Source organism: Pseudoalteromonas sp. L1, from assembly GCF_021728095.1.
In the GTDB taxonomy this organism is placed as follows: Bacteria; Pseudomonadota; Gammaproteobacteria; order Enterobacterales; family Alteromonadaceae; genus Pseudoalteromonas.
On record NZ_JAKKCT010000002.1, the window covers coordinates 749,727 to 865,069 of the forward strand.

Below are 115,343 nucleotides of genomic sequence, written 5' to 3' on the forward strand. Positions count from 1 at the left end.
GATATTGATTTGACTCACAAGGATCGGTTTCAGCGTTCACAAGGCTAGAAACTAAAAATACTAATAAGACTAAAATTTTCTGCATACTTTCACTAGCCATATAACGCCCCAATCAGGGGCTTTTATACAGTTGGCTAAAATAACGAACGCAGTGAGGGAAGCCAACTGTTAAAAGTCCCTGCCTGCATTGGCTTGTTATACGTTTTTACTCAATACTCAAAATGACTTCATCTCTTGAGTTTTCATGAGTGACTAACACGCTACTTTTAATTGATTTATTTAACCACGATAAGAAGTTAAGTAACACACCAAAGTCACTTTTAGATTTTATATCTTTGGGATCTAAATCAAACTCGATTTCATAGCTTTTAAAAAAGTGACAGTTAATGAGCATGTCACCAACTTGGATAGAAAGTAACGTTGGCTCACTACTTTGTAAGTTCCAAATTGAACCTATTGAATCAGGTAAAGCCCGAACAACGCCACCGTGCGTGAAAACATATGAGTATTCAGCTGAATTTAAAGCAGTAAAAAATAAGCTCCAAGTGTTTTTATCACCTGAAGTTACAATGATGTCTCTCAGTGAGCCATCTTGTTCGAAGTGCGATTTTAGATTATTCCATCTATCCATGAGAAACGTATAACGTCCCAAGCAGGGGCAAGTACATGCAGGCTATAATACGGAACGAAGTGACGGGAGCCTGCATGTAATTGTCCCGCTGACTTGGTTTGTTAGGTGTACTTACACGTTTTGTGTATACGGCTTTATACCAACTAATTCTGAAACACCTGAACCTGATTTTAGAGAAAACTTGATAGAGGACACAAAGGTATCCAATGCCAAGGCTTCGAATTGAACGGTAAATTTTGCAGTATATGCGTTGTCATTTGAGACAGAGACTAGCACTGCAGTATGACCAACTGAATCGAAGCAATGAAATTTAAGCTCGCAATAACCATAACTTGAATCAGCATCACCAGTTTTAAAGATTACTTCATCTGAATTAGATTGAGGAAAAACTGATAATTGATTAGCAAATTCTTCCAAAAGCTGAACATTTAAGTATTGCTCAGTTTTTCCTGCGAAGTCTTCATTGCACGCCGTTATCCATATTTTCGAAGGTTCATCTCGTAAAAATTCGATCTCTAATCTTGGCTGCATCTACCAGTACACCTAACAATTTAATATCGACCCAATGGGTCGTTTCTCTACCAATGGTTGGGTCGTTTATCTGATTGAACCAGTTTTATCATACATCTTAAGCCATTTCCAAATAATAACATTTAGAAAAATCATCTTTTGACAAAAAGTAGAAAACGACTCATTTGCTCGTTTTCTTGACTATGGGGGCAAAGCAGCCAAACTGTATATGCGTACAGCATTAATTTTTATTGGAATAGTTATGAGAACACGCTCGCTATTTTTAAACTCAATCATAGATTACATGTTAGCCAAACAATATTCTTTACGGTCGGTTGACACTTACCTGAAATGGATTGCTGGCTTTATTAATTATCACGACAAGCGGCACCCCTCATCTATGGGGGATAATGAGGTCGAAAAATATTTAAACTATTTGGTTTTGAAGAAAAATGTATCACCTAAAACCCAAGCGACGGCTTTAAATGCGCTGGCATTTTTATATAAACACATCATAAAACAAGAGTTATCGCCCGACCTTGTCTTTGTGCGTAGTAAAAAACAGCAAAAACTTCCGATTGTTATGACACCTGATGAAGTAAAATTGTTGATGTCATTTTTAGATAAACGCTATTACTTAATCGCTGGGTTAATGTATGGTAGCGGTTTACGCGTGATGGAGGCTGTCCAATTACGTGTTCAAGATATTGATTTTGATTATAAAAGCATTCGGATATGGAATGGTAAAGGTAATAAACATCGCATAGTGACTTTAGCCACTGAGTTAATTCCTTTATTAAGAAGTCAGATTATGCAGGCCAATGATTATCTGCTGCTTGATATAAAGAACGAGCAATTCGCGGGAGTTTGAATGCCTAATACCCTTGCTCGTAAATATCCATCCGCAAATAAATCTCTGGCATGGCAATATTTGTTTCCCTCTTATAAATTAAGTGCAGATCCACAAACAGGTGAAATTAGACGACATCATTTTTATCCCACAGGGGTGCGCAAAGCGATTAAAAAAGCTGCGTTAAAAGCACAACTGACTAAACCAATTACACCTCATACGCTAAGACACTCGTTCGCAACGCATTTACTACAAAGTGGAGCAGATATTCGTACTGTGCAAAGCCAACTCGGTCACTCAGACGTTAAAACAACACAAATATATACCCATGTTTTACAACAAGGTGCTAATGGAGTGGTAAGCCCATTGAGTAAGCTACTCTAATGAAGCAATTTTCAGCTATTAGTTCTTGCTCATTAAATAGACCTGAAGTTATGACTTAATTTAGTGGTAGTTAACGTCTGCTATTGGGAAATGTGGCTTTAATAAATAGAAAGCGTTAGCTTCCGCTTTTCGCTCATTTGAGACACATAGAGTTTTTATACTAACGCGCAAAGGGGCCAAAATGCGTTGCAGTTATTAAATGAGGAAGTGTTTTTCCTCATATTCTTCAACCAATGCAGCGAGCCTTTCAAGCTCGTCACCTTCTAGAGTTCCGGGTTCGGCTGCATCAAACAGTGATTCAATTCGCTTCAACGCGACCTTGTAATCACTTTCAGAAATTTCAAGGCCCAACTCATCCAATGTTACCTCAGCTAGTTCACCACTATGCGCAGTATTGGGTGTCATCCCCTCGACCAGTTCTTTTTCAGATCACCGTTTTTTGCTCACAACTCGTCTTTCCATTCAAAATGAGATTAGATAATTTATAGCATACTGAGTTATTAGCTACAGCGTAAGGTTTGTCCTGAAACACGCAATGGGGCATTTTTGAGTTAAGAGACAGCACAAAAAAGGCAGGTTTTTGATTAATCCAAACTGAGCTTTGTATTACCTCCAGTACTTGATATTTTAATTATGATTCATCTGTAGCTTTGAGGTAAATATACAGGTATCACGCCTTATCAGAAAACCCCAAATATCGATATTTCCCTCCACCCTAAAACCCTTACCAGACAAAACTTTCTATTCCAATCTTGTCAGAAACCATTCCAGTTCTGGAACAGAAAGTACAGACCCTCTGTCTCTAAATAATACGCTTTATGACAATAGTCATAATTCTGTCATTTAACTGATCAATAATTGACGCTAATTTAATCACCCACGTAATGAAGAAGTAATGGACAGTGCCTTGGTGCAACTTTCGTTTGCACTCCCCTCTAGTGACGATCCTATGTGTGCTGCACTTGCGCATACTGTAGAATATGAACAATTGCATTTTATTGCCGATGAGCAAAAGCGTGTCGTATTTTGCTGCGTGCTACCAGATGATGCTCATCAGGGCGATGTAATCTCTATCAGTGCAACACGTCCTGATGCGCGAGAGTCTGCCTATTTTACTGCCCATACACTTACGCAAAACGATTTAGAGCAGCACGTTATTATGCTCACACTAAATGATGTGACGCATAGCGGCGAGTTTGTATTGCAACTCATGCTACATGGCAAGCATGCCACCTTAAAAGACAGTGCGCAGTTTGATGTGAGCCTTGCTACTAGCAGCTGTACAGCTGAAAGCTTAACTAAGCAGCAAGATAAAACGCAAAGTTTACGCCATTACATTAGTAGTATTGGCGCTAGCTTCTTGGCTTTTTTTTAGGGCCTAATCAGCAAAGCTAATTTTCCCCATGGTAATATCGGGGATCCCTTGCTCGGTATTACCAAATCGCTGTTGCCCACCCGACAAGCATTCATTCGCTAAAATAGCAAATAACACCGCCTCTTTGGCATCAGGGTTTATACCTAATTCATCTGTGTTTTTGATAGCTAAAAGTTGTGGGCAGTTGTTTAAAATAACTTTCATTAATAATGAGTTATGTACCCCACCACCACTTGCATACACTGCAACTTGACTAAGGCCGTCACTACATTGAGTAATTGCTTTGGCAATCATTAACCCAGAAAAATGCACCAGTGTTGCCATGACATCAAAGTGAGACAAGTGCTCGGTGTTGGTACGTGCTTGCGCCGCTGCTAAATAGTCTAAATTAAACACTTCGGGGCCTGTGGTTTTTGGAAAAGCAAGGCCGAAGAATGCATTATCACAGAGCGCATTTAACAACGGTTCACTCACCTTTCCTTGGCTTGCGATTGCAGCATCTTTATCATAATGCTGCGGCGCAAAATGGCGCTGAATATATGCATCCATAATAGTATTGCCAGGGCCTATATCTGAGCTAAAAACAGCACGCGCATCGGCTGATTTAGGTAAGTAGGTCAAGTTTGCAATACCGCCCATATTAAGCAATATGCGGTTTTCGCTGGTGCTTGTGAAATACAAATAGTCTCCATACACTGCAAGGGGGGCGCCCTCACCTCCTGCAGCAATGTGTTTTTGTCTAAAATCACCAATCGTGGTGACTCCTGCTGTCACAGCAAGATGATCACTATCACCAATTTGTAATGTGGCATTGCCGTATTCTGGGCGCTTGTGCTGACTTTTTGGGCAGTGGTAAATCGTTTGTCCATGGCTTGCTATTACATCGACAAGCTCTTTCGCTACATTCCACTTCGCTAGAGTTTTTGCAACCATGTCACCATGTAATTGACCAATCCATGGGTTCAGTAGAGTCACCTCTTCAAGATCACACTCACGCTTTGCAAACACCCGTTTAACTCGTGACTTATAATCATCGTCGTAGTCAACTGTGGTGAATTTTATAACGTCAACATGGGTATTCATACCCTGTCCTGATACCTCACATAACGCGATATCGAGGCCGTCTAGTGAGGTTCCACTCATCAGACCAACAATTAATTTTTTTTCTTTTTTGGCGCTTAAGTACAGTTTTTCAATATGTTGATGCATAAATAAATCACTTAAAATCAGCTTTTTATATGAAAATAAACAAGCTTGGATGTTGGAATAGTTTATATTTTAAAATAATAGATTCAAAGAATAATTATTGCAAAGATTTTTAAATTGCTTTAAAACTGTACGAGTGAACTCCCCAAAAGGAGAACACGGAACGCATCATAACAAAAAGTATGACTCATTAAATTAACTAAATGGTCTAGGTAATAAGCCAACCAGCGTTGATTTAAATGATAAAACGCTAGGGAATCAACATGAAAGCAAAGACAACATCCACAACGCGCTCGTTTTTACTGCTCTCGCCACTTGCGATCGCAGTCAGTTCAATTATCGGCGTAGCCCATGCAGAAGAAGCAGAACAAGTAAAAAAGCCTGAAGTAATCACTGTAACAGGGTCGCGTATCCAACGTGCAGAGCTTGCATCTAGCAGCCCTGTCGTCAGTGTTGACGAAGCGCAAATCCATCTCGACCGCGCAGTAAACGTAGAAGATATCACAGCAAAGCTGCCGCAAGCTGCGGCGGGTGCAAACAGCACGGGTGCAACAGTCGGTGACTCATTTGGCTCATCAACTATTGATTTACGCGGCCTTGGTCAAAACCGAACATTGGTACTTATTGACGGTACTCGCGCCGTACCATTTAGTTTTCGTAACTCGGTTGACGTAAATACCATTCCTGCCGGATTAATTAAACGCGTTGATGTATTAACTGGCGGAGCCGCGGCCGTTTACGGTGCCGATGCGGTGGCTGGTGTTGTCAACTTCGTTTTAGATGATGATTTTACTGGTGCAGAGTTTTCAACCAGCTATGAAAGTGCTGATGGTGGTAACGAAAAACTAAATTTCGAGGCGATTTTTGGTGGCGATATTGCTGATGGCCGTGGCCACATTACTGGTTATTTAGGTTACACAGAGCGTAAGGAGTTATTAGCAGGTGAACGTGATTATGCACTTGAAAACTCGACACCTTTAATTAATAGCGGTGGTTACTACACTGACGTAGCTTCTGGCAATAGTCTTGCAATTACCGATGCAGGTGCTGTAACAAATGAACGCCAAACCTCTGATTTTACTTCTCACCGCTACTTAACACAGCCAATGGATCGTTTCTCTGCTGGGTTACTATTTGATGTTGACGTAAGCGACAGTGCAATCGCTTATGGTCGCGCTATGTACTCAAAAGTAACCGTTAATGGTGCGGGAGCGAGTGGTCAAACACCTATTTTTGTTAATGAGCAAGTGACTCTTTCACAAGATAATACTTATATCCCTGATGAGCTACGTGACCAACTAACATTTGACAGTGAAGGCAATGCCCTTGTTAATGTTGAACGTAATTTAGGTTTGGGTGTTCAACACACCAAAGCAGTGCGTGACTCAATGCAATTTCAATTGGGTTTAAAAGGCGATATTACTGACTACTTACGCTACGATGTGTACGGTCAGTATGGTAAAACCGATGAAGTTGCGACTATTTACAACAACGCTTACCGTAATGATAATAATGGCAATAGCCGCTTTGCTGCACTGGCAAACTCAGTGGATATTTTTGATCCGAACCATGATTTTAGTGACTTTAGCGATCCCTTGCTTTATACCACCCGCGACCGTACACAAAGTGTGATATCAGCAACCTTATCGGGTGATTCTGGGTTCCTATTTGAGTTACCAGCCGGTGCTATCGATTTTGCAATTGGTTATGAATACCGTAAAGAAACCGGTAAACAAACACCAGGCGATGCCTTTAGAAACGGCACCAGCTTTGCCTCAATTAGCGCGTTCGATATGGATGCAAGCTTTAGCTCAGAAGAGTTCTATGCCGAAATTTTAGTGCCAATTTTAGTTGACCAACCTTTTGCTGAAGAGCTTAGCTTTGAAGGTGCGTACCGTATTTCTGATTATTCGAACACAGAAGCAGAAGACACCTACAAACTAGGTATCAACTGGGCAATTAACAGTGATATTCGTATTCGTGCAAACCGCTTAACAGCATTTAGAGCACCTAACTTAGGTGAATTTGCCAGCCCTATCACAGCACTTTCGTTATCGTTATTCGATCAAAACAGTGACCAATTTGTACCTCGTCTAGCAGGGCGCTATAACGGCGATCCTTGCTTATTAGGCACAGGTGATGCAACACAATGTGCAGCCTTTGGCGCACCTGCTGTTGGTACACAGTTTGATTCAAGCACCGCTGAGTATACCTACGGTGGCAACCCGAATATAAAACCAGAGCAAGCAGAGTCAGATACACTTGGCGTTGTATACACACCAAGTTACATAGACGGTTTTGATTTGTCCGTTGATTACTACAGTATCCGTGTCACCGATGCTGTAAGCCAAATTCAACCAGGCGCAGCACTACAAAGCTGTTATATTGACGATCCGAATCCGAACAATCCATTGTGTGGTGCGGTACTTCGCGATCCGAATACTGGCTTTATTAGTACAGCGATCGTGAACGACTTTAACCTAGCCGCGATTGAACAAGAAGGTATCGACGTTGCAGCCAACTACGTGATTGATGCACCAGAGCAAATGGGTGGTCGTTTCAGGTTCTCGTATCAAGGTAACTTTGTTACAAAACAAACTCGCCAAAACAACAGTACAGTGCCAGAAATTGACTGTAAAGGCACTTACGGCAGCGCATGTTCTGGTGACTTTGCGAGTATTTTGCAAGCAGATTACAAACACCGTGCAAGCATTGATTGGCAGTTAGACGATATGAACTTCCAACTTGGCTGGCGCAGAATCGGCGAAGTTGAGTACGCTGTTGACCGCTCAGAAACTATTTCAGCGCAGAACTACTTAGATTTTGCTGCGGCTTGGCAAGTTAATGAGGAACTTGCAGTTAATTTTGGTGTCGATAACTTATTAGACCGTGAACCGCCAACACCTGAGGTAGGCGCAAACCACTTTAACACCGTGAGTGATTATAGTGTGATTGGCCGCTCAGTCGGTGTATCACTGAGATATGCTCCAAGCTTCTAATTAATCCTACTGTTTTAGCTACACAGGATTGATCCCCACAAGCGCACCCTGCCCGGTGCGCTTTTTTATTTCAAACGAATAGTAACTATATCAACTATAAAAAAGGGACAGTGCTTTAATTGTTAGTTATGATATAAGCAATAAAAGCAACAGGGAAGATGTTATGCTCAAGTCAATAAAGTCAAAAATTCCATTTATTTTCCTAATTACTATTAGTCTTTTTTGGGCTATGTATTACCAAGGAAGTCACCCTCTGAATGACTTTGGAAATGCAAACTTTGAATGGTTATACCTACTTGATGCACTAATAGTATTACCAGTACTTTGCTTAATATTAATTAAAAATAAGAAAGAAGCGGCTTTAAAGGCATTGATGTTGTGCTCACTCGCTATTTTAGTGGGGAGTTACATCATTCCAGAGCAAAACAAGTTTTTAATGAATTACTTAGAGCAAGGTCGTTACGGGCTTTTAGCTTTGATTGTAATTTTAGAACTAAGCGCTCTCATTACCGTCTATCTGGCAATAAAATCTGCTTTAAGCCAGCAGACCGATCCAGATATAGCTATTGAACGGCCAATTAACAAGCTTTTCAAACAAAACGCAATTGCAAACTTTTTATGTTTCGAAACACGGATGTGGGCTTTCTTATTTTACGCTAAACACATTAAACCAAGCTATTTCACTGGTGAACTACATTTTAGTTATCATAACAAAGACGGCGCACAAGCTAACTTACTTGGCTTTATTTTTATTATCTTATTAGAGTTGCCCATGATGCATCTCTTTATACATTTTGTATGGTCATCATCAGCAGCAAACATTATCACTGGTTTAACTATATTTAGCCTTTTCTTCTTCATTGCAGAGTACCAAGCGGTTGCGAAGCGTCCAGTGTCTATTAGTAAATCGCAACTCATTATTCGCTATGGGCTATATCCTGCTTACAATATTGCTTTAGCAAATATCAAAACCGTTGATTTAAATACCGATTTCATTTCACGCGCTGGCACAATCAAACGTTATAACTACTCTGGCAACCCGAATATTAAAATTAACCTTATTGAACCTATAGGTGATATCGACACTGTTTTTCTAGGACTAGATGCCCCTCATCATTTTATAGACTCAATAAACAAGGAACGAAAAAATGCCATTTAACGATAAAGAACGAGATGCTTTATTAGCACTCAAAGGTGTTGGGCCAACGGTTGTAACACGGTTTGAAGAAATTGGTATTGAATCGTTTGAGGAGTTAGCAGGGTTTGATGCAAACACAATCGCGGAGCGAGTTGCATCGATGCTGCATTCAAGTTGCTGGAAGAATAGCCCGCAAGCGAAAGCGGCAATAACAGCCGCTATTACGCGAGCAAAGCAAGGCTAAAGTTCTATCACTTCGATAGCGCCACGTTTTTGCATAGTCACATACATTTTAGTTTGTGACTCATTAAATGTTAGATTAGTTGGGTGTTGACCTTTTAGTTTATAAGTTTTTAACACCTTGCCTTTAGGTGATACTTTAAGCACTTTGCCAGCGCCATAACGAGTAATGAAAATTTGACCTTCACTGTTTACTCGCATGCCATCAAGGCCATGGTCGTCAAAGCGTATCAGCTCTTGTTTGTTACTGATGTTTAGCTCATCGTCAAGATCATATTGCCAAACCACACGCTGCACACTTTCATTTACGTAAAGTTTAGTATTGTCACCGTTCACAGCCACGCCATTGGTTGTGCCCATATTTTTTTCAAGAAGTTCAGTGCTGCCATCAGTATTAATACGCCACAACTGGCCTGTACTTTTTGACCAGTTCGGATCACTCGCAAACAGTGCCCCACTTTTAGTGATACTAATATCATTTGGCTGATTCATTTTAGCGTTATGTGCAAACACTTCGACTTGATGAGTATTAGCAGGTACTTTTAAAATATTATGATTTACATAATCAGCAATATAGAGGTTACCTTGTTCATCAAATTGCAAGCCATTACCAACGCTGTCATTTGGTAAACGCACAAATAATGATGACTTACCCATGTTATCAACACGTCCAATAGTCCCCTGCTCAGCATAATTAACTGCATATAAGGTATCGTTGTACATGGTTGGCCCTTCAACACCTTGAGTGAACACGTTATCTTTCACAAAGTCTTGGCTATCAATTGCCAATGCAAGCGGCGTACATAAAAAGCTAGTCACAGCAATAAGTGTGTGAAGTCTCATAATCGTCCTTTTAATTATCTAAACTGGTGTATACAGCTAAAATTGGATATTCATTTTCACCAAAAGACAGCGTTAACGAACGTTTTTCTCCGTTATCAAGTTTAACACCGCCACTAAAAGAGGATGGGTTTATTCTTGAGCCATCAGCAAACAAAGCCATAATATGATCAGCTTGTAAAATACGCGAGCCTGACGCTTTATTCTCAACGGTGACAACCGCTAAACGCCTGCCACTTTCACTGCTCATCAACACGCTATGAACAATGCTGAATTCACTTTCTTTTGGGTATCGCCTTGCATCATTTTCAAACGCAAATGCACTTCCTGCTGGCGGGGTAGGATCAACCGACAAAGTCCCTGAATTCGCTTGTGCATTAGTTGCAGTAAGCCCCATAACAAGCGCCATTATTATTAAAGAAATACCTTTCATATCAATCCTTTTTGATCAGCTGAATATTTTTTCAGCATACACCGTAATAATACGTGGTGCAAAATGGATTGTTGCTTAACTGCAATTAACATTCCCTACTTGGTAACAATTTAATCATTGATTTCTATTGGCGTGCCCGCACCTCTTTATTACACAGAATTAAAAGCTAAGTCATAGGAGCTAAGCATGTCTGATCTTCAAAACCGTCAATATATTCTCGAGTCACGCCCAAATGGCCCTGCAACGAAAAGTAACGTTGCGTTAAAGACAAACTCAGTATCATCACCTAAACAGGGTGAACTATTGTTAAGAACGATTTATTTATCTCTTGACCCTTATATGCGAGGCCGCATGAGCGATGCGGAGTCTTATGCAGATCCTGTTGAAATTGGCGATGTAATGGTTGGTGCAACCATCTGTCAGGTTGAGCAATCAGCGCATCCCGATTATAAAGTCGGTGAATGGGTATTGGCTTACACAGGCTGGCAAGAATATGCGATTAGTAATACTGAAGGGCTAATGAAACTAGGTGAAAACCCAGACAACCCTTCTTACGCGCTCGGAATTTTAGGCATGCCAGGGTTTACCGCCTATATGGGATTACTGGATATTGGTGAACCAAAAGCGGGGGAAACTGTTGTTGTGGCAGCAGCAACGGGGCCAGTTGGTGCAACTGTAGGTCAAATCGCAAAAATTAAAGGCTGTAAGGTTGTCGGTGTAGCAGGCGGTAAGGAAAAATGCCAACACGCTGTAGAACACTTAGGCTTTGACGCATGTATTGATCATAAAGCTGACGACTTCGATGAGCAACTAAAAGTCGCTTGTGACCAAGGCATTGATGTTTATTATGAAAATGTCGGTGGTCATGTTCTTGATGCAGTGCTGCCTTTACTCAATACAAAAGCGCGTGTGCCCTTGTGTGGTTTAGTATCACAGTACAATGCAACTGAATTACCACCTGGGCCTGATCGTTTATCGATGCTGATGGGCTTGATTTTAAGAAAACGTATCAAGGTACAAGGCTTTATTATTTTTGATGATTACGGGGATCGCTATGACGAGTTTGCAAAAGACATGCAGCAATGGCTAAAAGAAGGGAAAGTTAAATACAAAGAACACCTAGAAGCTGATTTTGAAAATACACTTGATGCCTTTAACGCTATGTTAAACGGTGAAAACTTCGGTAAAACGGTTGTTCAAGTACAAAAGCCACTGTAATACTGATCCATTCAAATTATGTGGGCGTAGTAAAACCACGCCCACAAAAGGATAACTTATGATTAAACTTCATCATTTAAATAAATCACGTTCAAAGCGCATTATTTGGCTTTTAGAAGAGCTAGGCATTGACTACGACCTTGTAGCTTATCAGCGCAACCCCGAAACGTTTTTAGCTCCTGATGACCTAAAAGAAATTCACCCACTAGGTAAGGCTCCCGTAATTGAAGATAATGGCAAAATTATTACCGAATCAGGTGCCATTACCGATTATTTAATAACAACATATGGTAAAGGCAAATACATGCCAGAACCACAATCTGATAGCTATGTTAGTTACCAGCAATGGCTTCACTTTGCCGAAAGCTCTGCAATGGTGCCTTTTTTATTAAAGCTCTTTATTACAAAAGATGGTTGTAAAACTAACTTTATAGGTGACTATGCTGATAATGAAATTGGTAAAATACTAAGTTATGTGAATCAACAACTAAAAGGTAAACAGTATTTAGTTGATGATACACTGACTGGGGCTGACTTTATGATGTCGTTTGTTATTGAAAAGGTCGCTGAAGCTGGCATGTTGTCACACTTTACTGAAATAGAGCGCTATTTTGAGCAACTTAAAACGCATGAAAGCTACCATACTGCTAATGAGTTGGAAGAAAAGTACGGATAAAATAGGTAAAGGCACGTTATAGTGCCTTTATAACCTTATAGTAACAACATAATAGGGACAATTTTGGTTACACTGCGTGATTTCATAGAGTCGGATGCCGAACAACTCGTCGCTATACTTAACGATTGCGACGTTACACAATACCTCTCAACTAAAATACCTTCCCCTTATAGCAATGCGGATGCACTGTGGTGGATAAACGAAGGCAGTCGAGGTAGCCTCATAAAAGCAATTGTATTCAATAACAAGCTAATTGGCTGTATTGGAGTAAATCGTGGGGAGTTTGAATATAACCGTTCTGGTGAAATTGGCTATTGGCTTGCAAAAGATTACTGGCGACAAGGCATAACCTCATCGGCAATAAAGCAAATAATCGATATGACCTTCACTCAAACTGATATTATACGAGTGTTCGCCAGCGTATTTTCTAATAATATAGCGTCGATGCAGTTACTTCTTAAGTCAGGTTTCAAACAAGAGGCCATTTTACGAAACGCAATTTTCAAAAATAAGCAATTTTACGATAACCACATTTTCGTTATATTTAAGCAAAGTTAATTAGAAAACATGATATTTCAGGTCAATATTCAAATCTAATTCAGTATAATTGACTAATTAAGCGGATGATTTTATAAAGGATTATAATGGGCGCAGTATTAAAAATATTATGGCATGGCGGAGCCGCCTTTTTTTGGGGATGTAGTACAGTTGCGCTACTTATTTGGGGTATTTCATCTATTACCCCTGATTGGTGTGGCACAGAGCAATATGAAGTATTTTTATCTCCTAACAAAGATAAACAAGCGGTTGTTTCTATAATAAATTGTGGCGCTACAACAAACTTTGAAACACAAATTTCAGTCACAAAAGTAAACGAGCCAAGCGAGAAAACGACCTTTCTAGTACTCGATGGTCACCCAAATCATCTCGAATACAAGGTGACTTGGCTATCTAATGATGAAATTGAACTTACCGACTTCAACTTCAAGGACTTACTAAAGTTTCGCAGTAGAAATACAGCAGGTGATATCGCTATGTCACGGATTGAACCCAAAAAGACTTAAGCCTTAATCAACCAACCGATAACCCACTGCAGGCTCAGTTAAGATATGCTTTGGGCTCGCTGCATTTTGCTCGAGCTTTTGCCGTAACTGACCAATGTGTACACGTACATATTCAGGGCGATTAATATACTGCTCACCCCACACCTCAGATAAAATAGCGTTATGCGTTAGCACCTTGTCTTTTTGCTGAAATAACAACAGCAATATAGCGTACTCTTTTTTAGTTAGTTTAACTTCTTCAGCGCCTTTACGGACCACGTGCTTATGTGGGTCTATGTGAATATCGCCACATTGCAAAGTTAGACTTGGTGTTGTTTGAGTGCGCAGAAGTACCCGAATACGTGCTAATAATTCGTTTGCGCTGAATGGTTTAGTTAGGTAATCGTTAGCGCCATTATCAAGCGCGGTGACTTTTTCTGTTTCGCCATCCCGTGCAGAAAGTACTAATACAGGGAGCAGACTCCACTGCCTAAACTCCACCAGCCAATCTTGCCCATCCATATCGAGTAAGCCTAAATCAAGTAGCACTAAATCAAACTGCTGCTGGCTTAAAAGTGCAAACGCATCAAGCCCTTTGGCGCACACACTAACTTCATGATTGCTGGCTTTTAGCAGTGTTTTTAAAAAACTTTGCAGAGGCGGTGAGTCCTCTAAAACCAAAATATTAGCCACGGCTGTTACTCCAAATTAATTTAGCTGTTGCCTGCTTTGTCTGCTCATTGAGGGTTAATTCAAAGCGCCCTTGATGACATTTAGCAACTACATCGCAGATCACACTCCCTAAGCCAACTCCTTCATCTTGACTCGTCTCATGCTTACTAGCAAAAGGGTTGATTAACACTATTTGGTATTCATTGTGTGTTTCAATAAATTGCATACTTGCTGTGCCATCACCATAGCGCGCTGCGTTCTCGAGCATATTGGCAAAGGCAATTTCAAGTAAGGTTTCATCACCAAAGCAGAGACTGTTTGGCTGAGCCTCAATGCTCAATTTAAAGCATTGTAATTGCTGCTGGCGACGTGATTTTGCTTCGCTAACAAGAGTCGAAATAGGCAGTTTTTGCCAGTTAATATTCTCAGCTAACTTATTAACTTTACTGAGCTCCATGACTTTATCAAAGTGCTGATTAAGAATTTTACTTTGCTCATAAATATTAGCTGCTTGCTCTTTGATAACCTCAGAGCTTAATTGAATATCATCATCAGCCAACATGCTTGATGCACCCATAATGGTTGCTAATGGCGTACGTAAGTCATGGGATAAACTGCGCAATAAAGTGTTTTTTGACCTTTCTAGCTCAGCCTGTACTTTTATCGCCGCGGATTGCTCACGCAGTAAGGTTTTTTCTTGAACCTGATACAGTAAAGAACATGCTGTATTCGCCAAAGCAAGTTGCTCAGCATTAAGTGCTTTAGCAAATGCAATACCGCCAAATTCAGCTTGTTGTTCGTTTAAATAAATAAACTGCCCAGAGCCTGTTAGCTGCCAGTTACACGCAACCTTTAAATGCGCAGCCATAGTTTTTAAAAACAGCCGCTTTTGTTCCTCAAGGCTATCGAGATCATTGAGCTTTTTAGCTAACTCATACAATAAGCGACTATTACTTGCATGAGCTTGCACATCGCGAACCTTGGTATTGAGCTCCCCAGCGAGGTGGCTTATCACTAAACCCACAATCAGCATCACCAAAAAGGTAACCACATATTCAATATTTTCGATATGAAAAGTAAAATACGGCACCACATAAAACCAGTCAGTGCAGGCAACACTCACTAAGGTGGTAAGCGCGGCCACACGACGATTACTTCGCACCGCAACCCAGGTCACCCACAGCAGCTGTAACATCACAATATCAGTGGTTGTAAACAGTTCTCGAAACGGAAAAATCGCGAGCACCACTACAAGTGGCATCAACACACTTAAAAATGCGGCTTTTAAATACTGTATTTTTAATACTGACTGCATCATCTTTTCACTTATTTTTTGTTCCTATTAGATTAAAGGGTTTTCAATTTTGTCACTATAAAGTTTTTATAAAGTTTTTTTCACTCAGCATAAAATCTTTATAAAGCTTCTGCCATATCTAAAGACTTCTGTTTTTTTGCCATTAACATTTAGCGCGAACCCACAATAGCGAGAAAAACAATGGCTCAGTTTGCAGTAATCGGATTAGGACGTTTTGGCGTAACCGCCTGTTTAGAACTTTCAAAACAAGGGCACACGGTATGTGCCGCAGATATTAGCGAAAGCACCGTTAATCACTATGCCGACCAGCTCAGTTTTACGGTGGTAGTCGACGCCAGTGATGAAACACAATTAGCGCGGCTCGATTTACCCAGTTGCCAAGCCGTATTGGTGGCCATAGGCGAAAATATTGAAGCCAGTATTTTATGTGTATTGCACTTAAAAAACTTAGGTGTAAAGCAAATTTGGGTAAAGGCCTGTACCAAAAGCCATCATCAAATCCTAAGTAAACTGGGTGTTGAACGTATCATTCACCCTGAAGAGGAAATGGGCGTGAGAGTTGCACAAGCACTTAACTACCCTATGGTTAATCAATATTTCCCGCTTAACCAGTCCACGTTTATTGTTGAACTGGGCATAGATCTACAGCTTTCAGGTCGCAAAATTGGCTGGCTGCTAAAAGAGCGCAATAGCGATATTAAACCACTCACACTACGCCGTGATGATTATTTCAATACTGAGCTGACTAATGACACCGAACTGCGCCACGGCGATAGTCTGGTGCTACTTGGCTCTAAAACTTATTTAACTAAACTCGCAAAACGGTTTCGTGCATTATGATTAACTGGCAAGCCAACGTTTATCCCAAACAATTTAGCGGTGTGAAGTGTCGCAAGCGGCAAAAAATTAACCCGCCATTAGTGCTCACTATCGGCTTTATTGTACTAATCATGTTGGGTACGAGTTTACTTATGCTCCCTGTAGCCAGCACCCAACCGATTAGCTGGCTCGAAGCACTATTTACAGCAACCTCTGCGGTTACAGTAACAGGGCTAGTAGTGATAGATACAGGTACTGCACTGACAGTATTTGGTCAAAGCGTGGTGATGCTACTGATTCAAATTGGTGGCATTGGCTTTATGACAGTGGCTGTGATTTCAATATTAAGTTTAGGAAAAACCCTCGGTTTACAACAGCGCTTACTTGCCAGTCGCGCTTTTGACACCAACGATTTAACTTCAGTGATCAAGGTCGCTAAATACGTTTTAGTCTATTCATTAATTATTGAATCCGTAGCGTTTTCCTTATTATTTATCAGTTGGTTTGATGATTATGGTTTAGTAAAAAGTGCTTACCACAGTTTGTTTTATACGATTTCTGCATTTAATAATGCTGGCTTTGCCTTAAGTGGCGATAGCTTATCTGCGTTCAAAGGGGATGTGACCGTAAACTTAGTGATCACTGGCTTATTCATTATCGGTGGTTTAGGGTTTACGGTACTAATTGATATTTACAAACAAAAACGTTGGTCATCACTATCAACCAATACACGCCTAGTATTAATTGCGACTTTAGTGATCAATAGCACCGCATTTTTGCTTATCTTTTTATTTGAACACGCAAACCCTGCTACATTGGCACCACTTACAACGTCAGAGCAAATACTGACCGCATGGTTTCAAGCAGTAACACCTCGTACCGCAGGATTTAATACTTTACCGATCGATGCCTTAAGCCAAGATTCTACGCTACTAACTATGCTGCTTATGGTGATTGGTGGTGGCTCAGTCAGTACGGCGAGCGGCATAAAACTAGGCACCTTTGTGATCTTAATTTTAGCGATGCGCAGTTATTTAAAACAGCAAACAACAGTCACTGTTTTTAACCGCCAGTTGAGCGACAAGCTCGTGATCAAGGCATTAAGCGTCATGATACTGTACTTATTTATCGCCTTTATTAGCATTATGGTTATTGCCAAGCTTGAACAAGGCTCGTTACTGGATATCACCTTTGAGGCGATTTCAGCACTCAGTACTGTTGGCCTTTCGCGGGGGATTACGGGTGATTTAAGCGCACCTAGTCAGCTCATTATCATACTGCTGATGTTAATAGGTCGAGTTGGCCCACTCACGTTTGCATATTGTTTTGCTCGCCAGCACAGCCAACCTTTGACCTACCCTACTACCAGTATTCAAATTGGCTAAGTGTACAGTTATGATACTTTTTAGCGTTAAAACTGTACACCTAAAGCCCTGCTACAACTGCTGTAGCAAGGCTTTAATGTCACTGTATCGTTGCTGCTCACAAAGGCCAAAACCTGATAGCTGCCTGACTTTATTACGGGTAAATAAAGGCACGCTCATGCCCGCTAAAAAACGGCACTGGGTGTCGATGCTGACATCACTAAACCCTTTATTTGCTAGGTGCTGTTTAAGCTCTGTAACTTTACTGGCAATCACATTTTGCTCAGGCATTTGATGCACTAATGAATAGCTAAGTTTTACCTGCTGGCCTCTACACACTGAACAATGGCCACATTGCTGGGGTGCATTTTGGTCATCAAAATAGCGGGCTAAGTTGTAACTTAAGCAGCTATCTAACTCAAAAAAGCGTACTAAAGTGGCAATACGCTTAATTTCGGCCTGTTCTTTTTCGATAAAGTAGTGGTGGAGTTGCTGTGCTAAATTAGCGTGGCTTATTACTGTGTTATTCACCTCATACACTTGCGTAATACGTTTAGTTTCAAGAGCGATATGACCCTTTTCGGCCAAATAATCGAGCGCAGCAACCACGCGTTTTCTGTCAACTTGAGTAGCACGGGTTAACGCATCAAAATTAAGTGTGCCCCAAATTTTCTTAAACTCAGTGTATTTGAATACCTGTTGTAAAAATGCTTGTCGGTCAGCATCAAACTGGCTAAGCAGCTCGTTTTGATCCGTTAAAAACTTATATTTAAAATCGGCGTAATAGGCATATAAAGGCGTAATAGCCCCTTGCATTTCTAACTGCACCAGTAAGGTTTTTAACGCTAAAGCACGAATATTACTGTCGCTCGATAAGCTGTACTCTTGCATTTCCCACTGGTTGTTCGTTTGCTCGTTACGAATGTTATTAATGACATACTCAATCCCACTTTGCTCTGGCGTGTCGGCATAAACGAAGTTTTCAACGGTATTTAAGCCATCTAAGTTTGCCAGAGTAAAGCAGTTTGATGGCGCACCATCTCGCCCTGCGCGGCCAATCTCTTGGCTATAATTTTCAATCGATTTTGGCAAATCATAGTGGATCACAAAACGAATATCAGACTTATCAACCCCCATCCCAAAAGCAATGGTTGCCACCACGATATTGATTTTACCCGCCATAAAATCATCTTGAATTTGCCAGCGTTTATCATCGTCAAGGCCAGCATGATAGGCCACCGCATTAATGCCTGCTCCCCTCAAGCCTTCGGCTACTTGCTCGGCGGTATGTTGTAAGGTGACATAGACAATCCCAGCACCTTGTTGGCTGGCTAAAATACTTGCTAACTGCTGAGGTTTTTCTTGGCTTGCAACACTGAGCACTGATAAATCGAGGTTGCTTCGGTAAAAGCCAGTTTGCACTACACATTCTGGGGCAATGGCAAAGCGCTCGCACATATCGCGCTTTACTTTTTTGGTAGCGGTAGCGGTGAGTAGCAATACCAGCGGAATATTAAGCTCTTCACGATAGCGCGGCAGTTTTAAATAGTCAGGCCTAAAGTTGTGACCCCATTCAGATATACAGTGTGCTTCATCAACCACCAGCATTGAAATAGGCACTTGTTTAATGAATTCACGAAAGCGCTCATTCTTAAAGCGCTCCACTGAGACCATTAAAATTTTCACCTTCCCCGCACGCACGTCGCTCATTACCGTATGGCTTTGCTCACTGGTTTGGCTTGAATCTAGGCTTGCCGCATAGATGCCTTTACTGTTTAAAAAACTAATTTGATCTTTCATCAGCGCCAATAATGGCGACACCACTAAGGTCAAATTAGGTAAATGCATAGCTGTTAATTGATAACACAACGACTTTCCCGAGCCAGTTGGGAAAATAGCCAACGACGATTGCTGATTTAATAACTGCTCAATGGTTTGTTGCTGCCCTTGGCGAAATTCATCAAAGCCAAAGTACTGATTTAGCGATGCATGTAGTGACGTAGTCATCCTGATCCCTTCGTTCATTTCCTTTATTCTGAAATGATAGGTGTTTAAAAAACTGATATACCATACTAACGCGTTTCCTGTTTTCGCCCAAGCATGTAAATAGGATAAAAAGCGCCACATTGTTCTTAACTTTTGCTGACAAAACAAGCAAAAAGGCGCACAATAGAGCCGTTGCCATGGGGTATTGATGGATGGATTTGCAATACCTAAGCGCTTTTTCTCAAGAGTGTTTAGGTATTATACTTTTGAGGGCAACGCAATGATTAACCAACCTCCTAAAATCGTGATAATCGGTGGTGGCGCTGGTGGCTTAGAACTAGCAACACAATTAGGACACAAACTCGGGAAAAAACGCCAAGCAGAGATACTTTTAATCGATAAAAACCGCAGCCATATTTGGAAGCCGTTACTTCATGAAGTAGCGACGGGGTCGATTGATGCCGATTTAGACGGCGTTGTATACTCAGCTCATGCAGCAAAACATCATTATAATTTTCAACTCGGCAGCTTTTGCCACTTAGATCAAACCAACAAAACCATTACTTTAAGCGAGTTAAAAGACGAACTTGGCCACCGAATTTTACCCGAGCGCCAAGTCAGCTATGACTACCTCGTACTTGCCATAGGCAGTGTGAGTAACGACTTTAATACCCCAGGGGTCAACAAGCACTGTTTTTACCTTGACTCAAACCAACAAGCTGAACGCTTTCAGCATGCTTTACTCGATAACTTCACCCGTTTACATCAAGATGACGACCCACAACATTCTTTAACTATTGCCATAGTGGGTGGTGGTGCAACGGGGGTTGAACTGTCGGCAGAGCTTTATCATGTGTCAGACATGCTAAAAATGTATGGCCTAAATAAAATGACCGCCAAACGCTTACACATTGATTTAATTGAAGCGGGGCCGCGAATTTTGCCCGCTTTACCCGAGCGCATTGCAAACTCAGCTAAACGCGAGCTAGTTAAGTTAGGAGTAACAGTACGCGAAGGCACCCAAGTAAAAGAAGCCACAGAAAACAGCTTTATCACCAAAAACGATGACCATATCAACGCCGATATTATGGTTTGGGCTGCGGGTGTAAAAGCCCCTGATTTCATTAAAGACATTGGTATCTTTGAGCTTACCCGCAATAACCAAATTAAGGTGAACCAATACCTGCAAAGTAGTATTAACGACGACATTTTTGTGATTGGTGATTGCTGTGCATTTACCCAAGAAGATGGCTCACAAGTGCCACCAAGAGCGCAATCGGCTCATCAAATGGCGCAATGTGTTGAAAAGAACCTCATTGCCACGCTAAAAGATCAGCCTTTGAGTACGTTTACCTACAGTGACCATGGTTCTTTAGTCAACTTATCACGCTACAGCACAGTCGGCAGTTTAATGGGTAACCTAACCAGCAATAGCTTTTTTATTGAGGGGAAAATAGCGCGCTTTATGTATATTTCGCTCTATCGTATGCATCAACGTGCAATCCATGGCAGCGCTAAAACCTTTGCACTGTGGATCAGTGAAAAAGTTCTGCGGGTTGTAAGGCCGAAGATGAAGCTTCACTAAACCAAATAGGCACTATTGAGCTGTAAAATTAACCTATCAGTTTACGGCTCATAAGCGTATAATGCGCTCTTTTTGTGGGGCGCAAAAATTGAATATTATTACTCTGAGCGTTTTATCGCTTGCAATGTCGACTGATGCTTTTGCAGCTTCAATCACTAAAGGCAGTACACTTAAAAACCCGCGTATTCTCAGTGCAATTAAACTTGGGTTACTGTTTGGCTGTATTGAAGCTATCGCACCGATTGTTGGCTGGCTAATTGGCAGTGCCGGTGCTCACTACGTGGAAGCGTTTGATCACTGGATTGCATTTGTACTACTCGTTGGTCTTGGCGTTCACATGTTGCTTGAAAGCCGTAAAGAGGATGGCGATGACGAAGAGGAATTTGCACCCAATACCAAGCGCTCTTTTATTGCAACATTACTAACAGCTGTTGGCACCAGCATAGACGCTATGACAGTCGGCATTAGCCTTGCCTTCATGAAAGTAAACATTTACTTAGCAGCGGCCATGATAGGCCTAGCAACCACAATTATGGTTACCATCGGCGCACTACTTGGTAACGTAATGAGTGGCTGGGTTGGCAAAAAAGCCGAAGCCATTGGCGGTATAGCACTTATCTTGATTGGTTGTGGCATCCTTTATAGTCATACTTATGCTTAATTAAGTCACTCTTCAAAATCAGCCTTGGGCATAGATTCTAAACCTTCTTGCCCAAGCTCTTTACATCACACCAAAAACTAAAACCAATAAAAAATAACCATCGTGCATAATTTGTCTTCAAATTTTAACAAATGCCTTGTATGTTATGACAAACCACTAAAGGAATGACGCTATGACCCCTAAAACGCTGATTTTCAACTTTGATGGCACTGGCAGCGAACCCCGTGATGCAGAGCAATTTAGCGCAGCACATTTCAAAGAAGATGCCAGTATCTCTAACATACTTAAACTTCACTTATTATTTGGCGGCGCACTAAATAGTGAGCCAGAAACACCATTTCCTAATCAAATTAGTTTTTATTATCAAGGTATAGGCACACAAGGCAGTCGTTTTAAACGCCTTTTCAATCAAGCTTTAGCACCTAAAGGGGATGATGTTGCCAGTATCTTAAATCGCGCCATTAATGACTTTAAAAGCTATTACACTGTTGGCGATAAAGTACTGCTCACGGGGTTTAGTCGTGGCGCAGCGTTAGCACGGCGTTTTGCTAAATGCCTTGAACCACTTATTAGTGATGATGTTTACTTATGTGTATTTGATACTGTTGCATCAATAGGGTTTTCTAAAGTTACAAAAGCAACCCGTGGCGCTGAGCATGTGATTTTTGAAAACTATACATTAGCGACAAACATTAAAGCCGCCCTTCATTGTGTTGCACTTGATGAAAAACGCAGAGCTTTTGAACCAACGCTTATTAATAAAGCGCCCCATGTTGAAGAAATTTGGTTTGCTGGTGCCCATTCCGATGTAGGTGGTGGTTACTATCGTGACGGTTTAGCCGACATTTGCCTACGATATGCGATTGAGTGGTTAATTGAACAAACAGTTGCACTAAACCTTTTAACCAGCGCAGAAATCAACTACAACACGTTACTCCCACAAGAGCATCGAAACTTAATTGCACAAGACGATGTCACCGTTACGCCCGACCCACTAGCACTCAGTCATCAACAAAACTATTTTTGGTTCAATCCGTTATTCAAACTCGTTGATCGTGAATGTTGTGTACTTATTGAAAACGAACAAAGCGACCACCCGCCAACTATTCACCATACTGTCGCACATAGAATCAACCGTTTAACAAGCTATCGTCCTGAGTCACTTAAAAGCCTAACCTATAACGTACTTTATAACGATGGCAACCTGTTAAAATTTAAGGGGTTATGCCAACATATTGCGCTTGATAAGCAAAATATGACTGTGCTTAGTATTGGCCAAAGCAAGGATGTTTTAGTGTATGGTTCTGAAAAATACAATCACACAGGTGTTATGTTAGAGCAAGGTGGCACGTACCGATTTACGCCTTACCCTGATCAAATTTGGTATGACGACGGTATTAGTTGCGGCCCAGGCGGCTGGCATCGCGATAATATACAACTGGGCGTGAAAGAAATTCCAATGGCATTACTCGAGCCATTTCGACGTTTAGCGCACGCACAATGGTTTGCACTCATTGGCGCAATTGATAACAACGATGAACACCTTTTCGAAATCGCAGAAGGTGCCGATATCCGTATAGCAAAATCAGGTGAGTTTTGCCCATTTGCAAACGATCTTAACCGCTTTTATGGGGCAAATGCTGGGCGTATAAAGCTGCGTGTTACTCGTCTTGGCTAAAGCTTTTAATATGCTCAGCTATCAAGCCTGTAATGGTTTGTTGGTGTGCAATGATGGTGTTGTTTATTCTAGTACGCTCAGACGCTGTTAAGGTTGTTTTGCTGAGCATAAACGACACCCAATTATCGTTAATAATATAATCATGAAGCTCAATTCCCTTTAAGTTAAGGGACCCTATAAGGTAAAGACCTGCAAGCTCGTCATCTATAAAAAAGTCGACTCTTTTTGCTAATAACATACCTAAACGTTGTTGCAATTTAGGTACCGCCATAATTTGATTTTTAAACATTTTGATTCGGCTAAGCGTTGTAAACTCTTCACCGTAGTAGCTACCACTATTAATTAAAATAACCTGACCTTTGAGTAATAATCCTTTTAGACTAAGTGCCGCATACTCTTTTTTTGGATACCAAAATAACCGCATCACCTCTTTTCTATAAGGCTCTGAAAAGTAGCTAAATTGAGCACGTTCCTCACTAAAACTTGCAGCGGGAAGTAAGTCGACTTTACCTGAACGCAGCTCAGCAAAGCCACGCTTTGAAGACGGGAGTAAAACAAATTGTGTGCAAAACCCAGATTTACTTAATACAAACTCAGAGATCTGAATATCAATACCAGAAAACGTTTTATCACGAATAAGCACATAAGGTGCCCATTGCTGAGATATTCCAACCTTTAAAGTGCGTTCACAACCAAGCGCTTTTGTAAAAAGCAAAATCGAACAAAGCAGAAGACACACTTTTAACTTCATCAATATACTTATCAGCGGCTATGGTTAATCATTATCAAAGTATGGTTGATAGTAAGTAAAAGACCAAAATAAACGTCCAAGTATGAAAAAAGCAGCCTTACGGCTGCTTTAGAGGGAAATCACATTATCATGAAACGCATTCAAATGTGGCTAAAAAACACTTAAAGTGCTTTCCATACATCAGCGCTGCCTGGCTCGTCTCCTTGAGTCCACCACTTCGCTTCGTATTGAGTACCTTGGTGAGTCACTTGGTCGCCGCTGTTATAAGTGCCTGCTGCTTGCCAAATTACACCACCATTTGCATCTGTAGGCTGTGAACTTGCTTCCCATACGCCACCTAGATCTGGACGATCACCTTGTGTCCACCATTTAGCAGTATATAAAACACCGTTATACATCACAGTATCACCACCCACATAAATGGCAGTTTCATCCCATGTTGTATTACCAGGAGGATTAGTCGTACCTGAGTCTGTCACTGTCACGTTGAAGCTGACTGATGTAGCTGCTTGACCATCGCTTACCTCAACCGATACAGGGTAAGTTGTATCCGCAGTAACACTAGCCGCCTGCAAACTCACATTTGCACCAGAACCCACTAACGTCAGGCCTGCAGGTACAGTCCAATTATAAGTAAGGGCATCGTTATCTGCATCTGTTGCAGAAACTGAGACGGCTACGCTTGCCTCTTCTGCAACGGTTTTGTCAGTAATAGCTGAAACAACAGGCGCTGAGTTTCCACCAGTACCGGGCGCAACGACATTGACTGTCACGTTACGGCTTACACTTGCTTTGCCATCAGATACTGTCACTGTTGCAATGTATCGCGTATCAACAGTGACCGATGGTGCTGTAATAGCAAGCGTATTTGAGTTTGCTCCCGATACAGTGAGTGCATTATCAGCAGTCCAGCTAAAGCTTAGAGGGTCGTTATCAGCATCTGTTGCTGATGCACTGACTGAGACAGTTTCACCCGCATTCACTGTCACTGAACCTGACACAGAGACAACAGGTGCATTGTTAGTCGGCTCAGTCACGGTACCACCTAAACCTTCATGCATTGCATTAAGAATATCACCGTTATCCGCATCAATTTCCCATGCAAATAAACCACCTAGGTTATGTTGGTTAACATAGTTACCTTTTGCGATAACTGACGCAGGGCTATCATATGTGATGAGTTTACCGGTAGAACGATTCCAAACATACGCGCCTTTTGCTTGTTCATCATAACCAACTTCAAAGCCGTTTATACCCGTACCCGATGCACCAATCATGTGTGCTTTAATGCCTTTATAATCGATGACACCATCTTCCCACACACCTTGTGCGTTACTGCCTTTTAATGGACCCGATCCTGTTGCTGTCATTGGATTACCATCAATGGTTGTGCCCGCAGGGTAAACACCTTCCCAACCACGGCCATACATTGCTGTACCAACAACAATTTTCTTCGATGGAACATTTTGCGCAAGCAGTAATTGAATTGCGTTATCGGTTGTGTAAGCAGGGCCTTTATAAGGAACACCACCAGCATCTACACCCGTACCATCACATTGGCCTGGGCGGAAATGCGTACCACAATAAAGTGCTGTTTGGTGACCTGTTACACCGCTCCACGCGCCATAGAAGTCATACGTCATGGCAAAGATATAATCCATGTACTGGCTCGCGGCTTGATAATCAACATCTTCAATTTTATCGTAGCCTGCACCAATTGCAGAAGTGAGCTCATATTGACGGCCAGTTTCAGCTTCTAGCTCATCAAGCATGATGCGAAGCTCTTGCATCAATGCAACATATGCAGGACCATCAGCGACAGGATCACCTAAATTAGGGTTTGCGCCGTCACCACCTGGGAATTCCCAGTCAATATCAACACCATCGTAGAATTTCCACGTTTTTAAGAACTCTTTCATCGAGGCGACGAAGGTGTCACGATTTGCCTTGTTAGTGAAATACGCGAATGGGTCTGATAACGTCCAACCACCCACTGATGGTAGGATTTTTAAATCAGGATAACGCTGTTTTAGTGCCATTAACTGTGAATATGTACCACGGATTGGATCATTAGCATCAACACCCGGAAGTGCTTTTTGAACAGCTGCCCATGGATCATGAATAACCACTTCAAAGTCCTGCGAACCAGCACAAGCGGTATTTAACGCATTTTTAGGTCCACCGGTCAGTGAGTCATTCGGACCACAAATTGGAATAAAGCCATATAAAATGTGCGTTAAGTTTTGAGCAGGAATATTCGTTACATCGAAATCACGACCGTAAATGCCCCACTCAACAAAGTAAGCACCAGTGACTAACCCTTGCTTTGTACCAATATTTTTATTGTTTGGATCATAATCCATAGGCAATGGAGCTAAATGTGCGCCGTCGGTATCAGCAATAACAATTGGTTTGCCTTCACTGCGCGCACAAGTCGTGCCGCCTTCACAAAGCTCAACATACATAGTATGACGACCGGCTTTATTATAAGGGAAACTAATTACACCACTTTTAGTACCCGCTGCAAGCGTGCCTTCGTTTACAAGCATATTGTCAAAATACACTTTATAGCTGTCGCCGCCATCACCACTCCATGCATTCCACTGTACATTAATGGTCACTTGTTCAACACGATTCACAAGGCTTTTATATGATCCAGTCCCTTCTAAATTCACCTCAACAAATGAGTATTCTTGTGGTTCCCAATTAAGAACAGGGGTTGAAGGAGCAGCACTTGCTGCACTTGCGAATAATGCAACACCAATGGCTGCGCTTAGTTGTTTTATATTCATGATTCTCTCTTTCTCTATTTTTATTAAGCTTTACGCTGTATTGAAAAGTTTGAACTACAAAACTTTAGATTTCTGTCCATACTTGGCTTTCACTCGGTACATCACCTTGAGTCCACCATTGTGCGCGATAGCGCTTTCCTTGATAGGTTACTTCGGCACTGCCCTGATAGGCTTTGCCACTCGTCCATTGTTCAGATGCTGTACCCGCTTCAAGCTGCCATGCATCACTGCTGTCAGGCTGTGCACCTTGGTTCCACCACTTGGCACTGTAAATTCCACCGCCAAAACTGACTTGATCGCCCGTGTTATATTGGCGCGTGCTATCCCACGCAGGTACGCTTGGTTCGGTAGGTATTGTGTTGGTGTCTAGCACATTCACAACAAAACGTGTTTGAGTGGTTAATTCACCGTCTGATACCGACGCTGTCACTGTGTAGCTAGTATCGCTATTAACCTCTGGCGCGACGATGGTGATATCAGCTCCAGTGCCTGTAAAACTCAGTGGTGCAGGTATATTCCAGCTATAAGTTAATGCGCTTTGTTGATCGTCAAAGGCATGCAAATGCACTTTCGTACTGCTATTTTCATTAACTTGTAAATCATCGGGTTGATGAACAATGGGGGCTGTGTTTTCAGGTGCAGCTTGTACACTTAATGCAAAGCTGTAGTTTGCATTGGTTGCAAACACTTGATTTGTTAGTACATCGTTGGCATTAAAGGCAATACTGCCATCACTACCTTGAACACCAACTTGCAATAGGTGACTGTAATTAAGATTGAGTAACTCAGCAAAGGCTTGCTGCCAATTCGCTTGATTTTCGCTGGTTATTTGCATTTGTTGAGTCACTAACTCTTGCCCTGCTTCGTCAAACAAACGTGCAGAAACATTGCCACCTACAACAGCATCTTGCCCTTGACGAACAAAGTAACTGAGTGCAGACCAGTTTGTTGAATCTGTTGGTCCAGCGTCGGTTACAATAGTAATATCGCTACAGTTATAAAAACCTTCACCACCGGCATCCTCACGCTGCCAACGCGTATACAAGATTGCATCACCGCTGCGACCAGCAGGAATTGAGACACTCATTTCGTAATAACGATCATTGTTTGCATCAATAACAAAATCGAGGTTGCCGTATTCAGCAACTAACTCTAAGTCATTCCAAGTTAAAACTTGCGTTGCCCCATCGAAGCCTGGCTTTGTTAGGTAAAATTCCCAGAAGCTAGGGTTATGTGGCGTGCTTGCTAAAAAGCGGACTAAAATATCGCCATTCGCATTCGGAATAACATCACTGCGTTGCCAATGCGGCGAAGGCAAATCCATACCTCGTTTTGCACTATCTCCTGCGGCACATAATGCCCCATCGGGTACACTTTGTTTTACCGCGGCAATGTTGGTGTAATCGGCGGTATTCGCCGAAAACTCAATATCTTGTACAAACTGTACATGCCCTGATTCAACAAATGCTGCTCGACAAGCTAGATTTGGAATACCACTGCCATCATCAGGCCACCAATAACCACCATCAGCATTACAAATCGCCTGACGTGCTTTAGGACTTTCTAAAAATCCGTGGGCATTAACATGGCTTGATGCAAAGCCAAGCAGCATGGTGCTTGCCACTGCCGATAAAGACAATGCCTTCGATTTAATAATTTTCATTGTTGTGTTCTCGCTGTAGAAACGCGGAGCAATCTCCTTGCTCCGCTTTATTGAGTTAAAGTGTGCAACTCACTGTCCAGTCAGCTGTTGTGCCTGGCTCTGCGCTTGTCCACCACTTTGCTTCGTAAACCACATTGTTGTGATTCATAAGATCGCCGCCTAGAGCATGAGTTGGGTTACCTGCCCAATCTGTTTGCGGCCAGTTTGGATAAACAGGGATACTTGTTACATCAACACCTTCACATGTCGCACCATTTCCACCAGTGTTACCGCCTGTGTCACTGCCTGAATTTGGCGTGCCAGGAACGGCATCTGGTAACATTGGGTACTCATATTTGAACGCGTATGTTTTACCACCCTTTTCAATCGTGAAGTTACTTGGGCCAGTAATTGGCATGTAATACATCACTTGGGCATTTACGGTTTGGCCTGTATTAAAGGCTTTTTCGATACCGCCCCACTCATTTGTAAGCGTGATAGAAAAACGATGGAACTCATTTTCATAGCCACCAATGTTATTACCAGCCGCATTCGAGCCATTCACATCCACAGCCATACCCAGTTTTTCTTGAGCATTCCAATTTGATTTGAAAATAGCTGATGTAGATACAGGTACATCAAAACTGATTTTCGCACCGCTTAAATCAATATTTGAATTGTTGGTGAATGAGAATGTAGGCGAAATTGGGTAGTTATCATCACCAATTGGGAAGTCTTTCACTGTAAAGCTGACATCAACCGCTTCACTCGGTACAGTGAAATTAACGTTACCTTGATGCGTGTCATACGCAACACCACTTTGATTAAACTTATTGTAAGCAAGTGTCGTTAGGCTTGAACCCATGAAGTACTCACCTTTTGCTGAGTCATAATCAAAGTCACCAGCAAGCTCCCAGAACATGATGCCACCAAGGCCGTTGTTGATAACGTAATCAACTTTGGTTGCCATTGATTGCTCATCTTCGATTGATAAGAATACTTTTTTATCTGCATTCCATAACCATGGAGCCACAGCCACATTGTCGTAATGACGTGTATAAGTGCCTGTTAATACATCATTTGGATCAGTACTTGGTGTTAAACCATAGATTTCAAGATAAGACGGGTTAATACCGTTTTCTAAGTTTTTAGCATGCCATAGTGGGTTTGAGCCAGCAGGCATTTCTTCACCAGCGTCATTTTTATCATGCCACAGGTTATCGATACCTAATGCACCGTTACCACATTTGTTCTTCTCACCAACACCGGTTCCTTTAGCACATTTAGATTGGTCAGGCAGTGCAGCTTGTCCCCATAATCCATTTGTACCGCCAGATACATCTTTGAAACCACGGGTATAATATGGAATACCAATGTTGATACGACCCGCAGATACTGCACCGCGGAAATAACGTACAGCCCAATCTGTATTTAAGTAACCAATACCTTCAAATTCTGCCGTTGTATACACACCCCATTGCGCAAGCTCTGAATCAAGGCCTGTATCGAACAATGCAGCATTGTGACCCACGTGCGAGTTCCATGCACCGTGTAAGTCGTAAGACATAATGTTCACATAATCTAGGTACTTAACACTTTGAAAAGTTTCCATACCACGTAACAAGTAGCCTGAAGATGGAGAAGCGATTGTTAGTAAGTAATGTTTACCCGCTTTTTGGCCGGCAATATCAAGTTCTTCACGAAGTTTTTCCATAAGAACACGATACGATGCATTTAAACCCGCACGGCGTGCATTCGAAATTGGGAAATCATCCGGATGACCTGAGTCATTCATTGATGAAGGGTATTCATAATCAATATCAACCCCATCAAACCCATATTTTTCGATGAACTCAACTGCACTTTTCGCGAAAGCGTTAATACCAGCTTGGTTTATTGAACCATCAGCATTCGTTGTCATAGTGTAAAAACCACCACTATTAACACGTGTACCATCAGCACCAAAGTAGCCACCTGTTTCGGCCCAACCACCAACAGAAATCAGTGTTTTTACATCTGGGTGTTGTTTCTTAAACTTGTTGAGAAGATTAAAGTGACCTGAGTAACTAAAGCTTGGATCCATCTCTGCACCGGACACACCAGGCCAAGTCATATTAGTGGCTGGGTTACCAGGCGCATTAGGGTCGCCAATTGATACCTTGTTGTTAGCATCAACATGAGCAAATGCATAGTTAATGTGCGTGATCTTATCCCATGGAATATCGTTTACTAAGTAACTAGGTTGACCATTTGCACCATTTCGCCAGCTTGTGAAGTAGCCAATAACACGGCGTGGGTGATCTGCACCCATTTTTTCACGACCATTTGCATCATACACAGTACAATACGGCGTATTTACGCCTGGAGTTTGATATAAGCCTTGTGGTTTACAATCTGCACCAGGTGGGGTTGCTTCAACAACATTAACAACTTTAGTTGCTGTGCCAGTCGCACCTTCGTTATCGGTGACCGTTAACATGAAAGTAACTTGACCTAAAGCGGTAGCCTGCCATGTATAGCTTGAAGATGCAGTATTAGCTTGATGAACAGCGGTGCCATTTTCAGACAAACTAAGTCCTGTTACTTGACCATCACTGTCTGAGCCAGATAGTGCAAACACAAGCTGTGAGCCAACGGTAATTTCATTGGGTACAGCACTAAACTCAATGCTGGCTGTGGGTGCTTGATTTGTTGGGTCCACAACATCCGACACACTCACCGTGTTAGCTACGGCAGCCGATGCTAAACCTAAATCGTCCGTTGCAACGGCACTTATAACATGGCTACCAGCGACCGCTTGCCAGTTAGTTGAATACGGCGGTGCACTAACAACAGCAACCGAAACATTATCAACAAAAAACTCAACACTGGCGACACTGCCATCGACATCGCTCGCCTGCGCATCAATGACAACGCTGTCACCACTATTAAATAAAGAACCATCAGCAGGTGTTAAGCTATTGACTTGAGGAGCTTGATTATCAGTGACAACGCTGTCACAAGCTCCCAAAAAACGCCACTCTTGATCCGTACCAGAATTCTCCACGGGGTTTGACTGTGTCCACCACTTGGCTTCATAGGCATTATTATTAGCCTGAACTTGGCTACCGCCAACGTGCGTTTGTCCTTGTTGCCATACTTCTAGATTACTGCAATCAACTGCAGCTTGTGCTGTAAAGCCATATAATCCAAGTGACATTGCACTTAGCTTAAAGGCATTTTTTATAAATTGATGTGAGCTCATTCGCTCCCTCCGCCCAAGGTTGTTATAACATTTATTTTACATTTCCAACTTAAAAGTAACACAAAAAACAAATGGGTCAACCTTAAAATTACCGATAAAAGGTAAAAATCAAATCCTTTTGGGCGTAAAATGCTTAGTTACAAACCAAAAAGAATGAATCCATTTACTCTTAATGAAACCGAGGGAGGATTCTACAACTAAAAAGTGAACACAAAGTTAACAGCAAATTAACCTTGCTAACTATGATTAACACAGGGTTTTTGAATTAAAGGCAGGGAGAAACGGGTTAAAACGGCAAATAAAATACGTTTCTTATTTGGGTATATAACGAATAATCTAGTTTTTAGAAAAAAATGTATAAAAATTTTGTGTATTTTTTGTTCTTCTCTGTTCACTTTTCAGCTTAGAAGCAAATTTGAGGTATAAAAAAAGCAAACTTTGCCAGTTTGCTTTTCTGTAAAAATCCTATTTGATCACAACTAAAATCTAAGCAGCGATTAAATAGGACTCTCGCCCTGCATGTTTTGCCTTACGTTGGTAAGCGCCTTTACCTTTTTTAGCTTTTTCTACCTTTGATTTAAATAATTTTGAAGTGACCAATGCCGCATAGACATTGTCATTAATAACACCGCGACCAGTATCAACTTGGCTTTGGTTATGTTTCTTTTTGCTCATTTATTGCTCCTATTTAAAGTGCCGCGATTATATACACGGTTTAAAGCTAAGCAAGTGGTTTTAAAAAAATTTCTGTTTTACTCACTGCTTTAACGAACTTGAGGATGATTTTTTATTTTTCAACCCATTTAGTGTTTTCTTGCTTTCCCTATTGGCAATACTTTTTAAAACAACCATAGTTACTAAATATGCTAATACACTGTTTATCATAAAAAAGGTCAAAAATGGCAGACATCCTCCTAATCGCCTTCATTTTTCTAATAGCTGGTATTGTTGCAGTACCTATTGCCACTAAGTTGGGTTTGGGCTCAGTGCTTGGCTATTTACTTGCTGGTATCGCTATTAGCCCGCTACTCAATGCACTGAATGTCGATGTCATTGCAATTCAACATTTTGCTGAGTTTGGAGTTGTGATGATGTTATTTATCGTCGGCCTTGAATTAGAACCCCAAATATTATGGTCAATGCGTAAGCAACTAATAGGTCTTGGTGGCGGGCAAGTTATTATAACTAGTACGGTTTTAGCTACAGTCGCTATTTTGCTCGGGCACACATGGCAAACGGCTGTTACAATTGGCTTAATTTTATCTCTTTCATCCACCGCCATTGTATTACAGACCCTCTCAGAAAGAGGGCTATTAAAGTCAGATGGTGGGCAAGCTTCATTTAGCGTATTACTCACACAAGATATTGCTGTGATCCCTATGTTGGCTTTTATTCCTTTATTGGCTTTACCCGATCTATCTCAAGGTATAAGTAGTGCAGCTCAAAGTTCTCACAGTGGGCTTAGTCTTGTTGCGGATCTTGAAAGTTGGCAGGCAGCATTGGTAACGCTTGGGATGATTGCCTTGGTCATATTTGGTGGAAATTATCTAACAGCGCCTCTTTTTCGCTTTGTCGCGCTGGCTAGACTTCGGGAATTATTCACCGCTACGGCGTTACTTTTTGTAATCGGCATCGCGTTAATGATGTCCTTGGTCGGGTTATCTGCTGCATTAGGCACATTTTTAGCAGGTGTCGTGCTTGCCAACTCTCCTTATAAACATGAGCTTGAAAGTAATATTGAGCCATTTAAAGGCTTATTATTAGGACTGTTTTTTATCACCGTTGGTGCTGGAATAAACTTTCAACTACTCACTGATAATTTTATGGTGACGGTGTTGTTAACATTCGCCCTTGTTATCACAAAAGCACTCGTGTTGTTTTTACTCGGACGATTATTTGGCTTAAAAGGCGCAGCATCTTGGCTACTAGCTCTTGGACTTGCGCAAGCGGGGGAATTTGGCTTTGTCCTTTTAGCCTATAGTGTGGCAAATAATGTGCTCGATTCGGGCGTTGCTGATCAGCTACTTTTAACTGTCACACTATCAATGCTGATTTCGCCTGCTTTATTCATTATTTATCAACGTGTTATTGCACCAAGGTATATTACAGAGCAAGGCAATAGAGAAGAAAGCTTCCCTGACGATAGCCATGTGATCATTGCAGGATCTGGCCGCATGGGTGGCCTTGTCGATCGTATTTTACAAGCTGGTGGCTATAAAACGACCGTGATTGACTATAATTATAAGCAGCTTGATGCACTCGAGCGGGTTGGAATTCGTAATTTCTTTGGTGATGCAACGCGTCCTGATTTACTTAATGCTGCTGGGATTGAAAATGCAAATTTGCTCATCGTTGCCTTAGATGATGCCGAACAAATAACTAAACTGGTACGTTATGCGATGCATAACTACCCACATTTACATGTTGTTGCGCGCGCAGTAGACCGCCATCATGTTTACGATTTATGGGCCTATGGTTGTCGGGATATCATTCGCGAAACGTTTGACAGCACGATGAGAATGGGGCGTTCAGCTTTTGAAGCTCTCGGTATTGAGCGAGAAAAAGCCCAAGAAATGGTCGATATATTCACTGAGTTTGATAAGGAAATGCTACGTCAAGCCGCTGATGCTTACGAAATTGGCGTTCCGTTTGAGGAAAATCAAGCCTACATTGATTGTATAAATAAACTATTTGATGAAAAAGAGCCGCAAATTAAGCAACAAATGCGTGAGATTTGCGAGCGTGTTACCACATCAGAAAATACATAGACCACATCAACGACTTTAAGTGGCCTCAAAGTTTTGCGGCTAGCCGATTAGGGTAAAGAAAGTTTTGACAATCAATGCTTTGAATACGACTGATATCTTTATGTAGTGGGTTTATTAAAAAGTTATATTCGTCTGGACATAAACTGGAGGGAACTTGAAGCACCGCGGCCTCCATCGAAGCAAGCCAATTAGAGCCTAACGCCTGAGTATCAGCAATATAAGGGTGATCATCCCATGCTTTTGGCAGCTCTGAAGCAACTAACCTGATAACTTTTAGGTCATCGGGTATTTGAATCGTTGTGATACTCAGGTTTTTACTTAAAATATCCGTTGTGTCATTCACTAAACGTTCAAGCATTGCCAGTGATCGTGAGCTAGCGGTATACACTATTGGCTTACCAACAAAATGCCACCGTCCCTGCGCATACAAGCCACCTAATCCAGATAACGCGTTAGTTAGGTCGTTATGTACTTTAGGTGCGATCCGATAACAAATCATTAAGCAGTAAACCCATACTCAAGCCCTAAAATAACACGCTTAATAAGGGCTCGACCGCGAATGGTATGAATCACCGATTTCGGCTCTTGATTAGCAAACTGAATGTTAGGAGTACTAAGCCATTCATTCCAACGTTTAACATCACCAAAATAGGCTATACCTTGTGAAGAAATACGTGCAACCTCTAAGGCGTTTTCACTTAGCTTAGCATTAAGGCGTTTTCTGTCTTTGCTATAACGCTCCAGAGTACGCGTCGTTGTGCCTATTGAAGTCGCTAGAATATTAGCATCCCAATTTAGCTCTTTACCAAGAGATTTAATAGCACTGACTGTCACCCCCTGCGTGGCAACATTGATTTCATCTATTGTATTGGAGTGAACGGTCACTCTGCCATCGGTAACAACACCTAGGTAATCTGTTTCAATCACATTCATATTTCACCTCGCCGAAAATCGACATCTGTCATTCATTATAGTGACACCTGTCGCTTTTTACAATTGTCATTGTACAACCATTCCTTATTACGTTTTGTAATAGTGCATGGTGCAGCTTTTGCATCTGTTTAGATTTAGGAATGAAAATAGCGCCAAATGGCGCTATTTTAAGTTTTAAAATTGCAGCTTGATTGCGTTAAAAGCTAAAGCTCAGTTTTGCGTAATAAGTCATGCCATCAAAACCATAAGGTAAAGCACGAACAGGATACTTAAAGGCTTTATTAGTAATAAAATCAAGCACCTCGTCTTCACCTAACTCATCAGGTGTTACATCAAAAATATTATCAATACCTGCTGATAGCATCAGTTCATCGGTCAATTGATAGCCAACATTAACATCAACTAATACCGCTGATTCAACAGTGCTGGTATCTTTGAACTCGCCTGTTGGCGATAGCTCATCAGGTAGGCCTATGTGATCATTACCAAAGTATTTAACATCCGTTTCGCCGTAATAATTAAAACGTACCATGCTATTGAAATCACCGCGATCATACTCAAAAGTAAGTGTTGCGCGCTCACCCGGTTGTCCATCAGTTAAAAAGCTACGTTGTAAGTCATCAAGAGCAACTGAATCAGGGATCCCTTCTGGCGCATTAACATCATCAATTTCTGTGTCATTTAAATTACCTGCAAAAGTCGCAGAGAAGTTACCTTCGTACAAATCAGTGCGGTAAGAGGCAATAATATCCACCCCTTTGGTCGTTGAATCAACAGAGTTTGAAAAGTAATTAGCTTGCTGAGCACCCGTTGCATTTAGCGCAGCGACAGCTTCTGGACTAAACGCCACATCATTTGCCGACATCAAGCTGCCTAACGTAATGCGGTCTTTAATTTCAACATGATAGAAATCAACCGTTAACGATAATTCACTACTTACGTTATATACAAAGCCTGCACTTAAATTTTCAGAGCTTTCAAGACCTAAATTATCCACGCCGAGTGCTGAAGGGAAATCAGACCCCGCCGTTGCAGTGAACGATTGTAACAACACACCACCAGCACCTAGGTTAGTGGTGTAGGCAGTGTATGCACTTTGTTGTAATGATGGTGCTCTAAACCCTGATGAAATCGCTCCACGAACGGCAAAGTCGTCTGTAATTTCATATCGAGTTGCCAGCTTACCAATGATGTCATCACCTGCATCAGAGAAGTCTTCATAACGAAGTGCGGTACTGACTTGCCACGCATCGGTAATTAAGGTTTCAGCATTTACATAAAAAGCGTAGCTGTGGCGGCTTTCTTTGTTTGACGCTTCTGGACGTAAACCGTTATAAGCTTGAAAACCACACTCAGCAAATACCCCCTCATCATTGACCGCAGGATATGAAGTATCGGTGTTCGCTAAGCCGCATGCGTATGAGGCTGCTTCGCCAGGCACTATTTGATAATTCTCTTTTCGGTATTCAGCACCTACCGATACATAAACAGGCTCACTACGACCAATATCTAAAATACCGTTTAAATCGGCATTAACGGTGGTTTGATCAAATCTAAAACCACCAGAATAACCACCTGTTGGGCCCGCATTTGCGGCAATATCTGCATCACTTGCATCAGGGTTATTCGCTACATACTCAGCAGCATAAGAAGCATTTATGGTATTTTTTGACGTAAAGTCATAGCTATTTTCACCATACACAGCTGATAAGTCATAGCTCCAATCTGTATTCAGTTCACCACGAAACCCTAAGGCTACCGAGATATCTTCAGCTTCATTATCAATACGTGGCAAAAAGCCATCACTGTATACTTGCACTACATTTTTGGCAGCTTCGTTGTAATTACGGTAAAAACCATTGCCTAATGCGGTTCTATTTGAAAAACCGCCAAATGAATACAGCTCAATATCGCCTAGCGGCAAAGCCATATTATAGAATAACGATGTAAATTCGCTATCAGCATTACCTTGTCCCCAACGTACATCATCAGATAAAGTCCCTGCTGGCTCGCCTAAAGCTCCCCCTGTGTCTCGCTGTGCTCGGTTAGTACCGTCAGCGTCTCGATATTCGGCTGAAAAGTTAATAAAACCCCCTTCGTCGCCTAAATCAAAACCACGATTCAAACCAATCGATATTGTATCGCCGTCACCTTCGCCTGTACTTCCTGCTTGCACATACCCTGTAGTTATTCCCGTCGAATCATTTAGCGATAAGTTGATAACCCCTGCAATAGCATCTGATCCATACTGCGCAGCAGCTCCATCTCGAAGTACCTCAACCCCTTTTAGGGCTGTCAGTGGAATCGCATTCATATCAGTACCAGCAGCACCCGCGCCGACAGTACCATTTAAACCAAAAATAGACTGATTATGACGGCGTTTGCCGTTTATAAGCACAAGCGTTTGATCTGGTTGCAAACCACGCAATGTAGCCGGCCTAAATAAGTCTGATCCGTCAGACACCTGAGTACGAGAAAAGTTAAAAGATGGTGCGGTTGCTTGTAAGCTTTGACCAAGCTCAGTAAAGCCCCCTTTGTTTAATGTATCAGCATCAATTAAATCAATCGGAGATGAAGACTCTGTAGCAGTCCGATTAGCCACTCTCGAACCAAGCACTGATATTTGCTCTATATTTTTATCGACTTTTGTACCCTGTGCTTCTTGAGCCTGCGTAGAAGTCGCGGTCAGCGCTAAACTCACCGCTACGGCAAGTAAGTTAAAAGAATGTGTTGTCATATGTGTCCTGTTGATAATTTTAGGCTTGCTTTCGTTAAAGTGAGACGCCCCTTAGAAAAACGAAAGTAACCATTAAGCACGTATAGTCGATTTTAAATCGCTGTGTTGAAAGCTAACTCAAGCCTGCGAGTTAACCTTTAAGAAACATCCTATCAACAAACCAAGCAAATGGAAGAAAAAAAAGTTACGACTTAGGTATAAATTTTTCAAATAACAGAACTTACAAATTAGCACTGGTTAAATTTCACTAAAAACCAACACAAAAAAGGATACTAATGCAAAAAATAAATAATTAACCTTCTAGTCCAATTTGATTTAATACGGGGAATATACAGCTAATTCGTGACCCCATACCCTCAGCGCTTTGGATATCGATCTCTCCTTGATGCTCATGAACAATTGCATACACCATTGTCATTCCCATTCCAGTGCCCTCACCCACTGGCTTGGTGGTAAAAAAGGGATCGTAAATTTTAGCAATCGTTTGCTCGCTCATACCACATCCATTATCTTCAACATCAATGTGAATACGTCCATCAAGCTCATAAACAGATACTATGATGTTAGCATTGTCATTGTTTTTACAGGCTTGGCTTGCATTAATCACTATATTTACAATTACTTGGCTAATTGCAGATAAATTACACCAACTTACAGAGATAGGGCTAAAATGGCTGTGTAGTTGACAATGCTTTAATTGATTAGCAAGTAACTTTAGTGCACTTTTAACAGCATCTGTCATATCAGAAAACTGTTTTTCATGGCTTTTGGGACGAGAAAAGTCTAATAAATTAGCCACAATTTTACTTATACGCTGTAGGCCTTGCGCGGTGTCGCTTATAAGCTCAGGTAAATCATCAGAAACAGCTCGAAACGAGTGCGATCGATTCAACTGAGTGAGTCGTTGGCAAAACGTTTCTTTATCTGTCGTGCTACATACAAACTCATCACACAGTTCAAGCAATTCGCTGAAATAAGCACAGTGGCTTTTCAGACTATCAATATTACTCATACTGTAGGCCAATGGGTTGTTAATTTCGTGCGCCACGCCTGCACACAAAGTTCCCAAAGTAGCCATCTTTTCAGCTTGAATGAATAAAGCCTGATGACATTTCAAATCCGTGATTTTTTGTTCTAATTCACTATTTAGCGCAACTAGAATACGACTTTTATCTGCTAGTAGTTGCTCAGCTTCTTCTCTGGCTGCTTTCTCAAGTAAGTAGGCGTGTTTAAAATCATCCATTTTTAGCCTCAAAATATAAAATCGTCTCTACTAAAACCTAGCACAAGCCCTAATTTGAAGCTATGTTATTGATTAAAGATAATTCATAGTGCGTCCACATGGCAGAACCAGCAGTGAAAGAACATATTCAAGTTTTATGCATTGATGATGATGAAATTGTATTGCGCACTTTGCAAAGGCTACTCGTGTCTTATCACTTAAGTGTTAAAACGGTGCTTGATCCCACCGAAGGATTGAAACTGTTAAACACTCACACATTTGATGTCATTATTTGCGATATGCGTATGCCACAAATGGACGGCGCTGATTTTTTCGCACAAACACTTAATATTGCCCCTGATGTACACCGAGTTTTACTTACCGGCTACGCTGATATAGACAGCACAATTTCTGCGGTTAATAAAGGAAAGATCCACGCCTATATACAAAAACCGTGGCAAAATGAGCTACTGATACGAACAGTGAATGACGGCATCGAAAAAACAACGCTAAAGCGTAAAAATAAACAGCTCGAAAAACAAATAAAAGCGCAAAACAACCAACTAAAAGAGCTCAATAACAATCTTGAGCAAATGGTAGAAAAACGAACACAACAAATACGTAAAGTGCTTAAGCAGCTTGAAGATGCAAACGAGCGTGAAAAACACGAGCATCGCACAACATTCGAAATTTTATATAATTTTATTAACGCCAACCCTTATCTCGATGGCATACAAGCGCAAAATATAGCCACCACCTGCAAACAAATTGCACAGAGCTTAGGGTTAGACCAAAAGCATATTAATATGGCCGAAATGGCAGGTTATTTAGCACAAATAGGCTTACTTGCTATGGAACCTGCACTATATAAGACTCCTACTCGTGACTTACCCGAAAATCAAAAAAAAGTATTCTACACACACCCAAGCACAGCTCAATTAATGCTCATGCCAGCAACACATTTGCATGATGTTTCTGAAGCCATTTACCATCAGTTTGAGCATTACAACGGAACCGGTACTCCCAAAGGTTTAAAAGGTAAAGATATCCCAATCACGGCAATGATCTTGGCCGTTGCCCGTGATTTTTGGCAAGCCGTAGATAATGTAACTGTGCAAGAAAATAAATTTGCAAGCGCACTAGATCAATTGCAGCTATACAGTGGTACATATTATCACCCCAAATTACTTGAGGTTTTAGCGAATTTAAAAATCACATGTGCGAGTAATCAACAAGTCGGTAGTATGAAAATACTGTCTGCAAATGAGTTAAAAAATGGCATGGTACTCGGTCATGCACTAAGAAATTACGATGGCATCCTATTATTACCAAAAGGTCATATTTTTGGTGCCAAATCGATTGCAAAGCTTCAGCAACTTGAGGCGAAAAAACCAAATCCTTTCAGGATCATGATCAAAAATTAACGAACAAAAGTGATCACATAACCCCATTACTTCGTTACAATATGATTTATATTACGTTTACTTTCAAAAGGAGCGCTCAGTGTCGCGATTTTCCGCTATTACAGACAAGCCGCATGATGGCAGATTCAATAAAAAAACGGGCATATTATTGACCAATTTAGGAAGTCCTGATGCCCCAACAACAGCGGCACTGAGAACGTACCTACGGGAATTTTTATCTGACCCGCGCATCGTCGAGATCCCACGTTTTATTTGGATGATCATTCTGTATTGCTTTGTACTGACGCTTCGCCCAAAACGCTCTGCAGCACTTTATAAAAGCATTTGGACTGAAAACGGCTCACCATTAACACATATTACCCGCGAGCAAAGCAAAAAGCTGGCGGCCCTTTTAAAAGAAAAAGGCCATCAAGATACTGAGGTTGTTATGGCTATGCGCTATGGTAACCCATCAATTGAAGCAGGCCTTGAAGAACTTCGCGAAAAAGGCATTACTCGGGTGATTGTGCTGCCACTTTATCCGCAGTATTCAAGCACTACAATCGGTTCAACCTTTGATGCTGTATCGAACGTATTACGTAAATGGCGCTGGGTCCCAGAGCTTCACTTTATAAACGGCTACCACGACCACCCTGTTTACATTGACGCCCTAGCAGCGAGTATTAGCGAGGATTTAAACGCTCATGGTACGCCACAAAAACTAGTCTTTTCGTACCACGGTACGCCTAAATTGTTCTTAGAAAACGGCGACCCTTATTACTGTTTTTGTATGCAAACCACACGTTTAGTTGCCGAAAAGTTAGGCTTAGAAAAAGACTTCGCAGTGACCACCTTCCAAAGCCGCTTTGGTAAAGCAGAATGGTTAAAACCATACACAGATGCCACACTTGAGAGCTACCCTAAAGAAGGCATCAAAGACGTTGCAATTTTAAGCCCCGCCTTTAGTGCTGACTGCTTAGAAACATTAGAAGAATTAGAGGGCGAAAACCGCGAAAACTTCGAACACGCTGGCGGTGAAAAATACCGCTATATTCCAGCATTGAATACGCGTGATGATCACATCAACGCCATGTTTGAAGTTATTAAGCCTCTGCTTAAGTAATTTTAGTTAGGCCCTAGTACTAGGGCCTTTTTAATATTGATATTTAGCTTCTAATCTTTTCGCGTCATGACCAATGTCACTGTACCAGCTATAATCCCCCAAAAAGCCGAACCAACGGTAAACAATGTTAAGTTTGAAGCCGTCACCAAAAATGTCACTATAGCTGCCTCGGTATAATACGCCTCCGTTAACGCTTGCTGTAAACTACTGGCAATTGTGGCAAACAAGGCTATGCCCGCTAAGGCTAAAATCAGTGCTTGTGGTAAGCTCGCTACTAAACCAACTAATGTCGCCGCTAGTAACGCCATGATGATATAAAACACACCACCAGCAATACTTGCCCAATAACGTTTATCAGGGTTTTTATCAGCTTCGGGACTCATACAAATTGCAGCGGTGATTGCCGCTAAGTTTATCGAGTAACCACCAAACGGCGCGATAAACACATTTAAAAGCCCCGTAACATTCAAAGCCGCCGAAACTGGCGCCTTGTACTGATGAGCCTTTAAAACAGCGATGCCCGGTAAGTTTTGCGATGTCATCGTCACAATAAACAGCGGTAAGCCCACACTGATCATGGCATTTAAATCAAACTCAGGAGCAATATACGCAAACTCGCTTAATTTCCATTGCCAACTGCTTGTATCGATTTGACCAGTAAAGCCTGCCATTAAAAAACCAACCACAACAACAGCTAACATCGCAAAACGCGGAAAATAACGTTTACCAAATAAGTAAACAGCGACCATGACACCAATGACTAATGGCAGCTCATTCATAAAATTGAATACATCTATACCAAAATTCACTAAAACACCCGCTAGCATCGCACACGCTAACTGACTCGGAATTTTGTTCATCACTCTTTCAAAAATACCAGTGATCCCGCATAAAAACACCAATACCGCCGAGAACATAAACGCTCCAACAGCTTGATTTAAGGTATAACCTTGTGCGCTTGAAATAAGTAATGCTGCCCCCGTGGTCGACCACGCAATTAAAATGGGAACCTTATAGTAATATGACAACGCAATAGAGCTGGCTCCCATCGCAAGGCCAAGCATAAGTACCCAACTGGCTACCAAATCAGGCGTACCACCTAGCACCATGACTAATTGATAAATCAAGGCAATTGAGCTGGTAAAGCCAATAATTACCGCTACGAGGCCCGCAGTTGCTCGACTGATCAGTTGACTCATAAAGGGTAAACTCCTTGCAAAATATGCAGATAAAAACCTACCTTATCGCAAGGCGTACACAATGACACTGTACACTTTTGTAGTATTTTAAGATTTATTTACTATACAGAACCAACGTTAGTTCTCGTTGCAAACATTAACAAAATTTAATTTGCTCTCCACCTTCTAGCAATCCTTGCTTAGTTAAACTACAGACACTGACTAATTTAAGGACTAATCATGACTAAACTAACCAATCAAAATCACTTATCTATTATCACATTAGCGACAATCAGCGCACTCCTTACTGGCTGTGGCAGTAGTGGTAACAGTGAACAACCAGCACAAAATACGCTTACCCTTCCTAGTTTATTAGTCGGTGAGGTTAGTGCGCTATCTGATACCAGTGTTACCGTTAATCAGCATCAAATTGCAGCAAATAATGCTGACATTGAAATTGATGACAACCGCGCATCAATCAAAGATCTAAAAATTGGTATGATGGTAGAAGTTGAAACGAATGGAAAAGAAGCAACAGAGATTGACTACGATCCAAGCTTCAAAGGCCCTATTAGTATTAATGAACAAGGCGCAACCATTGCGGGGATCAAACTAAATAACCTAAAGACAGAAAACCTGTCAGATGGCAGCCTTGTTGAGCTAAGTGGTTACAACAATAACCACAGTGAATTTACAGTTACCTACCAACAACCATTAACTAATAATGCAGAATTGGAGCTTGAAGGCTTCATTACTGAGTTAAATACCGCAGCATCTACATTTAAATTAGGTAATTTAACCATTCAATACCAACATGCAGATATAGACGGCACATTACAAAATAACCAATATGTTGAGCTAGAAGGTTACCTTGATGGAAAATTAATCATTGCACACGAGGTTGACGCTGAGCACAATTTTGAAGGCAATGACAATACTGACACAGAATTACACGGCACAATTACGTTTATTAATAATGACATCACCCTCGTTACGCTGAATAATCAGTGGCAAGTTAGTATCACAGAGCAAACCACGTTCGAAGACATTACCCGCACAACATTAGCGATTGGAGATACAATTGAAGTAGATGCCTTATGGCAACAAGCTAATAACTGGTTCGTAGCTCACGAAATCGATCTTGAGAAAAGCCATACTGCGCCAAGTTCAACCCCTAGCTTTAGTGTTTCTGGTCTTGCCAGCTATAGTAATGGAAACGTCTCTATCAACGGGGTCAACTTACAAGTAACAAACAGAACGGTGTTTGAAGATGAGTTAACAGCAGATACACTTTCAGGTGAATGGTTAGAGCTTGAAGGGATTATTGACGGTCAAAACTATATTGTCAGTGAAGTCGAGCGTGACAACAGTAATGAGTTACTGGAGTTGAAAGGCATAGTGACTGCCAATGCATCACAACAAGCTAGTTTATTTGGCTATATTAGCGAAGATAACAGCTTAGCGAGCTTTACAGAGCAATATGTTGACCTAGAATGCCAGTGGGTACAAGATAATATTGTACGTGCATGCCAACTTGATGATTAACAATAAAATTTAACAATGGCAGTGCTAAATGTGCTGCCTAACCAATATCGAAATATTATGAAAAAACTAATTCTAACTTGCTTATGTTTAATTTCAGGCCTTGCTTTTGCTGCCAGTTCAGCCATTTTCAATATGCTGGATTCAAGCTCTGCACCTGCGCCAATTGATGTGCTATTTGGTATCGAACAACGCTACGCTGAAAATGCAGTTATTGTTGAATTTGAGTTTGAAATAGAAAAGGGTCAACGTGTTTATGAGGTCACGCTCTACCAAACAAAAAAACAACGTTTTATCGAGTTGCTTCTTGACCATTCAGGACACATCATTGAACAAGAATACGAACAGCCAGAATTAGATGAACAAGAAGAAATTGCAGCTGCAAACCTGATGACTAAAAAAGGGTATACATTACATGGCTTGGTCAAACAGTTAGATGACGAACCTAGCCATTACCTAATTGAAGCTCAGCTAGAGCAAGACATGGGTATTACCTATATGGTCGCCACGTTTGTAACAGATAAAGGGCGACACAAAAAAGCCATTGACCTTGAAACAGGTAAGAATTTGCCATTACTTCGTTGGGGCAATTAATGAAACTGTTATTGGTTGAGGACGACCAACAAAATCGCGAGTTTTTATACAAAGCCTTTGTCGAGCAAGGCTACACACTCGATTGCGCAGAAGACGGCCAACAAGGGCTTATGTTGGCAACTTGTGAGAACTACGACGCTATTATCCTTGATCGCATGCTTCCCAAGCTTGATGGTTTGCAAGTATTACTAGCACTTAGAGCTACAGGAAAAACGACCCCTGTATTGATTTTATCGGCGCTTGATAAAGTTGACGACAGGGTAACAGGCTTAAAAGCAGGCGGAGATGACTACTTAACCAAACCTTTCTCATTTTCAGAACTGGCTATTCGAGTAGAAAACTTAATAAAACGACATACCTTTCATGCACCGTTAACTACAAAAATTAATCTTGCTAACCTAACGCTTGATTATAGTGATCAACGGGTTGACGTAAATGGCAAAACACTCAACTTACAACCCAAAGAATTTAAACTACTTAGATACTTACTTGATCATCAAAATAAACTCGTCACCCGTACTCTATTATTTGAGTCAGTTTGGGAGTATCACTTCGATCCAGGTACTAACGTGATTGATGTTCATATTGCAAGGCTTCGTAAAAAGCTTGCCGAGGCATCTGCACAATTAGAAATAGAAACAGTACGTGGTGTAGGCTACAGGTTAAAGGCGAATGTAAGTTGATGAATGAAAATGGCCTGCGTTTGTTCGACCCTAGAAAAAGCTCCGTCTGGCGTTTAACGCTCGCGTTTGCAGCAATCACAGCGGTTACTTTACTGCTCGCGATTATACTTATCTATCAGTTATTACTGGGTGAACAAAGTCGCCAAGTTGAAAGGCGTCTTGATGCTGAAAAAACACGTATCGAAGCGCTTGCTTCAGAGTTTGACAAAGGAAGCTTTTTTCAACAACTTGATGTATTTAGAAATGAAGGTGAAATTTTAATTTTTTGGCAAAGCGAGTATGAACAAAGCCAGCAGCTCAGTTTTTTGCCTGATAACATTCCCGCACTACCGCAAACCATTGTTTTTCCTGTTCTAGATACGGGGCGCGGACAAATCCGTCTATTAACAACTGGCAAAGTTAAAACACATCATGGTGATATTGTACTTGCCACCGCCACAGAGCACTTACAACGCTTAATTGTCGACTTTAAATCTATCGCAAGCTGGACTTTCATTATAGCCATCGTGCTGACAGGTCTATTTGGATATTTATTTTCTCGCCGGCATTTACGCCGTGTTAATTATTTTAATGAAACTGCCGAGCAAGTACAAAATGGCAACTTAAGTGCGCGCCTGTGCCATAAAAATAAAGGCGATGAATTCGACCGCTTAGCAGCGCATATAAACACCATGCTTGATGCTGTAGAAGAAAATTTCGCACTCGTTCAGGGTATAACCGACAACATTGCCCATGACTTAAAAACCCCACTGACACGATTAAAGCTTAACCTAGAAAAGCACTTAGAAGATCAACCCCAAATGGGTTATGAGCTTGAGCAACTCAATAATATTATTAATACATTTGATGCCATGCTTAAACTCACACGCCTTGAGCATGGGCAGTTTCCATTGAAACTTGAAGCAATCGACAGTAGCCAACTTACTCACGATGTATGTGAGATATTACAACCCAGCGCAGAACAAAATGGCCAAATAATTTGTGTAAATATCACTTCTCCTTGGCAATTAAACGGCGATAGAAACCTCATCTTCCAAGCAATATTTAACCTCGTTGAAAATGCCATAAAATACGCAGGTAAAGGCGCTACCATCACGTTAGCACTTGATGAAAAAAGTTTCTCAGTCACAGATAATGGTAAAGGCGTTAACGAGCAAGATTTAAAGCAACTAACTAAGCGCTTTTATCGCAGCGATCCAGCTCGTCAACATGAGGGGTTTGGTTTAGGCCTTGCAACAGTCAAAGCAATTTGCAACCGCCATAACCTAAACTTATCGCTTAGCTCAGACAATGGCTTTTGTGTAAAAATAACCAATGATTAAGCGGCATCCTCTGCTGCTTTCTCAACATTCTCAAGCTGTTCAGGCTTATCAAAAATACCTAAACGGATACGAATAAAGTGCAAAATTTCTTTTGCAACATCAATTCCCAACGCCCCTTCTAAACCTTCAAAGCCTGGGCTTGAGTTTGCTTCGCATATTTTGAAATGTTGCTCATCAAATAATAAATCAATGCCCGCCACATCAAGGTTAAGTACATTCGCAGTTTGTGTTGCAAGCCATTCGATTTCTGGCGTTATTGGAAATGACTTACCAGTACCACCGGCACTCACATTGGCTTTGAAATTTTTGCCCTGCGAGTTACGTTCCATACAGGCAACAGCACGGCCACCGATAGTAAGTACTCGCAAATCACGACCGTGACTTGACTTAACAAACTGCTGCAAAATAATGTTTGCTTGTGGATTTGCAGCCTCAATTAACTGCATTAAATCATCAAACTCTTCTTTTGATTTTGATAAAAATACGCCACTGCCTTGCGAGCCTGATAATGTTTTAATCACCACAGGAAAACCGATTTGTTTTTCAACTAAATCAATATTAACTGGAAACTTAACGAGCATAGTGTTGGGGGTTGGTAAATTACACTCAGCTAAAATTTGCTGCGCAAATAACTTGTCTTTCACCGTTTCGATTGACTGCGAGCTATTCACGCAATACACGCCTAAACGCTCAAGGTGGCGGATAATTGCCAATGCAAAATAGGTTGTGCTCGCGCCCATACGAGGAATCACAAAGTCAGGTAATTGTACTGACTGGCCATCAATCAGAATACTTTTACCATCTTCGCGAGTAATCGTTAAGTCAAACTGATCAGGCGAGTAAACTTGTAAATCAATGCCTTCCTCTTTCGCCGCTGCAAGTAAACGTTCAACTTCGTAAGTTTCTTGCTTTAACAAGCCTTGGCTATCTTTATAAATGATCCACCCGCGCATAAGTCGGTACCTCTAATATTGGAGTTTCGGTGACAAAAAAACGCGGATTATGCTCATCATCGGGGAGTGAGTAAAACAAGTTAATTTTATCGTCACGATGATAAAAATGACTACAAACTGAATAAACATTGACCACATTGTTAAATTGAGGTAAAAAGTCACAGTAAGTTAACAATAAACCCGATTAGAGAAACATGTGAACAGGACGCTTGCATTAATCTTCATTATTCCACTGAGCGTATTTGCCTTAAATGAATGGCATATTCAAAGTGGTGCCTTTAAGTTACAGCCCAATGCTGAGGAGCTTTTTGTTTCCAATGATACGCTGACTAAACACACGATTCCGCAGCCCGTTGTTAACCTAACAGCACCACTTAATCAGCTTTCAAATCGTGCACACGATTACCTTTATAAACAAGGCCGTTTGCCTAAAAGGCTCAATAATACAACGTTTAGCAAGTTTGACCTTGGCACTCTAAAAACACTGCAATCCGGTGATAACTTCATTCTTATCGTTGACGAGTATCAAAGTTATACTGTCGAAATAACTAATATTATTGAAGCAAGTAATGGTAACCGCAGTGTGTTTGGCAAAGTGAATGATCACACTAACGCATTTCATCAAGCTGTAATGACTCTTACCGACAACACGTTGCAAGGGCAGTTTAACGCTGGCGATAAGAGTTATAAATTTGAAAGCTTTGGCGAGTTTGGCTGGGTCTCAAAAATTTAACCTAGCCATTTAAACTTTTTATTTAATGGCTGGCCACAAAGTTTCACCATCACTGTCGATTGGGCTTAAAATTTTCAGCCCTAATAGTTTCGCAATAAGCGGATACACATCTAAGTTATTCACTTCATCTAGCTGTACATGTCGTTTAAATGCAGGGCCTGTGGCAATAAACGTCGCGGCCATATCATCTGTGTATGCATAGCCATGCGTACCTAAATAAGAAGCCATTTTGCTATCGGTAAATACTCGCGGTGCTGTGGTTTGTAAAACAATATCACCAACCCGAGGGCCTTTATCGTAATGATAATCGCGCTTTTGTTGGTCAGTTAAAACGATAAAACGGCCATCTGCTGCTTTAGTAAGCTTTTTACTAAAACCCTTGATGTCTGCTTTGCTATTTGGTTTTGCATAGTACAAAACGCGAGGGCCGGTGTTTTGCACCATAAAATTGTCGTCTTTTGGCAGACTATCTATTTTGATGCTTAGGCTTGGATCAACAGACGCCATACCGTGATCAGACACAATCACTAAGTTAATCTTTTCATCAAGTGCTTTTAAACGCGTGTGCAAGTCTGCCATTAAATTATCTAGCTGTTGAACCGCATCGTATGTCTGTTGTGCATCTGGGCCATACTCATGCCCCATGCTATCCACCAACGAAAAATAGCTCACCACCAAACGTGGGCGCTGCGCTTTTGGCAAGCTTAACCACTGAATAATTTGATCAACACGCTTTTGATAATCACTGTGTTTAGAATAATGATAAAAGTAATCAGGTAACATGCCATTAAAACGCGCATCAGACTCTGGCCAAAAATAAGTAGCTGCTTTTACACCTTGCATTTGTGCAAGATTCCAAAGCGGAATACCATTCAGCCAAGTGCTGTCATCTTTACCCTTACCCATTTTGTAGCACTCATTACGCTCAGTATCACAAAAACGGTTATCAACAATGCCGTGGTTGACTGGCAATAAACCAGTAATGATAGACAAGTGATTAGGAAAGGTTTTCGTCGGATACACAGGGCGCATTTTGGTGGCTCGTACGCCCTGTTCACTGATTATTTTTAGATTTTTAGCATCATGTTTTTCAATATAATCCCAACGGAATCCGTCAATCGAAATAAGTACAACACTCTGTTCTTCAGTAGCTTTAACCACTGCACTGGATGCCAGTAAAGCGAAAAAAATAAAAGGCCAAATACGCATTAAGAATCCTTGTAAGTTAATTTTTTAAGTCATTAAGTTAGTGTATCTAACTCACTTTAAAATTTTGTGATCATAGCTACAGCTACTTTTTAGCGTAACTAAGTACAATCATTTAATAGCAAGTAGTTTGAGCAAAGTACGCAAACTAAAATTATAACTTAAAACTAATATTTTAATTTATGATACAAGCTGTTAGATTAAATTTAATCTTTAAAATCACCAAAAGTAATCACCACGACTGTAATTTACTTGGTAGGAATAGAAATGATCGATTTTCGAAAAAAAATAACACCCGCTCGTGAAATGCGCTCTACCAATAATTTACATACAGCGCTTGAAAGCGACCGTGGTCGCATTATTAATAGCGCGGCCATTCGCCGTTTACAGCAAAAAACTCAAGTGTTTCCGCTTGAGCGTAATGCAGCTGTGCGCTCACGTTTAACTCACTCGCTCGAAGTACAACAAGTTGGGCGCTTTATAGTACAAACGATTTTTAATAAATTAAGCGATGCTCAGCAAAAAGAGTATGGCCTTAAAGGGCTAGAAAGGCCTTTAGAAAGCCTTATTGAAATGGCCTGTTTGATGCACGATATAGGCAACCCGCCTTTTGGTCACTTTGGTGAGGCTGCTATTAATCAGTGGTTTGCTAAGCATTTAGATGAACTTATTCCTGAGCGGTGTAAAGAAGTTGGCATAAGTGTTATTTTTAAACACCTTGCGCAAGATATAAAAAGCTTTGAAGGTAATGCACAAGGTATTCGTATAGTTCACTCTTTATTGTCACTAAATTTAACCTACAGCCAAACCGCTGGTATTTTAAAATACACCCGCCCTGCCAGTATGTCTAAAAAAGATAGTCCAACTAACAAAGATTATTTGATGAAAAAAGTCGGGTACTACTTCAGCGAAAAAACCTTCATAGACGCATTACAAACAGAGCTTGAAATAGAGCAATATTGCCGACACCCTGCAAGTTATATAATGGAAGCTGCTGACGATATTTCGTACTGCCTTGCCGACATAGAAGATGCTGTAGAAAAAGGCATCATAAGTGTCGATATACTTTGTGACAAGCTAAAAGAACAATATACCAAAACACTCACAAACCTGACATTAGACAATACGAAACACGGTGACTTTGCAGAAAAAGCAATTGATTATGCACTAAGTAAAGCCGCTGAGCAGCCATATAACTTTAACAGCGAATTCTTTATTTACCTGCGAGTAACCTTACTACATCCTTTAGTAAATTATGCTGCTGAGCGCTTTATCAAAAACATTGAAGCTATTTACCATGGTGATTTTAATCAGGCACTGCTTGAGGATCGCAGCCACTTACATGCAGTAACAAAAACGCTGAAACAGGTCGCGCTTAATCACGTATTCTGCCACAAAGAAGTTGAACGACTTGAACTTCAAGGTTACCGTATCATTAGCGGCTTACTTGATTGCTATAAACCTTTGCTAGCACTTGATCACGATAACTTTAAGCGAGCATTAAAAGGCGATAACAACTTACTTATTGAAAGTAGACTTGTTAAAAAACTTTCTAACAAGCACTTAAACAGCTACCAAAAAGCCATAGATGCGCTTAAAGCTGAGCCTGGTCACTACGCAGCTTATGAGTTTTATTATCGTTGTCGCTTAGTTCAAGATTATATCAGCGGTATGACTGACCAATTTGCTTACGATGAATATCGCGCTTTAATGGTTCTCGAATAAACCTAATTTGTTAACCAAATGTGGATAAATTAGTCGACTGAGCTTAAAATAATTCAATATATAGTCACCAGCTAAACCTCACTGGTCAGGAATCTATGTCAATTATAAAAACGACCCTTTTTTTGTTATTTACTGGTCTTAGCTTTACCAGTAGTGCCCAGTACAACGAAGCAATGTGTATTTTGTTAAAACAACAAATGCATGAATACCGCGATAATACCAGCAACCGAAACTATCGCTCAGCGGCCAGAAATTTTGAAAAAAACTGTAAAAACCCGACCCCAGTTAATAATACCGCCGCGCTACAAAAGCTCACTTCAGAAGCAACACCCACACCACCTAAAACAAGCATAACAGAGCACTCAGGTGCGATTAAAGGTGCTGCTGAAGATGTTCCTAGTCAAGCACCAGTTCAACAAGCACCTCTAGAGCCAATACAACAAACACAGCAACCAGCAGAGCCAGAATTAATTGACTCTTCACTCAGTTCTGAGCTTAATAACAGTGAGCCGGTTCAACAAGATAACGATAGCCAGTCAATGCCAAAACTGCCACCAGCAACAGAGCCAGTGACTGAAGCGGCACCAATTACAAACACAGAACCAGCAGAGCCACAAGATCCTGCTGCAATTAAAAACGACGCAAATCAAGCTATAGAGCCTGCTAAAAAACCGGCTCCGGTTGTAGTACAAACACCAGAACCAAGCTCATCAAACTCATTATTGATGCCAAGCCTGCTTGTGTTATTAGTGCTTTTAGTTGGCGGCCTATTTATTTTGCGCCTTCGTAAGAGTAAACAGTCCGATTCGAATGCTGAACTTGAAAACACCTTGCTTCAAGCTCAAGCTGCAAGTGCCAAAATAAAAGCGCAACAAGCATTAGATGAACATGAAACAAGCTCAACAGAATCACAACCACACTACGAAGATGAGTTTGAGAGAGCATTTAATGACACATTTAACACGAAAACGACAACGTCCGATGATGAAGAATGGTCAGAATTTGCGCGCTTAAATGCAGAACACGACGAACAAAGCTCCTTCACCAGCACCGAAGAGCAAACAACTGACTTTGCCCATGCGCATGAATTCAACGAGCTTGAAATTAGCCACGAAGAAACACAGAACGATGAATCTATTCAAAGTGATGAACTTGAGAGCACACGCAGCTCATTTGGATTTGACGAGTACAACACCGCAGAACCAGCAGAAACAACGCCGAGATACGACGAGTCAAATAATAACGAATTAGGTGATGAGTTAGGCAGTGATGAGTTAGACAATGACATTAAATCAGAGCTCAATGATGAACCCGAGTTTACCAATACACGTAGCTCTTTTGGGTTTGATGAGTACAACACCTCAGAGCCAGCAGAAACGGCGCCAACATACGACGAGTCAAATAATAACGAATTAGGTGACGAATTAGGTAATAATGAGCAAGACAATGACATAAAACCAGAGCGCGATGATGAGCCTGAACTAACCAATACACGTAGCTCTTTTGGGTTTGATGAGTACAACACCTCAGAGCCAGCAGAAACGGCGCCAACATACGACGAGTCAAATAATAACGAATTAGGTGACGAATTAGGTAATAATGAGCAAGACAATGACATAAAACCAGAGCGCGATGATGAGCCTGAACTAACCAGTACACGCAGCTCTTTTGGATTTGATGAATATAAAAGCGATGACCAACCTCTAAAAGATGACGTACCTGAGTACGATTTGTCATCTTTAGTAGATGACGATCTGTCTTTTACAGGCGCAATAGATGAGCCTGAACACTTAGCCGAACCTGCAACAATTACGCTTGCTGACGATGACATAAGCGATGATGACTTAGCAAAAGCCCTGCAAACACTTGAACAGGAGCTGCAACAAAATACAACTGAGCTTGCTGATGCGCCAAAGACGGCACCCATTATGACTGACACGAACCTGCCAGATAATGATGACGATACACTATCTTTAGATGAGAGTGACATGCCTCAAGGGATCAGTGATGAACAAAAAAAAGAAACAAGCTCAACAAACCCCTTTGCTAATTTGTCGCTAGACCCTACGTGGGATCCCAACTCAACCGAAAAGCCGCAGATTGAAAGTAAAGAAAAACAGCCCAAATCACAAGCGCTTATTGACGCAGAAAATAGAGCGAAACAACTCAAAACAGATGATTAGCGTTGATATTAGTTTAGTGCAATAAACTACTCGTAGTTTATTGCACTCTAACTTAGTCTTTAATAACAGGACGTGGCCGCATTAAAAAGTGAAAAATAAAGATAAGCGAAAAGAACACCGTTACGGCCAACGCACATAACACAATAATATTTGTTGGTAGAATTGTATCGTTAGTGTAGCTATAACGCTTTAACTCCCGTTCAGCCATTATTCTAGCTCGTTCAGACTTACTCGGTAATACAAACTCGTGAAAGGAATCTGTCGATTTAGCCTCAGCTCTTTCATACTGCGCACTTTTTTGCTGCCACAACATATCAAACTGCTGAAACTGAACCTGTTTATTCTCGATACACCAATCTAAATATTGAATATTTAAAGGCCTGTGTAAACAACGCGAAGGAATAACATAATAACGCTCCCACGCTGCTTGTTTACTAATATAACCTTGCTCAGATAAGGGTTTAGCTAATGGGTTTTCAAGATAAGCAATATCTTGGTTATAAAACGAATGAGTTCGCTTTAATATTTGTTCGTCAGTTAAGCAATTATCTGAAATGCGCGATGAAAGATTATGTAAGCGTTGTTTGTACGAATCAATTTTATCGAGTAGGTGGGTTTTTCGAATGGCTGATTGCAGCTCAGCTCGCTCTGCTTGCATACTTTCGCATTGCTCAACACTAAGAGCTTGCTGCCCCCATGCAAAACAAGGAGCCATGAATAAAGCTGATAATAAAATCCTTTTGATCATAAATTTACGTCACTGTAAAAGTTAGAGGTACAGCCTAACATTTTTATATAATACTGCAACAAAACAGCGCTAAAATGACTAAAAAAGATGATAAGTAACTGCTTTTTTGTTAATACATTTTAACTGCTTATATACTAAATAACTCCCGTTAATAAGCTCTCCTCAAAAACTACTGAGTTTAACTTACTTTTAAAACTCTAAATTTAAATATTTTATATAAAACTTCGCTAAGCTTCTTCAAGGAGTATCCATTATTTAAAATCGTTGACTAAATAAAATAACATGGATAACATTTTATGATGGATGAAATATATGTATGGATACTTTTATGGCCTTGGAAATTAGAATTTGTATTGATTCAGTAACCGCTGAATTTGTTAAGTGCAAAGAAGATAAAGAAGATACCTTCACGAAAGACAATCACCATATAAAAAATCAAGTGATTACTTCAGGCACTCCTTATATATGGCGAAGAGAGTATTCAGGCTCTTACACTCCGCCGACAAATGAACAACAAAGCATAGTTAGTCAATTTGACTCATTGCCAGCACAATCTCGCAGAAATATAGCTAACATGCTACGTGACTTTGGTAGTGAAAGACTATTAGCAATCTCCGACTTTCAAAATCAAGTCATGCCGTTTCTAGCACAAAATACACATGGTATTGTAGGTTCTGGCGCTACATCTATAGAAGCCCGCAGCTCAAAGTTTGCTTCTTTAGCTAATAAGTACGAAGCCGCTTTAAAAGATATACGTACTGCTCATAAATCAGGAATGCCAAAATATCATATGGTTGCATTAGAGCAAAAAGCGCTAAATATATTCAAAGAGCTTAACGTTAAATTTCAAGCTGAGCTTCAACGCTTTATGAATACTAATCGGGCCAGTCGCCGAGGCACTGTTTGGTCTAACCCAAATCGCGGTATCAATATAGCTAAATCAGCAAGGCATTCTGCCAAGCTCGATATAAGTAGCACTGCTGAGTTCAATAAAATTAAGCGGATTGAAAATACAGGACGCTGGCTTGGCAATGGCATGATTTTACTTGATGGTGCGTTCAGAGCGAACAAAGTGTACAACGACTATAAAAACAATAAGGACTGGCAACGTAGTTTATCAACAGAGCTAGCTAGTTTTGGGGCATCAACGTTTGCTGGTATTCTCACGGCGACATCGGTAACTACAACCCTATCAACATTTCTAATGTTAACTCCATACGGATGGGTAGTTGCCTTAGGAGTAGGGTTAATAGCAGGCTTCTTTATGAGTCTTGAAGTTAATAAAAAAACTAAAAAGTTGACAGAAAACATATATGATCGACAGCCTCTAATGAAAGATGTATTTTAATGGCAATACTGAATTTTATTCTATATTGCGCCATTTTCTTCTTTGTTCTCATGATGATAATGACTGTGATATTCCCCAGAATATCAATACGACATATCGAGAGTAAAATGCAGGAAAATGGAGTTTCACCTCCGAGTTGGGATAGAGGAATTGGAGCCAGTGCTCCTTTTTACGCACTCGCTATCTTTGTAAAAAGAGCTCGTAAGTCTACGCCATTATTTGATGGCAGGTTTGTCGCCAAACACGCAAGGCCAATTGATAAGTTTCTCGCTTTTTTGCATCTTGTATCAACATCTGGCTTTATAATTAGCGTATTCCTTACGGTAATTTTAGAGTACTTTTTGTTGTAGCTGAGTTTTTTACTTATTTCTAAAGTAAATATGTGTATTAATACTAATAGCTTCGTAAAAAAAGGTTATTGATAATATTTATGGTCGTAAACTATTCATAGGGGGTATTTTATAAATGGATCTTACTCTAGCTCCTATTTTAACCTCCTTATTTTTAACTTTTCTTTTCAGCTTTTTTATTTCATCTCTTTTACTTTCAAGAGTGTCGATTAAGCATATAAATAAAAAAATGGAACTAGATGACCTGTACCCACCCAGCTGGGACCGAGGGATTGGAGCAAGCGCTTCGTTTTATGTATTTGCAATACTTTTTAACAAGTACAGAATTAAAAACAAACTATTTGATGCCCGCTTTATCGCTAAACATGCGCGGACTATTGATAAGTTAATTGCAGCAATTTATTTTACTTCAGTGGCAGGCATGATAATTTGCCTCTGTATTATTACTTTATTTAAAAGCCTTACCTGAAGGAAAGCTAAACATTAACCTCTATGACAGGAGGCGCTATTATGACGTTCTCATTGGAAAAATTAGTTCTAGCGAACATGTTTGTATTCATGGCTTTAGCGTTTCTTTTTGTAGTTTTATTTACACGCTTCTCTATCAAGTACATAAATAAACAAATACTAAACGACAGTGTTACTCCTCCGCTTTGGGACAAAGGCATTGGCGCTAGTGCCCCCTTTTATGCCATGGCAATATTTTTCAAACGCTCGCGATTACCCACACCTATTTTTGATGGCCGTCTTATAGCAAAATATGCAAGGTCAGTAGACAAAGTACTAGCATTCTTACATCTTTTTACAATGGCAGGGTTCACAATCAGTGTATTTACAGCCATGTATTTAGATAAACTCTAAACAAAAGAGAATTTACAAAATGGATTTTAAAATCTTTATTTTCTACTCCTTCATTATATTTACAGTGGTTACTTTTGCGTCAGGCGTGCTGTTTTATCGAGTATCTGTGAAGTATATAGATAAGCATATGGAGAAAGATGGTGTCTCTCCCCTTAGTTGGGATAAAGGTATCGGCGCAAGCGTTTCGTTTTATATATTTGCTATGTTTTTTGAGCGTTCAAGAATCCCAACGCCACTATTTGATGGCCGTTTTGTAGCTAAATATGCAAGGCCTATCGACAAAGTTATAGGAGCTGCGCACTTAATCTCGGTTTTTGGGACAATTATTTGCCTATGTATCGTTTCTTATTATCAAAAAGGCTAATTCCTTTGCCTAACTACAAAACTATCGATGATCTAAAAGTGCGATTGAGTAGGCGTGGAACTTGTTTCGCGCGCCATGCCATATGGCCATACAGTAAAGCGCCCCACAACCAATTTATAAGTGATAAACGAGCTATAATGAGGTGCTTTAATAACCGAATATTTATATTTGGCTTTTAACTAATACACCTCTACTTTTGAAACCTCAACAGGTTGTGCCAGCGCATTTTCATAAAAAGCGAACACAGCTTTGGTGTATGGCTGCTCGTAATGAGCATCAAGTGCAGCTTGCGATACAAACTGCTCAACTAAAAACAGACAACGCTGCTCTTTACTCGCAAACAGCTCAAAACGATTACAACCATGCTCTGCACGAGTGGCGTTTAATATACTCTGTAAACGCCCTTTACAGTCTTCAAATAATGCTGCTTTAGGGGTAATTTTTGCTACGATATTAATCATACTAACTCCTTAGCGTATAATTTTAAAACCAATGCCCTTATTGGCGGCGCAACTGTAAAAGCCACCACAAATGCAGCAGGCCATGCATTGGCAAACGCCTTCATCCAGCTTACTAAAAATGTATCGCTTAGCCCTAAATTGACATAGGTAACCCATGCCGAAAGCAAAAATGACATTAAAAACGAAAATGCCGCAGTAAATGTAAAATGAATTTTCATATGTCCTCCTTGGCGTTACTATATTTGCATAGCCTAAGTAGCAACAGTCACGAAAATGCAAACTAAGATTGAGGGAGTCGTATGCTGGATGATCTGCATTTATTTATCGAAATAGCCCGCCGTAAAAGCATGAGCCAAACAGCAAAAGATTTAGGACTGAATCTATCAACGCTTTCTAGGCGCATTCAAACACTCGAAGACAAGCTCGGCGAGCCATTATTACAACGCACAGCCCGTGGCATTGTGTTAACCACCAAAGGCGAGTCACTTTATAACGAATTAGGCGAGCAAGTGCTTGCTCTCAATAGTCAGTTAGCACAATTAAACGACTCGCCTACCGCAAAAGACTTTTACTTGTTGTGCCCACAAAACATCATTGCGGGTCCACTGATGGGCGCAATTAATCAATTTGCGATGGCAAACCCTGCGTTAAACCTCCACATTTACCCAAGCAATGCCAATAGCCAGTTAAGCCAAAAACGTTTTGACTTAGCTATTCGTATTGGCGAACAACAAGACTCTAGCTACTACCAAAAGCGCCTAGGTATGATTGCAATTAAACTTATAACAAAACAAGGCGCACCTAAATCACGTTTAATAATCCCCTACTCTGAGTCACAACTACCCAGTGGTTTGCTAAACAAATTAAAAAAAGAGTATGAACAAATAAGCTTTTGTTTTGATATTACAATCGCCAGAAAAATGATTGAAGCAGGCTATGGTGCTGGCATACTCCCCATGAGTGAAATAGCCTGCATTAAAGACACCTATCAATTTAATTACCTAGATACGCCACACAATTTACCTGCAAGGCCTATTTACGCCCTCTGGCCACATTCACGCACCCCCTCTGCCAATGCCCAGATCTTAATAGAACAACTGCAAAACAGTATTACTCACACCCCTAGCTTACAAGGGGATGTGATAGAGCTATAGAATGAGTAGCAGCAATTTTACATCGCGATTTAATAGGCTAGTTTTAATAACCTAACGTAGCAGCATAAAGCCACTGCTACGTGTGTAAGAAGGTAACTAAAAAACAGGCCTAATTTCGATTTAAGGCTGGGCATTCCAAGTAGATTCAAACAAGGCTTTTTGCTCAACTTTGTTTTCACTACACCATACAAAATCCGCTTGCTGGATTTTCTTTGCTCTACAGCGCTCTGGCAGCTTATAAAACTCACCCCACGCTTTACGTTTTTCATCATCATTGTATGAATTAGAATAAACCGTAGAGTTATATACTTTCGTATTTAAAAGCCCTGTCGGGTTTGACCGGTAACTATAATTACCGCCATTACCTGCGCTTTTTGTCGGTTTTTTGCAATATTTTGCCAGCAAAGTAAACAGCTCATCGGAGCGCTTATTCCAACGCTCACCTTGTTGTGCGCTATAACTGCGATTCATTCTTTTACGAATAGACTCACGTTCAGCTTTAATGTTATCGCATTGGTTTTGAGAGTATTGCTCGTTGGCAATTGAAGTTGGGCTCACTAATAAACTAGCGAGTAATAAAATCCATTTATTCATAATTTCACATCAATTTTGTTAATTGTTTTTCCCTACAAATATTATCGACTAAAAAATATAAATAGTCTCAGAATTTTCCTGCCTTTTATAACATAAAATAAACAAAACTCTATTTATTTTAGGGCTATATAAAGTACCCAAAATTTATTTTTAGCATATTAACATTACAAATAATCATGATAGAATTCTGGCCATAGGATTTTAATAAGGATATTTTATGGATATTATAATTGGCCAACACGTGCTGAAGAAAAAAGCACAGTTAACCCAACTTTCAGATCGCGCAATCGGGCGAGAGTTTAAAGATCAAGCAGCCCTAGCAATACAAATGACACAATGTAGCGCAGCTGTTTATCGTCGCTTACAACGAACGTATAAATCAACCATCACACCAAAAGATCAAAAACGTGTAAAAGCGGGCGGCTTAAGTACAGAATCTGTGACTTTTTCAACAAGTAACCGTAGCCAAAAATCTTTCAACAGTTTACTTCCCGCTATGCGAGGAGGTGCATCTGCTCCTGGGAACGTGCCAAAAACATCTAATGATGTTGCTGTTGCTTCTAACCAACCCCAAGCAACTAACTTACTCGCTTTACTACACCCTATACTCAGCGAAGATATTATGAAAACGGGTAACAGTGTAGAAAAAGCCGCAACAATACTTGGCCTTGTTACAACAACAGCGGGTTTTGTTATTCCTGGCGGCGGCGTTGCTTCTTCAATCGTAAGTTGGGTAGGAAGTGGCGCAACTTATTCAAGCTACTCAATGTCAAGAATTCGCCCCGATGCACCAGACCGCGCTTTTCATCAACTAACAAACTACATTACCTGCTTAGCAGCATGGAATAAAAAAGCGTGTGAGTTAATTGATATTGCCGACTCAAACGGCCAATGGACTTTCCGCGATATTGAAACGGGCTTTGCATAAAACAAAGCCTTTATAATACACAAACACCACAGCATTGTACTTGGTGTTTGTGATTTTAAAAAAAATTAACGCTTCTATAAGGCCGTACACGCTCTAATTGCAGCAGCAATAGCTGACGCACTTTGCTTTGAGTAACCCCCGCCGCCAATAACGACGGTTGGTATACTTAGGCTTTTTAAACGAGATAAAACACTCTTTTCACGTTCAACAACATCCTCTATTGTAAGTTTAAAGCCACCCAGTTTATCAACGGCCAGTACATCTGTTCCTGCAATTACAAAAGCCAAAGCATATTCATCAATGACTAATTCGAGCGCTTGATTAAGTTTCGTCAAATACTCTTCGCCTTCGACACCGCTTTTTAATGGCACAGGAAAATTCACTCTATTGCGGGTGAAGCTCGATGTTGGGTAAATATCTTCATTGTATACATCTAACAAATGTACGTTTTCATTATCTTTAAATGAATACGCATTACCGTTACCATGATGAGCATCAACATCAATAATCAACACTTTATCTGTTTCGCTTAAATGGCCATTTTTTCGTAATTGCTGGTAGGTAATGCCAATATCATTATAAATACAAAACCCTTCCATATTTAAATTACTAGCATGATGAAAGCCACCAGATAAATTCCACATAGTCTCGCCAGAATCTAGCGCTTTTTCAGCACCTAGTAGAGTACCCGCAACAGCTAAACGCATAGGAGTTAAGATTTTTTTATCTAGAAAATCAAAGCTAACAAAAGGGATTTTAGGAACTTCAAGGGCACGGAAAATAAGCGTTCGACTCAAGACCAATTTTCTCATTAGCTCATTGAGGTACTCGTTAATTATATCGGTAGAAATTGGTTCATTCGGTTGGATTACTTCAACATCCACACTATCAAGTTCAGATGCCACTTTGGCAAACTTTTCACCATCAAATGGATGCAAATACTTCAGTAATCCTAGCTGATAATTAAAGCGTGGTTCATAAATAACTTTCATATTTATGCATTTTCCGTTTCTGCAAGCTCTTTAGCGTAACGCAATACCTCATGAGGTGTCCAAACATGTACTTTCAGCATACAAAAAGCTTTCCCCCTATAAGGACCCACCTTTACATTTAAAAGTAATAATCAATTACGTAGTTCAAAATAACCATGCAAGTAATTTAGGCTTTGGAACTATTTAGGCACCTTTGAACAACTTGATAGCAAATAGCCTTTTGTATAGTTTCATCTAGCTGATTTTGGCGCATCGATAAGATGGCTTTGCTCAACTGTTTGTGAGAAACGATAGGGAATGGTGGTCGTTGCTTTAGTTCTACAAACCAACCTGGAAAGCACAAAATAGGTGTTATTTGCGTACTATAACCTGTGGCCTCACTCAACCATTTATAGACCCATTGAGCTTGCCGCTCTGTTTGATCAATAGGCTTACTCTCATTCCATGAAGGAAAGGCAAGAAAGTTATTTTCAAACCTTACTTTATAATTGATGTCATCTTTTATGCGCTTATGCCGACCTTTTGTCTCAATTGCAAAAACACCATTTGAACCAATAACCAGATGATCAATATTAAAGCCATCTGCCTGAATATCATGAAATACTTGGTAACCATGTGATTGCAGCTCAATCAACTCTGATGCAACGGCTAACTCAGCATCCCGCCCAAGTTTTAATTTTATAAGTTTGTCTGACTCAAGCCATAACTTTCTGGCAGTATAAGTTAATCCTAAAAAGATAATACTAATCAAAAAGTAGTTTAATTCACCACTTGCAAACATCTCAGCAATACCCTTTAGCGCAAAAGGCAAGGTGATAATTAATACTGCTAAAAATATGTAACCTACAACGTCAAATATTTTGTCATTAACTTGATCATTCAATGTCTGTGCAGCTAAACGCAAAAGCTTTTTGCGCTCAACAGGTAATTTAGCATTTTTTTGATGTACCCATAACTTAAAGAATAAAACACCAAGTATTGAGTAGGCCCCAAGGACAATAAATAAAAGACTTAGCCCTTGATTTAATAAGTTTTCCATTAGCATTCCCTGTTTTAACAACAGCTTATTTATACATTAATTTTTAAATTCTGTCGCGTTGACACTAACAACCAAAAAGAAGTAACCACCGACTTTTCTTTGGAATCGCTCGGCGCCCCGAGGTTCACACTGTTTCCTCAATTTGAATTAATTAAATGAACGTAACCAGCGTAGATAGGCCATCCATGGCCAAGCTACGCTTTTTACAGCATTGCCTAAAAGGATTTAGGTACTTGGAATTTGTCGGGAACAAAATTCCGCTACGCTGTTAATTACTCATAATTAATTCAATTTCGGGTATGAACACGGGGTGTAACCGTAACTAAAGCCTGCAAATTACCAATCAAGTTATTGTTTGTTTTCATTATTTATTTTAGTAAACTGACTGTTCGAAAACAGGGAGTCGTTATGGAACAGGTTGGTATTTACGAGCAGCTGATTACGCAAGTAATCGAGCAACACCTAGATCGTGAACAGTTTTATGTCGGAGAACGCCAACTTGAATCAGCAGAAGCTGCCACTTGGCTGTCTCGATTTTTAGGTAAGTTAATTGCTCACGCGATTGATGCTATACCTAGTTCAAATAATCGCTTACAAGAGCAAATCAATCTAGCAAATAACTTAGTTTTTTGGCTTAAAGATCATATTCGAGATGATGAACTAATAAGTGAAAACCTAATAGATAGCCAAGGCAAAATCCTCACTGCACTATTCAATACTGAAAACCCAATTGCAGCAAACCTCAAAGACTACGCCAAAGATATATTTCCATTAACAGGGCTTACCCAAAGCGAATTATTTAGTGGCGCGAATGCAGGTATATCGCTCGAGACAGAATTAAAGCGTGAGATAAAATCGGCCGACACTATTTACTGGTTAGTTTCATTTATAAAGTGGACAGGGCTAAGAATATTTAAAAATGAACTTGAAGCCTTTACCAAAAGTGGTAAAAAACTAAAAGTTATCACCACCTCTTACATGGGGGCAACAGATGCTAAAGCGGTTGAATTTTTGGCAAGCCTACCAAACACTGAAGTAAAACTAAGCTATAACAATCAGCAAGAACGTTTACACGCAAAATCTTACTTATTTATGCGTAACACCGGTTTTCATACTGGCTATATTGGTTCGTCTAACTTATCGCATTCGGCACTCACCAGCGGCCTTGAATGGAATTTAAAAATTACAGCGCAAGAAATTCCGCATATTATCGCTAAAACCAAAAGCACCTTTGAAACCTACTGGCAATCACCAGACTTTGAACTGTTTAGTGGTAAAGTTGAATGTAAAGAAAAGCTAATAAACTCACTGAATGAACAGCGTGGTAAAGGACAAGCAAGTAACCAGTTCTATTTTGATTTAACCCCTAAAACTCATCAATTAGCTATTTTAGAAAAACTAAGTGTTGAACGAAGCGTTCACAATCGCTTTAAAAACTTAGTAGTGGCAGCAACAGGCACAGGTAAAACAATCATATCTGCATTTGATTTTAAAACCGTGTACGACAAAAAACCAAATGCCAACTTTTTATTTGTTGCTCACCGAGAAGAAATCCTCACTCAAGCACAAAGCGCATATCGTGGAGTGCTAAAAAATAATGATTTTGGCGAGCTTTGGGTTGGCAACTACAAACCTCAAAGATACAACCAATTATTTGTCTCAATTCAAACCCTTAACAACCAAATCGACAACATAAAATTGAGTGCTGATTTTTATGATTATATTGTTATTGATGAAGTGCATCACGTAAGTGCTAACAGTTACCGTGGCATTCTTAATTACTTCAAGCCAAACATTTTATTAGGGTTAACGGCCACACCTGAAAGGCAAGATGGGGCAAATATATTAGAAGATTTCTGTGGTGTTATTGCCGCAGAGATCCGCTTACCAGAAGCCATAAATCAGCGCCATTTATGCCCGTTCCAATACTTTGGCCTTGATGACGATACAGATTTAAGCACGGTAACGTGGCGAGGTGGTCGTTACGATATTAGCGAATTAAGTAACCTCTACACAGGCGAGAATAACCGCGCGAATAGAATCATATCGAGTCTCAACGACATCGTTACAAATATTAACGCTATTAAGGCATTAGCATTCTGTGTAAGCCAAGATCATGCTGAGTTTATGGCCAGTAAGTTTATCCTTGCAGGTATAAGTGCAGACGTACTTACCAGTAAAAATACTAGTGAACGAAAACACAAACAGCAGGCGCTTAGACGAGGTGAAATACACATACTCTGCGTCGTTGATATTTTTAACGAAGGGGTCGATATTCCAGAAGTAGATACCCTGCTCTTTTTGCGTCCAACCGAGAGCCTAACGCTATTTTTACAGCAATTAGGCCGTGGGCTACGTTTACCCGACAACAGTCAAAAGCAATGTTGTACCGTACTCGACTTTGTTGGTAACGCTCGCCCCGAATACGACTTTGCCAATAAGTTTCGCGCACTCATTGGAAAAAGTAACCAGCCAATAAAAACCGAAATAGAAAATAACTTTCCGCACTTGCCGCTGGGCTGTCGTATAGAGCTACAAGAACGCACGCAAAAAACTATTTTACGTAATATACAACAAGCAACAAACAGCAAACGCCGTTTGCAACAGCTTATAAACAGTTATTCTCATCATACAAGCGACGAGTTAACACTAAGTAACTTTTTACGTATAAACCCACAAGTCACACTAGAAGATATTTATAAACCGAAAGATACAAGGCATGGCGGTTGGCATTGGTTAAAAGACGATGATATTCCAGCAGATCAAGTTGATATATATAGTGCCTATTACAGAGCTATAAATACGCAATTACTTAGCTGTGATTCACTGAGCTATTTGTGCTTTTTACGCGATTTATGTAACAGCGACTTTAGCATTGAGATAACACCTCAAAATCAACAGTATTCACTCATGGCTCATTACAATTTTTGGGATAACACTGGCACAAGTCTAGGGTTTAAATCCCTTAAGCAAAGCTTACAAGCACTAAAAAACCCGTTATTACAACAAGAGTTATCAGAAGTGATTGTGCTTTTAATAAATCGTATTCAGCAACAAGAAAGTGACTTAGCGTGCTTACCAAACCATGCAATAAAATTGCACAGCCGCTACACTCGCCAACAAATATTAGCGGCGTTCGGCGCGCATACGTTTGATAAAAAATCGACCGCTCGCGAAGGTGTATTAGAGTTCAAAGAACAAAATTTAGAGCTACTATTCGTCACGCTCAATAAATGCGAAAAAACCTACTCACCAACAACGCTGTATCACGACTATGCAATCAGCCCAACCTTGTTTCATTGGCAAACGCAAAACAGCGCCCGACCAGAACATGGCCGCGGCCTAAGCTACATTCAGCACCAACAAACAGGCAAAACCATCTTGCTGTTTGTGCGTGAACAAAGCAAAGATGAAAACGGCCGAACCATGGGATTTGTGAACTATGGCGAGGTTAAATATCAAAGCCACAGCGGCAGCCAGCCTATGAACATAACATGGGAATTAGTAAGCCCCATGCCAAACGAAATGTGGCATGAGGCTGGAAAATTGGCGGTTGGGTGATTAGTAATAAGTTTTATATAGGAATTATAAATGGAAGCTTTTTTACAAGACACTAAAATCATCTCAGCTCTAATTACAGCTACTGTAGCTCTCATAATAGCATTAACAGGCGCTGTTGCTTTCTTTTATAGATCTCGCAGAGATAGTAAAAGAAATGCAAAAAAAGTCTTATTCCATTTGCTTGAGGTTCGCCACGCAATTAAGCTAAAAACTTTACCCATCGATGAAGTCGCTAAAGAGTATTATGAATATGCAGCCAAAAAACTTAATTCATTTACTCCTACAGAAGAAAATATCTCATCAGAGAACCCTGTACTTAAACTTATTGAGTGCAAATTCAAAGAGCAACTAGCCTCTATAGAGGAAAACCTTTCTGAGAGCGTAATACCAGCTCTTAATGAAAAATTAGCTGACTTGGCTGAAGACAACCCTATTTTAGCTTTTAAAATTAGAGGTCGAGACAATTTTCTCAAACTATTTGAAACTTCAAAAGCTCAAATAGCCACCCTTAACATACCCAATATGGGCCCACAACCTGATACTAAAAAAGATTTACTAAAGCGTGTAAAAAGAATAATGCTAATACGCGTAGCAAAAGAAAGTAACGAGTATATTGACGATGCAATCGAAAAAATAGCTAAGTATTGTGGACGAAGTCAGTTAAGAAAATGGCGCAGATTAAAACAGGAAACGGCTTTCACTCACGGATTTGATTTTACCCAATTAGATGATTTATTTGAAAGCTGTCTTGCTGCTATTGATTTAGAAGAAGTGTATTAGATGTATGATCTTCCCTTCAATACAGATATACAATTTATGAGACAGCTCTCATCTTCATCCATAAACACCAATCTACCAGCACACTCCAACTCCCCTTGATCACACCTGAAACTAAGTTAATGATGAGTAATTTACAGCATGGCGGAATTTTGTTCCCGACAAATTCCAAGTACCTAAACCCCTTTAGGCAATGTTGTACATCAAGTGTGCTCCTCGGCAGCTTCTCTTTGGTTGCCATCGCCAACGCGATGAAACCTCGAATAGAGGTTTTTAATCCCTTCTCAACTCCTAAAAACACACAAAAATACGTGCCTTAAAACCTGTTATCAAAAAACAAAGCACGATATAAAATCGAGCCTACGCGATATACCTTGGTTTATCTTCTGCCACTTAACCAAGCTCATTTTTGGCTATTAATAAACAGCACTTTCTGCAAACTCAAAACTATTTATGCCTACCCACAATTTAGCGCTGTTTGCTTGTGCCACCTGGTAGGCCCAGTCGCTCACTGAGCGTGATTTGTCGGCATCACAATTAAAATAATCGCTCAACTCACGAGTTATATGCTGGTTATTTATAACGAGGTTTTTTTCTTGCCAGCGCTCGCGGTGCTCTTGTGCAGCTAAAAAGTCGCGTTTGCTGTTATTGCATTTACTATGAGCTGCCACAAAGTTGTGGCCTAAATCATTGGCGTAACGCGTAAACGGAATAAAGTGGTCAACCTCGGTTTTGCTGTTTAATGCCTTTTGACAATAAAAGCACTGCCCTTTTTGTAGTTCTATTAATACAGGTTTTGCTTTATTGAGTGCATTGCGATCAAAGCCAAATAAAAAGTCATGAAGTTGGCTTTGCGGGCCAATTAGCGCTTGGTTGTATTTAATGCTTTGAATTTTTTGTAGCCATGCATTTTTGGCTAGATACACAACTAAGTCGTAAAAGCGTCTAAAGCAACTAGCAATACCTGCATTTAAGGTAATGTATTGCTGGCCTTTAACATGAGGGTATAAAAAACACTCTTCCTTACCATTTAGCTTTTGTAATAACCATAACGGTCCTTCTTTAATGGTTTTTAACGTTGTTTTACGTATGTTTTCCCAATCACTGCACTTTTTTAATTGGCTAACTGAGTTAATGTTTCTTAATTTTGCATCATGCAGTGTGGTGATGATTTTGGCTTGTTTTTTGGAATTAGTGTTTTGTAAAAGCAACAGGTCTCTATTATTACCAATAGCAGCAAAAGGGGATGCTTGGTGCCAATATAAGGTAATAAACTTTTCGACTAATTCGTCAAAGGTTATTTGTAATTGGGCATTCGGATCTATTTGCTGTTTTTCAATGCTGATATCAGCAAGCGCATGTAACAAAGCAAACTTATAAGTGGCACTAAAATCCCCTTCCACCAGCATGCGCTGGATATAAGCGATAAAGTCGAGCTGTTGCTGCATAGCCATCTCTAAACTATGCCTTTAAAAAATTGATGAAGGCTACTTTTAAGCGCATAACTAAATCCTGTTACTGCGGCTTAAAACTAAAAACCGCTCCATGGTTTTAAATCAATACTTATTCACTAGATGTTAAGCTAGCGTTAAGCTTTCAAACAATCTAGCATAAGTAGTGATGAAAAATATAGACTTTTTCAGTAAGCGGGGTAATAAATCTAATTTTTAAGGAGGGATTTTATAGTTAAAATGCGGTACTTAAGGGAGTGTACCACATTATTTTTAATAATTGACTATAAGACTAAAAGATTACTTAAATAGTTCTTCTATGCAAAATAGCATTCAGCCAGATCTCTGACGCTCGCTCGGGCCGTTGGTCGGCGCTTTGCCACGATTTTAAAATAAACAGGTTGGTGTTTTTAATAATGTTCTCAAGCGTTTGCTCGTTTAGGTCGGTAAATTCGCGACCATTATGTTCGCGCTCGCCGTCACCGTATTTAAACGATACATACACAATTCCTTGTGGCTTGAGTGCGCGGGCAAGGTTGTTAAATGCTTCGGTTAAGTCATTTTTTGCGACATGAATTAAGCTTGCGCAGCACCAAATACCATCGTATTTATCAACATCATCGAGTGCTTGAAAACTGCTCACAGCCACTTTTTGATCTAGGTATTCTGAGGCGAGTTTGGCAATTTCAGGGCTTATATCAAACGCATCAACATTAAAGCCACGCTCTTTAAAAATGAAGGCGTCGCGCCCTGAGCCACAACCAGCATCTAACAACGAGCCATTTTTAGGGATTAGCGGTAAAAATTCATCGTAAAGTTCTGTTAAGTCTACATCGAGCGTGGCATCTACAAATGCTTGTGCGTTCTGGTTGTAGTAATCGATTGTTTTGGTTGCCATTTTATATCCTTTATTGCGGCAGCGGTGTTTGCGTTAAAAATATCATTAAAAGGTGAGGATCATAAATAAATTTAGCAGATGTAGTGAGTATATAAATAAGTATTTATATGTAGAGCACCATTTAAATTCTATAAAACTATAAATACAACCTTCTACTGACTTTTTAACTACCACCTCAATTTATAATATTAAAACACTTTAAAGATTATTAATTAAAACAACAATTTTTTATTGCTCTGGTAACAATTTTCTCATACCTTATGTCGCCCATTTCGCAACTTACTACTATAATATTAAGCGAAATCAACATTTTCATACTAAATATTAGGGATACACAATGAAAAAACTTCCTATTGCATTAGCTCTATGTGCTGCTTTTGTGTCTGCAAACACGCTAGCAGAGGTTCGCATAAATGGCTTTGCTTCAATAGTTGGTGGTAAAACTCTTGATGACGACAACGCGACACTGTACGGCTACGATGATGACATTTCGTTCAAAAACGAAAGTATGTTCGCATTACAGCTGTCTGCTGATTTACAAGAAAAACTAAGTGCAACAGCGCAAATTGTTGCTCGTGGCAGTGATGATTTTGATGCTGAGTTTGAATGGGCTTATCTAACCTATGAGTTTACAGATGAGCTACAAGTTAGTGCAGGTAAAATGCGCGTGCCTTTTTATCGCTACTCTGACTTTTTAGATGTGGGCTACACGTATCGTTGGGTTCGTCCACCACAATCGGTATATAACTTACCATTTTCGACTTATGAAGGTTTAAGCCTTCTTCATAATACGCAGCTGGGCGACTGGGATTCTACAGTACAGGTTATCTATGGAAGCTTTGACGACAAAATTGCGGTGGTTTCTGTAAATGGTGATACCGAACTTAATGATATTGCAGGTATTAACTGGACGCTATCTTACGACTGGTTTAGTGCCCGCGCTGCTTATTTTGTAGCAGAAACGTCAATCGCGATTGAAAACGATACTGATGCTGGTATTGCACTAAATGGCTTAGAGCAAACATTGCGTAATGCAGGTTTTGTTGATCAGGCTGATGATATTGCTGTTAACGAAGATGATGGCTCTTTCTTAGCGCTTGGTTTTTCAATTGATTACAACGACATTTTATTTGATGCCGAATACACTGAGTTTGAAGTTGATAACAGTGCGCTTGCTAAGCAAACACAGTATTACACGTCAGTGGGCTACCGTATGGATGAGTGGACTGTTCACTTAACTTACGAAAATAACGATGATAAGCACGATAGTAGTCGTTACAACGCTCTTCCTGCTGTACCCGCTTTAAACGCCGGTATTAATCAAGTATTGGAAAGCGGTAAAGCTAAAAGTAATGTTTACACTATTGGTACTCGTTATGACTTCCACCCTTCAGCAGCTTTAAAAGTGGACTTTAGCCGCTTTAAAGATGACATCACTGATACAGACACTGATGTTGTTGCTGTTGCTGTAGACTTAGTTTTTTAATTGGAGCGCATAATGAAAAAATTACTTTTAGCTACAGCGGTAGCGCTTTTATCAAGCACCGCTTTTGCTGATGTTGCTGTGATTGTTAACCCTGCGAATGGCAATGCAATTGATGAAGGCACAATTAAAAAAATCTACCTAGGTAAAGCAAAGTCATTTGATGATGGCACTAAAGTAAACCCTGTAAACCAAGACGGCAACAGTGTTAGCGATGAATTTAACGACAAAGTAGTCGGTAAATCGAGCAGCCAGCTTAATGCTTATTGGTCAAAGTTAGTATTTACAGGCAAAGGCACGCCGCCAGAAAAACTTGCTAATGACCAAGCTGTTATCGATTTTGTATCAGCAAATGGTGATGCTATTGGTTATATTGATGCATCAAAAGTAACTGATAAAGTGAAGGTTGTTGCAACGTTCTAATTGCGTTTCAATAAAAAGAGCCACCTTCTAAAAGGTGGCTCTTTATGAGTCTACTAAAGCTGGCGTTGCCAGCTTTTTATATGTAATTTTATTCGACCTTAAATTTAGCCGTAGCATCTAGTAGTGAGTCCGAGAGGTAATGCAGGTTCTTCGCAACATCTCTTACCTCAGACAACGAATTCATTGTCTCTTCAAATGACATATGCATATTAGAAACATTATCAACCACCATACTCGCGACCGATGTTTGCTCTTCAGTAGCCGCTGCAATTTGTGAGTTCATACCATTTATTTCTAGAATTTGCTCTGCAATTTTTTCAATTGAGAGGCCTGTATTTTCAGCTGCTTGTGCGTTGTTTGTAGCCATATCTCTGGCTGATGTCATAGCATTAACAGACTCGTTTGCTGCCGTTGTTAATGTTGTAAGCAGCTCTCTAATTTCGTTGGTAGAGTCCGATGTTCTTGATGCTAGTTCTCTTACTTCATCTGCAACAACGGCAAAACCTCGTCCTTGCTCACCCGCTCTTGCAGCTTCAATCGCCGCGTTAAGTGCCAATAGATTAGTTTGCTCAGCTATCGAGGTAATAACGTTTAAAATCTGCGTCACATTTTTTGTGTCATCAGCGAGTCGGTTAATGGTCGTTGCAGCTTGATTAATTTCATTGCTCAAAGTGCGTGACTCTTGCACTGAACGCTGTATTTGAGTGCGGCTTTGCTCTACCTCTTGCTCAGCAGTTTGTGCTGCATGTGACGCACTGGCCGCCGATTGTGAAATGTCAGCAACGCTTTGACGCATCTCTTCCATTGAGTGTTTTACCACTTCTGCATCTGTTGTTTGCTTGGTTGTTGCTTTTTCTGCACGCTCCATACCTTGCACTAAGCGTGTTGAGTTTTCCATTAACGGCTCACACACAGACATCACATCCAGCACCGCGGCTTTTAATAGCTTAATAAAGGCATTAAAGTTAATAGACACTTGGCCAATTTCATCCTTTGCATGAACTGCAAGTTGTGTGCTTAACGAGCCTTTACCATCTGCAAGCAAGCCTAAATTATTTGCCGCTGCACTGGCTGACGAGCCAATTCCACGGGCAATCCAAATAGAGGTAATTACTAATAAAAAGAGTGAAATAACTGACACCACAAGCATTAACTGCAACGCATTATCTGAGCGTGCTTTAGTCGCCTGAACAAGTTCAAAAAAACGGTCATCTGCGCGTGTTTGAGCACGCTTAAAACCTTCAAGTACAGCCTCATAGAGTTGTGTTTTTTGCTGGGCTTGCTGCTGAATTTTACTAAAATCAGCGGTACCTGAGATCATTGAGCTTGCGATCGTGGAAGAAATATTAGCGTACTGTTTTAGCTTTTCTTTTGTATCATCATGAACATACGTATCGTTAATGGCAATAATATTTTTTAAATTTTCATTAATTGTTTTATAGGTTTGTGCTGCACTTTCAACTAAGTCTGGCTCACCAAATGTCACTGCTTGTGTGTAGAGTTCGTCTAATTTTTCAAGTAAACCAACATTTGATGACGTTAACTTTACTACTTCGTATGAAGACTTTTCTAACTCATCAAGTGAGGCTCTGTTGTCATTCATTGCGATGTAGTTTACTAACACAATAATGACAAATGCTGCCACTGCTATACATGTAATCGCGTGTATTTTTTTAGTAATACTTAAGTTTTTAAAAGAAATACCTGCCGCCATTGAATTCACCTTTGCTGTCTTGTTATACGTATTATCGCCCGATTTATAAAAACTGTTAACTATATTTATATATTTTCAGGGTTTTTTGTTAGCAACTGGGAAACAGTTTTAATCAAAAATACGTTTAACTTGAATGTAAACTCAGTATAGCAGTAACTTTTAGCTCGCAGCTTTTTGATTACAAAATCAATCCTTTTTTATCAAATTGACTTTATGTTTTAAAATAAGGGAGGAGTGCTTTATTAGTGAGCAAAATGAAAAAAGGCCCTTTCGGGCCCCAACGTGGAGAGGGTTATTCATCGCCTTGGTTTGTAGCGATAATTTTCAGACTATTTCCAGCAATAAATAAAGATGCTGCAAACAAACCGATATCTTTCAGCAGAAACTCACCAACAAAACTTAGCACAGGGAAACCTGCTTCCGTTGTAATGCCGGATAGAAATACCATCATACTAATTGTTACAACAAATAACGCCATTGATAACAGACCACCAACCACTGATAAAGCAGGATTGACGAAACGTCCAAAAAATAGCAAACCAATGATGATTTCAAGCGTTCCTAAAAAATTCACCAAACCTTGTTTCGAGAAAATGACATACATCCAAGAAACGAGAGGGTTGTTGGCGATCATGCCGTACATGCCTTCAGCCTGTCCTTGCGTAAATTTAATTCCACCAAACCAAATATAAATAATACCTAAGGTAATATATAAAAGTGGTAAACCAGCATTCTCTAGTTTGCTTGCAATTCGTTGTGCTGTTTGTTGCTGTGTTGTAGTTAAGTTCATGAGTTTCTCCTGTGGCTATAGCCGTTTTTGTTTAAAGGCTTTTAGCCTCACTTAGGGTAATTAGGTTAATTCAACTTGTGGAAAGTCAATTTCAATATCAAATGCTTCGTTAAAGTAGTTTGTGAAGCTATTTAGGGCGATATGACCAATCACTTCAACAAGCTGTTCATCGCTAAAGCCAGCACTTTTTACACGCTGTAATTGCTCTTGCGACACACTACCGCGTGATTCAATCACTTGCTTTGCAAAACTCAGTAACACATTTGTTTGATCATCTGCTGAAGTCGCTTTTAAATTAGCTTTAATTTCATCGGCTGACAGGCCTAGCTTGTCGCTAATATATGAATGAGCAGAAGCACAGTAGCGACAACCATTAGTACCTGCGATTGCTAACGCTAACTGCTCTGAGTGCAATTGTGTTAAAGAGCCTTTATCTAAAGCCGCTTTAAAATTTAAAAAACCTTGTAACGCTGCGGGTGAATTAGCGAGCGCACCAAATAAATTAAGCTCTGCACCCATTGCCTGCTTAAGGTCACTTAGCTGGGTTTGCGCTTGGCCGCTCGTGGTGTTTACTGTCAATGTTGTAATGCGTTGCATAGTAATGCTCCTCGTACAATTTAATTACCTACTAGTAGGTAGGTTTGTTGGGTAAATTTTTTAGAAACAGAATTTATGACCCAAACGATCATAAACTCAGTGTTTCTAAACATGCATCACAAGTTTGTATGAATAAACCTTGATGATGCTCACTTCTGTTTAACATTAGTGCGCCTTTAATCGCGCAACATATTATTACAGCTTGCTGATAAGCTGACGTTTTAAAACTAAACTCATTGCTTTCAAGGCCAGCTCGTAAAATAGAGCTAAGTATCTGTAATTCAAGATCAGCCATTTTCGTCACTTGCTTTTGCAGTGGCTCTGCCATTAAACGTAAATCTGTTTGCATGGCATATATTCCGCACATTTGCTTTTCACTGGCACAGCTTTGAAAAACATCAAAATAACCTTTTAAACGCTCTTTAGCTGAAGGCAATGTTTTTAAATGTGACTCAAGTTGCTGAAGCTGCTCACATTTAAGTTGGCAGAATGCAATACCTAAATCAGCTTTTGTTGCAAAATGATGGTGGATACTCGCTTTACGAATATCGAGCTCTTTTGCAAGATCAGCATAACTAAAACCATGAAAGCCATTACTCTGAATAAGCTTATCTGCAAGTTGCAGAATATTTGTATATGTCGTGTTCATGGCAGTCATCTTACCTACCAGTTGGTAGGTAAGCAAGTTATTTTTTAAACATTTGATCAAAAAGATCCTCAAACTAAATATAGTCTATTAAAAATCATATAGTTAATAGTTTTAAAAATATTGAATAGGTAAACGTATTTTTTGTAAAGATAGGTAGCAACGGCTTTATGCCGCAAAATGGCAAATTACAACGCGATATAAAATCGCGACTACGGGTTGTTATGCAAAACATGTTTCACACCAGCAAGTAGCAGCGGCTTGATGCCGCGACATAACAAATCGCAACGCGATGCAAATTGCCCCCAAGGCTGTACTGTATCCAACTTTATCTTCTTTTTAATGGCGTTCTGAAAGGCTGATCTGTATAATCCGCGGCCTATTATTTACCCTATTGCTTGTTTATTTTCGCAGTTGCTGCGCCCATAACCTGTCAGTCTTTTTCTAGGAATAATTCGTTGATTTCAACCGCTAATATCACCATGCAGTTTGGCGCAGAGCCTTTATTTGAAAATATATCAGCCAAGTTTGGTAACGGTAATCGCTATGGTTTAATTGGCGCTAATGGCTGCGGCAAATCAACCTTTATGAAAATCTTAAGTGGTGCGCTTGTACCTACCGCTGGCAATGTATCGATTGCGCCTGGTTTAAAGCTAGGTACCCTTAGCCAAGATCAATTTGCTTTTGAGCAATACTCTGTAGTTGATGCGGTGATCATGGGTGATGCTGAGCTTTGGAAAGTTAAACAAGAACGTGACCGTATTTACTCATTACCTGAAATGAGTGAAGAAGATGGTATGAAAGTCGCTGAGCTTGAAAGCATTTTTGCTGAAATGGATGGCTACACAGCCGAAAGCCGCGCTGAAGAAATTTTGCTTCAAGCAGGTATTGAACAAGCGTTTCATTACGGCTTAATGGCGAACGTTGCACCAGGTTGGAAACTGCGAGTGTTATTAGCACAAGCACTCTTCGCGAATCCTGATATTTTACTTTTAGATGAGCCAACCAATAACCTTGATATTCACACTATTACGTGGCTTGCGAATGAGCTAAATCAACGTAAATGTACAATGATTATTATCTCGCACGACCGCCACTTCTTAAATTCGGTATGTACTCACATGGCCGATATTGATTACGGCGAGCTAAGAATCTACCCTGGTAACTACGAAAAGTGGATCGAAGCTTCAAGCTTACAACGTGAGCAACTGCTTGCTGAAAACGCAAAAAAGAGCGCAGAAATAGATGAGTTACAGGAGTTTGTAAATCGTTTTGGCGCAAATGCTTCAAAAGCAAAACTGGCCAGTTCTCGTGCTAAACGTATGGATAAAATTAAGCTTGATGAAGTAAAAGCATCCAGCCGTATTAGCCCATCACTTCGTTTTGACGAAGGCAAAAAAATGTATCGCCAAGCATTAGAGCTCACTAAGTTAGGTCATGGCTTTGATGGTGAAACCTTATTTAGCGGCGGTGACTTATTACTGGAAGCCGGTGCTAAGCTTGCCGTTATTGGTGAAAATGGCGTAGGGAAAACCACTTTTTTACGCTGCCTTGTTAATGAATTACAAAGCAACGAAGGCGTGGTGAAGTGGTCTGAAAATGCAAGCATCGGTTATTGTCCTCAAGATAGTAGTAAAGAATTTGATAACGATCTCACGCTGTTTGATTGGATGTCACAATGGCGCACCGCTAAGCATAATGATTTAATGGTTCGCGCTATGTTGGGTCGATTATTATTTACCGCCGACGATGCCAATAAAAAAGCGCGTAATTGCTCAGGTGGTGAAAAGAACCGCTTGTTGTTTGGTAAGTTAATGATGCAAGACATCAATGTATTGATTATGGACGAACCGACTAATCACATGGATATGGAAGCCATTGAAGCACTTAATAATGCATTAAAAGATTATCAAGGTACGTTGATCTTTGTCAGTCATGACCGTGAATTTGTCTCATCATTGGCAACACGCATCATCGATATTAAGGATAAACAGGTCATCGATTTTCAAGGTACATTTGACGAGTATATGGATCATCTGGCCCAGCAAGCATAGTGCACTCAGGCACCATAAAAAAAGGCTACAGAGTTCTGTAGCCTTTTGGGTGTAACATCATATCAAATTAAATATCAAAGCGGTCGGCGTTCATCACTTTAACCCACGCATCGACAAAGTCTTGTACAAAACGCTCTTTGTTGTCGTCTTGTGCGTAAAACTCTGCGTATGAACGCAAGATTGAGTTTGAACCAAACACTAAATCAACACGTGTCGCTGTCCACTTGGTAACCCCAGTGCTGCGCTCAACAATATCGTAGAAACCTTTGCTTATTGGCTTCCACGTGTAAGCCATATCGGTTAGATTTACGAAAAAGTCGGTGCTTAATGTACCCACGTTATCAGTAAACACACCGTGTAACGTACCATCATAGTTAGTACCCAACACACGCATACCACCAACGAGTGCCGTCATCTCTGGCGCTGTTAAGCCCATTAATTGTGTACGCTCTAGCATTAGCTCTTCAGCAGAAACTGCGTAGTCTTTTTTCTGCCAGTTACGGAAACCGTCATGAATTGGTTCAAGCACATCGAACGAATCAGCATCTGTCATATCATCCGTTGCATCACCACGACCAGGCGCAAATGGCACGGTTATATCAACGCCTGCTGCTTTTGCTGCTTGTTCAACCGCTGCAGAACCACCAAGTACAATTAAATCAGCTAGGCTTACAGGTTTACTTAAACCCGCTTGTACTGATTCAAGTGCGCTTAATACTTTAGCTAAACGCTCAGGCTCGTTACCTTGCCAATCTTTTTGCGGTGCTAGGCGAATGCGCGCACCATTTGCACCACCACGGTGATCTGAGCCACGGTAAGTACGTGCGCTATCCCATGCAGTTGTAATAAGGTCTGCTTGGCTTACACCACAGTTAAGTAGCTTGGTTTTAAGCTCGCTAATTTCGCTGTCTGATAATGTGTAATCAACCGCAGGGATCGGATCTTGCCAAATTAGATCTTCGCTTGGTACATCTGCACCTAAGTAACGCGATTTTGGACCTAAGTCACGGTGTGTCAGTTTAAACCATGCACGCGCAAACACATCACTAAAGTATTCAAAGTCATCGTTAAAACGCTCGATAATCTTACGGTAGGTTGGGTCCATTTTCATCGCCATATCGGCGTCGGTCATAATTGGGTTTAGACGAATTGATGGATCTTCCACATCAACTGGCTTGTCTTCTTCTTTAATATCGATTGGTTCCCATTGCCATGCACCAGCAGGGCTCTTCTTAAGCTCCCACTCGTAGTTAAGCAGCAAGTAGCAATAACCGTTATCCCATTTCGTTGGGTGAGTTGTCCACGCACCTTCGATACCCGATGTCATCGTATCACGACCAATACCGCGTGAATTATGGTTGTTCCAACCTAGGCCCTGCTCAAACACATCTGCCGCTTCTGGCTCAGGGCCAACGTTTGCTTCGCTGCCGTTACCATGCGTTTTACCTACGGTATGACCACCGACTGTTAATGCCGCTGTCTCTTCGTCATCCATTGCCATACGGGCAAATGTTTCGCGAACTTGCTCCGCCGTTTTAAGCGGATCAGGGTTACCATTCACCCCTTCAGGGTTTACGTAAATTAAGCCCATTTGTACCGCAGCAAGCGGATTTTCCATCGTGTCGGGTTTTTCTACATTGGTGTAGCGTTCATCACTTGGTGCTAGCCATTCTTTTTCAGCGCCCCAGTAAACATCTTTTTCTGGATGCCAAATATCTTCACGGCCACCAGCAAAACCAAAGGTTTTTAAACCCATTGATTCGTAAGCCATATTACCAGCTAAAATCATTAAATCGGCCCAAGATAGCTTGTTACCGTATTTCTTTTTAATAGGCCAAAGTAAACGACGTGCTTTGTCTAGGTTAGCGTTATCAGGCCATGAATTTAAAGGCGCAAAACGTTGGTTACCTGTACCACCGCCGCCACGGCCATCTTCTAAACGGTATGAACCCGCTGAATGCCATGCCATACGGATCATTAAACCACCGTAATGACCCCAGTCAGCAGGCCACCACTGCTGGCTTTCAGTCATCAAATTTTTTAAGTCAGTTTTTACAGCTTCAAGATCGAGTGATTTAAATGCTTCAGCGTAGTTGAAGTCTTTACCGTAAGGGCTAGTTTTGCTGTCGTGTTGATGAAGAATGTCGAAATTAAGAGAATTTGGCCACCAATCTGTATTTGATTGTGCGGTGACAGTGTTACTACCATGCATAACTGGGCAGCCGCCCGTTTTTCCATTACTCATTGTATGCTCCTCAAAAGCTAAAGATATGACAGATATTTATGTATTAATACTGATACGTCTTTGTCATAAAAAAGGATTTCCTATTAATAATGAATCACTAATCACTTAGAATTTCCCGTTGCTTTAAACTATAGGGGCAGTGCAAAAATAAAGCTAGGCCTGTCTTTATTTTTAAATCGATTGTATTAATTGAAAAATCTGATTTGAGTTATTGGCAAAAGTCATACATTTTATAAGGGTATTCATTGACGGTGAGAAAATCATGAAAGCCATAAACCCGCAGGTTGCAAGACAACTAAGTATTAACTTTTTTATCGCTAATTTACCTTTATTAATGTTAACAGGAATGCTTGTTGCCTCAATTGTTGGGCTGGTGTTTCGAAGCCCAATTTTATTTTGGCTCACACTGATAATGACACCTCTGGCTATAAATCACTTATATTCAAGAAGAAAAATTAAGCAATTTTGCAAGACAAACTCATGCGATAATTTATCTTGTCTTGGCAAAGCTGTTGATTAAAAATTAATTTTATTACCCAGTCACCAGATTATTTAACCTGCATTTAGCTTAAATTTTGTTTATTAAGCTATATTAATAGGCAGTTTTAAGGTGACTGAGACACCTTGATTAGGCTGACTAGCGAGATTAATTTCGCCTTGCAGAGCTTGGGTTGCAAGGTTATACACTATCGACATTCCCAAACCGCTTCCACCTGTGCCACGCTTAGTGGTAAAAAATGGTTCAAATACTTTATGCATCACCTCATCAGTCATTCCACAGCCATTATCTTTATAGCAAAGTGTGTATATTCCCTTTTCATCATCTAGGTGAACGCTAATATCAATCACATTGTGTTCTTTCCCAATAAAACCGTGTACGCAACTATTATTCACTAAATTTAAAATGATTTGACTGAGTGCTCCTGGAACAGTTATTAGTGTAAGGTCATCTGCACAGTCAATATTAACAGTAACATTATGGCTGCGTGTTAGAGGCACTAAACTGTGAACGATATTCTCAAGGTAGGCTTTAATTTGAGTTTCTAATAAATTTAACGAGGATTGATCAACCGCAGTTTGCTTGAAATCACTGATCAGTTTTGCGGCACGCTCTAAGTTAGTAAATGAAATTTTTATGCATTCATTTAAATGGTTCATTCCTTCTAGCAACGCGTGCTTGGTTAACGTATTGGCACTTATGAGTTTATCAAGCTCAGTAAGTTTATCTTTTGCTGAACTATTTGCTGTAACAGCAATACCAATCGGTGTGTTTACCTCATGAGCAATACCTGCAACTAAATTACCCAAAGAAGCCATTTTTTCAGACTCGATAAGCTTTTCTTGCATTTCTGTAAGCTCATTTAGCGTTTTTTCAAGAGTGCGGGTTCGCTCTACCACACGGTGCTCTAAATGTAGGTTAGCCCTTTCTAACTCTGCATTTATTCGCTCATTCTCCTGTGCCGACAGCGCACGCCCATACAGATCTGCTAATGCGCCAATAAATGAACATTCATCTTCAGTCCACTCTCGTTCTCCCCCTATATGTTCACAGCAAAATATCCCTATCATTTTTCCTTTGTAGCGTATTGGCGCATCAAGCATGGCACCTATGTTTAAAGGGGTGAGGTAACTTTCACTAAATTCGTAAGTCGCAGGGTCGGTGTGAGCATTAACAGCGGTAATAGTCCGTTGCGTATCAAGGGCTTTAAAGTAATCAGGGTAGGCGTCTCTTGGAAGCACTAGCATTTGAATTTCTTTGCCATTTTCTCTATCAAGTAAAAGGCGACATTCGATAGCCGTATTTTCTTCATTCAGTAACCAAATACCCGCTCTGCCTATTTCTAGACCGTCTAACACTGCATTTAGAATTAAACGTTCAGCTAATTCAACGTTACCACTATCAAGATCTGAAGATATTGATACTCCATAGAGTAGTTGGACTAGTTGTTGGCGCATTACTCTCACCTTTTAGTTGTAAGACCCTTTAAGTCTAGACGAACAAAACTGATCTAGCATATTGAAAATAAATTTTTAGAAACTCTTTTAGTATTAAGTAGTTGTTCAGATACAAGTAGCTATATTACACCTAACTCCTGTTGATACCCCTTACAACTTTATGTTGTTTATGCAGTTTAACCAGCTCACCCTACGAGCTGGTTTTTTTTGCCTAGTCCATAGTGCTCACGCATGTTACAGTTAGCCTAGAATTCACTATAAATGAATAAGCTATGCGTTATATCTTACTATTAATTACCCTATTAATGAGCCTTTCAACCCTTGCTAGTGCTCAAAACGAAACAGAAAACCGCCCTGCGCTGACAGAAGCCGAGCAACAGCAAGCTCTCGATAAGCTACAAGAGCCTATGTATAAACCGCTCTTAGAGCGCTATATTCTTGATGAGCTTAAAGCTGTGCGCCAAGATCAACAAAAGTTACGCGAAGATGTAACAAAACAAGTCGCTCACACTCAATTAGATACTGCTGACCGTGCTTTAACTTATACAACGGACACGATAAATAATGTCTTCTTCATTATTACGATTACTGCATCGATCTTGGTTTTAGTAGGCTGGAATTCATTACGTGATGTGAAAAATAAAGTAGAAGACATCGTAAATACACGCGTGAGTGCGATCACTAAAGAATATGAAGAACGTCTTAAAGTATTAGAAGAGAAGCTACGTGAACGTTCTGAAGAGATTCTGCTCAATCAGCAAAAGATCTCAATTACAAACGAAGTGCACTCTTTATGGATGCGAGCTAATTTAGAAAGTGATGTTGCGAATAAGATTGAAATATTCGATGAAATTTTAAAACGTAAACCAGAAGATGTTGAAGCTATTGCCTACAAAGCAGATGCGCTACTTGAGATAAACGAAACAGGCGAAGCAATCGAGTTATGTAACCAAGCGCTTGAAATAGATAGTGACTATGGTTATGCGTATTGGCAACGAGCCTGTGCGTATGCTTTATTACATAAACATGCAGATGCGATTGCTGATATTCGTATGTCTTTGGAATATTCACCAAATCTTCGTAATGAACTACTACATGAAAGTGCCTTTGCAAGCTTGCACGACAATGAAAGCTTCAATTCGTTGGTAAACGAAACGGCTTAGCCAAGACGCGCGAAGGATACGTTGGGTCGAGCGGAGCGACACCCAACGTAAAGGAGCTTTAAGCCGTAGGTGCTAGAACGCAATATGAAATCGCTGCTACCACGAATCTAGTAATTTTCCCCTTATAACTCGCTAACTTTGTCTCCCTCTCTTGTAAAAAAAACAAATACCGCTAAACTAATCATTAAACACCTAATGACTTATAAAGTAATCAATATGCGTTCTGAGCAGGCTGTAAAAATGGCACAAAAACTGGGAGATTTGATTCGCCAGCACCGAACTCTTCATTATACGCAAAGTACATTTGCGAAAATGATTGGGGTATCACGTTCGACTGTACAAAAGTTAGAACAAGGTGATGTCGTGAAAAGTGATATTCTTTTTGAAGCGCTGGTTGTACTTAACTTACAAGGAGCGCTTCTTGACGAAATAAATGAATTAGCAGCCGACGTAGGTGGATACAATGCTCGCCAACGTAAACGAAATTCACCACAGGAAATTAATGATGACTTCTGAGTGCTATGTATTTATAGATGGTTTAGAAGAAAAACCCATTATCTGTGGTTACTTTAAATTAGATAATCAATCGGGTCGCGGTGAGTTCAACTATGGTAAGAGTTATTTAGCCCGAAGCGATGCCTTTGCTCTAGACCCAATACATCTTCCATTAAAGTCAGGGATTTTTAGTTACACCGCTAATAAAGGAGTGTTTGGCGTATTGAGTGATGCAGGAGCTGACTCATGGGGCCGCAAGTTAATTCTTTCGCTTCATAATACAAAACCTAAAAACGAGCTAGAGTTTTTACTAGCAGGCTCTGGGTATGGTGTAGGAGCTCTTGTTTTTAGTCTCTCTCGAAGTGCCTCAAAACATAAAACTAACAAAAACACCTTGTCTGATTTAGCCTTACTAGACCAAGCTAAAGATGACTTGCTGGCGAATAAAACAATTTCAGAAGAAGCTAAGAAAGCATTTGAGTTTGGCCAAAGCATGGGGGGAGCTAGACCAAAGACCTCTATACAAATTGACAACAAACTCTACTTAGCAAAATTCAATCGCCAAGATGATTTATTCAATTTAGTCAGAGCCGAGCATGCTGCAATGAAAATGGCAGAACAGCTTGGCATTAATACTGCTCCTACCTTCATTCATGAAACACATACCGGTGATGTGCTACTTGTTGAGCGATTTGATGTATGCAATGGTTTACCAACACACCACTTTTTAAGTGCAAATAGCTTACTTCAAAAGCCCAAAATTGCTATGAGTGACCTTTCAAGTAACTACTCATATGGTCAATTAGCTGAATTCATTAGGCATCAAACAATACAAAATGCAGGCGATGCTGAAGAGCTGTTTAAGCGGATGGTGTTCAATGCGTACATAGGTAATACAGATGATCACACTCGCAATCATGCATTCTTATATTCATTTTCACAAAAAAATTGGCGATTAAGTCCAGCCTATGACATCACTCCTATCAACAACTCAAAACAACATGGCCTTGGTTTTGGCGATGATGGGCGTTATGCAAGTAAAAGCAATTTTTTATCTCAGGCAAAACGGTTTGGATTAGCAACTTCAGCAGCAAAAAATATCATTAAAGAGATAGAAGAATATTGCAAAGATTGGCCGATTCACTTTAAACACTTTGCAGACGTTAGTGATGAAGATATCACTCGTTTAAAAGGTGTAATTCCCGAAATAAATGAAGGTTGATAGCAAAAAAGCATGAAACAAGTTTCACGCCTACATGTAGCCGCAGGTTTATCCCGCGTCATTAGGTGCTAGGATTTAGGTGCTGGCGCTTGGTTCTAGGTGCTAGAACGCGATGTGAAATCGCTGCTACCACGAATCGAGTAACTTTCATCGATCCAAAAAAAGAGCAGCTAAGCTGCTCTTTTTTTATCTGAAAAATAATACTTTGGTTATTTTACCGTTTTCGATTTGGTAACTTGTAACAAACTCAGCCCGTTTATCAACCACATTCGGGTCTTCTGAGCAGGTTTCTGATAACTCATGATCAATCACTATATTGCCATGCACAATACGTTTAATTGGCGATGATTTGATACACTTTAATTTTTTAAACATGATGCCGTAGCGAGCTATAAGTTTCTCTTTTCCTGTGAACATAAGCTCGTTAGGAAACGTATAAAACTCAACATTTTCGTCATACATTTTGATAAAAGCATCAATATTACGGGCGTTATAAGCGGCAATAACTTGTTCTATAACCGCTGTTGCCTCTCGTGACTGACGCGCCTTTTCTTGCTGTTTCTCAGTAAGTGCTTTTTTAGCTTTAGCAACAGCTTGTTCAGCCTCATTTACAGCCTCTTGTTTTTCCTCTGCGGTCTTAGGCTGTTCTGCCGGTGCTGGGTTTTGTGAACCTAATACCTTACTGTCATCAACCTCAGCCACCGGTTTTTTAGCTTGGGCTGAGCTCGGTACTTGCTGAGTCGCTGACTTCTGTTCAATAAATTCAAGGCTATCAACGTCTTTCTTTTCAGGTTCGTTTCCTGAAGCTGGCTGAGCTTGCTTTTGTTCAGTGCTTAACTCTGAGGCAGCCAATTGCCATGAAATAAATAGACTTATTGCAAAAAGTAACGGTTTCATAGTTTTCCTAAACAGACCATGCTCATTTGAGGCGCTAAAGTAGCAAATTCTAGCTATTAGGCATAGCTTTTTACCAATATTGCTCAACAGTTATATGACCAGGATCACGACGCCTATTGCGGCTAAAGCCAAGCTCTAGCAAAATAGCTGTTGTATCTTTCACCATTTCTGGGTTACCACAAATCATAAATTGTGTAGTATCAGGCACAGCAGGATGACCTGTAACATCAAACAAACGGTGGTCTTTAATTACATCTGTGATCCGACCATTAAACCCCATTGTGGCTGACTCTCGGCTGACTACAGGAGAATAATGCAAGTTTGAGTACTGTTGCTGTAGCGCTTTAATACGAGCTTGGTAGCTCAAATCTTCGTTGAGGCGCACGCCATGTACAAGGTGAACATGCTCGAACTTTTGCCACACCTCCCCCTGCTCTAATATTGAAATAAAAGGCCCAAGTGCCGTACCTGTACTCAGCATGTAAAGCTGCTCACTGCTTGGCACTTCATCAAGGGTAAAAAAGCCTGTGGCGCGGCGCTCAATAGTGACGCTATCGCCTGGCTTTAATTGTGCCAGCTGCTGAGAAAGTTGACCGTCTTTAACATTGATCAAATAAAACTCAAGGTCAGGATTATTCGGCGCATTCACATAAGAATAGGCACGTGCAACACGTTTATCACCCACTTGCATAGCGAGTTTAGTAAACTGCCCTGCGGTGAATGGTTCTACGTCTGCATTTACAATTAAGCTAAATAATGAGTCTGTCCACCATTTAACGTCTTTGACCTTAGCTTCAACCCAATTAGACATACACATCCTCAATTGTTGTTCCTCTATTAAAAGTGGCAACGGTTGGCTGAATTTTCAAGTTTTAGGGGGCGGTTGCGAGACGCGAGGAGGATTTTACGCGAGGTAAATAAGTTAGCTATAAAAAAAGCCGCATAAATGCGGCTTTGAGGTTAGTCTCACTTCACTTTGGGCGTGTCTCCAAATTTCAGTGAATACGTTACCAAGGAACTTGTTTAAATTGATTCTAAAGCAATTTTAACCATTTCGTTAAAGGTGCTTTGACGCTCTTCACTTGGTGTCGCTTCACCAGTGATTACGTGGTCACTTACAGTAAATAGTGCCATCGCTTTTGCGCCGTATTCAGCGGCTACGCCGTACATGCCAGCTGTTTCCATATCAACAGCAAGTACGCCTAGCTTGTCTAATTCTTGATAGAATGTGTTATCTGCTTGGTAGAATGTATCTGTTGTAAATACATTACCTACTTTCGCTTCAATGCCTAATTCTTTTGCTGCGTTTACGCCGTTAAGTAATAAACCAAAATCAGCAATTGCGGCAAAGTCGTAACCACGTACGCGCGCACGGTTTACGTTTGAATCTGTGCTTGCACCTTGTGCAAAGATAACGTCACGGATTTTGATATCGCTACCAATACCGCCACAGGTACCAATACGAATTAGATTTTTAACGCCGTAACTAACGATCAATTCACGGGCATAAATTGACATTGATGGAATACCCATCCCAGAGCCCATAATACTCACTGGTTTACCTTTGTAGGTACCGGTAAAACCATACATATTACGAACGCCTGTTACTTGTTTTGCGTCATCTAAAAAGTTTTCAGCAATGTATTGAGCGCGAAGCGGATCACCCGGCATTAATACCGTTTCTGCAAATTCGCCTACATTGGCGCTGATATGAGGAGTACTCATTATTGGTTTCCTTTTTTGTTCGCTAATAGCTTGTCGTTAAAGCTATCACCGTATTCAAGTGCAGGAAGATTAAACCACTGGGCAAGGGTTTGACCTATGTCTGCAAAACTAGCTCGTTCTCCAAGCGGGGTGTTTGTCATTCCCGGTTGGTAAGCAAGTACTGGCACGTATTCACGTGTATGGTCACTACCTGCTGCTGTTGGATCACATCCGTGATCGGCCGTGATAATTAATACATCATCACTATTTAGCTGATTTAAAATGGTCGGTAGGTAATCATCAAACTCTTTTAATGCTTTAGCATAGCCAACTGCATTACGGCGATGACCGTACTTTTCATCAAAATCAACTAAGTTTGTAAAAATCAAACTATGCTCTGGTGCGCTTGCAATCACTTCTGAGGTTTTCTCAAGCAAGTTCATTAGCCCTGGCGCTTTGTGTTTTTGGGTGATGCCTTGGTGCGCATAGATATCGGCAATTTTACCAATACTGATCACTTCACCGCCGTCTTGCGATAATTTATCAAGCAAGGTTGGCGACGGTGGTAACACCGAATAGTCACGACGATTACCTGTACGGGCAAAATCGTCACGGCTTGAACCCAAAAATGGCCGCGCAATCACTCTTCCTATGTTCATTTCATCAAGCAGCGCCCGTGCGATTTCGCAAACCTGATAAAGTTTCTCTAGTCCAAATGATTCTTCGTGCGCGGCTATTTGAAACACGCTATCAACTGAGGTGTAGCAAATCGGCATACCGGTTTGCATGTGTTCTTCACCTAGTTGCTCTAAAATGGTTGTTCCTGAGGCATAGCAGTTACCTAAAATGCCAGGGATCTCTGCACGAGCAATTAGCTCGTCAACAAATTCTTGCGGAAAACACGGCTGTGTATTTGGGAAGTAACCCCAATCAAATAACACAGGAACACCGGCCATTTCCCAGTGTCCTGAAGGCGTGTCTTTACCACTTGATAACTCTTTAGCGTAACCCCATGCGCCAATAGGTGCTTGGCGGTCACTGACTAAACACGGTTCTTTACCTGCGGCTTCGCATGCATCGGCCAAACCTAAACGGGTAAGATTAGGTAGCGATAAGTGCTCACCGGTTTCTTCAGCATAGGCTTTGAGTAAATGAGCGAAAGTATTAGCGCCTACGTCACCAAACTTCTCTGCGTCAGGTGCTGCGCCAATTCCTAGGCTATCTGCCATTAAGATGAGTGCTCTTGCCATGGGTACCTCGTTATCAATATGTGAATACTTTATATGCTCTTCGAATTTTTGGTACAGGACATAAGTCCTGTTTCATAAAACAGAAACATTATAAATTTGCACCTCTGAGCGAAGCAAAAGAGATTAATCGTGTCTTTTTTGCTATTGTGATCTACCTAACAATGTTTCCTTCTGTGTGGGCGAGAACTTTAGTGACACGAACAATTATAGCTATTGCTGGCGCATCTGCGTCGGGCAAGTCTCTTTTTAGCAAGACAATTTATAACGAATTAGTCAATGAGCTTGAACCGGGCGCGATCGCAGTGATCGAAGAAGATGCTTATTACAAAGACCAGTCGCATTTGCCGTTTGACCATCGAACGCAAACCAATTACGACCATCCTGATGCTTTCGAGCATGAGCTTTTGCATGAGCACTTACTTCAATTGCGCGCTGGAAAATCAGTAGACGTACCAACTTATGACTATGCAATGCATACCCGTAGCGATGAAACGCGTCGAGTGGCACCTGCAAAAGTACTTATCGTTGAAGGTATTTTGCTACTGAGTGATCCGGCACTTCGAAAAGAATTTGATATTAAGGTGTTCATTGATACACCGTTAGATATCTGCCTTATGCGCCGTATGCAACGAGATATGGAGCAGCGTGGCAGAACATTACAGTCCGTTGTTGATCAATATCAAGCGACAGTGCGACCTATGTTTTATCAGTTTATTGAGCCATCAAAGCACAAAGCTGATCTCGTAGTCACACGCGGCGGTATGAATCGCGTTGCCATTGATATAATTAAAAGTAAAATAAAATACTTACTGCAACAATAACAACGGGAAATAGTCAGTATGACAACATTTATGAGCTTAGTGGGCATTGTTGTGCTACTAGGCATTGCTTTTGCGGCTTCAACGAACCGTAAAGCAATTAATTTAAGAACTGTAGGCATCGCCTTTTTACTTCAAGTGTTAATTGGTGGCTTTGTCTTGTTCTTTGAAGCGGGCAAAAACGTACTGGCAAGTATGTCGCTAGGCGTTTCATCGGTTATTGGTTATGCCAATGACGGGATTAGCTTCTTATTTGGCTCACTGGCATCGCAAGATACTTTAGGGTTTATTTTTGCGATACAAGTATTGCCCGTTATCGTGTTCTTCTCAGCCCTCGTTGCTGTGTTGTATCACATCGGGGTAATGGATTGGATAATCAAGATTCTAGGCGGTGGCTTACAAAAGCTATTGAAAACCTCGCGCCCTGAATCGCTTTCTGCGACCGCCAATATTTTCGTTGGCCAAACAGAAGCACCATTGATTGTTAAGCCATTTATCGCCAGCATGACTAAGTCAGAGCTATTTGCGGTAATGGTAGGTGGCCTTGCTACCGTAGCAGGTTCTGTTATGGCAGGTTACGTAACAATTGGTGTAGAGCTTAAATACTTGATTGCAGCCAGCTTTATGGCGGCACCAGGTGGTTTCTTAATGGCAAAAATGATTGTGCCTGAGACCGAAACACCAAAAGAAGATTTAGCTGATTTAGACGTACAAGAAGAAAAACCGGTTAACGTAATTGATGCAGCCGCATCAGGTGCCGCAAACGGTATGCAACTGGCACTGAACGTAGGTGCGATGTTACTTGCTTTTGTAGCATTAATAGCCCTGTTAAATGGTCTTTTTGGAGGCATTGGAGGTTTACTAGCAAGTATTGGTGGTTGGCTAATTAGCCTCGCTGATTTATTAGATGGCAGTACGGTTTGGGCAGCCTCGGTAGTGGATGGAATTGCTAGTTTATTTAATGGTATCGGTGCTTGGTTAAAGGAAGTTGGTGCTTTAGTTAGCACCCTGACATTACAAATGATTTTAGGTTACGTATTCGCTCCGGTTGCATGGCTATTAGGTGTACCTTGGGACGAAGCAGTAATCGCAGGCAGTTTTATAGGTCAGAAGGTAGTAGTTAACGAATTTGTTGCTTACCTCGATTTTATTAATTATCGCGATACGTTAAGTGCGCACACACAAGCGATTGTCACATTCGCGTTATGTGGGTTTGCTAACTTATCATCGATAGCAATTTTACTAGGTGGATTAGGCGGTATGGCGCCTAGTCGGCGAAAGGATATCGCACGCTTAGGGCTCAGAGCAGTGTTAGCAGGATCTATGGCTAACCTCATGAGTGCAGCAATTGCAGGTTTTTTCCTCTCGCTAGCTTAGAAACTTAATGAGATGAGCCGTAGTTGCAAAACAATAGGATAGGACTTTAAGGGGTTAAAGGTCTATCTGACTTGAACGATACTTCACCAAGGGCCGCAAGGCCCTTTTATCGTTTTATGTGCTAAGATTTATTTACTAAGTCTTTTTAAGTACATAAATGAAAAATTCTCTATTTTTATTCGCCTTATTATGTATAAGTTGGCCTGCTCATAGTGAACCGACATTAACAGTCGTGACCGAGCTTTCTCCTCCCAACCAAACGCTAATTAACAACCAAGTTGCAGGCGACAGTACACAGCTTGTTAAGTCTATATTTGCCAAAGCTAATTTAACAGCCAACATTGAACTGTATCCGTGGGCACGCGCTTATAGCATGGCACTAAAAAAGCCAAATACGCTTATTTATAGCATGGCAAAAACACCTGAACGAGAAAGTAAATTCGAATGGATTGGAGCAGTAGCGACTTACCGCATGGGCTTTGTAAAGCTTACACAACGCGCTGATATTAATATAACAGCAAGCGAACAAGCTAAGCAGTATAAAGTTGCAGTTCAACGTGATGACCTTTCAGCAAAGCAGCTTTCTGAACGAGGCTATACCCTGATATACACTTCAGATATAACCCGCTCTTATCAATTGCTCATATCAGGCAAAGTAGACCTTATTGTCGATGATAAAAACTACATAGCGGCAATGGCAGACCAATTAGCACAAGACGAACACAACTTCACCTTTGCTCATACCATCGACTTCTTAGCTATGAAAGGCTACCTTGCAGCAAATAAGAATACAGATCCAAATTACATTAAAGCACTGAAAGACGCTTTTTTAGATGTAGCAAAGAGCCAGACTTATCGAAAAGTGATGATGCAAACTGAATATAATTAGTGCTGACTGACCAAGTACTCATTTATTAACTTGTCTAACTTACCTTGTTTCATTAGCTTTTGATAGCTGTTTTGAAATTGCTCAACAATCTCTTTAGGCATATTTTTATTCAACGCTAAAAAGTTACCCGTCGTATCGTTAAGGGGGAGTTCTATTAACTTTACAACTTCTTGACCCGCATAACCGTATTGCATGAGTTGATAATGGAAGGATAATTCTGAGCCGATAATAAGGTCGAGCTTTCCCTTAAAGAATAAGTTAATGCATTCATAATAATGGCTAAATTTAAGTAAATTCTGCTCATTTTCAAAACCAATATTTTCTACAAACTGCTCATAAATACTGTCTCTAACCACACCTAGAGTGTAATCTTTCACCTCAGATAAATCTCGCGGATTAACTTGGGGATTCGATTTTAAGCGGTAAAAATAATTACGGGATGAAGCCATAGGTCCAACCCAATTAAATAAAGGCTCTCTATCTGGGATACGTGCTGTAGACACCAACCCTGCCATCGGCTCCTCTTGCGCTAAGTGATATGCTCTAGACCACGGTAATAAGACGAATCGACATTCAATATCTGCATCCACACACATTGCTCTTACAAATCGAAGGTTAATTCCTTCCAAGTAGCCTTTATTAGAGAAGTTATAAGGGGGAAACTGCTCGGTATAGATGGTCACACTGTGCTTGGCGTACACAACAGGTGTAATGTACAAACACGCTAATACAAGATATCTAAAAATGGCTAAAATACTCAAATACGACGACTGAATTAACTATAGAAATGTTCATGCTACCAGTCAATTTTTAGGCATAAAAAAAGCAAGCCGTAGCTTGCTTCTTCTTAATTTTTACTAAAAGTAAAAATTATAACGGAGTGATGTTATCCGCTTGAGGGCCTTTTTGACCTTGTGAAAGAGTGAACTCTACACGTTGGCCTTCAGCTAAAGTTTTGAAACCTTCGCTTTTGATAGCGCTGAAGTGTGCAAACACGTCTGGGCCATTTTCTTGCTCGATGAAACCAAAACCTTTAGATTCGTTAAACCACTTAACTGTACCTGAAACAACGTTAGACATAGTCATATTCCTGATATAAAAAATTAAACAATGCCCTTAATGGGCGGGTATAGCAAAAAATCAGATGGAACTTAAAAACTTCAGGACGGTACTACAAGTATTACTTATACAACAACGAAATAAAGATTTAATTACACGCTTTCTTTCTAGCTGCGCCATACTATATAGAGTTACTAGAATAAGTCAAACACTATCGAACGCTGCATAGGCCATCATAAACAGGGCTTGCAGATACTTTTGAATAATTAAAACTCAAACTCTAGCGCCAAACGAAAGCTATGATCTTTGCCCGACTGACTCAGCTCACTAATAAAACCAGCTTCCCATTTTAATTGATGCTTGGGGCTAAAACGGTGCAAACCTATAAAACCTGGGCCAACACCAAAAAAGTCTTCACCTGCGTAAATTTCAATAGATGGTTGAAACTCAGAGCGATAGCGATAACGATACTGGGCACGAAATTCACTTTCCCACTCGTTTTCAATATCAGCCCCCCACTCATAAACTACAAAGGCATTAAGAGTTAAACTCGTGCGACCAAACTCTTTTTCCCATAAGAAACCACTTGTCGCTTCATATGCATCTAGAGTGTGCTGTTTTTCAAGCTCAAATAATGCGCCCCAATCTGCCCATAAACGGCCTTGCTCAACTAGCTGCCAACGAAGCTCAACCTCGTAAGAAGCTAAACCAAAATCACCATTGTCATCGCGTTCTCCTACTACATAACCTTCTAAGCTCATAGTATCGTTAATTGCACCACCAAAGCCTGCGCGCTGCGCTAGCACATTACCGTTATCAGTTTGCCTAGATACCAAACGCCACTCAACTTCACGCTCAAAGGGAAGTACATAAGGGTGATATACTTTATCAACCACCATGCCATCTGCATGTACGACTTGGCTGATACTTGCTAACAGCAAACAACTTAAACTAACTATTAAGAACCGCATACAGGCTCCTTGGTCTCTTTAATTTTTAAAACGCGAACTATGGTGATAAATGCGAGTGTAGCAACGACATACACCCACAGCGCGGTTTTACTCGGCGTGGCTTCGTAGCCCACTAAGGCTTTTAATACTCGCCCAAGCTCAGAGTTTTCAACTAAAAACCCACGCCAATCTAAATAATTTGCGGTCACATCAAGTAAGTCGACCTGACTTGCTAAATCAAGAAGTACCAGTAACTTTGCTGTTGCATTGAAGGCTAGCAACACAATCAAAGGCTGCACGCCAGCACGCTTGGTAATACTTTCAAGCAAAAAGAACAGTAACACACCAAAGCTAATACAAATGCCAACACCTAGAAAAGTACCCAGTATTAATGGCTCAGCGGTATCTTTACTGTGCCAAAAACTCACTAAATAAATCATGTAATGGCTTAAATACAAAGCCATGGTTGCAATCAAGGCCAGCGCAGCCGCTATGCTTCGTTGCTGACAGCTAATTAATGCAGCGACAAAAATTATGATACACAGCAGCATTTGTATGAACTCTAAGCCTCGATGATCAAATAACTGGCTAAGCCAAGCAGCAGTTTGTACGAATACCAAACTCATCAAGATACCAATAACGGCATAAATACTCACTTGGCGCTGACTTAAAGGCACGATCAAGCTCAAAAGCACGGCTAAAATCACCACTGGCAGAAGCTGGTTAATGGTCATTAATAAACTAGTTATCAGCATCTTTCACCTGTGTAGCCACAACAGTTCCTCGTGCCGTATTAGGCGAAAACTCGCCAAAAAAGTCATAACGCCCAGGGCTGAGTGGTCCGATATAAATGACACTCGTGCGACCTGGGTAGAGCACTTTTTCGCGGTTTAAGTCAAAACTATCGAATTCTTCTGGGGTGTCATCTTGGTTTTCGATCAAAAGCCGCAACTTCTTATTGGCAGGTACTTTAATTTCAGCAGGATAAAACAAATGCTCTTTTAAAATCAGCTTGTACTCTTTGGCATAAGCAAGCCAAGACGACATACATAGTAGCAGCATAGAAAGCGCCAATATCCATTTATTCACTCACTTCTCCTTGCATAAAGGAGACACTCACTCGCAAGCCACCAAGGTGACTATCTGCTAAAGCAATATCAGCGTTATAAATCGACACTATGTGTTCAACAATGGCCATACCCAGCCCAGCTCCTTGCTCACCTGATGGATGTTTATCGCCACCCACACGGTAGAAACGGTTAAAAATACGCTGTTTTTGAGCTTCATCAATACCAGGGCCTGAGTCATCTACTTGCCAGATAAAACGATTATTTTCGGCTTTCAAGGTAATACAAATCTCTCCCACAGCGGGGGTATATTTTATGGCGTTACTTAGTAGATTGCCAAACAAAGTGAGCAAGGTAAATTCGTCACCTGCAATAACAAAATCATCGCCATCAATGCTAATGGTATGCTCTTTTTCATCTATACGCTCATAAAGTTGTGCCACTACTTGCTGGCTAATTTCTAATACCGATATAGGGCTAAATTGTGCTTGCCATTGCTCTGGATAAGTACGACCCAAAATCAACATCTGTTCAACGATATTGCTCAGTTTATCAACGCCTTTTTCCATCGCATCAAGCTCAACACTCTCAACACCTTGAGCCACTAAATTATGCACATTGATTTTTAAACTACTCAGCGGCGTGCGCAGTTCATGGGCCGCATCGGAGGCAAAAAAACGCTCTCGTAAATAAGCACTTTCAACCCGTTTGAATAGATCGTTTAAGCGACTAATTACAGGTTTTATTTCTTGCTCTGGGGTTTGCCAAGGGATTGCAGTAAAGTCATTTGCTTGACGATGTTTAAGCTGATTCGACAACCGAGTTAGTGGCGCAAGCCCTTGTTTTACAAACACACTAATAAGGAGAGCAAGGATAGGCACACTCCATAGCAGCGGCGTCATGGCCGACAAAATTACGGTTTCGGTTAGCGCCACACGTTTACTCAAAGGCTCTGCAATAAGCACACGCTTATTACCTTCGCTTAAGCGATACACTTTGACTCGTTGCCCTGCCAAGTTCTCAACACTAAACCCGGTTTGCCACTGACTTTGATTGCTAGAGTTATGCTGCAATGATTTTGAGCTTGAGGCCAAGCTGTCATCAACCCAAACTTGAAATAATAACTGCGGTAGATCACTCGTATAGGCTGGAGCTTCTTTACTGATTGGCTGTTCGATTAACACATGTGCCAGCGTTACCAGCTCGTTATCGAGCAGTGCTTCAGCCTGATTCATACTTTCACGGTAACCTTTAGTAAATGCCAAAAAGCAGGTTAAGATCACCATAGACAATATGAGTAGAGTCAGCCTTTTACGAATTGACACTAGCGCTTACCCACCACATAACCAATGCCGCGTAAGGTTTTAATAAACTCTTTTGGGAATTTTTTACGCAAGTGATGAATGTGCACTTCGATGGTATTTGACCCCACCTCTTCGCCCCATTCATACAGTTTATTCTCTAACTGCTGTTTTGATTGCACGCGGCCTTGGTTTTCTAGCAAGGCTTTAAGGAGCATAAACTCTTTACGTGGCAAGTTTACTGGCTCACCTTGAAAACTCACGGTAAAAGCGGCGGTGTCCATTTCAACATCACCGACTTTTAAAGTGCTGGTCTGAGCTTGGGTCACACGCCTGCTGGCAACCCGAAGACGGGCAAATAATTCTGCGGGATCAAAAGGCTTTGCAAGGTAATCATCAGCACCTAAATCTAGCCCCATGACTTTATCATCAATACTGCCCCGAGCCGTTAAAATCACCACGGGCAGGTTTTTACGATGCTTTTTGATGTGTTTTAAAATGTCGATGCCATCACCGTCTGGTAGTCCTAAATCAAGGACTACCAGCTCAATTTCATCATTTTGCAGCCATTGCATCGCTGACTTAACGGTCGAACTATGTTCTACACTGTATCCTTGTTGACGTAAAGAACGACACAGGCCTTCTGCCACTAAATGGTCGTCTTCAACGAGCAATAAATGCATAGTTTATCTCTTTATTTTTTTCTCTACCTTAGCCAATAGTTTAGTAATTTCTTGTTGGCGGTAAAGATCTGCTTTTGGTCTATCAGGGCGCGCTGGCGCTTGCTGTGCAACCAATAAAAACTCTCTAGCTGATTTATACTTGCGCTCGTCATACAGAAATGACGCATATAAATAGTTGCTATCGATACCACGCGGGTTTAGCTCAAGCGCTTGCTTAAACAATTTTTTCGCTTCATCGTCATCACCAAAACCAATTGGCCAACCTGGTACTTTACCGTATAAGGTTGCAAGGCTGGTGTATGCTGAGCCATCAAGCGCTTTTGGATCTAGGCTTAGCGCTTTTTCAAATTGTGCTTTCGCATCTTTTGCAAGACCTAGCGCACCTAAGCCCCCTTTTGCACCTGCATAGCTCGATAACACAATACCGTACCAAATATGGCTAGCTGCTTGCTGGTCATTGGCTTTGGTAAACTCTGCAGTTTCGCTCGCTAACTTTTCGAATGCATCTAACTGCGCATCTTCAACTAATTCGTAATTAACCACTGCCCACTGTTTTTGCACCGAACTTAAATCACTATTAAAGTCAGCTTTTGCAGGTGCAGCCATGATAACACCTAACATCATTAGGGCTTTAAAATTTAGTTTAGTCATAATCATTCACCTTAATCAATTTAGTTGGCAAAAAAACTTTTAATTTTAGGAAGTTGTTTTGCTATTGCGTTATCAACGAGTGATGGAAATGCACCGTTAATACGGGCAAATAATGTTTCTGGAAAACCAATAAAACGACGACGTTTTTTTGATTTAATCAAATCTATTAATGCATCAGCCACTTTTTCTGGCGGATCCATGGTGTTACCCAGCTCTTTGTTCATCGCGCGTACTTGCGGCGAATTAATCGCGGTATCGGTGGCACGAGGCGCTAAATACAATACTTTGACATCGCTGTGGCTGAGCTCTCTGGCAAGGGCTTCGGTCATCCCTCTTAGGCCAAACTTGCTAGCGCAGTACAAGGTTTGATACGGATAACCAATGCTGCCAAACGACGAACCAATATTGACAATCGTGCCTTTATTGCGGGTCACTTGTGGTAAAAAAAGCTGACACAATTTAATAGGCACATGCAGATTAATATTTAACAGGTGATCAATTTGCTGTTCGCTAATTTCACTAAACCCCTGCATTACATTAACGCCTGCGTTATTGATTAGTAGTGTTGCCCCGCCAATTTGCTGAGCAAACTTAGCAAGATCATCGCGAGATTCGCTGTTACTTAGGTCAGCCTGAAAATACTCAGCATCATTGCTACATTCCAATTGCAGTGCAGCAAGTTGCTTCACATTTCGACCAACAAGTAATAAACGCCAACCTTCTTTTGCAAGGCGAAGGGCAATAGCACGGCCAATGCCCCCTGTTGCACCGGTTAGCACACAAACTGGGCTACTCATGCGCTTTGCTCCAAGTCAGCCTCGCTAAAGAAAGGTTCTGAATCGAGGTCACGGAAAATATTGCCGTACAGTTTATAAAAACATTTTGCGGCGTGAATGATGGCTTGCTGGTCGTCCTCGTTATCAATTTTGTTCATAAGATTTTCGAAAAACTTCACATGTTCAATATCCAGTGCACCGTGCGAAGTAAGGTAGGTAAACGCCTTTTTAGGTAAACCTACAACCTCACGGATTTGCCCTGCTGCATTATCGGCTAATGCAATCGAAGTGCCTTCAAGTACATGAACCATGCCAAAGAATGCTAATGGGTTACCGCGATTAATTGCATCGTAGGCGTACGACACCATTAATTCGGTCGAAAACTGTGGACGAGAATGACGTACTAGCTCTTTATCAAAACCGCATGCTGCAATATCGTTTAGCACCCATTCTTGGTGGCCTAACTCTTCTTCGATGTATTCTGCAACAGCTTCGCGCAGCCACTCTTGTTTATCGCTCAGCTTTGCACCGACTGCCATCAGCAGTGGTACTGTATGCTTAACATGGTGATAAGCTTGCGTTAAGAACGATGCATATTCACTTAGGCTTACTTCACCTTTAAAAACGCGGCCAATAATCGGCGCAGCTAAAAGGTAGTCACGTTCTTTCTGTGTTTCGGCTTGTAATGTATTGAAAAATTGACTCATGCTCGTCGCCTCTTGATAAAGTGCTGAAATCTCTGTAGCAAAAAATTGATTAATAACATCGCGTTTAGGGCGATTATTGCTAGTTAATAAACCTTGCGTGTGGCTCATAGGCTCTGCCATTCGATGCCATTTTCTGATCTGTGCGTATTCGGGTAGTTGCGCGTTTTGTGCCGTAATATGGGTAGCAAGTTCAGCGTCACTCATCGCTTGGTTTGCATAGATAAGCGCGGCTAAAAATGCCTGGCCTTCACCAATCACCACCGCTTGTTGTACTTGACTGTGGCTAAGCAATAACGACTCAGGCCACTCGGCGCTGATATTGCGCCCAAAGCTGGTGATCAGCTGATTTTTCAAGCGGCCTTGTATAATCAAGCGACCTGCTTGCTCAGTAACGAGATCGCCGGTTGCATACCAATCGTCAGCATTTTGCGCGGCTTGACCTAAGTACCCCAAAAACAATGAGCCTTTGATATAAAGCTGGCCATTTTCAATTTTGTATTGAATGTGCTTTAGCACTCGCCCTGCGGTGTCGATGTCATCATCAGTCTGTGTATTTAGGCTCACCACCGATGAAGATTCAGATAAACCATAGCCTTGATAAACAGGTAAACCGAGCTCACGGGCTTGCTTAATAAGCGCTTGGCTTACAACCGCGCCACCTACAGCAATAAACTGTAAGCTTGTAGGTACTTGCCAGCCTTGCTTTGCAAAAGCCACTAAACAAGTCAGTAACTCAGGCACTAAAATAAGGGTATTTGGCTCAGTGCGTTCAATTGCCGCTATTAATTTATGTGGTTCAAGTAGCTGCGCTCCTGAAAAACCAAGTTCAGCTAAAGGCACTAAGTTAACTGTGCCACCTGCTAATAGCGGCGCATACACACCCGCTAAATTCTCAAGTAAAACCGGTAGCGGCAGTAAACATAAATGGTTTGGTTTTTCTAAACCAATGCTTTGATAAAGTGATGTCGCTACCTGCATTTGACTCTCTAGCGATAAACACACCCCTTTAGGTGTGCCCGTTGAGCCCGACGTAAAGGTAATCTTTTGCGTGTTTGCAAAATAAGGTACAGACTGTGTATTACTCAATTGATAAACATATAAAGGGTAATACTTACATACATCCACTAGCGCCACTAATTTTGCATGCTCACCTTCGTAAGCGCGGTCACATACAAATAACCCTGCCCCACTGTTTTGCAAACCAAACGCAATTTGCTGGGCAGTAAAAAACGTTGGTAGTGGAATCGCCACTCTTTGAAGCTCGCTAAGCGCAGCTTCTAATACACACCAAGCGGGTGTGTTATCTAATTGGTAAGCAACACCTTGGGCATCAAATTCAGCTAAGGTAGGAAGCAAACGAGTCACTTGTTCTATAAATTCTTGTTTAGTTAGTGAGCGCACACCTTCACTTTGATGGCAAACCATCAAGGTGTCGCTATCCTTATGCGGTAACTGTGTTAACCAGCTCATAACGCCTCCAAATAAACAGCCAATTCAAGAGATGACTGTAAACACTGTTGTTTGATATTGAATAAAACGGGGGTATTTAATACACGTTGATGTGCTTCGTTTAGGTCAACCACACAAATGGTTGGTTGATTGTCGTAATAGCTACCCCAGCTTGCTGGATCTTGTAGTGCTTGTGCATTGGCAACACCGATTTCTTTGCAATTTACACCCAGCATTTTTAATAGCGCTCTCACTTTACGGGTCGCACAAAACACTAAATATTTTGCTCCCGCTTGATAGAGTGCTTCGTTCATTAAAACAAAATGTGCCAAGGTGGCTTTTCGATGCGTTGAGCATAAATTACCTAGCTCAAAAATGTGCTCACGCTTGGCACCAACAAAGTGCTCAATAGACGCAGGGAGGTATTGTTCAATAAACAAAGGTTGTGATGCAGAGCGAAGACCTAACGTACATACTTCATCATCAACATTAAGCTCACAAAGAAGCGGCATGAACTGCGAAATTTTCGCGTCATAAGCTGCAGCAAAACCTTGCTTGATATTACGCTCAAGACGGTCACGGAATTGACCTCCTTCACGCGTGCAAACAAAGGCAGGCTCTTGAACTTGAGTTTGATGTGATTGTTGAACTGAAAGCATAATTGTTCGCTCCACTTAGGTTATGTGTAAAATTTATCGAGCGAAACTTAAATAAAACTTAAGAAAAATTAATTTTTATAAATATTTTTCAACCTTATGAAATTTAATGTTTTTATTTTTATAAAAACAAAAATGCCAGTCTGTTTGACTGGCATTTTAATACTTAAATTAATGTTAAACTTAGATTACTTAACGATAGTCATCTCTTTAAGTAGGTTTTGAGCATTATCAACTTTATCCATCACCCACAACATGTATCGTGAATCAACGTGAATTGAGCGATTTAAGTTTTCATCATAATCCCAATCACCAATAATGCTTTCGTAAACACCATCAAATAACAAACCAACGAGCTCAGCATTACCGTTTAACGTTGGAGAGCCTGAGTTACCACCTGTGGTATCTACGTTCGATAAAAAGTTAACCGGAACAGTATTCATACCGCCGGTGTAATCGCCATAAAGCTTTTGCTTAATTAACTCGTTTTGTTTCTCTGGTGAGTTGAATGGCTCAACACCGGTATTTTTAGCAAGCAGTCCTTCTAAAGATGTAAAGGGGGTTGCCACTAAGCCATCTTGCGGTGAATAGCCGCCTACCGTACCGTAAGTTACACGCAGGGTGCTGTTAGCATCTGCATAAACAGGCTTATTAAGCGCCTTGTTATAAGCTATGATTGCCTCCATTAATGCAGGGCGAGCAGCTTGCTGTTTACCAGCCAGTTCTTTTTTCGCATCCTCCATGTCTTTAGTAACGGCAAAAACAGCATGTGCATATTGAATAAATGGATCGCTACTTTGCTTTAACTGAGCAAAGTCAAGATCTGCCATCCACAAACGTTTGCTTTCATCTGCAAGAACCGATTTAGCATACATATCATCAAGTAACGCTTGTTGTTTTTGCTTATCAAAACCGCTTGTTAAACCCAGCGCTTTATCGACTTCTACAACGCGCTCATCGTTTGGTAATGCGGCATATTGCTCAATAAAGTACAGTAAGATAGCTTTATCAACTGTTTCATCATAACGACGACTCATGCTTTCTAAACGTGATTTAATGCGTGGCATATCACGCTCTTGATAACCGCTTTCGCGTTCAGCGTCTGGCTTTTGTTTTTCATATGCTAAACGATACAGCATACGAGCCGATGACATCATTTGTGAACGGTGTACGTAACCTAACATACGGTCGCGCTGGTTATGTTCTTGAGACTCAGCAACTAGCGCCGTTAAATCAGCAAGTACATGTCCGTATTTAGCTTTGCGTTTACTATCTTCATTGATCCACGCAGTGAGATCTTTTTCGAATTGTTGCTTGCGGCTATACATTGAGCCTTTATTGAAGCTCTCAATCATTGAGCCGTAGTTTTTAATGTAGTTGTTGTAACCCGCGATCGTACTTTCATAAGCGATTCGTGCCTCTGAACCCTCTGGCGCATTTTCTTCAATCAACGAGACATATTTAGAGTTATATTTACGTGCTAATGGGTAAGCTGTGTTAAACACATAATCAACTTCAGGCGAAATACGGTAACGGTTTGTGCTGCCTGGGTATCCGGTCACCATCACAAAATCGCCTTCTTGTACGCCCTTAGCACTTACTTTTAAAAATGCGTCACTTTGGTACGGCACGTTATCTTCTGAATATTCAGCAGGCTTGCCATCTTTGCCAACATACGCACGATAGAACGAAAAATCACCGGTATGACGCGGCCACATCCAGTTGTCGATATCACCGCCGTATTTACCTACGCCCATAGCGGGCGCATACGCTAAACGTACATCTTTAATTTCAAGCGATTTGATTAGGTAATACTCAAGACCACCATGGAAAGTATACACATTACAGCGATAGCTCTTGTCTTGTTCACACTCACTAACAAGTGCTTTTTCATTTGCTTGAATAGCATCAAAGCGTGCTTTACCGGTTAGCTGTTCAGTACCTTGGTTTACTTTATCAGTTACTTCAACCACTTCCTCGGTTACATAAACACGAGAGCCAGGGGCTGCAGGCACTTCATCATTGTGCTTTTTTGCTAAAAAGCCATTTTCTAAAATGTTGTTTTCGGTGGTCGAGTTATATTGAATCGAACCATAGGCACAGTGATGGTTTGTTACAACTAAGCCTTTTGGTGATACAAACGAAGCCGTACAACCACCAAGACTGATCACCGCATTCATCGGAAACTCTGTTAATTTTGAAATTGACTCTACATCAATGCTCAAGCCTTTCGCTTTTAAAACTGATTCAAGTTCTGGCAGTTGATGAGGTTGCCACATACCCTCGTCGGCAACGGCAACATTTGCCACAGCAATACCCACTGCAGCAGCAATAAATTTAAAACGCATAGTCATCCTTTTTTATAATATTTTTGGCAGGCATATCATTAACCTTGTTTTTATTAATAGCAATAATTTGCGACTACCTTTGTCAAAATTTGTAAACACTTAAGGTTATGAGATCTAATACTTAGACTCATGAACTACTGCATTGTGGCCATGTAAGCTTTCTTGGTGTTCAACCTTAAATTGGTAGTCAGCAATACTCGGCATGGTTTCGAGGCGTTGTTTTAATCGTCTTGCCGCATCTTCACAAAACAGTAAGTTTTTTGCGTTAAGGGCTGCAAATGCTTGTTCATCTTCACGTTTAACAGCGGTTTGTACTGGAGTACCAATGGCTTGCTCACATACGGTGATAAAGCCGCTAATATCAGGTAGCTTTTCACTACTAAAAGTGACATCAATATAAGCGTAAGAGCGCTGGCTATGAGGGGTTGCAATTGAGCCCTGTTCACTTGCAAGCCAATTGAGTAAAGATGCTTTATCTATACTCGCATCGCTAAATTGCTTATCGACCGCTTCGCTCAAAAGCTGCCTTGATAATGCCGCTGAGCATGGGCAGGTGCTGCTGTAGGCAATATCAACTTTTAAGTTAATGGTGAGTGATTGCTGCTTTGTAATCGTTAATACAACAGGGTAAGCATTGTAACCTGCATGGTCGCTCAGGAGCGCTTGTTTTAGCAGTGGTAAATCAAAATGCAGCACTAGTTTTGCGCCTTTACTTAAGCCTTTTTGTGATGCTAAAACGGCCTCCATAAACTCGTTAATACGTTGAGTCGATAAGCTTTGATTAGCCAATAGCTGATTAAGTAGTAAATAAAGCCGCGACATATGAATGCCTTTAGCATCACTATCAAGGCTAACAAACACATCGGCTTTGGCATTAAGGTGTACATCAACATGAGGTTGTGCAAGCTTCAAAGGCAATGCTATTTTTTCCATACCCACCCATTTTAAAGGCGACTGAAAATCTACATTGGAGTGTGAGGTAATATCGGGTAATTGCATATCAATTTCTTTTTAACGATTGAATGTTAAGGCCATAGCGGCCTGTTTGTGCGGGGTTACGTGCTGCCCATCAAAGACACACTCACCATTTACAAAGGTATGTGTTATACGGTGTGAAAAGGTGGTGCCACTAAATGGAGTCCATTGGCATAAATAATGTGTATTTGTGTGCTCAACGTGCTTTTCTGCGTTTGGGTCAACCAAGACTAAATCAGCAAAATAACCTTCACGAATAAAGCCCCGCTCTTCAATAGCAAATCGCTTTGCCACGTTATGCGCCGTTTTTTCAACAACTTGCTCAAGGCTTAACGCACCGCGTTTTACTTGCTCAAGTAGCGACAGTAATGCATGCTCAACTAACGGGAGACCTGCTGGCGCAATACTGTATTGTTGCTGCTTTTCTTGCCAAGTATGAGGCGCATGATCGGTGGCAATGATATCAATGCGGCCATCGCGTACTGCTGCGAGTAGCGCTTGGCGATCTTGCTCTGATTTTATAGCGGGGTTACATTTAATTTGATTGCCATAGTTTGCGTAATCGTCTTGGTTAAACCACAAATGATGCACGCAGGCTTCGGCGGTTATGTGCTTTTGCTCTATGGGTGCGTTACTAAATAGTTCTAGCTCTTTTGCTGTTGTTAGGTGTAAAACATGTAGCTGTGAACCATAGCGTTTTGCCAGCGATACGGCATACGATGATGATGCATAGCACGCTAACTCATCACGAATTAATGGGTGATGTTCGATTCGTAACTCGCCATAACGTTTTTCTAAACGACACTGATTCTGTTGAATAACCTCCCCTTGCTCGCAATGAGTTGCAATAAGTACGGGGCTTTCGCGAAAAATAGCCTCTAGAGCGTGAGGGTGTTCAACCAGTAAATCGCCTGTTGATGCCCCCATAAATACTTTAACGCCGCATACCTTTTTGGCATCAAGGGCTTTAATTTCATCGAGGTTATTAGGGGTTGCGCCAAAGTAAAACGCATAATTCGCAGAGCTGGTTTGCGCCGCTATTGCGTATTTATCTGCCAGTGCTTTTGCCGTGGTGGTCGAGGGTGAAACATTAGGCATTTCCATAAAGCTGGTAATGCCACCAGCCACAGCAGCGGCGGATTCACTGGCAATCGTCCCTTTATGTGTTAGACCTGGCTCTCTAAAATGGACTTGGTCATCGATCATACCAGGTAACAGCAATAAACCGTTCGCATCAATCACCTCATCATTGGTCTTGGAACTGATATCTTTGGCAATTTCAGCGATTCGATTACCAACAATTCGTACATCGTTTATTTCGCGTTGTCCTTCATTAACAACGCAGGCATGTTTAATTATGATAGCCATACGACTCCTTGCTTATTCAGCAACATTTGCAACTTATCGTAAAAAAATGCACTCCATGGCAAGATTGATTGCAGATTAAATTGTTACAATATAACATACCACATCATTATTCTTAGGTAATAGTCGTAGATGAAAATAATTAAGCATCCGTATTTGACTAGCTTGGCATTACTACTGTTATCAGTTGTAAATAGTAATTTTGCAAATGCCAAAAGCTTACGCGTGGTCACTTGGAACACCGAACACTTAGCAGCTCACAATGGTAAAGGCTGTAAAGCCAGAGACACTGAAAGTTACACTCAGATGCGCCAATACGCTCAATCACTTGATGCAGATGTAATTGCACTTCAAGAAGTTGACTCTCTGGCGGCTGTTGAACGAATATTTCCTGACTCAAAATGGCAAATAATCATGTCATCACGAACTGATTCGCCCAGTTACACTTGTAGAGAAAACAAGCAAGCATCAACACAACAAAAAGTCGCCTTCGTGGTGAGAAAGCCTATTTTAATAAAACAGGTTAACCACCTAAGTGAGTTAGCTAAAGCGAAAGTGGATGCAAGAGAAGCGATTCATTTACAAATTGAACAAGCGGGTAAACCATTAAACTTACTTAATGTTCATATGAAAAGTGGCTGCTTTGTTGAAAATTATGAAGTATCAAATAAATCAAATTGTGCAATATACGCTAAACAAGCTGAGTATTTAAAAAGCTACCTAGCCCAGCAAAACTTAGCTCGCGAAAACTGGCTTATACTGGGTGATTTTAACCATCATTTAACAGCCACAGATAACCATTTTAGAGTTGAGCTTTTAGCAGCTTCTGACTATAAAAATAAAAAAGATTATAGTGATGGTTCGCCACTTATCGCAGCTAATAACCTTTTTATCGCAACAGATGGTGTAGTAGGTTGTCATCCAAAGTACCCTTTGCCCATTGATCACATTGTGACATCAGCTTCCATGAGGCGCGCTTTGGTGCCATCTTCTGTGAAATTTCACAATTACAACACAGAGCATATGTTAAGCGATCACTGTGCTTTATCAGCGCAATTTAATTTTTAAAAGAAAGAGAAAACAATGAAACACGTACTCGCAACCGCGATTAGCTCAGCGTTATTATTAACGGCATGTTCTGAGCCACAAACAACAGAAAATAAAACAACAACTGAACAAGTTGCAACAACGGCTGACGTTGAGCAAGCAAACCCATTATTAGTAAAAAGCGTATTACAATACGAAACGCCTGACTTTAGTGTAATTAAAGATGAGCACTTTATGCCTGCTTTCAATAAAGGCATGACAGAGCAAATGGCTGAAGTACAAGCTATTATTAGTAATCAAGCTAAGCCTGACTTTCAAAACACCATTGTTGCCCTTGAGCTAAGTGGCGAATTACTGACTCGCACCCGCAGCATTTTTTATAATCTAGCAGGGAGTGATTCAAACCCTAAACGTCGTGAAATACAAAAAGAGCTCGCACCAAAGCTTGCTGCACATAACGACAATATCTTTTTAAATAAAGACTTATTTGAGAAAGTCTCTGCTGTATATGCTGAGTCAGATAAATTAGCATTAACCGCTGAAGAAAAACGTCTGTTAGATGTTTACTACAAGCGTTTTGTACGTGCCGGTGCGAAACTAACCGCAGAAGAAAAGCAACAGATCCGTGATATTAATACAAAACATTCAAGCTTAACGACTCAGTTTTCGCAGAACTTATTAGCACTGACTAAAACGAACGTTGTGCTTGTTGATGACAAAGCTGAGCTTGAAGGTTTACCTGCAGGTCAAATCGAACAGCTTGCTAATGCAGCAACAGAAGCTGGCCACTCTGGCAAATACCTAATTAAGATCACCAACACGACACGCCAACCTATTTTAGCGACACTTAAAAACCGTGATTTACGTGAAAAAATTTGGCGTGCTTCAGCTGAGCGTGCACTTTCTGGTGAAAACAGTAACCGTGAAATCGTTGCAGAACTTGCTCAGTTACGTGCTCAAAAAGCTAAGCTACTTGGTTATGATAGCTGGGCGGCATTCGGACTAGAGTCACAAATGGCGAAAACGCCGCAGGCAGTATTTGATATGTTTGCTGGTATGATCCCTGCGTTAATGCAAAACGTCAATGCAGAGGCTGAAGCAATCCAAGCTAAGATCGATGAGTCAGGTGAACAGTTCAAACTACAACCTTGGGATTGGTTATTCTACGCAGAACAAGTTCGTAAAGATAAGTACAACCTAGACGAAAATGCAGTTAAAGAATACTTTGAATTTAATCGTGTGCTAGAAGACGGTGTATTCTTCACCATGAACCGTTTATACGGTATTACTTTCAAACCACGTAACGATATTCCAGTTTACCATCCTGATGTTAAAGCCTATGAGCTTTTTGATGAAAACGGTAACAGCTTAGCCATTTTCTTTGCTGACTACTTTGCTCGCGAAGGTAAGCGTGGCGGTGCATGGATGAGCTCATTTGTAAAACAATCAGGCCTTAAAGAACAAAAGCCTGTTGTTGTTAATGTAATGAACATCCAAAAAGGTGCGAATGGTGAACCTACGCTTATCAGCTATGATGAAGCGACGACTATTTTCCACGAATTAGGCCACGGCTTACACGGCATGTTCTCAAAAGTAAAATATCCTATGCTTTCAGGTACGTCGGTATCACGCGACTTCGTTGAATTCCCGTCAACGTTCGAAGAAGACTGGGCAATGTATCCTGAAGTTATCGCAAACTATGCGAAACACCATAAAACAGGTGAACCAATTCCTGATGAGTTACTGAAAAAAGTAATCCAATCACGTAGCTTCAACCAAGGTTTTGATACGTTAGAATATGTTGCTGCTGCACTTCTTGATATGGAATGGCACTCACTGCCTGCAGATGCACCATTACAAGACATTGAAGAGTTTGAGCAACAAGCACTTACAAAACATGGTGTAAATGTACCATTTGTACCACCACGTTATAAATCAGCATTCTTCTCACACTCTATGGGTGGCGGCTACTCAGCTGGTTACTACGCATATATGTGGAGTGAAATTTTAGCAGCTGATGCCTTTGCTTATGTACAAGAGCAAGGCGGTTTAACTCGCAAAATGGGTGACAAATACCGTAAAGAAATTTTAGAAATGGGCAACTCGCGCGACTTAATGGAATCGTATAAAGCATTCCGAGGCCAAGAGCCAGACACTTCAGCGTTATTAAAACGCCGCGGTTTAAAAGCGACGGTTCAATAGTTTTGTAATGCAACTTTTTGCTTGCCCTGACATGGGCAGGTAAGAAAATACAAAGTCAGCATAAATTAAAAAAGCCCTTACAGAAAACTGTAAGGGCTTTGTTTTTATCACTGTCTGATAATTAACTTAGCGTTTGCGGCGACGACCTACTAACGCTAATGGAGCAAGTAGTAAGGTCAAGAAACCAAAACTACCACTGCTTGAATTTCTAGGCTCTGGGGTTTCAACCACAGGTTCAGCTTCATTTGTAACAGCAACCGTTACTTGCTCTGACACGGATGCAACACCGTCGCTAACAACAACCTCAAAGACGACCTCTTCATCTGCTGAGATTGAGCCTGGAGTGAAACTTAATGTTGCAGTATCTTCGCCTGATAGTGTTGCTGCTGAACCACTCACTTGCGTCCAAGCATACGTTAATTCATCATCACTATTACGATCAGTTGCAGTTACGCTTAACGTACCTGTTGCAGACTCAGAAATACTTTCATCGCCAGATACGCTAATAACTGGCATTGCATTATCACATGCAAAAGTATCACCCGCGATAACATTTGATAGTATCGGTGTTGTTACATTGGTAAATGACACATTATCAATCCACCAACCAAACTCACTTACTGCACTATCAGATGATAAACGGAAACGAAGCTTCGCGCGGTTACCATTTAATTCAGTTCCAAATCGAATTGTTTCGTAATTACCATACGCACCGTTCTCATCAATGTTATTGCCTGTAAACGTATCACGGTCTTGAATTGCCTGTGCATCATTTTCAGTCAGCGGACCATCATAGCCAACATCAAATGTGCCACCCATTTCAGTTACATCAACCCAATTACCACCATTTACACTGATTTCAACAACACCACCATCCCAATTTTCTTCAATTAGATAGAAGTGCCAGAATGACACTGCAAACTCGCCAGCAAAACCAATCTCAAACTCTTTAGTTTCAACAGCAACGTCTGATTCAAAATCATTGTTATTTAGGTACATGGTTTGCTCACCAAGCCCAAAACCAAAGGTATTGAAAAAGGCTACGTTGCCATCATTAGCCATACTTTGAGTGCCCTCTGCTAGGTCACCACCCGTCATTACGTTTTCTTTAAAGTCATGTAGTGACGTCGCTGCGACTTCCATGTTATCTGAAGTTTGAGAACCTACAGGTGCTTTTGCTTCAAAGTCCATGTTAACCGTATATGAGAGTGTCTCGCTTGCTGCTTCAACAATTTCATCATCAGCAGAAAGTTCTGGGAATGACACTTGAATCTCAAGTGTATCTGCGGTGCCCGCATCATTCAGTGTAAATTTAATAGGCGCACTTGTAGCCGATGTGAATGGAGTCATCTCATCAAACGTGATTAAGCCATCATTTTCAAAAGTAACATCATGGTTACTAACAACGCTCAACTGTGCTTGTGTACCTGTCAGTGTTTCACTACCTGTATTGGTAATGCTCACGGTTAGTGTGCCGGTTTCACCTTTATCTAGAATGTTATCATTCGAGCAATAACCTAACTCTGCACCGTTAAAGTTATTGTTTACGCTCACATCTTTAAGAGTAAAGCTGGCAAGCTCCATATCATCAGATTCAACCACACCGGTTAAGTCTGTGCTGAAACGCTCTGGAGCAACAGCACCTAAGCCCATACCACGCTTAGCAAATGCACCTAAAATAAGCTCGTAATCGTTTGTATCAACAGCATAAGCAGCAGCTAGGATTGCATCACGTGCTTCTGTGTATAGCGGCGCAATTGGTGTCAATTTATAACCCGCAACAAGGTAGTTAGCCATGCGGTTTTGTGCTTCTTCAAAGCCATGCTCGTTAATTAGTGCAACATAGCTTTCCCACAACATTGTTGCCCAAATTTCACCGGCAGCATGAGGCGAAGCCACATTTGTTGGCGCGATACCTACATCAGTACCGGCATTTTCAGTAATGTGACGGAAAGACAGTGGGTTTACTTCCATGTTTGTAGAATATGGAACACGGCGAATACCAAAATAGAAGTCTTCTACGAATGTACCGCTACCGTAAGCTTTTTGGAACTTGTCGTTGCCAGGAATGTTGATATCACCTGCTTTAGCAATAAACATAAGTGAGTGGAAATCACCCCAGCCTTCACCCATGGCACGGCCTTGGAAGTTGATAAGACCAGACGAGTTACCGACTAAACGGTTACTAATATAGTGACCCCATTCGTGTGCAATAATACCGTTATCTAACGTGCCATCTTTTAACGTTGCTTTGTTAAACATGTTTACAGTTACAGCATTACCTGCATCTATCGCGTCATACATTTTATGACCGTCAGCAAAGTTAAGTCCCATGTTTGGAATAAGCACAGCATCATCTTCACCGCCCATAGGTGCAGGATCATCGGTATTAGGATCATTATTTACAACGATTGCACCAATAGCGCCCGCTTCTTGAGCGTGGAATACTTTTGCAGTGAAGTTACACGAACCACGGTCAACTAAAGCAATTTTACCAGCTAAATCAGCTGCATTAGTCGCAGGCTCACAACCATCCGTTACACTCCCTGAATCAACATCATTACCATCGATTAGGCGAACAACTTCAGCGGCTACGTCTGCAAACTGACCTTGACCAAAACCAGAAACTTGCGTTGACTCAAGAAGACCAATCGTTTCATCAGATGTAACTACAACACCAAAGTCTACACCTACTTTCGCATCTTTTGAGTTGTATAAATACATTTGCATACGAGGGCTTGCACCATCTGCTGGTGTAGACATATTTGCGTTGTTTAGACCACTGTTATCTTGTGCTTGCGCTTCAATTGGATCGCCTTCTACACCACCACGGCCATAATTAGAAACTTGTGCAACATTTGATGTTTCGTCAAAACCATGATCATAAAAGAAATCATGTAAGAAGTTGTTCATGTAGAACAAGTTAACGATAGCTGCCTTACGGTTGTCATAACTATTAGCAACCTGATCAACTTGATATGGGTAGTCAAAAGTAAAATCAGACGTTGTTTCAGCCGTAAAGTCACCCTCAGTAAAACCTTGTGGTGCAATAACATCAGCATACGCAAAAACGTTATTACCTGATGTAGTCGTTGCATCATCCTCAAGCCACGGGTCCATTGTGCTCAGCTTGCTGTAGTAAGATAAGCTAACTAAAGGTGCATCTAGAATTTCAGTTTCATCAACTTGATCAGGGCCATCAGCTGGGATTACGTCGCCGTGTGGACCTTCCCAAGGGTAACCATCTGCATCAGCCCATACACGATAGTTAAAGTCTACCGCGTGTGCTTTTAAGTCTTTTTTGAAGTAAACCTTATTGTTGTCAGCACCAATAACGTAGCTGAAGTAGTCGCTATCTAGACTATTTTTATCGGCAACTTCAACTTCAACATAATAAGCTGACTCAAGTTGTCCATTAACTTCAAAAAATACTTTCTTCGCACGTGGTTGACCAACGACAACCTTTTCACCATTTTGGTTAGTTACATTGTACTTAACATAGTCACCTTGCTCAGTAGACTTAACCAGCGAAACATTGATATCTGCTAGCTCTTTAATAGCGTGCTTAATACTTTGCTCAGCACCCACAAATTTAGCAAGTGGTGCAAATGATTTAGTCGCATTAGAACTAACGTTAGCAAAGTAACCAGAGCCAGCTACTAGGTTTTGCTCTTTATCCATGATTAAGTTGTATTCACGGTTGAATACTTCGATATCATGTACTTTTTGCTTGTATTTAGCCGTTATTGAGCCCAGTTTTTGCTCAGATAAATCTGTTAATACTGCACTTGATACACCTTTCTTAGCTGTACTTACACCCGTTAGCGCATTTAAATAAAAATCTGCAGCGTAAGCATTGCGTTGCTCTGGTAAAACAACTGACATATCTGGTTTCGCTTGACCAACAGCCTGCCATAAGAATGTCGCTTTGCCTAATTGAGCATCAAAAATAGATTTATGACCCGATACAGTGCGGCGCTCAGCTAATGCACGTTGCTGAGTTATTTGTGGGTTGAATTGCGCGTGTGAGCTTGTACTAGAGGCACTGTAGAAGCGAGTTTGTTCACTTGCTTGTACTTGTGATGATGCCAAAATAGCCGTTACTAATGTTGCTACAGCGCTTACTTTAAATTTAGCCATGCATAAGTTCCCTGTTGTTATATTTTTAATTTTGGTTAACAATTTAACCAACTATAATGTACCTAAAGCTGTTAATAAAAAATAGTAAAAACTGTAAACAAAAGTAACAATAGTAACAATAGTAACAATAGTAACAATAGTAACAATAGTAACAATAGTAGGAGATTAGATGCACCAGATTAATAAAATACAACTAATTATAGTGTTATCCATGTTAACCTTAGGTTGCCAAGAAGGTGAAGATGTAAATAAAAAGGAAGGCATACCTAAAAATACAGTTCTTCAAAAAGAGCAAAACACACCACAAACCACAACAAAAAAAACTGAAGAGTTAACGAAAACGAACAGTCGTTCTGTTAATAACAATGGTGAAAAACTAACTTATAACTCTGAGCAGCTTGTAAAAGGAACCATCGTCTTTAACCACGCAAATTCAGAGCAAGGTACGGTGACAGGCACTGTATTTATTACACTCAAAACCGAAGAAGCATCCTTAGCACTACTGGACACCTATAAATTAAAAAAGGTAGCTGAGCATACGTACAGTTTTTTTGTCGATAAAGGTACTGATTTAAAAGTAGTCAAAACTGAATTAGAAAAATACCCAGAAGTCGGTATTGTTGAAATTGCTGTGGATTACACACCCATTAGCGAAGTACGTTAATTTATTTTATTACAAAGTTAAAATAAGTCGCAGGGTAAGCCTGCGGCTGATAAGTGAAATGCCACCACTCCATTGAATACGGAGCAAAGCCCGCATCACTCATAAGTGTTTTAAGCTTATAACGATTAGCTTTTTGAGTGGCACTAATTCGAGGATCATCCGTATTTGAAAGCGTATCAAACATGTCAAACGGTGATGCCATATCAAGCTCAACACCATATGCATCAACTAACGTTAAATCAATGGTTGAGCCACGGCTGTGGCCTGATTTAGCAGCAATATAATCACCTAACAGCTGATCTTTATTAAGGTTAGGATAAAACTCAGCTTTGGTGCGCGTATCACTTAAATCATTAACCCAACGTACAAAATGATCAACAGCGCGCTGTGGACGATAACAATCGAAAATTTTTAAATTCAATCCCTCTTTCTGAGCCGCCTTTTGTACGTTTTTAAGCGCATTCGCTGCGGTTTTGTGCAATAAGCATTTAGGCGCAGTGTAACCATCAATAGGAGCGCCCACAAAATTATGACGCCCAAAGTAGCGAATATCTAAAACCGCGTTAGGAAGGAGTTCACCAACATCAATAAACTCACTACGCTTATTCTCATTCGTCTTAGCTTGCACTGGCGATGTATTGAGTAAAATGACACTCAACACACAAGCCATTTTCATTAAACGAGATGCACTGATGGATACCATGTGATTTTCCAAAATAACCTAATGGTATTTACTATTACATATAAAATAACTTATTCCAATACTGGCACTTCAGACACGAGTGGAAGATCTTGGCAAAAGGTGGCATCAAGTACACAACGATTTCGACCTGTTTTTTTAGCTTTGTAGAGTGCTTGGTCAGCTAATTTCATCACATCTTCAATACTGAGCTGCTCCAAAGGCCAGCCTGAAATACCAATCGACACATTAATACAGCCCACAGGTTCTATATAATATTCAGAGACTTGCATTCTTAAGCGTTCAGCAAGCTGATAGGCACGTTTTGCCGTAACCTTTGGCATAATAACAATAAACTCTTCCCCACCTGTGCGAGCGACAACATCGCCTTCTCGCGTTGCATCAACTAATAATTTAGCCAATGATTGCAGCACTAAATCTCCAATATCATGGCCAAACTCATCATTGACTCGCTTGAAATGATCTATATCGATTGCTAAAACTGCAAATGGGCATCGCTGTGCCATCAACTGGCTTAATCTGATATCCAAACTTCTTCGGTTGTGCAGGCAAGTCAAGGGATCCGTCTGCGCTTCCTGCCTCAGTAGGCCTATTTTACTTTGCAAAAGCCCAACTCCTTTGAGCATTGCATTTCTTAACTCGTTACTTTCATAATACCAAGAACGAAGTTGCTTGAGCTCTTGCGATGTTGTTGGTCTATCTAATGTGCTTGCTGTTTCTGCCAGCTGTTTCAGTGGCTGTGAAATAAGTCTTGCTAACACCCAAATAAGTATAAAAGTAAACAAACCGATAGGTGCTGTACGTAAAAAGACCTGCCACATAAGATTATCAAGCGGCGCAAGTGTGCTTTGAAGGGGTCTTTGCGTGACGACTCCCCATGGAGCCACCGACAAGGGTGCATACCCAGCGAGCATTTCAATCCCCTGACTATTTTTAACTACCTGTGTGCCAGCGTGACCACTTAAAACCGATTCAATAACTTTATTATCAAATACTT

The 115,343-nt window shown here is 40.8% G+C and carries 100 protein-coding genes and 2 pseudogenes (2 of these 102 cut by a window edge); 44 read left to right on the forward strand and 58 right to left on the reverse strand.

Translation table 11 applies throughout. The features are described 5' to 3' along the window. The 3 genes from L3V38_RS09485 to L3V38_RS09495 form a co-directional block, all read right to left on the reverse strand. Nucleotides 1-100 carry the 5' end (the start) of a hypothetical protein gene (locus tag L3V38_RS09485; protein ID WP_237119236.1) on the reverse strand. 488 nt of this gene lie to the left of the window's left edge, so only the first 100 of its 588 coding nucleotides appear in the window; the start codon lies at nt 98-100; its stop codon lies beyond the left edge, outside the window. 105 nt (nt 101-205) lie between these two features. Next, nucleotides 206-631: a hypothetical protein gene (locus L3V38_RS09490; protein ID WP_237119237.1), complete on the reverse strand. Its 426-nt coding sequence runs from the start codon at nt 629-631 to the stop codon at nt 206-208. Nucleotides 632-742: 111 nt separating this feature from the next. Continuing rightward, a complete protein-coding gene (locus L3V38_RS09495) occupies nt 743-1,162 on the reverse strand; it encodes a hypothetical protein (protein WP_237119238.1) in 420 nt (139 codons plus the stop codon). Nucleotides 1,163-1,403: 241 nt separating this feature from the next. On the opposite strand from L3V38_RS09495, the pseudogene L3V38_RS09500 reads away from it, so the two are divergent. Continuing rightward, nucleotides 1,404-2,375 (forward strand): annotated as a pseudogene (locus tag L3V38_RS09500) (integron integrase). Between the two features lie 195 nt (nt 2,376-2,570). Here the strand turns inward: L3V38_RS09500 and L3V38_RS09505 are convergent. After that, a complete protein-coding gene (locus L3V38_RS09505; protein WP_237119239.1) occupies nt 2,571-2,780 on the reverse strand; it encodes a hypothetical protein in 210 nt (69 codons plus the stop codon). A 490-nt stretch (nt 2,781-3,270) separates the two neighbouring features. Here L3V38_RS09505 and L3V38_RS09510 point away from each other — a divergent pair, with 490 nt between their 5' ends. Continuing rightward, nucleotides 3,271-3,750, forward strand: coding sequence for a hypothetical protein (locus L3V38_RS09510; RefSeq protein WP_237119240.1), 480 nt, complete (start codon nt 3,271-3,273; stop codon nt 3,748-3,750). A gap of 3 nt (nt 3,751-3,753) precedes the next feature. Here L3V38_RS09510 and L3V38_RS09515 read toward each other — a convergent pair whose 3' ends face one another. Next, nucleotides 3,754-4,959, reverse strand: a complete 1,206-nt coding sequence (locus L3V38_RS09515) for an anhydro-N-acetylmuramic acid kinase (RefSeq protein WP_237119241.1) — start codon at nt 4,957-4,959, stop codon at nt 3,754-3,756. 260 nt (nt 4,960-5,219) lie between these two features. On the opposite strand from L3V38_RS09515, the gene L3V38_RS09520 reads away from it, so the two are divergent. The 3 genes from L3V38_RS09520 (at nt 5,220) to L3V38_RS09530 (ending at nt 9,337) form a co-directional block, all read left to right on the forward strand. Beyond that, nucleotides 5,220-7,955, forward strand: a complete 2,736-nt coding sequence (locus L3V38_RS09520; RefSeq protein WP_237119242.1) for a TonB-dependent receptor — start codon at nt 5,220-5,222, stop codon at nt 7,953-7,955. A 163-nt stretch (nt 7,956-8,118) separates the two neighbouring features. Continuing rightward, a complete protein-coding gene (locus L3V38_RS09525; RefSeq protein ID WP_237119243.1) occupies nt 8,119-9,114 on the forward strand; it encodes a hypothetical protein in 996 nt (331 codons plus the stop codon). Next, entirely contained in the window at nt 9,104-9,337 is a 234-nt protein-coding gene (locus L3V38_RS09530; RefSeq protein ID WP_130151911.1) for a helix-hairpin-helix domain-containing protein, read from the forward strand. Before L3V38_RS09525 ends, L3V38_RS09530 begins: the two co-directional genes overlap by 11 nt. Here L3V38_RS09530 and L3V38_RS09535 read toward each other — a convergent pair. Beyond that, nucleotides 9,334-10,176 (reverse strand): SMP-30/gluconolactonase/LRE family protein, encoded by an 843-nt coding sequence (locus L3V38_RS09535; RefSeq protein WP_157066161.1) that lies wholly within the window; start codon nt 10,174-10,176, stop codon nt 9,334-9,336. The genes L3V38_RS09530 and L3V38_RS09535 overlap by 4 nt on opposite strands. 10 nt (nt 10,177-10,186) lie before the next feature. Beyond that, the gene (locus L3V38_RS09540; RefSeq protein WP_237119244.1) at nt 10,187-10,606 is read right to left on the reverse strand and encodes a hypothetical protein; all 420 of its coding nucleotides are present in this window, start codon (nt 10,604-10,606) and stop codon (nt 10,187-10,189) included. Between the two features lie 186 nt (nt 10,607-10,792). Between L3V38_RS09540 and L3V38_RS09545 the strand changes: the two genes are divergently transcribed. From L3V38_RS09545 to L3V38_RS09560, 4 genes are all read left to right on the forward strand, one after another. Next, on the forward strand, nt 10,793-11,824 hold the full coding sequence (locus L3V38_RS09545) for an NADP-dependent oxidoreductase (protein ID WP_237119245.1): 1,032 nt from the start codon (nt 10,793-10,795) through the stop codon (nt 11,822-11,824). A 58-nt stretch (nt 11,825-11,882) separates the two neighbouring features. Next, nucleotides 11,883-12,500 (forward strand): glutathione S-transferase, encoded by a 618-nt coding sequence (locus L3V38_RS09550; RefSeq protein WP_237119246.1) that lies wholly within the window; start codon nt 11,883-11,885, stop codon nt 12,498-12,500. Nucleotides 12,501-12,563: 63 nt separating this feature from the next. Further along, entirely contained in the window at nt 12,564-13,058 is a 495-nt protein-coding gene (locus tag L3V38_RS09555) for a GNAT family protein (protein ID WP_237119247.1), read from the forward strand. Nucleotides 13,059-13,144: 86 nt separating this feature from the next. Further along, nucleotides 13,145-13,564 (forward strand): hypothetical protein, encoded by a 420-nt coding sequence (locus L3V38_RS09560; RefSeq protein WP_237119248.1) that lies wholly within the window; start codon nt 13,145-13,147, stop codon nt 13,562-13,564. Between the two features lie 3 nt (nt 13,565-13,567). Here the strand turns inward: L3V38_RS09560 and L3V38_RS09565 are convergent, their stop codons facing one another. Both L3V38_RS09565 and L3V38_RS09570 read right to left on the reverse strand, forming a co-directional pair. Continuing rightward, nucleotides 13,568-14,236, reverse strand: coding sequence for a response regulator transcription factor (locus L3V38_RS09565; RefSeq protein WP_135926753.1), 669 nt, complete (start codon nt 14,234-14,236; stop codon nt 13,568-13,570). Further along, complete coding sequence (locus tag L3V38_RS09570) at nt 14,229-15,533, reverse strand: DUF4118 domain-containing protein (protein ID WP_237119249.1); 1,305 nt, start codon at nt 15,531-15,533, stop codon at nt 14,229-14,231. Before L3V38_RS09570 ends, L3V38_RS09565 begins: the two co-directional genes overlap by 8 nt. A gap of 177 nt (nt 15,534-15,710) precedes the next feature. On the opposite strand from L3V38_RS09570, the gene L3V38_RS09575 reads away from it, so the two are divergent. Both L3V38_RS09575 and L3V38_RS09580 read left to right on the forward strand, forming a co-directional pair. Continuing rightward, nucleotides 15,711-16,370, forward strand: a complete 660-nt coding sequence (locus L3V38_RS09575) for a TrkA family potassium uptake protein (RefSeq protein WP_130151919.1) — start codon at nt 15,711-15,713, stop codon at nt 16,368-16,370. Continuing rightward, nucleotides 16,367-17,734 (forward strand): TrkH family potassium uptake protein, encoded by a 1,368-nt coding sequence (locus L3V38_RS09580; protein WP_237119250.1) that lies wholly within the window; start codon nt 16,367-16,369, stop codon nt 17,732-17,734. The genes L3V38_RS09575 and L3V38_RS09580 overlap by 4 nt, the downstream gene beginning before the upstream one ends. 51 nt (nt 17,735-17,785) lie before the next feature. Here the strand turns inward: L3V38_RS09580 and L3V38_RS09585 are convergent, their stop codons facing one another. After that, complete coding sequence (locus tag L3V38_RS09585) at nt 17,786-19,720, reverse strand: RecQ family ATP-dependent DNA helicase (RefSeq protein WP_237119251.1); 1,935 nt, start codon at nt 19,718-19,720, stop codon at nt 17,786-17,788. 259 nt (nt 19,721-19,979) lie between these two features. Here L3V38_RS09585 and L3V38_RS09590 point away from each other — a divergent pair, with 259 nt between their 5' ends. The 3 genes from L3V38_RS09590 to L3V38_RS09600 all read left to right on the forward strand — a co-directional run bounded on the left by L3V38_RS09590 (nt 19,980) and on the right by L3V38_RS09600 (nt 23,623). Further along, nucleotides 19,980-21,284 (forward strand): NAD(P)/FAD-dependent oxidoreductase, encoded by a 1,305-nt coding sequence (locus L3V38_RS09590; RefSeq protein WP_237119252.1) that lies wholly within the window; start codon nt 19,980-19,982, stop codon nt 21,282-21,284. Between the two features lie 88 nt (nt 21,285-21,372). Further along, nucleotides 21,373-21,945, forward strand: a complete 573-nt coding sequence (locus L3V38_RS09595) for a manganese efflux pump MntP family protein (RefSeq protein ID WP_237119253.1) — start codon at nt 21,373-21,375, stop codon at nt 21,943-21,945. A gap of 172 nt (nt 21,946-22,117) precedes the next feature. Then, entirely contained in the window at nt 22,118-23,623 is a 1,506-nt protein-coding gene (locus L3V38_RS09600) for a DUF2235 domain-containing protein (protein ID WP_237119254.1), read from the forward strand. On the opposite strand, the gene L3V38_RS09605 is transcribed toward L3V38_RS09600, so the two are convergent. The 5 genes from L3V38_RS09605 to L3V38_RS09625 form a co-directional block, all read right to left on the reverse strand. After that, nucleotides 23,607-24,374 (reverse strand): transporter substrate-binding domain-containing protein, encoded by a 768-nt coding sequence (locus L3V38_RS09605; RefSeq protein WP_237119255.1) that lies wholly within the window; start codon nt 24,372-24,374, stop codon nt 23,607-23,609. The two genes, L3V38_RS09600 and L3V38_RS09605, sit on opposite strands and share 17 nt — an antisense overlap. A gap of 161 nt (nt 24,375-24,535) precedes the next feature. Next, nucleotides 24,536-27,166 (reverse strand): glycosyl hydrolase family 18 protein, encoded by a 2,631-nt coding sequence (locus L3V38_RS09610; RefSeq protein ID WP_237119256.1) that lies wholly within the window; start codon nt 27,164-27,166, stop codon nt 24,536-24,538. Nucleotides 27,167-27,230: 64 nt separating this feature from the next. After that, nucleotides 27,231-28,829 carry a lytic polysaccharide monooxygenase gene (locus tag L3V38_RS09615; RefSeq protein ID WP_237119257.1) on the reverse strand — a complete coding sequence of 533 codons (1,599 nt, stop codon included), beginning with the start codon at nt 28,827-28,829 and terminating at the stop codon, nt 27,231-27,233. Between the two features lie 55 nt (nt 28,830-28,884). Continuing rightward, nucleotides 28,885-32,052: a glycosyl hydrolase family 18 protein gene (locus L3V38_RS09620; protein ID WP_237119258.1), complete on the reverse strand. Its 3,168-nt coding sequence runs from the start codon at nt 32,050-32,052 to the stop codon at nt 28,885-28,887. 486 nt (nt 32,053-32,538) lie between these two features. After that, a complete protein-coding gene (locus L3V38_RS09625; protein ID WP_062567747.1) occupies nt 32,539-32,727 on the reverse strand; it encodes a ribosome alternative rescue factor ArfA in 189 nt (62 codons plus the stop codon). A gap of 224 nt (nt 32,728-32,951) precedes the next feature. On the opposite strand from L3V38_RS09625, the gene L3V38_RS09630 reads away from it, so the two are divergent. After that, nucleotides 32,952-34,820 carry a cation:proton antiporter gene (locus tag L3V38_RS09630; protein WP_237119259.1) on the forward strand — a complete coding sequence of 623 codons (1,869 nt, stop codon included), beginning with the start codon at nt 32,952-32,954 and terminating at the stop codon, nt 34,818-34,820. Between the two features lie 25 nt (nt 34,821-34,845). Here L3V38_RS09630 and L3V38_RS09635 read toward each other — a convergent pair whose 3' ends face one another. The 4 genes from L3V38_RS09635 to L3V38_RS09650 form a co-directional block, all read right to left on the reverse strand. Then, nucleotides 34,846-35,319 (reverse strand): RES family NAD+ phosphorylase, encoded by a 474-nt coding sequence (locus L3V38_RS09635; RefSeq protein WP_130151934.1) that lies wholly within the window; start codon nt 35,317-35,319, stop codon nt 34,846-34,848. Beyond that, nucleotides 35,319-35,753: an antitoxin Xre/MbcA/ParS toxin-binding domain-containing protein gene (locus L3V38_RS09640; RefSeq protein WP_062567750.1), complete on the reverse strand. Its 435-nt coding sequence runs from the start codon at nt 35,751-35,753 to the stop codon at nt 35,319-35,321. Before L3V38_RS09640 ends, L3V38_RS09635 begins: the two co-directional genes overlap by 1 nt. A 196-nt stretch (nt 35,754-35,949) precedes the next feature. After that, complete coding sequence (locus L3V38_RS09645; RefSeq protein WP_237119260.1) at nt 35,950-38,490, reverse strand: TonB-dependent receptor; 2,541 nt, start codon at nt 38,488-38,490, stop codon at nt 35,950-35,952. Nucleotides 38,491-38,782: 292 nt separating this feature from the next. After that, the gene (locus tag L3V38_RS09650) at nt 38,783-39,733 is read right to left on the reverse strand and encodes an ATP-binding protein (RefSeq protein ID WP_237119261.1); all 951 of its coding nucleotides are present in this window, start codon (nt 39,731-39,733) and stop codon (nt 38,783-38,785) included. 98 nt (nt 39,734-39,831) lie between these two features. Here L3V38_RS09650 and L3V38_RS09655 point away from each other — a divergent pair, with 98 nt between their 5' ends. Together L3V38_RS09655 and hemH are read left to right on the forward strand one after the other, a co-directional pair. Next, complete coding sequence (locus L3V38_RS09655) at nt 39,832-41,136, forward strand: HD domain-containing phosphohydrolase (RefSeq protein WP_237119262.1); 1,305 nt, start codon at nt 39,832-39,834, stop codon at nt 41,134-41,136. 79 nt (nt 41,137-41,215) lie between these two features. Then, nucleotides 41,216-42,238, forward strand: coding sequence for a ferrochelatase (gene hemH, locus L3V38_RS09660; RefSeq protein WP_237119263.1), 1,023 nt, complete (start codon nt 41,216-41,218; stop codon nt 42,236-42,238). A gap of 50 nt (nt 42,239-42,288) precedes the next feature. On the opposite strand, the gene L3V38_RS09665 is transcribed toward hemH, so the two are convergent. Continuing rightward, nucleotides 42,289-43,437, reverse strand: coding sequence for a benzoate/H(+) symporter BenE family transporter (locus L3V38_RS09665; RefSeq protein ID WP_237119264.1), 1,149 nt, complete (start codon nt 43,435-43,437; stop codon nt 42,289-42,291). Between the two features lie 219 nt (nt 43,438-43,656). On the opposite strand from L3V38_RS09665, the gene L3V38_RS09670 reads away from it, so the two are divergent. From L3V38_RS09670 to L3V38_RS09685, 4 genes are read left to right on the forward strand one after another with little or no spacing between them, the layout of a single operon-like run. Beyond that, nucleotides 43,657-44,961 (forward strand): DUF5666 domain-containing protein, encoded by a 1,305-nt coding sequence (locus tag L3V38_RS09670; RefSeq protein WP_237119265.1) that lies wholly within the window; start codon nt 43,657-43,659, stop codon nt 44,959-44,961. A 57-nt stretch (nt 44,962-45,018) separates the two neighbouring features. Then, nucleotides 45,019-45,552 (forward strand): hypothetical protein, encoded by a 534-nt coding sequence (locus L3V38_RS09675; RefSeq protein WP_237119266.1) that lies wholly within the window; start codon nt 45,019-45,021, stop codon nt 45,550-45,552. Further along, nucleotides 45,552-46,235: a response regulator transcription factor gene (locus tag L3V38_RS09680; RefSeq protein ID WP_130151942.1), complete on the forward strand. Its 684-nt coding sequence runs from the start codon at nt 45,552-45,554 to the stop codon at nt 46,233-46,235. The genes L3V38_RS09675 and L3V38_RS09680 overlap by 1 nt, the downstream gene beginning before the upstream one ends. Continuing rightward, the gene (locus L3V38_RS09685; protein ID WP_237119336.1) at nt 46,235-47,557 is read left to right on the forward strand and encodes an ATP-binding protein; all 1,323 of its coding nucleotides are present in this window, start codon (nt 46,235-46,237) and stop codon (nt 47,555-47,557) included. The genes L3V38_RS09680 and L3V38_RS09685 overlap by 1 nt, the downstream gene beginning before the upstream one ends. On the opposite strand, the gene L3V38_RS09690 is transcribed toward L3V38_RS09685, so the two are convergent. Then, nucleotides 47,554-48,510 carry a RimK family alpha-L-glutamate ligase gene (locus L3V38_RS09690; protein ID WP_237119267.1) on the reverse strand — a complete coding sequence of 319 codons (957 nt, stop codon included), beginning with the start codon at nt 48,508-48,510 and terminating at the stop codon, nt 47,554-47,556. The two genes, L3V38_RS09685 and L3V38_RS09690, sit on opposite strands and share 4 nt — an antisense overlap. A gap of 196 nt (nt 48,511-48,706) precedes the next feature. Here L3V38_RS09690 and L3V38_RS09695 point away from each other — a divergent pair, with 196 nt between their 5' ends. After that, the gene (locus tag L3V38_RS09695) at nt 48,707-49,243 is read left to right on the forward strand and encodes a hypothetical protein (RefSeq protein ID WP_237119268.1); all 537 of its coding nucleotides are present in this window, start codon (nt 48,707-48,709) and stop codon (nt 49,241-49,243) included. Between the two features lie 18 nt (nt 49,244-49,261). Here L3V38_RS09695 and L3V38_RS09700 read toward each other — a convergent pair whose 3' ends face one another. Next, nucleotides 49,262-50,452, reverse strand: a complete 1,191-nt coding sequence (locus L3V38_RS09700; RefSeq protein ID WP_237119269.1) for an ectonucleotide pyrophosphatase/phosphodiesterase — start codon at nt 50,450-50,452, stop codon at nt 49,262-49,264. Nucleotides 50,453-50,716: 264 nt separating this feature from the next. On the opposite strand from L3V38_RS09700, the gene dgt reads away from it, so the two are divergent. Both dgt and L3V38_RS09710 read left to right on the forward strand, forming a co-directional pair. Further along, nucleotides 50,717-52,174 carry a dGTPase gene (gene dgt, locus L3V38_RS09705; protein WP_237119270.1) on the forward strand — a complete coding sequence of 486 codons (1,458 nt, stop codon included), beginning with the start codon at nt 50,717-50,719 and terminating at the stop codon, nt 52,172-52,174. Between the two features lie 95 nt (nt 52,175-52,269). Then, on the forward strand, nt 52,270-54,357 hold the full coding sequence (locus L3V38_RS09710; RefSeq protein ID WP_237119271.1) for a hypothetical protein: 2,088 nt from the start codon (nt 52,270-52,272) through the stop codon (nt 54,355-54,357). 52 nt (nt 54,358-54,409) lie between these two features. Here the strand turns inward: L3V38_RS09710 and L3V38_RS09715 are convergent, their stop codons facing one another. Next, a complete protein-coding gene (locus tag L3V38_RS09715) occupies nt 54,410-55,105 on the reverse strand; it encodes a hypothetical protein (protein WP_130151953.1) in 696 nt (231 codons plus the stop codon). A gap of 328 nt (nt 55,106-55,433) precedes the next feature. Here L3V38_RS09715 and L3V38_RS09720 point away from each other — a divergent pair, with 328 nt between their 5' ends. The 4 genes from L3V38_RS09720 (at nt 55,434) to L3V38_RS09735 (ending at nt 58,028) form a co-directional block, all read left to right on the forward strand. Beyond that, nucleotides 55,434-56,453: a hypothetical protein gene (locus L3V38_RS09720; RefSeq protein ID WP_237119272.1), complete on the forward strand. Its 1,020-nt coding sequence runs from the start codon at nt 55,434-55,436 to the stop codon at nt 56,451-56,453. A gap of 465 nt (nt 56,454-56,918) precedes the next feature. Further along, nucleotides 56,919-57,272, forward strand: a complete 354-nt coding sequence (locus L3V38_RS09725) for a hypothetical protein (protein ID WP_237119273.1) — start codon at nt 56,919-56,921, stop codon at nt 57,270-57,272. A 41-nt stretch (nt 57,273-57,313) separates the two neighbouring features. Next, on the forward strand, nt 57,314-57,664 hold the full coding sequence (locus L3V38_RS09730) for a hypothetical protein (RefSeq protein ID WP_237119274.1): 351 nt from the start codon (nt 57,314-57,316) through the stop codon (nt 57,662-57,664). Between the two features lie 19 nt (nt 57,665-57,683). Then, entirely contained in the window at nt 57,684-58,028 is a 345-nt protein-coding gene (locus tag L3V38_RS09735; RefSeq protein WP_237119275.1) for a hypothetical protein, read from the forward strand. A 179-nt stretch (nt 58,029-58,207) separates the two neighbouring features. On the opposite strand, the gene L3V38_RS09740 is transcribed toward L3V38_RS09735, so the two are convergent. Further along, entirely contained in the window at nt 58,208-58,489 is a 282-nt protein-coding gene (locus L3V38_RS09740; protein WP_237119276.1) for an antibiotic biosynthesis monooxygenase, read from the reverse strand. Further along, on the reverse strand, nt 58,486-58,707 hold the full coding sequence (locus L3V38_RS09745) for a DUF2798 domain-containing protein (RefSeq protein ID WP_237119277.1): 222 nt from the start codon (nt 58,705-58,707) through the stop codon (nt 58,486-58,488). Before L3V38_RS09745 ends, L3V38_RS09740 begins: the two co-directional genes overlap by 4 nt. 81 nt (nt 58,708-58,788) lie before the next feature. Between L3V38_RS09745 and L3V38_RS09750 the strand changes: the two genes are divergently transcribed. Further along, a complete protein-coding gene (locus L3V38_RS09750) occupies nt 58,789-59,643 on the forward strand; it encodes a LysR family transcriptional regulator (RefSeq protein WP_237119278.1) in 855 nt (284 codons plus the stop codon). Nucleotides 59,644-59,763: 120 nt separating this feature from the next. Here the strand turns inward: L3V38_RS09750 and L3V38_RS09755 are convergent, their stop codons facing one another. Then, the gene (locus L3V38_RS09755; protein WP_237119279.1) at nt 59,764-60,237 is read right to left on the reverse strand and encodes a hypothetical protein; all 474 of its coding nucleotides are present in this window, start codon (nt 60,235-60,237) and stop codon (nt 59,764-59,766) included. Between the two features lie 217 nt (nt 60,238-60,454). Here L3V38_RS09755 and L3V38_RS09760 point away from each other — a divergent pair, with 217 nt between their 5' ends. Continuing rightward, complete coding sequence (locus tag L3V38_RS09760) at nt 60,455-61,165, forward strand: hypothetical protein (RefSeq protein WP_062567774.1); 711 nt, start codon at nt 60,455-60,457, stop codon at nt 61,163-61,165. 74 nt (nt 61,166-61,239) lie between these two features. On the opposite strand, the gene L3V38_RS09765 is transcribed toward L3V38_RS09760, so the two are convergent. Further along, nucleotides 61,240-62,157 (reverse strand): histone deacetylase, encoded by a 918-nt coding sequence (locus tag L3V38_RS09765; protein ID WP_237119280.1) that lies wholly within the window; start codon nt 62,155-62,157, stop codon nt 61,240-61,242. A gap of 166 nt (nt 62,158-62,323) precedes the next feature. Then, entirely contained in the window at nt 62,324-63,196 is an 873-nt protein-coding gene (locus L3V38_RS09770) for a nuclease-related domain-containing protein (RefSeq protein WP_237119281.1), read from the reverse strand. Nucleotides 63,197-63,604: 408 nt separating this feature from the next. Here L3V38_RS09770 and L3V38_RS09775 point away from each other — a divergent pair, with 408 nt between their 5' ends. Together L3V38_RS09775 and L3V38_RS09780 are read left to right on the forward strand one after the other, a co-directional pair. Further along, complete coding sequence (locus tag L3V38_RS09775) at nt 63,605-66,757, forward strand: DEAD/DEAH box helicase (RefSeq protein ID WP_237119282.1); 3,153 nt, start codon at nt 63,605-63,607, stop codon at nt 66,755-66,757. Between the two features lie 30 nt (nt 66,758-66,787). Next, entirely contained in the window at nt 66,788-67,537 is a 750-nt protein-coding gene (locus L3V38_RS09780) for a hypothetical protein (RefSeq protein ID WP_237119283.1), read from the forward strand. A 413-nt stretch (nt 67,538-67,950) separates the two neighbouring features. On the opposite strand, the gene L3V38_RS09785 is transcribed toward L3V38_RS09780, so the two are convergent. Then, nucleotides 67,951-68,982 (reverse strand): HNH endonuclease, encoded by a 1,032-nt coding sequence (locus L3V38_RS09785; RefSeq protein WP_237119284.1) that lies wholly within the window; start codon nt 68,980-68,982, stop codon nt 67,951-67,953. A 307-nt stretch (nt 68,983-69,289) separates the two neighbouring features. After that, complete coding sequence (locus tag L3V38_RS09790; protein WP_237119285.1) at nt 69,290-69,883, reverse strand: class I SAM-dependent methyltransferase; 594 nt, start codon at nt 69,881-69,883, stop codon at nt 69,290-69,292. A 337-nt stretch (nt 69,884-70,220) separates the two neighbouring features. Here L3V38_RS09790 and L3V38_RS09795 point away from each other — a divergent pair, with 337 nt between their 5' ends. Further along, nucleotides 70,221-71,369, forward strand: a complete 1,149-nt coding sequence (locus L3V38_RS09795) for a porin (protein ID WP_130151967.1) — start codon at nt 70,221-70,223, stop codon at nt 71,367-71,369. A 12-nt stretch (nt 71,370-71,381) separates the two neighbouring features. Further along, the gene (locus tag L3V38_RS09800) at nt 71,382-71,789 is read left to right on the forward strand and encodes a phosphate ABC transporter substrate-binding protein (protein WP_130151968.1); all 408 of its coding nucleotides are present in this window, start codon (nt 71,382-71,384) and stop codon (nt 71,787-71,789) included. Between the two features lie 88 nt (nt 71,790-71,877). Here the strand turns inward: L3V38_RS09800 and L3V38_RS09805 are convergent, their stop codons facing one another. From L3V38_RS09805 to L3V38_RS09820, 4 genes are all read right to left on the reverse strand, one after another. Next, nucleotides 71,878-73,503 (reverse strand): methyl-accepting chemotaxis protein, encoded by a 1,626-nt coding sequence (locus L3V38_RS09805; protein ID WP_237119286.1) that lies wholly within the window; start codon nt 73,501-73,503, stop codon nt 71,878-71,880. A 292-nt stretch (nt 73,504-73,795) separates the two neighbouring features. Beyond that, entirely contained in the window at nt 73,796-74,293 is a 498-nt protein-coding gene (locus L3V38_RS09810) for a DUF417 family protein (RefSeq protein ID WP_130151970.1), read from the reverse strand. Nucleotides 74,294-74,353: 60 nt separating this feature from the next. Then, nucleotides 74,354-74,890, reverse strand: coding sequence for a peroxidase-related enzyme (locus L3V38_RS09815; protein WP_130151971.1), 537 nt, complete (start codon nt 74,888-74,890; stop codon nt 74,354-74,356). Nucleotides 74,891-74,978: 88 nt separating this feature from the next. Then, nucleotides 74,979-75,539, reverse strand: a complete 561-nt coding sequence (locus L3V38_RS09820; protein ID WP_237119287.1) for a TetR/AcrR family transcriptional regulator — start codon at nt 75,537-75,539, stop codon at nt 74,979-74,981. A 455-nt stretch (nt 75,540-75,994) separates the two neighbouring features. Between L3V38_RS09820 and L3V38_RS09825 the strand changes: the two genes are divergently transcribed. Beyond that, nucleotides 75,995-77,590, forward strand: coding sequence for an ABC-F family ATPase (locus L3V38_RS09825; RefSeq protein ID WP_267136336.1), 1,596 nt, complete (start codon nt 75,995-75,997; stop codon nt 77,588-77,590). Nucleotides 77,591-77,657: 67 nt separating this feature from the next. On the opposite strand, the gene katG is transcribed toward L3V38_RS09825, so the two are convergent. Both katG and L3V38_RS09835 read right to left on the reverse strand, forming a co-directional pair. Continuing rightward, nucleotides 77,658-79,835, reverse strand: coding sequence for a catalase/peroxidase HPI (gene katG, locus L3V38_RS09830; protein ID WP_237119288.1), 2,178 nt, complete (start codon nt 79,833-79,835; stop codon nt 77,658-77,660). A 582-nt stretch (nt 79,836-80,417) separates the two neighbouring features. Further along, nucleotides 80,418-81,791, reverse strand: a complete 1,374-nt coding sequence (locus L3V38_RS09835; protein WP_237119289.1) for a GAF domain-containing sensor histidine kinase — start codon at nt 81,789-81,791, stop codon at nt 80,418-80,420. A gap of 272 nt (nt 81,792-82,063) precedes the next feature. Here L3V38_RS09835 and L3V38_RS09840 point away from each other — a divergent pair, with 272 nt between their 5' ends. From L3V38_RS09840 to L3V38_RS09850, 3 genes are all read left to right on the forward strand, one after another. After that, on the forward strand, nt 82,064-82,954 hold the full coding sequence (locus tag L3V38_RS09840) for a tetratricopeptide repeat protein (RefSeq protein ID WP_130151977.1): 891 nt from the start codon (nt 82,064-82,066) through the stop codon (nt 82,952-82,954). A gap of 216 nt (nt 82,955-83,170) precedes the next feature. Further along, a complete protein-coding gene (locus L3V38_RS09845) occupies nt 83,171-83,470 on the forward strand; it encodes a helix-turn-helix transcriptional regulator (RefSeq protein WP_130151978.1) in 300 nt (99 codons plus the stop codon). After that, nucleotides 83,460-84,671 carry a HipA domain-containing protein gene (locus tag L3V38_RS09850; protein ID WP_346729900.1) on the forward strand — a complete coding sequence of 404 codons (1,212 nt, stop codon included), beginning with the start codon at nt 83,460-83,462 and terminating at the stop codon, nt 84,669-84,671. Before L3V38_RS09845 ends, L3V38_RS09850 begins: the two co-directional genes overlap by 11 nt. A 186-nt stretch (nt 84,672-84,857) precedes the next feature. Here the strand turns inward: L3V38_RS09850 and L3V38_RS09855 are convergent, their stop codons facing one another. The 4 genes from L3V38_RS09855 to L3V38_RS09870 form a co-directional block, all read right to left on the reverse strand. Further along, a complete protein-coding gene (locus L3V38_RS09855) occupies nt 84,858-85,568 on the reverse strand; it encodes a nuclear transport factor 2 family protein (protein WP_237119291.1) in 711 nt (236 codons plus the stop codon). Between the two features lie 70 nt (nt 85,569-85,638). After that, a complete protein-coding gene (locus tag L3V38_RS09860; RefSeq protein WP_237119292.1) occupies nt 85,639-86,379 on the reverse strand; it encodes a ferredoxin--NADP reductase in 741 nt (246 codons plus the stop codon). Between the two features lie 212 nt (nt 86,380-86,591). After that, a complete protein-coding gene (deoD, locus tag L3V38_RS09865) occupies nt 86,592-87,293 on the reverse strand; it encodes a purine-nucleoside phosphorylase (RefSeq protein WP_036972525.1) in 702 nt (233 codons plus the stop codon). Further along, complete coding sequence (locus L3V38_RS09870; RefSeq protein WP_237119293.1) at nt 87,293-88,522, reverse strand: phosphopentomutase; 1,230 nt, start codon at nt 88,520-88,522, stop codon at nt 87,293-87,295. Before L3V38_RS09870 ends, deoD begins: the two co-directional genes overlap by 1 nt. Nucleotides 88,523-88,713: 191 nt before the next feature. On the opposite strand from L3V38_RS09870, the gene udk reads away from it, so the two are divergent. The 3 genes from udk to L3V38_RS09885 all read left to right on the forward strand — a co-directional run bounded on the left by udk (nt 88,714) and on the right by L3V38_RS09885 (nt 91,606). Continuing rightward, the gene (udk, locus tag L3V38_RS09875) at nt 88,714-89,343 is read left to right on the forward strand and encodes a uridine kinase (RefSeq protein WP_054553619.1); all 630 of its coding nucleotides are present in this window, start codon (nt 88,714-88,716) and stop codon (nt 89,341-89,343) included. Between the two features lie 18 nt (nt 89,344-89,361). Further along, the gene (locus tag L3V38_RS09880; protein WP_237119294.1) at nt 89,362-90,717 is read left to right on the forward strand and encodes a NupC/NupG family nucleoside CNT transporter; all 1,356 of its coding nucleotides are present in this window, start codon (nt 89,362-89,364) and stop codon (nt 90,715-90,717) included. 157 nt (nt 90,718-90,874) lie between these two features. Continuing rightward, nucleotides 90,875-91,606 (forward strand): transporter substrate-binding domain-containing protein, encoded by a 732-nt coding sequence (locus L3V38_RS09885; protein ID WP_237119295.1) that lies wholly within the window; start codon nt 90,875-90,877, stop codon nt 91,604-91,606. On the opposite strand, the gene L3V38_RS09890 is transcribed toward L3V38_RS09885, so the two are convergent. The 15 genes and pseudogenes from L3V38_RS09890 to L3V38_RS09960 all read right to left on the reverse strand — a co-directional run bounded on the left by L3V38_RS09890 (nt 91,603) and on the right by L3V38_RS09960 (nt 105,596). After that, entirely contained in the window at nt 91,603-92,367 is a 765-nt protein-coding gene (locus tag L3V38_RS09890) for a transporter substrate-binding domain-containing protein (protein WP_237119296.1), read from the reverse strand. The two genes, L3V38_RS09885 and L3V38_RS09890, sit on opposite strands and share 4 nt — an antisense overlap. A 109-nt stretch (nt 92,368-92,476) precedes the next feature. Beyond that, nucleotides 92,477-92,686: a cold-shock protein gene (locus L3V38_RS09895; protein WP_130151984.1), complete on the reverse strand. Its 210-nt coding sequence runs from the start codon at nt 92,684-92,686 to the stop codon at nt 92,477-92,479. A 245-nt stretch (nt 92,687-92,931) separates the two neighbouring features. Continuing rightward, a complete protein-coding gene (locus L3V38_RS09900; protein WP_237119297.1) occupies nt 92,932-93,636 on the reverse strand; it encodes a hypothetical protein in 705 nt (234 codons plus the stop codon). Further along, the gene (locus L3V38_RS09905; RefSeq protein ID WP_130151986.1) at nt 93,624-94,370 is read right to left on the reverse strand and encodes an iron transporter; all 747 of its coding nucleotides are present in this window, start codon (nt 94,368-94,370) and stop codon (nt 93,624-93,626) included. Before L3V38_RS09905 ends, L3V38_RS09900 begins: the two co-directional genes overlap by 13 nt. Further along, nucleotides 94,357-94,677 carry a cupredoxin domain-containing protein gene (locus L3V38_RS09910; RefSeq protein WP_130152429.1) on the reverse strand — a complete coding sequence of 107 codons (321 nt, stop codon included), beginning with the start codon at nt 94,675-94,677 and terminating at the stop codon, nt 94,357-94,359. The genes L3V38_RS09905 and L3V38_RS09910 overlap by 14 nt, the downstream gene beginning before the upstream one ends. Nucleotides 94,678-94,696: 19 nt before the next feature. Beyond that, a complete protein-coding gene (locus tag L3V38_RS09915) occupies nt 94,697-96,007 on the reverse strand; it encodes an ATP-binding protein (RefSeq protein WP_237119298.1) in 1,311 nt (436 codons plus the stop codon). Then, nucleotides 96,007-96,666, reverse strand: a complete 660-nt coding sequence (locus tag L3V38_RS09920) for a response regulator transcription factor (protein ID WP_063703908.1) — start codon at nt 96,664-96,666, stop codon at nt 96,007-96,009. The genes L3V38_RS09915 and L3V38_RS09920 overlap by 1 nt, the downstream gene beginning before the upstream one ends. A 3-nt stretch (nt 96,667-96,669) precedes the next feature. Beyond that, nucleotides 96,670-97,290: a hypothetical protein gene (locus tag L3V38_RS09925; RefSeq protein WP_233999102.1), complete on the reverse strand. Its 621-nt coding sequence runs from the start codon at nt 97,288-97,290 to the stop codon at nt 96,670-96,672. A 47-nt stretch (nt 97,291-97,337) separates the two neighbouring features. Further along, entirely contained in the window at nt 97,338-98,114 is a 777-nt protein-coding gene (locus L3V38_RS09930) for an SDR family oxidoreductase (RefSeq protein WP_237119299.1), read from the reverse strand. Then, entirely contained in the window at nt 98,111-98,800 is a 690-nt protein-coding gene (locus L3V38_RS09935) for an iron-containing redox enzyme family protein (RefSeq protein WP_105173768.1), read from the reverse strand. The genes L3V38_RS09930 and L3V38_RS09935 overlap by 4 nt, the downstream gene beginning before the upstream one ends. A 474-nt stretch (nt 98,801-99,274) precedes the next feature. Further along, a pseudogene (locus L3V38_RS09940) lies at nt 99,275-100,270 on the reverse strand (AMP-binding protein); the annotation flags it as partial. Then, nucleotides 100,267-100,908 carry a thermostable hemolysin gene (locus L3V38_RS09945; RefSeq protein WP_237119300.1) on the reverse strand — a complete coding sequence of 214 codons (642 nt, stop codon included), beginning with the start codon at nt 100,906-100,908 and terminating at the stop codon, nt 100,267-100,269. The pseudogene L3V38_RS09940 and the gene L3V38_RS09945, both read right to left, overlap by 4 nt. A gap of 185 nt (nt 100,909-101,093) precedes the next feature. Continuing rightward, nucleotides 101,094-103,253 (reverse strand): S46 family peptidase, encoded by a 2,160-nt coding sequence (locus tag L3V38_RS09950; protein WP_237119301.1) that lies wholly within the window; start codon nt 103,251-103,253, stop codon nt 101,094-101,096. Between the two features lie 114 nt (nt 103,254-103,367). Then, nucleotides 103,368-104,252: a GTP cyclohydrolase FolE2 gene (gene folE2 / locus L3V38_RS09955; protein WP_237119302.1), complete on the reverse strand. Its 885-nt coding sequence runs from the start codon at nt 104,250-104,252 to the stop codon at nt 103,368-103,370. Between the two features lie 12 nt (nt 104,253-104,264). Further along, on the reverse strand, nt 104,265-105,596 hold the full coding sequence (locus L3V38_RS09960; RefSeq protein WP_237119303.1) for a dihydroorotase: 1,332 nt from the start codon (nt 105,594-105,596) through the stop codon (nt 104,265-104,267). A gap of 129 nt (nt 105,597-105,725) precedes the next feature. On the opposite strand from L3V38_RS09960, the gene L3V38_RS09965 reads away from it, so the two are divergent. Both L3V38_RS09965 and L3V38_RS09970 read left to right on the forward strand, forming a co-directional pair. Then, nucleotides 105,726-106,661: an endonuclease/exonuclease/phosphatase family protein gene (locus L3V38_RS09965; protein ID WP_237119304.1), complete on the forward strand. Its 936-nt coding sequence runs from the start codon at nt 105,726-105,728 to the stop codon at nt 106,659-106,661. 15 nt (nt 106,662-106,676) lie between these two features. Next, the gene (locus L3V38_RS09970; RefSeq protein ID WP_237119305.1) at nt 106,677-108,842 is read left to right on the forward strand and encodes a M3 family metallopeptidase; all 2,166 of its coding nucleotides are present in this window, start codon (nt 106,677-106,679) and stop codon (nt 108,840-108,842) included. A gap of 126 nt (nt 108,843-108,968) precedes the next feature. Here L3V38_RS09970 and L3V38_RS09975 read toward each other — a convergent pair whose 3' ends face one another. Continuing rightward, nucleotides 108,969-112,982, reverse strand: a complete 4,014-nt coding sequence (locus L3V38_RS09975) for a rhombosortase-dependent M36 family metallopeptidase (RefSeq protein WP_237119306.1) — start codon at nt 112,980-112,982, stop codon at nt 108,969-108,971. A gap of 169 nt (nt 112,983-113,151) precedes the next feature. Between L3V38_RS09975 and L3V38_RS09980 the strand changes: the two genes are divergently transcribed. Further along, a complete protein-coding gene (locus tag L3V38_RS09980; RefSeq protein ID WP_237119307.1) occupies nt 113,152-113,646 on the forward strand; it encodes a hypothetical protein in 495 nt (164 codons plus the stop codon). A 1-nt stretch (nt 113,647) separates the two neighbouring features. On the opposite strand, the gene L3V38_RS09985 is transcribed toward L3V38_RS09980, so the two are convergent. Next, nucleotides 113,648-114,349: a M15 family metallopeptidase gene (locus L3V38_RS09985; RefSeq protein ID WP_237119308.1), complete on the reverse strand. Its 702-nt coding sequence runs from the start codon at nt 114,347-114,349 to the stop codon at nt 113,648-113,650. 50 nt (nt 114,350-114,399) lie between these two features. Next, nucleotides 114,400-115,343: the 3' portion of a sensor domain-containing diguanylate cyclase gene (locus tag L3V38_RS09990; RefSeq protein WP_237119309.1), read on the reverse strand. It continues 670 nt past the right edge of the window; the window shows 944 of its 1,614 coding nt (coding positions 671-1,614); the start codon falls outside the window, past its right edge; it ends in the stop codon at nt 114,400-114,402.

Excerpts from the sequence above, each read along its gene's own strand:
- L3V38_RS09490 (WP_237119237.1), bottom strand. The coding sequence starts at position 631 with ATGGATAGATGGAATAATCTAAAATCGCACTTCGAACAAGATGGCTCA.
- L3V38_RS09495 (WP_237119238.1), bottom strand. The coding sequence starts at position 1,162 with ATGCAGCCAAGATTAGAGATCGAATTTTTACGAGATGAACCTTCGAAA.
- L3V38_RS09505 (WP_237119239.1), bottom strand. The coding sequence starts at position 2,780 with ATGACACCCAATACTGCGCATAGTGGTGAACTAGCTGAGGTAACATTG.
- L3V38_RS09510 (WP_237119240.1), top strand. The coding sequence starts at position 3,271 with ATGGACAGTGCCTTGGTGCAACTTTCGTTTGCACTCCCCTCTAGTGAC.
- L3V38_RS09515 (WP_237119241.1), bottom strand. The coding sequence starts at position 4,959 with ATGCATCAACATATTGAAAAACTGTACTTAAGCGCCAAAAAAGAAAAA.
- L3V38_RS09520 (WP_237119242.1), top strand. The coding sequence starts at position 5,220 with ATGAAAGCAAAGACAACATCCACAACGCGCTCGTTTTTACTGCTCTCG.
- L3V38_RS09525 (WP_237119243.1), top strand. The coding sequence starts at position 8,119 with ATGCTCAAGTCAATAAAGTCAAAAATTCCATTTATTTTCCTAATTACT.
- L3V38_RS09530 (WP_130151911.1), top strand. The coding sequence starts at position 9,104 with ATGCCATTTAACGATAAAGAACGAGATGCTTTATTAGCACTCAAAGGT.
- L3V38_RS09535 (WP_157066161.1), bottom strand. The coding sequence starts at position 10,176 with ATGAGACTTCACACACTTATTGCTGTGACTAGCTTTTTATGTACGCCG.
- L3V38_RS09540 (WP_237119244.1), bottom strand. The coding sequence starts at position 10,606 with ATGAAAGGTATTTCTTTAATAATAATGGCGCTTGTTATGGGGCTTACT.
- L3V38_RS09545 (WP_237119245.1), top strand. The coding sequence starts at position 10,793 with ATGTCTGATCTTCAAAACCGTCAATATATTCTCGAGTCACGCCCAAAT.
- L3V38_RS09550 (WP_237119246.1), top strand. The coding sequence starts at position 11,883 with ATGATTAAACTTCATCATTTAAATAAATCACGTTCAAAGCGCATTATT.
- L3V38_RS09560 (WP_237119248.1), top strand. The coding sequence starts at position 13,145 with ATGGGCGCAGTATTAAAAATATTATGGCATGGCGGAGCCGCCTTTTTT.
- L3V38_RS09570 (WP_237119249.1), bottom strand. The coding sequence starts at position 15,533 with ATGATGCAGTCAGTATTAAAAATACAGTATTTAAAAGCCGCATTTTTA.
- L3V38_RS09575 (WP_130151919.1), top strand. The coding sequence starts at position 15,711 with ATGGCTCAGTTTGCAGTAATCGGATTAGGACGTTTTGGCGTAACCGCC.
- L3V38_RS09580 (WP_237119250.1), top strand. The coding sequence starts at position 16,367 with ATGATTAACTGGCAAGCCAACGTTTATCCCAAACAATTTAGCGGTGTG.
- L3V38_RS09585 (WP_237119251.1), bottom strand. The coding sequence starts at position 19,720 with ATGACTACGTCACTACATGCATCGCTAAATCAGTACTTTGGCTTTGAT.
- L3V38_RS09590 (WP_237119252.1), top strand. The coding sequence starts at position 19,980 with ATGATTAACCAACCTCCTAAAATCGTGATAATCGGTGGTGGCGCTGGT.
- L3V38_RS09600 (WP_237119254.1), top strand. The coding sequence starts at position 22,118 with ATGACCCCTAAAACGCTGATTTTCAACTTTGATGGCACTGGCAGCGAA.
- L3V38_RS09605 (WP_237119255.1), bottom strand. The coding sequence starts at position 24,374 with ATGAAGTTAAAAGTGTGTCTTCTGCTTTGTTCGATTTTGCTTTTTACA.
- L3V38_RS09610 (WP_237119256.1), bottom strand. The coding sequence starts at position 27,166 with ATGAATATAAAACAACTAAGCGCAGCCATTGGTGTTGCATTATTCGCA.
- L3V38_RS09615 (WP_237119257.1), bottom strand. The coding sequence starts at position 28,829 with ATGAAAATTATTAAATCGAAGGCATTGTCTTTATCGGCAGTGGCAAGC.
- L3V38_RS09620 (WP_237119258.1), bottom strand. The coding sequence starts at position 32,052 with ATGAGCTCACATCAATTTATAAAAAATGCCTTTAAGCTAAGTGCAATG.
- L3V38_RS09625 (WP_062567747.1), bottom strand. The coding sequence starts at position 32,727 with ATGAGCAAAAAGAAACATAACCAAAGCCAAGTTGATACTGGTCGCGGT.
- L3V38_RS09630 (WP_237119259.1), top strand. The coding sequence starts at position 32,952 with ATGGCAGACATCCTCCTAATCGCCTTCATTTTTCTAATAGCTGGTATT.
- L3V38_RS09635 (WP_130151934.1), bottom strand. The coding sequence starts at position 35,319 with ATGATTTGTTATCGGATCGCACCTAAAGTACATAACGACCTAACTAAC.
- L3V38_RS09640 (WP_062567750.1), bottom strand. The coding sequence starts at position 35,753 with ATGAATGTGATTGAAACAGATTACCTAGGTGTTGTTACCGATGGCAGA.
- L3V38_RS09645 (WP_237119260.1), bottom strand. The coding sequence starts at position 38,490 with ATGACAACACATTCTTTTAACTTACTTGCCGTAGCGGTGAGTTTAGCG.
- L3V38_RS09650 (WP_237119261.1), bottom strand. The coding sequence starts at position 39,733 with ATGGATGATTTTAAACACGCCTACTTACTTGAGAAAGCAGCCAGAGAA.
- L3V38_RS09655 (WP_237119262.1), top strand. The coding sequence starts at position 39,832 with ATGGCAGAACCAGCAGTGAAAGAACATATTCAAGTTTTATGCATTGAT.
- L3V38_RS09665 (WP_237119264.1), bottom strand. The coding sequence starts at position 43,437 with ATGAGTCAACTGATCAGTCGAGCAACTGCGGGCCTCGTAGCGGTAATT.
- L3V38_RS09670 (WP_237119265.1), top strand. The coding sequence starts at position 43,657 with ATGACTAAACTAACCAATCAAAATCACTTATCTATTATCACATTAGCG.
- L3V38_RS09675 (WP_237119266.1), top strand. The coding sequence starts at position 45,019 with ATGAAAAAACTAATTCTAACTTGCTTATGTTTAATTTCAGGCCTTGCT.
- L3V38_RS09680 (WP_130151942.1), top strand. The coding sequence starts at position 45,552 with ATGAAACTGTTATTGGTTGAGGACGACCAACAAAATCGCGAGTTTTTA.
- L3V38_RS09685 (WP_237119336.1), top strand. The coding sequence starts at position 46,235 with ATGAATGAAAATGGCCTGCGTTTGTTCGACCCTAGAAAAAGCTCCGTC.
- L3V38_RS09690 (WP_237119267.1), bottom strand. The coding sequence starts at position 48,510 with ATGCGCGGGTGGATCATTTATAAAGATAGCCAAGGCTTGTTAAAGCAA.
- L3V38_RS09700 (WP_237119269.1), bottom strand. The coding sequence starts at position 50,452 with ATGCGTATTTGGCCTTTTATTTTTTTCGCTTTACTGGCATCCAGTGCA.
- dgt (WP_237119270.1), top strand. The coding sequence starts at position 50,717 with ATGATCGATTTTCGAAAAAAAATAACACCCGCTCGTGAAATGCGCTCT.
- L3V38_RS09710 (WP_237119271.1), top strand. The coding sequence starts at position 52,270 with ATGTCAATTATAAAAACGACCCTTTTTTTGTTATTTACTGGTCTTAGC.
- L3V38_RS09715 (WP_130151953.1), bottom strand. The coding sequence starts at position 55,105 with ATGATCAAAAGGATTTTATTATCAGCTTTATTCATGGCTCCTTGTTTT.
- L3V38_RS09720 (WP_237119272.1), top strand. The coding sequence starts at position 55,434 with ATGGCCTTGGAAATTAGAATTTGTATTGATTCAGTAACCGCTGAATTT.
- L3V38_RS09725 (WP_237119273.1), top strand. The coding sequence starts at position 56,919 with ATGGATCTTACTCTAGCTCCTATTTTAACCTCCTTATTTTTAACTTTT.
- L3V38_RS09730 (WP_237119274.1), top strand. The coding sequence starts at position 57,314 with ATGACGTTCTCATTGGAAAAATTAGTTCTAGCGAACATGTTTGTATTC.
- L3V38_RS09735 (WP_237119275.1), top strand. The coding sequence starts at position 57,684 with ATGGATTTTAAAATCTTTATTTTCTACTCCTTCATTATATTTACAGTG.
- L3V38_RS09740 (WP_237119276.1), bottom strand. The coding sequence starts at position 58,489 with ATGATTAATATCGTAGCAAAAATTACCCCTAAAGCAGCATTATTTGAA.
- L3V38_RS09745 (WP_237119277.1), bottom strand. The coding sequence starts at position 58,707 with ATGAAAATTCATTTTACATTTACTGCGGCATTTTCGTTTTTAATGTCA.
- L3V38_RS09750 (WP_237119278.1), top strand. The coding sequence starts at position 58,789 with ATGCTGGATGATCTGCATTTATTTATCGAAATAGCCCGCCGTAAAAGC.
- L3V38_RS09755 (WP_237119279.1), bottom strand. The coding sequence starts at position 60,237 with ATGAATAAATGGATTTTATTACTCGCTAGTTTATTAGTGAGCCCAACT.
- L3V38_RS09760 (WP_062567774.1), top strand. The coding sequence starts at position 60,455 with ATGGATATTATAATTGGCCAACACGTGCTGAAGAAAAAAGCACAGTTA.
- L3V38_RS09765 (WP_237119280.1), bottom strand. The coding sequence starts at position 62,157 with ATGAAAGTTATTTATGAACCACGCTTTAATTATCAGCTAGGATTACTG.
- L3V38_RS09770 (WP_237119281.1), bottom strand. The coding sequence starts at position 63,196 with ATGGAAAACTTATTAAATCAAGGGCTAAGTCTTTTATTTATTGTCCTT.
- L3V38_RS09775 (WP_237119282.1), top strand. The coding sequence starts at position 63,605 with ATGGAACAGGTTGGTATTTACGAGCAGCTGATTACGCAAGTAATCGAG.
- L3V38_RS09780 (WP_237119283.1), top strand. The coding sequence starts at position 66,788 with ATGGAAGCTTTTTTACAAGACACTAAAATCATCTCAGCTCTAATTACA.
- L3V38_RS09785 (WP_237119284.1), bottom strand. The coding sequence starts at position 68,982 with ATGCAGCAACAGCTCGACTTTATCGCTTATATCCAGCGCATGCTGGTG.
- L3V38_RS09790 (WP_237119285.1), bottom strand. The coding sequence starts at position 69,883 with ATGGCAACCAAAACAATCGATTACTACAACCAGAACGCACAAGCATTT.
- L3V38_RS09795 (WP_130151967.1), top strand. The coding sequence starts at position 70,221 with ATGAAAAAACTTCCTATTGCATTAGCTCTATGTGCTGCTTTTGTGTCT.
- L3V38_RS09800 (WP_130151968.1), top strand. The coding sequence starts at position 71,382 with ATGAAAAAATTACTTTTAGCTACAGCGGTAGCGCTTTTATCAAGCACC.
- L3V38_RS09805 (WP_237119286.1), bottom strand. The coding sequence starts at position 73,503 with ATGGCGGCAGGTATTTCTTTTAAAAACTTAAGTATTACTAAAAAAATA.
- L3V38_RS09810 (WP_130151970.1), bottom strand. The coding sequence starts at position 74,293 with ATGAACTTAACTACAACACAGCAACAAACAGCACAACGAATTGCAAGC.
- L3V38_RS09815 (WP_130151971.1), bottom strand. The coding sequence starts at position 74,890 with ATGCAACGCATTACAACATTGACAGTAAACACCACGAGCGGCCAAGCG.
- L3V38_RS09820 (WP_237119287.1), bottom strand. The coding sequence starts at position 75,539 with ATGAACACGACATATACAAATATTCTGCAACTTGCAGATAAGCTTATT.
- katG (WP_237119288.1), bottom strand. The coding sequence starts at position 79,835 with ATGAGTAATGGAAAAACGGGCGGCTGCCCAGTTATGCATGGTAGTAAC.
- L3V38_RS09835 (WP_237119289.1), bottom strand. The coding sequence starts at position 81,791 with ATGCGCCAACAACTAGTCCAACTACTCTATGGAGTATCAATATCTTCA.
- L3V38_RS09840 (WP_130151977.1), top strand. The coding sequence starts at position 82,064 with ATGCGTTATATCTTACTATTAATTACCCTATTAATGAGCCTTTCAACC.
- L3V38_RS09845 (WP_130151978.1), top strand. The coding sequence starts at position 83,171 with ATGCGTTCTGAGCAGGCTGTAAAAATGGCACAAAAACTGGGAGATTTG.
- L3V38_RS09850 (WP_346729900.1), top strand. The coding sequence starts at position 83,460 with ATGACTTCTGAGTGCTATGTATTTATAGATGGTTTAGAAGAAAAACCC.
- L3V38_RS09855 (WP_237119291.1), bottom strand. The coding sequence starts at position 85,568 with ATGAAACCGTTACTTTTTGCAATAAGTCTATTTATTTCATGGCAATTG.
- L3V38_RS09860 (WP_237119292.1), bottom strand. The coding sequence starts at position 86,379 with ATGTCTAATTGGGTTGAAGCTAAGGTCAAAGACGTTAAATGGTGGACA.
- deoD (WP_036972525.1), bottom strand. The coding sequence starts at position 87,293 with ATGAGTACTCCTCATATCAGCGCCAATGTAGGCGAATTTGCAGAAACG.
- L3V38_RS09870 (WP_237119293.1), bottom strand. The coding sequence starts at position 88,522 with ATGGCAAGAGCACTCATCTTAATGGCAGATAGCCTAGGAATTGGCGCA.
- L3V38_RS09880 (WP_237119294.1), top strand. The coding sequence starts at position 89,362 with ATGACAACATTTATGAGCTTAGTGGGCATTGTTGTGCTACTAGGCATT.
- L3V38_RS09885 (WP_237119295.1), top strand. The coding sequence starts at position 90,875 with ATGAAAAATTCTCTATTTTTATTCGCCTTATTATGTATAAGTTGGCCT.
- L3V38_RS09895 (WP_130151984.1), bottom strand. The coding sequence starts at position 92,686 with ATGTCTAACGTTGTTTCAGGTACAGTTAAGTGGTTTAACGAATCTAAA.
- L3V38_RS09900 (WP_237119297.1), bottom strand. The coding sequence starts at position 93,636 with ATGCGGTTCTTAATAGTTAGTTTAAGTTGTTTGCTGTTAGCAAGTATC.
- L3V38_RS09905 (WP_130151986.1), bottom strand. The coding sequence starts at position 94,370 with ATGCTGATAACTAGTTTATTAATGACCATTAACCAGCTTCTGCCAGTG.
- L3V38_RS09910 (WP_130152429.1), bottom strand. The coding sequence starts at position 94,677 with ATGCTGCTACTATGTATGTCGTCTTGGCTTGCTTATGCCAAAGAGTAC.
- L3V38_RS09920 (WP_063703908.1), bottom strand. The coding sequence starts at position 96,666 with ATGCATTTATTGCTCGTTGAAGACGACCATTTAGTGGCAGAAGGCCTG.
- L3V38_RS09925 (WP_233999102.1), bottom strand. The coding sequence starts at position 97,290 with ATGATGTTAGGTGTTATCATGGCTGCACCTGCAAAAGCTGACTTTAAT.
- L3V38_RS09930 (WP_237119299.1), bottom strand. The coding sequence starts at position 98,114 with ATGAGTAGCCCAGTTTGTGTGCTAACCGGTGCAACAGGGGGCATTGGC.
- L3V38_RS09935 (WP_105173768.1), bottom strand. The coding sequence starts at position 98,800 with ATGAGTCAATTTTTCAATACATTACAAGCCGAAACACAGAAAGAACGT.
- L3V38_RS09945 (WP_237119300.1), bottom strand. The coding sequence starts at position 100,908 with ATGCTTTCAGTTCAACAATCACATCAAACTCAAGTTCAAGAGCCTGCC.
- L3V38_RS09950 (WP_237119301.1), bottom strand. The coding sequence starts at position 103,253 with ATGCGTTTTAAATTTATTGCTGCTGCAGTGGGTATTGCTGTGGCAAAT.
- folE2 (WP_237119302.1), bottom strand. The coding sequence starts at position 104,252 with ATGCAATTACCCGATATTACCTCACACTCCAATGTAGATTTTCAGTCG.
- L3V38_RS09960 (WP_237119303.1), bottom strand. The coding sequence starts at position 105,596 with ATGGCTATCATAATTAAACATGCCTGCGTTGTTAATGAAGGACAACGC.
- L3V38_RS09965 (WP_237119304.1), top strand. The coding sequence starts at position 105,726 with ATGAAAATAATTAAGCATCCGTATTTGACTAGCTTGGCATTACTACTG.
- L3V38_RS09970 (WP_237119305.1), top strand. The coding sequence starts at position 106,677 with ATGAAACACGTACTCGCAACCGCGATTAGCTCAGCGTTATTATTAACG.
- L3V38_RS09975 (WP_237119306.1), bottom strand. The coding sequence starts at position 112,982 with ATGGCTAAATTTAAAGTAAGCGCTGTAGCAACATTAGTAACGGCTATT.
- L3V38_RS09980 (WP_237119307.1), top strand. The coding sequence starts at position 113,152 with ATGCACCAGATTAATAAAATACAACTAATTATAGTGTTATCCATGTTA.
- L3V38_RS09985 (WP_237119308.1), bottom strand. The coding sequence starts at position 114,349 with ATGGTATCCATCAGTGCATCTCGTTTAATGAAAATGGCTTGTGTGTTG.